The following is a 115,343-nucleotide window of genomic DNA, read 5'->3' on the forward strand; positions in this document are numbered from 1 at the left end:
ATCTTCTATTTCAACATCTTTTATTTCTTCTAATGTTGCCCGGCCTTCTACAATGTCGACCATACCCGGAATGGTCATCACCTCCACAGGCAAGTTTTCCAGTTGCGCCAGGATCTCTTTGCGCCGTGAACGAGATTCGCTAGGCATAGCCAGTAAGATTTTTTTGACCCTGTTACGTTCGATTAAACTGAAAATCCCCTCAAAAGCAATCACCGGGATCCCTTGTAAGATAGCACCATGTTTAGACGGGTCATCATCTATAAATGCACTGACATAATACTCTTCACCCGCCGCAATTGCTGGAGCTAACTGCCGCCCTGCCGAGCCTGCGCCATAAACCACAACCGGTGTTTTATTGACGGTCGCCAAACGGCTCACCATCGCACGCACCGCAATGCGTGAACCGCCCACAGACAGAATTAATAACCAGGCATAGATCAATGGCATGGTGCGGGGAATGGTCACATGGGTGAAGAATGATGCCATCACCAGCGCCACGGTACTTATCACAGTCCCAACTATCACCGCGCCGACAGCATGTGCGCCGACATAACGAAGCACAGCACGATACAAGCCAACATTAATAAACGCGAACAAACTTACGGGCAGTAACAAACTCAGCAACAACCAGTTTTCCATTGCAAAAAAAGGCGAAAAACTATCAAGCCTGACGACAAGAGCCAGCCAAAATGCACTGAAAATAAAAACGGAGTCTAATAGAAGTGTGAGCGCACGCTTTTTTGAGCGAGATGCATTAAGAAGAGAACGGAACCAACTATCCACTGTAAATCCTTGAGCTAACGAAGTTCAATCACAACAGTGATTGAGATACAAACAACAGGTATACACAATTATCTAACATCTGTCATTTTAGATTTGTTCATAATGGTCGTGCAAATACTTTAACAAAATTGCTTTCACAACCCCATATAACCGTTGTACTACATCTTTTGCCGGCTTTGCTATGGAAAGTATCTTCGAATTGCTACACACTTTCCTGCCAGCTATTATAGTCAACATTATCATAAATAAGCCAAAAACCACTCTGGCTAAGTACCTTCTGGCACTACCTATCTAGTTACGCAAACTGACAATTTTACGTTGACCTTATAGTCGCACCCAGCAGGTCAAAAATTTGGTTTATCAAAAGCGCCGAATTATTGCGATTTTCTGTTCAAAAACCATCCCATCACGAAAAACTACTTACCTATAAGTACACCAATTTGGTTGATGTACAAGTTGCCCCAAATACCTAAATCAAGTACTTGGTTTTAAGTCTGTAATGTTTCCAGGAATCGTGTTCGCCATTAGCAATACAGCACATTGGAACCAACAACAATTCTGAAGCAGTTTTTTGACAGATTTAAGACAGGTTATCAGCTTATGATCATTTAGCATGGCACTTGCTCCCTGTTCGCCACAATTTATTTCGACATCCCAGTCTGTTTGGACGCAATCATCTACAGATGATAACGCTTACGAGTTAAGCTACATAGCAAGATTATGCCAATAGCCCTCTACCTAAGTGGTAATAAATGCTATGCTACGAACGCCTTCATCATTATGTATGATACCACATTCCCGCCTTCGCATTCACCCTTTTAAAATCCCATTATTTCATGGTGTTATCTATCATAGATACAACACAGCAATTGCATGTAACAACCGAAGCATCCGGTTATTACATGCTGAGCGCGGAACCCGCTCTAGCACTAGTGCAAAGCTATTTGACAGCTCAGCACTAGTCTAGGACTCATAAGCTAGCCAACTACACTCAATTGCTTAACAGTGAGTGGCAAATACGCTTAATATTATCCGTCGCTTTTCCTTCATAAATATCGAGCGAAGAAACTTGTTCTGCAGATTTTAATACCTCATCAAGTGCCGCAGGCAATTCATCCGCTGTTTGCACCCCAACTGACATTGCGAGCTTCTCGTAAGATGCAACGACGCGATAAACGGTGTTCTCTAGGGTAATCAATTGAGCACCCAGTAGAACCCCCTCCAGACCAACTGTACTCACTGCTGTGATGACAATATCAGTATGCATAAGCAATTCATGCAAATCTTCACTCGGCGGTGACACTTTAACATTTGAACATTCTGAATAATCAATATTAAAGTTAGGATGGCCTCTGAAGGTCATAGAGATTGACTCTTTGCCAGCCAATTGATTGAGCACTTTCCTGACATCATGTTCAAGCTCAGGATCAGCTGTAACCTCTGGAAACTTTGGATGTGAAGCCGGAAGCGGCACATCAGCATACAATATGTTGACTGTACTTCTATTGCGTTTGTTGTTCTGCCACTCCGCCTTTCTGAGCTTCAGTGAGTCAAAAACTGGAGAGCCAGTGACGACCACGTCTTGCTCCGAAAATGCACTGGCATCGACAAGCTCTTTTTTCATCGCTTCATTAATTACGCAGATCTTAGATGCAACTTGTTGTTTGGCAACATCTAAGACACCGCCACCAATCCACAAGTTGTCAGCGACACAGACCGAAGGAATACCGCGTTGTTTTGCAACAAAAAGTGCGGCTCTTTCCGACCGTGGAGAGTTTGTTGCAACAACCAAGTCCGGCTTGATCACATCGAACACCCCTCCCATGAATCTTGTCGGAAAAAAACACCCTCTACCTTCTTGTTGGTATTTCTCTCTGCCTTTAGCGTCGCCATGCTCCATGAGCAACTCTTGAAAATTCACGCCCATATAGGCAATCGTTTCATCTAGATCTAAAGCATTCATGTTTGCAGACAGTTCCTTCCCCAATCTAGCGGCTTCAGAACCGATAAGCTCAGGAAAGTCAGAATATGAGAGGAAAGGAATCCCTTCCTCCTTGAGATATTCTCGTGCGCTGGTGAAGGCTAAAATCGCAACATCAAAATCATTTGTTAATGTAGGGTACAAATGCTTTATAATCTTGACGTGGCCTCCGCCATAACACACCAATAATATCTTTTTTTTCATTAGTCTAAGAACCTTCTACACCACAGTTCAAACGCCATCAACGCCCTTATTTCTCGTGTGTTGTTTTCCCGGTCATTCACATGGTCTTCAAACAAACGCGCGACAAAGTCATAGTTAAAGAAACCACGAGCTTGCGTTCTTGGACTAATTAACAAATCTACACACAAGTCTTTCAATGTCGTTTTAAACCAATCACCGATAGGCACCGTAAACATTTGTTTCTTCCTGTACGCCAGGTCCGTTCCTATCAGGTCTTCGACCGCTTTCTTGTAGATGTACTTTGTTTCGGAGTTTCTGAGCTTGAGCTCACCAGGCATGCTAAAAGCAAGCTCAATCAATCTATAGTCCAAAAACGGGGCGCGATTTTCAATTGAAACAGCCATACCCGTTCTGTCTGGTTTCACCAGGTTATTACCAGAAAGAAGTAGCTGAGTATCAATATAAAGTGCCTTATTAATATCATCCATATGCTGTACGTCAGAAAGCAGCGGCTCAAGCCTCTCTTTTACAACTTCTGAACGCAAATTAGATCTATACTCGTCAGTCAGTAACTGATCTAGTTTGTCTTTCGGAAATAACGTCAGCTGTTTGTGATAATCAGCATCGAAATTATGTGCTCTATTGTCTTTAAAGAAGTGCAGGTATTTATCATAGCCAGCAAACAGTTCATCGGCACCATCACCCGTCAGCACCATTTTCACATCAGCGGCAGCCATTTCTGCCACCTTATATGTAGGCATAAATGATACGTCACCATGAGGTTGGTCACAGTGATAAAGTACCTTTTCCCACAGATCCAACATATTAGGATCTACTTTCTTCAAATGATGCTCTGTAGAGAAACGAACTGCCGCCTCCTCTGCATACGGAGACTCATCGTACTTTTTATCATCAAAACCAATACTATAGGTTTTTACAGGCTCACTAAGGTGCTTTGCCATCAGGCCAACAACACTACTTGAGTCAACCCCGCCGGACAAAAACGCACCGAAAGGTACGTCTGCACGTAATCTGATCCGAACAGCATCATCAAGAATGGTGTTAAACTCAGAGATCCACTCTTGCTCTGTTTTGTTTTGAGTTTCTACTTTACTCAAATCCCACCACTTCTTCGAAGAAATGCCTTGCTCGTTTATTTCTAGGTAAGAACCGGTTTCAACATGGAATATGTTTTCGAAGATAGTTCTGGGCTGCGGAATATAGTTAAACGAGAAGAATTCCTCAATTGCTTGTGAGCAAACAGGCGGTTTATCAATAACCTTCAGTATCGATTTAATTTCAGACGAGAATACTAAACTGTTGCCATCATAGAAATAGTGCAACGGCTTTTCACCCACCCTATCTCTAATTAAATACATTGTATTTTTATTTTTATCAAAAATAGAAATGGCGAACATACCATTGAGCTTGGAAATGCCGTCTATCCCATCACGCTCATAAAGTCGTAAAATAACTTCAGTATCGCAGTGAGTTTTACACTCAAAGCCCTGCTCGCTTAATTCATCGGCCAACTCTACGTGGTTAAAGATTTCACCATTTTGAACAACAACGATATTGCCACAGTCAGAAACAAAAGGCTGCTGACCATGCTCAATATCTAGGATCGCAAGCCTTTGGTTACCCAATGATAATTTAGGGGTAAAGTAGATTCCCTGGCCATCTGGACCTCGATGTGAGATGGCTTGCCCCATAGACTCAATTTGGTGCTCTGAATATTCTACATTTGAGAAGCTGTAGTGCCCAAAGATACCGCACATACTCAATATCCGCCTTTTACAATAACTTGTTTAACTGTTAACAGAACCAATTTGATATCCAAAATCAAATTAGAACGCTTTGCGTAATCTAGATCTAGCTCTAGCCTTTGTTGCATCGTTGCGCTTGATCTGTACATGACCTGTGCCAACCCGGTTATACCAGGTTTTACTGAATTTCTTAGCTGCCAGTCCTCGGCTGTATACTCCTTGACCTGTTGTGGGACATTTGGTCTCGGCCCAACAACACTCATATCTCCTTTAAGCACATTTAGTAACTGAGGCAGTTCATCAATACTGGTTCGTCTAATAAACTTGCCAATTTTAGTAATGCGGGGATCCCCTACTTGGGTTGAGTAACCACCTATCTTATCTGCGTTCGCAACCATAGAACGAAATTTGTACAACTTAAACGTCTTACCATTTAATCCGACCCTGTCCTGTAAATAGAACGCAGAACCACCGTCTTTTTTGATGAGAACCGCCGTAATAATGAATACAGGGAATAAAAGTACAAGGCCAATTAAGGAAGAAACTAAATCGAATAATCTTTTCACTTTTCCACCTAGCCCACAATTGCTCGAACGTTACGACAAAAAGTGTCGTGGAGCTGATTCAAACTTGTCTTATCACTGGACAACAGCTTGTCTCTGGCTGCATTCAGTGCCTTAAACTCTTCACTAAATTTATCAAGGCATAGTTCCCCATCAGTTCCCAGTGAAATCTGCTGATGAAATGCTCTGGAAAGAATTACGCCGCGAGACCCCAGTCTAACATGCTCAGCCATAACCAGTTCTCCGTCAACTTCCCCGGATCCTACCCTTGCAATTCCACCGATACCAAATGGCTTCTTAAACCCGGCAAGCCGTTGCTCCAGATATCCACTTTCAAGCAACTGAAACATGAACTTTAAGCCCATCTCTAAATGCAGGTCATTCAATCCAATATGGACCTCATCTACATATTCACAGTCATCAAGTTCTTGCAAAATATTCGAGGCATCAATGGTCTCAACCAATGGGATAAACTTCGCTCGCCCAGCAATCAACTTACCAACACTTTCAATTTCCGACATTGACTTAAACATTGGCAGCATGATGATATCAGCGCCACGGTTAATCACTTCCTCGATTTCTTCAGCAGAACCACTGAAGTAAGGATTTATTCTCACCAAAAGTTCAGAGTTCTTCAATGCTGCCTTGACCGCAGAAACATCTGCAAGAGAATGATGACTGATAACCGTATCAAGATGGCCTTGCCTGGCATTTTTGCCGTTGATCTCAAGATCGACAAAAATCCGATCAACACCACAAGTATCTAACCCAGCTGCGATAACAGGATTGTTTGTTATCATCAAATATTTAAAACTATTATCCATCTTCCCTATAAGCCTTTTCTATTCTGTCACACACTTTTTCTGAGGTAAGTTGCTCTAACACGAAGTTATACGCGTTACTTTCTCTTTCTCTCATCATAGAGGGGTTATTTGACAAATATTCGATTTCTGACACCAGTGAATCTATATCATTAGGCTCGAACACTTTCCCCGCTTTTCCGTCGTTGGTCAGCTCTTTCAGGCCACTGATATCACTACCAATCCAGGTTTTTCCTAAGGCCATTGCTTCAACAATTGCATTTGGGAAAAGCTCGCCTTTAACTGAAGGTTGTGTGTAAAGATCGAAAGCCATATGATATGTTTCCGACTTCATTACTCGTCCTACAAAAACCACATGTTCCGCAACATTTAACTCATCTGCAAGTGCTTGCACACGCTCAAAATCTGCTCCATGCCCAACTAACATCAACTTATATTTACTGTCTTTTTCAAGCAGCTTAGCTAGTACTCTGACTAGCACGTCTTGTCCCTTCCAACCGGAAAACGCACCAACATGGCCTATTAAAAAGTCAGAAGGTTTAATGTTGTATTCGGCTCTGACCTTTTCTTTTGACAGTGAATTCTTATCAAAAATATTTAGATCGGCACCATTGAAAGTAACACTGATTTTCTTAGGATCTGCACCGACTCTAATCAGTTCTTTTCTCGCAAATTCGCAAACTGCGAGAAGCTTAGCTGGGTAGATCTTATATATCCAGTTTCTATATTGATGCGAAGGTCTTAGCTCAATTCCTCTCACACTTCTCACAATAGTGACTTTTCGACCAGCTAATAATGAAGCAAAGTATGCAATAAAACTACATGCTCCATTGTGTGTATGAACAACATTTATATTATTATCCTTAATAATATTCTTTATGTGGCTAACAGACTTAAAAAAGGATCCAATACCGCGTTCTAATCTAGCTAAACTAGGCACCTCAATAAATTCAAATCCATTTTCCTTTATTATATCATCCATATACCCCTTAGCGCCGGCAAAATAAGACTCATAACCTCTTTCTCGGAATTGGAGTGCGATTTTTAGAGGTTGAGTACCTGGACCATTATCTAAGTACTCGGATCTCATATGCAATACGTTCATACATCCTCATTATTTGATTATATTATTCATAAATACCGAGTAAGAATACAAGGTAAATATTCTCACTGAATGCGACTCATTGCCACTATCAAACTCTTTAAAAAGATTCGATAAGCTTTCTTTACTAATAAACTTGCTGATAAACTGACAAGAGAGTAAGTGCTTTCTTACCTTAGAGCCAAAATCACTAGAACACCAACTAGACAATGGTACTCTAAAGCCCTGCTTTTTATTTTTATACACTTCATTAGATATGTAATCAGAAAGCAACTCCCTTAGAGGGGTTTTGCCCGCACCTTTTTCGATGCAGTTTTCGGGATTATAAAACATTCTAGAAAAGTTGTACAATTCTAAGTCTAATAGTGGCACACGCCCTTCCATACTTGCAGCCATCGTAATCCGATCGCTTTTCTGTAATAACTTTCTGGAAAGGAAATTTCTTAATTCAAAACCATGAAGCTGCGATACACTCGACAGGCTTTGTTGAGTATATAAGTTATCTTTTAGATAATTATCATAGTGCGTAAATGGACCATAACTAATCCCATCCGGATAAGCCAGTTTAAGAAAAGTTGCTACTTTCTTAGAAAAATTACTTTTACTGCTTTCAAAAAACCTAACCAAATTACTGTATAAACCTGACTTAAACACTAACTTTGGTAGGAGTTTTTCCGACAGCAACTTATGGTTCCAATACTTATGATGTGTGTAACCATAAAAAAGTTCATCGCCTCCGTCACCTAACAAGCATACTTTATAAGAATCACTTGCCTTCCTACTCAGTGCTAATAAAGGAATGGTCGCGAAATCACTGATTGGCTCATCCAACGACAGTAAAGCTTCTTCAAATAAGCTCTCCAAGTTCTCAGGATCAATCTTCACGATTTCAAGATCAATACCTAAATCCTCAGCAACGAGTTTAGCTTGAGAGCTTTCGTCGATATCGCCTTCATCAAACGCCAGGCAAAATGCTTTAATTTTCTTCGTTTTGCTGACTATACTGGCAACCAAGGATGAGTCTATCCCTCCACTTAAGAATAAACACACATCAACATCTGCATGTAACTGCCTTTCGACTGAAGACTCAACAACATCTTTAAGGCTATCTTTTTCAGAGAAAGTGGAGTTATAGACAATGCTACCCTGAGATTTCTCACTTGATAACCTTATCCAGGAGCCGTCCTTAAGCTTCCTAATATTCTTAAAAGGTGTCGTTTGCTCTAAAAACATACCTTGTTGTAGGAAGCCATATGTTGCACTATCGTCAACCTCCAACAGCTCGGGATCCATAGCGTGAATGTACTGCGCTAACGCTGTTAACTCAGAGCTGAAAATAATCAATTCATCATCTTCATAAAGATACAATGACTTGATACCCAATGGGTCAACCGCTAAAGTCAAAGAATTATCACGCTCAGAATGTATAGCAAACGCATACATTCCATTTAAGTCATTAAAGGACTTTTCACCACTAACTTTATATCCTGATAAAATCACTTCGGTATCGCTGTGATTAGAAAAGTTGTAGTCATGACTTGCTCTTAGTTCATTGTGGTTATAGATCTCTCCATTAAAAACGATTGTGTCACTAATATCACTTTTCATTGGTTGGATGCCCGACTCGACATCCACAATACTTAGTCTCAAGTGCCCCAGTAGTGACTTTCGGTCAGAAGAAATAAATAAGCCGTTAGAGTCTGGACCGCGATGGTGTAAAGCCTGGAAAAAGTGTTCAGATACTTTTTCTTCCGTGGCCTGGCTGATAGAACTACTTTTACTGTATAAACCAAATATCCCGCACATAACTACCTACAAGTATTAATTCTTTTCATATTTCAGAGAAACAAATGCACACAAGACAAGTAAGCACACTATCCCTCTAAAAAACGAATAAAATATCGAATCGAACAATGAAAAATAAAATATCGACGAAGAGAAGAACAGCAATAGAGTGCCAATGCATTTATCTATAGCCAATATATTAAAAGAGATCTTTAACAAATAAATTAAAAAGAAACTATAAGCTGCGACACCGAGCAAACCAAGTTCAAGTGTAAACCTTAGAAAGCTTGAGTGAGGATGTGGATAAACATCCAATATATACTTATTTACATACATGGATTCCATTGCCAGATCTAGGTTACCAATCCCAAGACCCAAATAATTCCCTGAAAAAATAAAATCATATGTAAATATATACATACCCAACCTTTCCAAGTTTGAATAGTTGTTTGTTTGGTCAAGGCCAAATGCAGATATAACATAATCTATACTAAAAAAACTAATAACAAAGAAAATCAAGAAAAAAGAAATTAAGTAAATCTTATTCAAAATGCGTTCTTTATCCTTAAACACCGACCCAAATATAACAATAAAAGGCGTTATAATTATAAAGAAGAGTGCACTCCTCGACTCATACAAACTAATCGCATACATGTAAATTATAAAATCAAAAATAATACTATAAGACTTATTTCTCAGATAGAAATAGAGTGAACTGCCCAGACCAGCGAGCACAATAAGCATAGCATCTTCATTTTTACCAAACATGTAAAAGTCGTCGACACCTAAAAATATACTTACGACCTTGAGCAGACACAAAATTATACACGAATAACGTAGGTTATTTAAAAGTAGTGAAGGGTTTCTTATTATTGGCTTACCAGACATAATAAAAACAATAAAGATAAACGACAATATTAAAAACTGAACCAGCTGAGTCATCGCCCTAGCATTAAACACTGAAAAGAAATAGGGTATAAAAAGCAAAGACATAATCAGCAGGAAAAATATTATGTTTTTCCTACTAAAACTAACCTTGTTAAAATTAAAATAATTGAAAAATATTTTAGAGAAGCAAAGTAAAGCCGCAACATATGGATTCAGCAGCATTACAATCGAAAAGATAAAATTTATACCTGTCGTAAAGTAGACTAAGAAACTTGCAATTAAAACAAGAGCAGAAAGAAGCTGTATATTTTCCAATAAGAACATAACTATTTCAACTCAATTAAACTTAAGTAAAAGCGTCTATTCGTTGCAAAAGACAACAAGTAATAAACAATAAAAAACACAATGCAAGAAACAATGAAGTTAATTTCAATGAGGCTAATCAACCACAGAGAACATAACGAAATCACGATATGGAGTGACATTACTTTAGCATCTCCGATACTCACTAACTTAAATCCTTGCCTACTGAGAACGATAACTAATAGTATGCATTGCATAAATGAAATCACAGTCGAGGAGAGTGCAACTCCTTGAAGCCCAAAAAACTCAATAAAAACTGAATTCAATGCATAATTGAGCACCAAGAAGCATACCCCAAAGCTAGTGATAATGTTGGATTTTCCTAAAGAGAACATCACCTTTAACAGCAGTAGATAGATTGATGAAAAGACCACCATAAAAGCATAACCGCTTAAGATCCCACCAACATCTTGTGCTAGATCAGAGCCGTAAATAATAGCCGCAACACCATTCCCTTCAAAATAAAACAAAACCGAGATAGGTAGGCTAAACATCACAATCAGCAACATTAGCTTGTTTGTAATAAAGTTCGCTTTAGTCAGATCATTATCAGACACTAGCCTAGACACTCTGGGGTAGAAAACCGTCAAGATTGCAGCTACAAAGATTGCTCCAAATATTTTCACCAGCCTGTTAGCGTACATAAGGTTAGAAACACCACCTTCAGCAAAGCCACTAGCAAAATACTGGTCAACTAATATATTAATCTCTTCGATGCTTAAGAACGCAATTAGCGGAAGCAACGCAAGCAGCACACTAATATTGCGTTTCCAGTGCCACTTTCTAAGCAAACTATAACGATTGTTGAAATAATATCTTTGACAGCCGTAACACAGCAGCATAGTTAACAGATAAATCGTTGCAAATAGATAAACAGCAAGCTCGTCAGAGATCGCCAGTTCAACGAGGAAATAGATAGCAACTAGTTGAAACGAATTCAGTATTATTGGGTTCAATGTTGATACACTAAACCTTTCGTTAATCTGATTACCCTGGGTAGGCAGTTGGAACAATATTGATAAAACAGGAAGTAGGCAAAATAATTCAAGTAGAACCTGAGTATTTCTCACCAAGACAGGATTGTCACCACTAACCAGTAAGGATGATATATGGCCTGAAAATAAATAGATTCCAAGAGAAATAATTGAAAAAACAAAGATCAAGAACAAGTATATCTCTTTAAAGAAATCGGTTTGCCTTAGCTCTGTTTTTCTCGCAATATATTTTGGTATGAAAACTGTGGATACAGCACCTGAAATTACTACAGTTTCAAAAAACGTGGTAAAAGAAAATGAAAGAAAAAATGCGTCTAGCCAATAACTATTTGGATATGCATTAGCCATCTGTTGAATTCTCAGAAAAGCTACAATTTTACCCAAAAATGTGAATATAAAGGCAATACCAATTGAACGAATCACAAGAGCTACTTAATTTCAAAAAGTTTTTGTCGGAGTTGCCTTAGCCAGAAGGCACCCTCATTATTTTCAGAGATGACATCAAATAAGTCAGTTTCCAGCCCTACTTTTCCAAGTAGGCATGGGGTGAATAGGTTGCTCATTGCTCTTCCTTCACGATTCTTAAATTCGGCAGAAATCATGCATACTTACAGTATCTATAGGCCAGGCTTAACCGATAGTGGGTGTATAGCTGGGTTAATCGGTAGCCACTTTATTTCTTAATAGATACGTTGATTTCATGTATAGCTCTTTGCGCAGTTATGCACAGACAGCTGTTTGCTCCGTATATAATAAGCAATCTATCTTATTAAAGCTCTCTCAGTATTTCGCCAGACTATTTACTACTAAGCACCGAGAAAGCACAACACTCATCACTTTCATACAGCCCATACTAAGGTATGTATCACCATGATTAGCTTTACCTAGTAATAATGTTGGAAGCAGCACCTTTTTATCAGTGCTGCCATTTTACTTAGTCCGGTGTTTTAGGATAGCCACTATCAGTTTAGTACCGTTTCTGAGTCAATACTCATCATAGACCCTTACTGACATCAATACGGCTTTATATGTTACTTATCCGATTTATATTCGTAGTTATAGTAACCATAATAGCCGTAAGCATTGCTGGCTTTTTTGACTACACCATTAAATACAACACCCTTTACGTCAATGCCATTTTGTTCAAAGCGATTGCGCGTTAGCTCAAGCTCTTTGACATGGTTTTGACCAAATCGAGTTACAAGCAATGTTGAGCCTGCATGTGCACTTACGATAGCAGGGTCGGTAACAGCCAAAATAGGTGGTGTATCGATAATAACCAAATCATATTTTTCACTGACCAGTTCAACCAACTTCGAGAAGTTAGCATGCATTAACAGCTCAGATGGATTAGGTGGTATTTGGCCACGTGTGATTACATCCAATCCAGGTACCTGGCTCTGCTTCGTTGCTTGCTCCAGGGTTACTCGACCAGCAAGAAAGTCACTGAGTCCATTATCCCACTGCATACCAAACTGCGTTTGCAGGTAACCTTTACGCATGTCAGCGTCAATGATTAACACTTTCTTGTTACTTTGCGCCAATACAGTCGCCAGGTTTACGGAAATAAACGATTTACCAACGCCAGGGCTTGGACCTGAAATTGCGATAACGTTGTTCTTTGCCTCCATCATGGCAAAATGCAAGCTTGTACGAAGGCTACGAAGCGCCTCAATTGATAAGTCTGCTGGATTATCAACAGCGAGTATTGATTTAGCTTTAGCGACTTTACCCTTACGCGCTTTTGCAAAACCAGTCAGTTTAACCTGATACTCAGAATAAGGAACGCTGGCATATACCGGCAGACCCAAGGCTTCTATTTCATTGGGGTCTTCAATCCCTTTATGCATCGCTTTTTGGATAAGTACTATCGCAACAGCCAGCATTCCGCCAACTAAAGTAGCTAAAATCACAATCAACGCTTTCTTTGGCTTTACAGGCTTAGAAGTATTGACTTCAGCGCTATCAATAATCCTAACATTACCAACTGTCCCGGCGCGCACGATGTCAAGTTCCTGCGTTTTTGCAAGTAATAACGTGTATATCTCGTTATTCACTTCAACGTCACGCGTCAATCTTAGCAGTTCTTGTTGAGTTTCAGGCAATACCTGGACCTGATCGGACAAACGTCGTTTTTGATTTTCAACGGCTTCAATCTGCTGAATAGCTGCTTGATAACTCGGGTGACTTTGCTTGAACTTACGTCCTAGTTCTAACTTTTTGAGTTCCAGCTCTTGCAGCTGAGTTTCTAGTTTAACTAACTGTTTCAGGACACCTTCTGTTTCCAAAGAGATATCAACTGACTGCTGCTTAACTTGGTAATCGTTGAAGCGTTGCTCAGCGGCTTCAAGTTGCTTCTTCACCTGAGGTAATTGATATTCTAAAAACTCAAGTGACTTCTGCGCCTCGGCACTACTACGTTCAACATTGCGACGAACATATATGGATGCAACCTTGTTCAATACCGACTCGGCATATTCGGCATCTTCATTCTGTAAGTTCAGATTGATTATTCCCGAATCTTTGCCTTTTTCACCTGCACCAATTTCAGCTTGAAGATCAAGAATGGTATTCAAACGATCTCTCTTAACCAGCAGAAACTCGGTATTTGGTCTGGCATTCAGTGTTTTGATTGTTAATGCAAACTGGCCACTTTCAACCTCTTCACCCACTTTACCTCGAAGAACGCTGGTGCCGTCCTCACTGAGCAGTTCAAAAGTATCTGTATCAACAACACGCAGCGTAAACTCTGTATCAATCGCAGCTCTGGGCACTTTGAACTTAAAGATATCTATTTGTTCACCACCCCAAGCGTAGCTTTCGGCACCAAAACTTGGTTCAGCTAGTTCATTCGAACTCGTCGGTGTAAACTTTCTAAACGAACGTCCACCTATCACAGGGAAGAGTTTTGGTTCAACGACGACATCTAACTTGAGGCTATCAACAGCTTCACCAATAATACTCCGCGACTTCAACAGCTCTATCTCTGTCACCGCTGCTGATGTTGTTTCAAACATCCCACCTAACTCATCGAACCCAGGAACGGCTCCGCCTTTTTCCTCGACCTGGATCATCGCTGTGGCCTGATAAACAGGAGTGCTAAAAACAGCAACAGCGATACCAATGAGCATACAAATTGTGGTAATCACAACTATGAAGAACTTGCGATCCAGCAAGGCACCAAAAATCGATATTAAGTCAATATCTTGTGTCTGTTGCCCAGCTTGGTTTTGCTGCGCACCACTTAATAGGTTGGATTGAGCATTCATCGACTCTTTCATCCTTATAAATACTTATGCCAAGCACTGCACGCGCTATTGATTAACTCGTATACATGTTCAAATGCTTCTTGGCTTTGTCGGTAAGGATCCGGAATTTCTTTATCACCTAACCACTTCCCTAAAAGAAAAGTCTTACCACGAGCTTGTGGATACCTTGAACACAAATCTTCCAAGTGACGCTGCTCCATCACTAATATAACGCTATTTTGAGACACCAATGAGGTGCTGATTTGACGTCCTCTATGCTCTGACATATCAATGCCATGCTGTGATGCTAGCTGTTGAGCAAGTTGATCCGCTGGCTTATCAACTAATGCTGTCAAGCCCGCAGAAGACACCTCTATCGCTCGTTCAGAGAGTTTGCTTTTTAATACATATTCAGCGGTGGGGCTACGACAAATATTGCCCGCACACACGATCAAAACACTATCAAACATGAAATTTCACACTATTGATTGTCGATGTCTTGAAGCGCATCCACTGTGGCAAGTGAAGGCAACAAGAGACTGATAACTTTGTTCCAGCGTGCAAGAGGTGCGCTAGTCACATAAACGATGTCTTGAGGCTCGAGCTCAAACTGCTCGGCAAGCACCAAAGACGCTATATTTCTCGCATGCAGTTGGTATACATCAGCAATCACTCCATCTTTTTCGAAGTCTCGCTTACGCAGGACAAATACTCCATTTGCATCTGCTGTCCGTTCATTAACGCCACCGACTTCACTTAAGGCCTCAGCCAAGCTCAAACCATAGCGGTTAATACCAATTTTACCGGCTTTTGTTACATCCCCCAATACGTAAACATTTTGCTTGTCATTACGACTGACATGTATCACGTCACCATGCTTTAATAGGCGGTTTTGAGAGATGTCGCCCTCTGAATAAAATCGTTCAAGACTGATTCGTTCAGATTTCTCACCTCGAGTAAATGTGACATGATCCCAATTGGCAGAGTCTGTAAGCCCTCCGGCCTGATTGACAGCATCCAGCAAAGTTAGTGGAGTTTCGGTAATTGGAAATACGTTAGGTTTATTAACTTCACCGGTGACATAAACTCTTTGACTCTTAAAACCAACGACTTTTACATCAATTTGTGGATCTTCAATAACGCGACTTAATCTTTGTACTAAATCAGCACGTAACTCAGTCACGGTTCGACCTGCTGCAGGTATTTCCGGCGCATAAGCAAAGGTTACCGTACCATCCGCTTGGACACGGAAACCATCAAACTCGGCGGTACGCTGAACCGCAGCTGGGATAGTTAATTCAGGGTGGTCCCAAACGCCAATTGTGAGTACATCACCTACACCTAATCGATATTCAAAATCAGAAACGTCGATGCCGCCAATACTCGGGATGGCAGCTTCTTTCTGTTGAGTCTGATAGCGTTTTGAATCCTGGATGAGTTGAGCATCAATTAAGTGAATGTTGATGTTTTCAAGGTCGCTTTGCAGACTGGCAGTCTGCTCACTTGAGTCTATTCCTTCAAAATGGCCGCCGGGAACAATCGAGCAGCCAGTCATTGCAAGAAATACAGTAGAAGCAATGATAGTTTTACAGCTTAGCGCCATTATTTTTTCCCAAAATATAGTTTTTTCTTTCAGTTTTTAATGGTGTAATATTTCGCATCACCAATTAAAGCATGCGCGATTGTTAATCGCAAGTGACAAATCAGCCAGAGCCTAGGTGTTACTTCTTATAAAGCCTGACTGGTTCCTGCTATTTTTATGTCTTAATACATATAAACTTCCGACACATCAAGCAAGGTCAATGCAAAACATTTCTTAGTATCCAAAATCAGCCCAAAATCTGGATTATCATAGACCTGAAATATTACCATATCGAGACTTATTTGCACGCATCAGTCTGTTACTCCCTTTAAAAGTAATGCCGAGGCTATCGGATGAATCAGTCAATACCCACTTTGAGCAAAAGAGACTAAAACCCTGTGACAAAACACCGCTATGGCAAAATTTCCCGAAGCCTACACTTTTTTAAGCAAAAATAAATATGCATAAAGAACTAATCCTCCTAAAAAAGCGCCGAGACTAGTTCAGAAAACACAATAATAAAGCGCATTCTCATTTCAGATGCTTTGGCTCACCCACTCAACAAAGAAACAGAACTTACGCACCGGCCTCATAAAGCTTCCTCCTAACAAAACCAATGTCTAACTTTGCAAGGTGGTTAGTGTGTCTACTTGTCGTTAAAACTATGCAATACCATGGACTTTTTAGTTCTACGGTTGTGTGAAAAATGGTTGAGCAGATAGGACTGAAAGATAACGTACTCTGATTTCCAAGATCCTTTTTTCTCTATATCTTTGATTAAAAAATAAATAGAGAGAATTGCTGCCTTCCATGCACAACTCCCTGAACAAGGGAGCCAAAGTAACGAGGTGGTATTATACTTTTTTTATCACGTGAGTCTAGCTCTCCCAGTGCAGAGAAGACATCGTCTACATCCCATACCAGAACCAGCCTAGACCAATTAAAGTGTGGTATTCTCCTTTCACTCATAGCTGAGTTAAAAGCACAAGATTTAGAGCGAGGTGTCGAAATAGTAAATGCCACAGACAGCCACTGACTGCAAACAGGTTAAGCACCTGAGAATACAAGGTGTAACCCGGAGAAAGCCAGTGAAGTAGCAAATTGAGGGCCTAAACACTTGCCGCCTTCCCAGCTACTTTTGGTCCGCCCATAATACAGTTCAGCGGACACAGGTGCTCACAGCTCAGTTCAAACAGGTTTACCAATGACAAGTATCCACATATAAGTGTAAATACTGTGAGAAAGTAAAGGGTAGAAGTTAATTAAGTTGGCAACGCGTTTTCTAATCAGGTATTTCTGGCGGGAACTCTTTAGACAAGCGCCATCGGGCTATATACACCTCGTTCACCTTAAGTACGCCTCACTGACCGATATATGATGGGACATCGACGCCGGTCAGTGAGGCGAGTATTCAGCAGGCTTTATCCGCTCGATGCTTCAGTACCGTAGCTGCGATCAAAAAATCGATTTCTGTATCAATGTCAATAGAACTTTCATTAGACATTATATAGGGGTAGTAATCTTGCTCTAGGAAGAGTTTACCTGATCTTTCGAATTCAATCTTATCAACTAAATAAATAGCTCCGTTTAGCTGATAATAAGGATCCAAATCCTGAGCCCTGGTGTTAGTCAATCCAGATATAAACTGCTTAAAGTCATGTTCTTCTGTTAAGCGCGTGCTCCACAAAGGAGAGTGTGCACACTCAGTCATAGAAACAACGCCTTTGGCATTTTTCTCAATATATAGCTCTATCGCTGAGTCAATGTCCTCTGCCGCTCTCAGTGGAGTAGTTGGCTGTAACAGGCAAATTACATCAAATTCAATCTCACACTCTTTGGCAAACTCGACAGCATGCTTTATTACATCCAATGAGGAAGCTGTATCGCTTGCCAACTCCGCAGGCCTGGCTAAGGGTGTAACTTGCTCATAAGATGAAGCAATCTCTAGAACCTTTGGACAGTCTGACGTCGCCAAAGTATGTGAAATATATTTGGCTTCCTTAATCGCTTCAAACGTATGGGCAACTAAAGGGAGCCCACCTAATTCCTTGATATTCTTTTGCGGAAGCCTTTTGCTACCAGCCCTTGCAGGTACAATCGCCAATACTTTTAGCATGTTCAGAACAACCCTAAATCGTGAATGTCAATTTGCGCTCGTTTAAAGTCATCATGCCTGCCAATATCTAACCAATATTCATGGATCGGAAACTTAAGTACTCTACAGTCTTCGTCTTTCTTTCTCTGAAACAAAGATGGCATATCCAGATACTCACTTTTACCGAGAGAGCGAATAATCTCAGGTGAGATCACATAGATACCTGCATTAACAAAATACCTATACGTTGGCTTTTCGACGATATCAGAGATGACATGCCCTTCCCCTTCAATCACACCAAAAGGCACCTTGATCTCATAATCTCTAACACACATAGTTGCATCAGAATCCTGAGACTCATGAAACTCCAGGACTTTTGTAAAGTTCACGTTTGTCAGAATATCGCCATTTATCATTATCAGGGGTTTATTTGGCAAACTGTCTGGTAATAGAGAAAGCGCGCCCGCAGTGCCAAGAGGCTCTTCTTCATGAACATAAGTGATGTTAACCCCAAACGCTTCGCCATTTCCGAAGTATTCAGTAATTACTTCAGGCAAATAATGGGTTGAAATATAAAAATTATTAAAGCCAAAAGATTTAAAATGTCGGATCAAGGTTTCCAGCATTGGCTTGTCACCGACTTTCAACATGGGTTTTGGACAATTATCAGTTAAAGGTCGTAATCTCGTTCCAAAACCACCGGCCATAATAAAGATCGGATTATCTTTTTTCTCGACCTCTAATGCCTCATGCAGAGTTTTCAATCCAACCAGACTGCCGCTGCCATCGACGATAGGAATAGATAGGCTGCTATGAGCACGCATTATCTCTTTCAGCTCAGCCGAAGTTTTGCGTTCAGACGCTACGATCGGTGATGAATTCATCACTTTCTCGACTTTATCTGACAAATCAACCCCTGACAGTATCCCTCGACGAATATCGCCATCCGTTACTATTCCTGCCAGCTTATCACCATCAGTGACAACCAACGCGACCCGAAGCGCTTCCCGGTCAATAACTTCCATGGCATCTCTGATGCTAGTCTCTGGCGAGATTAATAATTTTTTCCATTTGCTTGTCATTTGGCACCCTGTTCTTTAACTGTTGTCTTTGTTCCATAAGCAATACAATTTTTCGCTAAACTTTTTGTCAAAGATGCTCCAACACCAACAATAGCGCGCTCACCAATTGTAATGTTATTAATTATACTGGCTCCAGTAGCCACATGCACACCCTGCTCAATTCGAACCTGCCCACTCATTGTAACGCCCGGCGCGATATGGCAATGCATCCCAATAGAGCAGTCGTGATCGATTGTAGTGGACGTATTTATAATTGAGTTTTCACCAATAGCAACACCGATACAGACCACAGCGTTTTGCATAATCTGCACCCCCTCTGCTAATTGAGCATTAGCAGAGACATTGGCACTGTTAGCGATCACTTGTGCAAATTGATAACCATCATCTTTGAAGCGCTGATATATTTTCTGCCTCAATGATTTATAGGGCATCGCTCCAATGGCATTGACGAGCTCCACTTCATGCTTATCATATTTCAGAACATCGTCGTCGCCGGTATGATGCGTAAACTCGGCTAATCGCTTCAAACTTGGTGAAAGCTCTGGTGCAACTACAGCCAAAATCTGTCGGTTTTGCTGGAGCAAGATTTCCGCTAAGCCAGCAGCATGACCTCCCCCACCGATCAAGACTACTGGTGATTTATTCATCTAGTAATTGACCGACTTGATAATCTTGGGAAGCCTCAGTATTGAGCACTTTCCAATATAGTGAAGGTGGCATGCCATCACCCGGGCGCTTAACCACAACATGTGACTTAGTAATCACTTCGCCGGCTTTTAATGCTTGTGCCACGATCAAGCTCTTTCTGGCTACTTCTTTATTTTTAACTTCGAGCGGACGAGGCCCTTTGATACCATCACCTAATACTCTCTCAGCGATGCGAATACCCTCAACCATCGCTTTAAGCTCAACAGGATCCAAAGACGCTTTATGATCTGGACCTGGCAGAGACTTGTCTGTCGTGAAGTGCTTTTCAATCAATACCGCGCCTTTTGCTACAGCAGAGATAGGCACAACAATACCCTCACTATGATCTGAGTAGCCAACTGAGAGCTTAAACGCGTCTTTCATTGTATCCATGGCATTTAGATTGATATCGTCATAAGGTGCCGGATATTCTGTTGTGCAATGCAACAAGGTCACTTTTTCTTTAAGCAGTGCTTTACCTTCCTCAGAGTAATAAGCTTCTAGCAACAGCTCATCAGTTGGATCCCCTTCAGGGTGTAAATAACCGAATGCAATAACAGATAATACGTAATCAATATCACTCAGAGTGGCCATACCTGTAGAAACAATTAAATCACACCCGGTTCTGGCATGCTCTAACACCAGTGGTGCGTTAGTTATCTCTCCGGAAGGTAACTTCAGTCTCGTGATCCCCAAATCATTAACTAAGAAATCAAGGCTCTCGGAATCGAACGCGGTTGATAAAAACTCAATCCCTAACTCCTGGCAATATTTAACCAACTTGTGATGCGTTTCGTAACTCAGCTCTAATCGCTTAAGCATACTAAATTGAGACTCTTGCTGCCCCGTATTCGCAACTTGATAATCAGCTTGCTTCGCTGATTCCGTTACCAAGTTTTTAGCTTTGAAGGTTTGGAATTTAACAATATCTGCACCCGCTTCGTGTGCAGCATCGACCAATTTAAAAGCCAGCTCATCACTACCGTTGTGATTAACGCCAGCTTCGGCAATTATTAATGTCATAGTACTCTCATTTTAGATCGTAGAACGGCTTACTCGGTTGAAAATCAAGCTCTTTAAGCATTTGAATGGCTTGTTTACTTGCATTGCCAGCACCGTATGGATTTGCAACTGCCTCGCCTTCAGCTTGATATTCACGAGATAGCGCTGCGCGTATCGCGCTCTCAATACTGTGCGTCTGTGCATCACAATGCAGTACACTTTTTGCAGCCAACCGGCCTTTTTGGCGCACACCAATGTTGATTGTGGGTACATCGAAAGACGGCACTTCAATAATGCCACTTGAAGAATTACCAATCACCACAGATGCGTGCTTAACAGTACTCAAGTAACGCTGTTGTCCAAGAGATGGAATCGCCAAAACCCTTTTTGGATTTGCCTGTGCATACTGTTCAAGGATAGGGATAATTTTTCTTCCACCATCATCGGCATTGGGGTAAGTTAGAATAACCTGGTGATCTGCGAAGGCATCTAAAGCTGTAAGGATCGCGTTGAAGCTCTCTTCAGGAGGCTCTTCACCCAGAGTTACAGGGTGATAAGTCACCAAAAAGTAGGGAGCCTTCAGGTCAAATTGCAATGACTCAGCAATCTCATCCACTGTCATAAACTCACTTCTTTTTAAGTGATCTAAGCCAATTGCACCGATGTTTTTAACCCTCGTTGGCGATTCTCCTAGTTGAATAACACGCTGCCTGTACTCGTCTGTCGATGTACCATGAAGGTAGCTAAGTTTACTGATAGCATGCCTGATAGCATCATCATAAGCGCCTTCCGTGATTTCTCCACCATGCAAATGCAAGATTGGAATCCTCAGAATCATAGCTGTTTGAGCTGCCGCTAATGCTTCAAACCGGTCGCCTAAAATCACCAGTGCATCTGGTTCTAATCGGCTTAAAGCATCTGTAAACCCTAAAACACCCAGCCCCATACTCTTAGCTGTGCCCGTTGCAGTGTCAGAAGATAATAAAATTTCGATCCTTTCGTCTATTTTAAAACCATCATCTTCTATCTGCTTATACGTATTTCCAAACTCAGGAGATAAATGCATGCCAGAAACGAGTAACTGCAATGTCAAATCAGGATCATCGTGTATGTCTTTAATCAACCAGTACAACAAACCATATTCGGCACGTGTTCCCGTAAAAACAGCTATTTTTTTACTCATAATCAGACACCTAGTTTAGCAATTGGTGTACTTGGTAAGTTCACAAGACGTGCTTCAACATACTCAGAGTAAGTCAAATCGCCTCTTAAAGCGTTACTAAACATTGGCAAGCGGTGCATCAACTGCCAAATTGGTCGAGTCATAACCCCTTGGCTATTCGTTTCCTGCAATAACAACTCTCGCGCGGCTTTGTCTTCACAAATTACCGCATTGAGCCAGTAATTTGATTGTGCGTAAGCAGGCTCGACCACAAACTTGAACTCACTGCCATCAAAAAAGTCGCGATATTGCTGTGCAAGCGCTCTTTTTTGTTCAATAAAAGTGGTTAACATCTCGAGCTGCGCACACCCTAGTGCCGCATTTAGATTTGGCATGCGATAGTTAAACCCGGCCTCATCGTGAAAAAACTCGTATGGATGAGGGACTTTAGCAGTCGTCGTGACGTGCTTAGTGCGGGCTCCGGCGTCAGCCGTTTGACATAAAACAACGCCGCCCCCACCTGTTGTCATGATTTTATTACCGTTAAAGCTTACCGCACCATATTCGCCAAATACCCCGGTATGCTTACCCTTGTAATATGAACCAAGACTTTCTGCTGCATCTTCCACCAATGCAATCTGCCACTTTTTACACACTGCAACGAGCTCATCCAATTCGACGGGGTGTCCAAATGTATGCATTGGCACTACAGCCTGAATACGCTGCTTCGTACTACGATGAATAGTACCTTGCTCAGTCAGTATTGCGTGGTCCTCTAAATAGGTTTCCAGCGCTTTTGGACACAGGCCAAGGCTCACTGGCGAGACATCAACAAATACAGGCTCAGCCCCCATGTGATGAAGCGCGTTACAAGTCGCAACGAAGGTAAGTGCCTGAGTGATAACCAGATCACCAGCTCTCACTCCCGCCATATAAAGAGCGGCATGCAAGGCAGCTGTGCCATTTACTGTTGCAACAGCTTTAGCCGTGCCAGTTAAACTCTCAATTTTTTGCTCAAACTCGTCAACAAACTTACCTACGCTAGATACAAAAGTACTATCGATGGTTTGTAAAACGTATTCTTTTTCATTACCACTAAACGTCGGTGCATGAAGTGGTATAAATTCATCAGTCTGATACAGAGCTCTGACAAACTCGTTAATATTATGTGGTGTCATTGCAGCCCCAAATCACATCTTGCTGTCTAAGTATTTACCGGTTTCTTTATGACCAAAATCAGGGATCATGGTGAAAAACAGCTCAACGATCTCCTCTTTTGTCCAGGACTTTTGATCTTTCAGCTGGCTGATTGTACTTTCAAACAACGCAATTTTGTCTGCGTCATATTCCAGCTCATTCTTAATGATCCCCAGGTTATTGAATCTTTCCATATCGAGCGTTTCATTTTCAGTGAAGAACTCTTCAAAATCTTTTTCACCTGTTGTGTCACTCTTTGTAAACAGGCACGGCCACTTACCTTCAGCTGGTAGCGTCTTGACCAGCTCACGCGCCTCTTCTTCAGAGTCGCACAGATAAGGCTCATAACCTTTATCAGCAAGATATTTTACTGCAATATCAGCAAAGGTAATTAAATGTAACGACTCGCTTAACTTCGGGAAGAAAATATCTCGGTTCTCACCGAAGATACAAGACATTAGGCAAAGCTCGCCCGATTCCTGCGGGATAACAAAGTAGCGTTTGATATCACTTGGAGCAACTATCGGTTGCTGCTTTTCGATACGTTGGTTAAACCCATGAAGCAAAGAGCCATCTGAAAATGCAACGTTCGCGAATCGAGCTGTTGATATTGCGATCTCTTTGCTGCGACGCATCAGGAACATTTCCATGATACGCTTAGAGGCCCCCATCATATTAACGGGGTTTGCAGCTTTATCCGTTGACACACAGAAATACTTTTTGACACCTGAATCTATAGACTGCTGAATTGTCTTATCCGTGTTAAATACATTCACGTCAATCATGCGCATCAGAGTGTAGGGATCTTTCTCACTGCGGACATGCTTCAGCGCAGATAGATTCAGTACATAATCGTACTGGCCGTCTGCTTTAATGAAGGCATCGTATTCGATTGAACCTATATCCAGAGCAAAAGTTTGGAAATCCCCATCGATGTAACCATATGAGCTGCGAATATCTCTTACAAGCTCTACCATGTTGTTTTCACTAATATCCACAACGTGTAGTTTTTTGGGGTTACGCTTGAAAACTTCCTTAGTCACAGCTTGACCAATCGAACCAGCGCCGCCCAATATCAGAAATCGAGAGTTAGATACTTCCTTTTGTAGTGCTTGCTCAGCAGACTCAATATCTTGCAAAAAAAGTTGCTTTTGTCTACCTATTAAATTTAATATTTTGCTCATTTATAATCTCGAATTATTAATAAAAACAGTAATTATCTGATTTATATCACACTGTGATATTGCTCATAACATCGACATGCATTACAACGGTTTTTAACGGAAAAAATTAGACACCAAAAATATAGAGTATGACTGTCCTTTTTATACCGAGTAGTCCAATAAAAACTACTTTTCTCAATCCACTTTCTAAAAAGTAGAAATCCATGTACCCATTCAATTATACGAGTTTTTTGACAAAGACTTTATAATGTAACTATACGTACTACGTGTATTTAGCATTACCCTAAATCGAATATAACAAGAGTTCGTGCATTAAGCGCCATGAAGAAGTTTGTAGTCAGAGTCCCGAGTCTTCACCTATCGGCCAACCGAATGACACTCGTCTTTTGCCTCATCAAGGTTACTCTACCCGCCGGATAATCGCTCAGCCGTTATCCATCGCATGTTATTTGTATTTGCAGGCTTGCTGACGTCCATTATACAATTTTCGATATGTGAGTCTAGCTCTCTCATCTACAGGTCATGGGCATGTCACATAACACAAAAGTACGACACCGTGCATTCTGAGTAATGGTATGCTTTATGCCAGCTTAGCTAAAATCTGTTCAAAAACTGCATAGTCATATGCTGCTCTGCTAGCTGATTGTTTCAACTACCTTTATTGAAATGTTTTTATAGTGCGCTTAAAGGACAAGCCTGACTTTTTACGTAACTCCCTGCCATCACAGCGCTGACTATATCGTTTTTCGAAAATTTGCTTTATAAAATTTGATATTAGAGAGGCTTAAGTAACTTCAGCTAACCTAGTCTAGGTGCATTGGGTTTAACCCACAAACCAAATCAGCAGCTATGTATTCTGCAGAACGACAGGTTTTGTGATGAGTTAACCAGGCTGAAGTGCTAGAACGCTGTCACGGCAGAGTCTGTATCGCAGTCGCCACCCTTTTTAGATACAGGAGGTGAGATAGATAGCTTAATCGTGACCGAATAGATCGCTCGTATATACTTTAATCTGCCACGTCACGAATTTCATCTACCATACGGCTGGACACAATAACGTCTGAAATCCGTTTAAATTCTTCCAGCTCAGTGATAACACGAGAGTGGAAAAACTCACTCTCATTCAGAACAGGCTCATAAATGACCAACTTAATACCCTCAGCTTTGATGCGTTTCATAACTCCCTGAATTGATGAAGCTCAGAAATTGTCGGAGTCACTTTTCATTATCAGACGACAAATGCCAACCACCTCAGGCTTGCACTTCAAAATAGAATCCACGACATAATCCTTACGCGGGTCGTTTGCGTCCACAATGGCACGGATGAGGTTATTCGCTACATCCTGATTGTTGGCTAAAAGCTACTTGGTGTCTTTTGGTAAACAGTCCCCCCATAGTCAAACGATGGATTGTTATAATGCTCACCAATTCGAGGGTCTAAACCTATCCCTTCAATAATCTGCTTTGAGTCAAGTCCATGCGTTTCAGCATAAGTATCGAGCTCATTGAAGTAGGCCACACGCATAGCCAGATACGTATTGGAAAAGAGCTTGATGGCTTCAGCCCCTGCAGTAACAGCTTTGCAAACACTTCAGCACGCTCAGAATGCTCCCCCACGATAATACGAGATGAATAATGGTTGTCATAAAACGCTCTACCTTCACGCAAAAATTCGGGTGAGAATATAATGTTATCAATACCCAATGCTTTTTTTACACACTCTGTATAATCAACAGGAACGGTGGATTTAATCTCCATTACCGCATCGGGTTTGAACTCAACTAGATCTTTGATAACCGATTCGACTGAACTGGTATTGAAATAGTTAGTTTCAGGGTCATAGTCTGTGGGTGTTGCAATAACAATAAAGTCTGCATGTTCACAAGCGCTAGCTTTATCCGTCGTAGCGACAAACGGCTGTGTTTTTGACTGCAGAAACTCAGTGATTTCTGCATCGGCGATGGGAGAAAACTTCGAGTTGAGCATTAGAGACACGTTCTTCAACAATATCCAAAGCGACAACATCGCAATGTTGTGCCAATAACATTGCATTCGACAGGCCGACATAACCTGTACCTACTACCACTATATTCATTTTGCTAGTTTCCGACTCTAAAAATACTCAAAGAACAAAGAAGTAACCACTATCTTTAAAAGTATGACCACTGAAGCCTAGCTCGGCTCAGTCAATACACTGTGCAATGAGCTTCTTCGTTTTCCCTTGTACATGACTAAAGCTAATTTCCTTTTCGATAATCTCCCTATTTTTAAGCTTTGACTTTTCATCTAAGTCAACTGAAAGGAGCTCCGGAGAGTTCTGTAGTTCAGCCATGGTATGTATGACACATCCCAAATCCCTAAAGTGACTGTAGGCATCATTCTTCTCATTGACAAAAACTCTGCTTCCTAAATACAAAGCAACAACAATATTACCAACACCTTGCTGCCTACAATGATTCATAACGACATGTGAACACTCAGAAATAAGCTTAAAATACTCAGTCTGCTCCATAAATTCAGTCAATGGTTCAATATCGAGATCTAAGTTTCTAGCGTAGTGAATAATTTTATCTCTCACTTTAGATGAGGCACCATATGAAAGTGGGAGATAAACTGTTCTTTTATTGCCCATAAGGGAGTGAAGTACGTCCAGCGCTTCAATGTGATTATTAGGAGGGGCTGCACTGTTACCGAGTAGCACACTATTTCCAGATACCTTAACGTCTTTTAGGCTATTTAACACATTACACGTACTACCATAATTCCAATCTATGAACTTACAATTCATTAAGGGATATAAAGACTGTAATTTAGTATACTCTCCGTAGAGCACAGGTGAAAAGTAGTCAATCCTCTCTAACAAATAGCTCCAACTTACTTCAATTTTCAATACTTTCTTTAGCTTTGACTTCAAAGCCAGGAAAGTATTGTTACCTTGAAAACTTCCTTTATTCAATATCGAGTGGGTTTTAGGTAGAACCAATTCATCATTGATCAAGCTATAGTAATCATAACCCATTCCTACCCATAAAATTCTTATGTTTTTATCAAGGTTGTATACCAACCTTTTATTGAACATCGTGAGTGAATGTAAAACTATCAAATCATAGCCTGCTAGCTTTTTCAGAAAAGCGGCATCCGAAAAAGACTTTGCAGGTATGAATTTAGGTTCAATTTTTTTTACGTATTTTAGCTCTCGTTTCTCGCCCACAATAAAGTAGTCTGAGCAACCTGGAGCTGCCGCTTCAAACTGTATGTAAGCGAAATCAGGGAATTTTTCATCATGAATAAAGTGAGCAATTTTCATCTATCACATACTTAAGTTATTAAATGTTTATTTGCTGATTATAACCGGAACGAGCTCTTTCCCAGCACGAACATTTGGTATGACCGTGATATTCGTGCTTGAAGTGCCCTTGCCCATAGCCCACTCAATTATTTGCTTAGGAATATTGGCACCCGCTAAATGTGAGAAAGGATACTGACCACCGAACCGAGCATTTAACTCGAGCACATAAAAATGCCCATCCTGCTCGAGAAAATCGATGTCAAGGACTGCAATATGAGCTAGTTTTTCAGCGATACGTTGGCCAATTTCAGCGAGGTGCGGGTTGTCAAGCGTGACGGCTTGATCCGTTTCTCCAGCTCTCATTGCTATTTTGTGTTTAACGAAACTAGTGACAAAATTAGCAGATAGGTCGTTAATCGCCTCAACCCCATATTCATCTCCCAAAATAGCTTGCTGGATTAAAACTGACTCTTCCAAAGCAGCCTGAGATTCAAATTTCAAGTAAGAATTTTTAATATCATTCAATACTTTTTTATAAAAAACAGCTAACTCTTCACGGTTTTCTGCCTTATATATTCCTATTGACCCCATCCCCCAACGAGGCTTAACGATAAGGGGGAAATTCAAGCTTTTCTCATCTAGCGCGGATAATGCAGTTTCAAGATTAAGAAAGGTTTTCGGTGTAATAATATCATTCTGTGTCAAAAACTCATATGTTTTCCACTTATCATTACAGGTATCAATCACATGCTGATCTGACACAACAACCTGAATACCATTATTAGCAAACTTCGACTTATTCTTTGCTAAAACAGGAAGATCTATATCAAAAAGGGATATAAGCATATCGATTTCATTTTCTTTACAGTAATCAATCAAATAGTCGATATAGTCTTCACTGTATATATTAGGCGTAATCGTAAATCTATCAGCTTGCCGAATTGCATATGTATCAATGCTATTTGAGGCATGTACAACTCCCCCTAATGAAGAGAGAACCTCCTTAAAGTATTCAACAAGGTATGTTCTGCGCCCAACCGAAGTCAATAATATATTCATTTAACAAGCCATCAAGTTTAATAGTCCACCTGTATGCCAAAATAAAACATTACTTTGGCTCGTATAGTTTCCTGATTTAATCATATCTTCCATACCAAACCAGGCTTTCCCGGTATAGGTTGGATCGAGAACAATGCCTGTGCTTCTAGCAACCTCTATAACTTTAGACGTTAATAATTCAGAACTTTTTTCATAACCACCGAAGTGATATCGATCTGTAAAGAAAATATCATTTGAGTAGGCTTTATCTAAACCATACTTTTCTATGAATTCCTCAACAGATTGCCGCACAGCCTCTGTGCCTCGCGCTTGTTCTCTGGCAACGCTAATGCCATATACTTTGGTTTTAGGGAAAAAGGATTTAAACCCACAATGCAAACCGGCTTGGGTAGCACCAGTTCCACTTGCAACAAAAACAGAGTCGAAGTCTACATCGGATTGACATTCAACTTCTTTGACAGCATCAAAGAAGGCTAAGGTACCTTCGTATGAATGCCCTCCTCCCCAAATATAGAATGGAGTTAACCCGTTTGATTTAAAGCGATCCATTTCTCTATCCATGACATCGGATACATCAGACATTTCACAATATACGACGTTTACGCCTAATAACTCCAACAACTTGAGGTTACCTGTCGATCGAGAAACTGGGGAGCTGTGAATGACTATTGTGCACTCAATACCCAATTCTCGGCACTTTATAGCTGTTGCTCTCACATGGTTTGATTGCAGCCCTCCACAAGTGACTACAGCGTTGCAACCATCGCTTAGACACTTGGAGAGGATATACTCTGCCTTTCGACCTTTGTTACCACCACCCGAGATAGGGTATAAATCGTCGCGTTTCAGGTAAACATTAACACCCAGTTTACGGGAAGCCATTGGGCTATAGACTAACGGGGTCATCGGTTTTCTCATATGATAACTTTATTTTACTATTTCCAATTTTAGTATAGGCAGAGGGATAATCCTTAAAAGTGAACGCTTTGATAATTCTCAAGGAGGCATCAGAGTCTATCTTTTCCAGGTTGATATATCTCAACCCATTAAGGCTATCTTTATTGTAGTACCTAGACACATACCCTTTCTCTGTAAGTTCGCTAAGTGGCGTCTCTATTGCAGTACCATTCAAAATACTTTCAAATATTTCTATAAAACCTTCGAGTAGGGCAACTTGCGTTTTAACAAAGAGATCGTAACCTGTATCACTGTTTTGTACCTTAAACTCGCATCTCTTTAGAATATTACCAGTGTCTATCCCTTCATCTATCCAGTGCAGCGTACCACCACCAATATTGCTACCAGATATAATTGTATGCACAGTACTGTAAAGCCCACCAAACTCAGGTAAGAGCCCACCATGAAAGTTAACAATGCCTACGCCGAATCTATCGATAATTTCTTTTTTAATTATTTTAGAAAACCGACAACTGATTCCCAGGTCAAAACTTTGTTCTGTTTTCTTCAGTTCATCGAGAGATAGAATAGGTATGGATTTAGCTCTTGCGTATTCAAGCAGAAGCTCATCATCCCACGGGTCGTTGTTTGTCGGATTCTCATTACCAATAACGACTGCTGAAATTTCGCAACCATCGTGTTGTGAAATAAACTTCGCAACCTTAGTCGCGATTGGCAAATCCCCAAATATCACAACCTTCTTCATAGAATTAACCCCACAATGAGTTCCATATCTTCGGTGGATAAATCAGCATGGATTGGTAAACAAAGTACTTGCTCGGATACTTTTTTTGCACAAGGAAACTCTTGTTCTGATGAATGATATAATTCAAAATCAGTTACCAGTGGATAAAAGTACTTTCTAGCTAGAATGTTATTTTCCTTGAGCAAAGAAAACAGCTCATCTCTACTTTTTCCAAACGCTGTTTCGTCAATGAATATAGGAAAATACGAATAATTCCATGAGATATTGTCTTCAGGCGTCAATAACTTAATGCCCTCAACGGAGCCTAGTTTTTCATAGTAGAAAGACGCAACCCCCTTTCGTCTCTCTATTGCGTCATCAATATGCTTCAGCGTTACAAGGCCAAATGCCGCCTGCACTTCATTTAACTTTGCATTGATACCGCATTGACTAATTACACTTTCCGATTCAAACCCAAAGTTCTTGAGTTTATCCAGCTGCTCTTTTTGCTCCAGAGTCTTGCATACCACAGCACCACCCTCAATTGTGGAATATGCCTTCGTTGCATGGAAACTTAATATAGATAAATCACCGTAGTTTAATACCGACTGCCCATTCTCAGTTACACCAAATGCATGCGCTGAGTCGTAAATCACCTTAAGATTATGCTTTTGAGCAAGGGCTTCGATGGCTTCATTGTTACATGGCATACCGTAGACATGAACAGGCACAATTGCACATGTGCGCTCTGTGATAGCAGCTTCGATATGACCTGCGTCCAAATTATATGTATCGGGATCTATATCAACAAAAACTGGTGTGAGTCCATTCCAATTAATGGCGTGTGCCGTTGCCACAAAAGTGTATGGGGTAGTAATTACTTCACCTTTCAACCCTAAAGATTGTAACGCTGTGATAAGTGCCAGAGTCCCATTTGAAAACAGGCTAACATAAGGCACATTCAGGTACTCACATAATGCAGCTTCCAACTCCTGATGATAATGACCACTGTTTGTCAGCCATTTACGCTGCCAAATATCTTCTAAGTAAGGTGTCAGTTCCTCCAGAGGAGGCAGAAGCGGTGAAGTTACGGTAATTTTATCCATGATCAATTTTCTTTCTTTGCGAAAAAGCTTTTAACAATATAGCTATATAATCGAGGTTGAAGGTAGCGAACACTTACTATGTATATGAAAGTAGCTAAGAGCATTGTAAATACTACTCTTACCCAATCAAGTTCTGAAATCAAGGTAGACACATACCAAGCGACACCGCAGGCAAAACTACTCATTAAAAAGATTAAGAGTAGTGTTCTGAGTTGGTCCATAACGGATAAGCCGTTTAGCTTACCATTGTAGTAAGAATTGATAAAAAATGCGATACAAGACTGAACAACCATACCTATGCATATCGCCTTCAAGCCCAGCGGCACTGTACAAATCAATATAACGGTTGTGATGCCTTTTTTAACAACCTCGAGCTTCAAAAACAGGTCAGCTCGCCCTTTAACCTGTAACATGTTGAGATTAATTGCATGGATCGGGTATAAGGTAAGCGCCAAGCAGATAAACGGAACCAGTTCAGCTGCCGGTCGCCAGACTTCTCCCAGCATTAAAGGTATTAGAGGATCGGCAACAACAGCTAACCCTATCAACAATGGGAATACAACTAACGCAGCAAGTTGAAGTGTTATTAAATAAGCGGCCTTCAAGCGCTCTATATCGTCCTGAATCCGACTTAGCATAGGATAAGTTACCCGCTGAATTACCGTCGTCATAGTCATAGCTGGTGTTTTTACTAATTGATTAGCTTGTGTAAAATATCCCACTTGCACCGCACTATAGTACTTACCTATAATGATTTGGTATATATTTTGGTAAATACCATTTAGTAGCCCCGCCAACATCAATTTAGATCCAAAGCCAAACAAATAATTGAATGAATCTTTGGAGCACCTTCTTTTCGGCGTCCAGGGTCTGACAATGTTGAGAATCACGATATGGCTAAACGCATAGCTGAGAGATTGAGCGACAAGCGACCACACTCCGACCCCCTGATATGCACACACCAACGCAACGCCACTACTTATCGTAACAGCACCAAAAGAAGCAACCGCCAACTTTTTGAAATCCATATCAATGGTGAGCATCGTTTTTGGCACCAATGAAAAGGCATGAATAATAACAACAAGTGCGAGCCAGCGAAGCAGGTTGGTGAGTTGGGGCTGCTGATAAAAGTCAGCAATAAAAGGCGCACAAATGTATAGTAAAAGATAACACAACACACCAACGGCGATGTTGAAATAAAAAGCGGTCGTAAAGTCTTGTTCAGTACGATCTAATTTTCGAATAAGAGCGGCACCCATGCCGCTCTCAACAAATACCTGGCTAATTGCCAGAAACACAGCCAGCATGCCTACCAAACCAAACGCTTGGGGACCCAACTGGCGCGCCAGGACAAGCATAATAAGCAGTTGTACAAGCTGAGTAATAAGTCGCTCTATTGCGCTCCACTTAATACCTGAAGCCGCCTGAGATTGTAACTCCGACATAAATCAGGCTTTAAGCAAATCAGACAAGTATTGGCCATAGCCATTCTTTGACAGCAACTTAGCTTTTGCGGCGATTTCTTCTCTACTTAACCACTGCTTGTTAAAGGCGATCTCTTCCAAGCATGCAATTTTATATCCTTGCCGTTTCTCGATCGTCTCCACAAAGTGCGCCGCTTCAAGGAGACTTTCATGCGTACCAGTATCTAACCAGGCGTAGCCACGGCCAAGTAACTGAACATTCAGTTTATTGCGCTTCAAATATAGCTCGTTCAAGCAGGTAATTTCTAACTCCCCACGATGTGACGGTTTAACCTGCTTCGCGAGTTCTACAACCTGATTATCATAAAAGTACAGCCCTGTTACGGCAAAGTTGCTTTTAGGCTTTTCGGGCTTTTCTTCTATTGAGATCGCTTTTTTATTTTCATCGAACTCAACCACCCCAAAACGCTCAGGATCGTGGACCTGGTAGCCAAATACAGTTGCCCCCTCACCATTCCTGGCTTTCGCTACAGCGTTTTTTAACTTGGGTGTAAAATCCTGACCATAGAAAATATTATCCCCAAGGACCAGACAAACATCGTCCTCACCAATGAAAGATTCACCTATAATAAACGCTTGGGCAAGACCATCTGGTGAAGGCTGAACAGCATACTCCAGGTTGATACCAAACTGTGTGCCATCACCAAGCAGGCGCTGGAAACTACTCTGGTCTTCAAGTGTCGTGATCAACAGAATATCTTTGATACCAGCCAGCATCAAAACTGACAACGGATAATAAATCATAGGCTTGTCATAGACAGGCAGGAGCTGTTTAGAAACACCCATGGTAATAGGATAAAGACGGGTACCGGAACCACCGGCTAGTATAATACCTTTCATAACTTACTCTAATTATACTCCCAAGCGCTCTCGTGAATAAGAGCCATCGAGGACACGGGTCCACCACGCTTGGTTGTTCAAATACCACATAACCGTTTTTCGAATACCCGATTCAAAAGTTTCCTGAGGTACCCAACCAAGCTCATCTGCAATTTTGCTCGCATCAATAGCATAGCGTACATCATGGCCTGGGCGATCTTTAACATAGGTAATCAAATCTGAATAATGTGCAACACCATCAGGCTTAGTGGGCACCAACTCTTCAAGTAACGCACAGATAGTTCTCACAACATCGATATTGGCTTTCTCATTGTGACCGCCAATGTTGTACGTCTCACCTACGTGCCCTTCTGTAACCACTTTATATAATGCTCGGGCATGGTCCTCAACATATAACCAATCACGTACCTGCAACCCATTGCCATACACAGGTAAAGACTTGCCTTCTAGCGCATTCAGTATCATTAACGGAATTAACTTTTCAGGAAAGTGATAAGGCCCATAGTTGTTCGAGCAATTAGTTACAATTGTGGGTAAAGCAAAAGTACGATGCCAGGCACGCACTAAATGATCGCTGGATGCTTTTGATGCGGAATAAGGCGAGCTTGGCGCATAAGGTGTTTCTTCTGTAAATAGGTCTTCTGGGCCTTCCAGGTCGCCATACACTTCGTCAGTTGAAATATGATGGAAGCGAAATTCTGACTTTTTGTCATCACTCAATGCTTGATAATAGAGTCTGGCAGCTTCAAGCAATTGATACGTGCCAATGATATTTGTCTCGATAAACTCTTTGGGACCATCTATCGAGCGATCGACATGGCTTTCTGCAGCGAGGTGCATTATTGCGTCAGGTTGATGTTGAGCAAACACACGGTCAAGCTCATTTTTATCACAAATATCAACCAGTTCAAAGCTATAACGTTCACTTGAAGAGACATCAGCGAGTGACTCAAGGTTTCCTGCATATGTCAGCTTATCTAGTACCACTACTGAATCTGTTGTCTCATTGATTATGTGCCTAACGACCGCTGAACCAATGAACCCAGCTCCCCCCGTGACAAGTAGCTTCATGCTTTTACCTCGTGCCAAAAAAACTAAAAGGGAATTATACCTTTTTCAATGTCACCCTCGCAATGAAAAATGCTTGAAATAATAGCCAAAATACCGCTAACAGTTTGTTTAATATCGTAAAATCAAAGTGATTTTTACCATACTACGGAAACGACATAAAAAACTGCTGGTAATAAAAAATAGCAGTACATGCTACCCGTTAAGCTTTTCGAGCCAATCTAAAGCTGCATATTCAACTAATAAATCGCAGAATTCGTAAGGCGTTTCCATAAAAAGGGAATTGATACACCAATTCTTATTTAGGCAAACCAAAACACAGGTTGAAGTGAAAAACTGGTCCGCCAAGGCTAGCTCAAAGTAATCGTAAGTACAATTACAACAAGCTTTTTTAGGTTAGAAAAACCTATAACAACACGGAATCCAAGTCAATAAAGCATCCTATTGATTATCTCAGATAATCCTAGCTTAAAAAGTGACAATTCCGCTTTTCATAAAGACTAAAATATTATGTAGAGCTACTTTTTATAGCCGTAATAGGCTTAGCAGGAACTCCACCATAGATATAATTATCTTCTGTCATCTCTTTAGTCAGAGCAGAATTAGCTGCAAGTAAAGATGATTGTGGTAATACGGACCCCGCGGTTAGTGTGCAGTTTGCTCCGACCCAAGCTCCCTCAAGCACAGAAATTGGCTTGGTATCCGATTTACCATATCTAAATGAGCCATGTTGCAGTGTATGATTCCCGGAAACTAATACACTACTAAAGCCTATCATAACACCATTATTTAAGGTTACTCTATCTATGGCGTTTACAACGACGAAGGGCGCCAAATAAACATTATCACCAAAATAGCAGTTTTCAAGATTTCTAATTATCGCATTGGAAGAAACCTGAAAATTTTTGCCACACGCCGGCATCCCTAAACTATATAATGCTCCCCGAAATCTCATGATGAAAGGAATATCTGGTAACCACCCTAAAAACAAACGAATGAACCAAGTATATAACAGCAACCCCTTGTGCTTCATACTACCTCACCTCTAAAATACTATTCAATTGCTGTAACCAGTAATTCTGGAGGGATATTTCAGACATACTTTTTGCACCACTTGTTAGCTTATTCAATAGTGCATCATCAGATAATAAGTTTTCGAGCTTGCTATAAAGTTCATCTCTGGAACCTGGTGTAAAAATCAATCCATTTTCACCATCTTTTACAAACGCCTTAACACCACCAACGTTGGATACAATGACCGGTTTGTGATGAGACCACCCTTCCATTATAACTCTCGGAAAACCCTCGTAATGATTATTTGAAGGCACAACCACGACATCCGAAGCATCGTATAGTTTCGAAAGCTCCGAGTGTTTAAGCTGACCCATGAACCTTACTTGATTTTCCAGACCCAGCTTACTAGACATCCGTTGCGCTGACTCAAGCTCCGGCCCACCACCAACTATCGTTGCCGCTACTTTACCTTTTAGGCGGTAAACAACCTCCAGTAAATCAAAAACCCCTTTATCTTCGACAATACGTCCAACAAAAAGTAAATTAAGCCTTTCCTGATTAGACGGCGATGGTGCATTTATCAATTCTGGCTGTTTCACCATAACATCCACAAATTGGTGAGTATTACTAGGGGAGTACGTACGGCTAAAGTCCTCAAGCACGTCACCTGTGCACAAATTAATGGTGTTTTCGTGTTTACAAATCTTTCTTAGCTGCCAACGAATGAGCCTTGATAATAGAAAGCCGAGCAGCTTCTCTATTCCTTTATACTTTTTACCACGCCATGTATTAGAAGCATCGGCGCACATATGATGGATAACTTTTTCACCGGCTTTAAGCGCTTGCAGACCAAAGACAATACTCCCCATCGAAGGAGTTCGGATCCAAAAATACGCACCAGGGTGCTCCGCAATCACTTTATCTGCACTTTGCTGGAACGCTTTTAAGTACCCAGCTTTAGTAATTGATTTCAGTGTGAAGTCTTTTGTGGATTTATATGCTGGCGAAGGGTAGAAGTGAGAATGCGCCACCTTGGTACTAAATGTAGTCGGTTGCTCAGTAACTTCCTTCATAGGTGAACAGACATAAACATTGTCTTTACCAACAAGATCTTGCAAAAATGCCGCCGATGTTGGCTTTGTATAACAATAGCCATCATAATACTCGAAAGTTTCACCTACAAAAGCTACAATTTTCATAAAAAACCCACTTACTCAATATGGAAATAAAGGTGTATAACCCTTAGCACGGCTAGAAATTTAGACTAAAGGTTAAGTTTAATGTACTTAACTTAGAGAGAGACAATACTAAGAAAAGTAGCCAAAATGGCACACCTTTATAATAACGCCCTACTTGTTTGTAAAACGCATACAACAAGAAAGGCTCTAACAACAAATAAAGTTTATAGTATCGTCCAGATATCACAGTGAAATCGCTAATCACAATACTAAAAATCACAACAAAAAAGGAAAGGAAGACAAGTTCTGGATATACTATCTTTACCTTACTTACTAGTAAAAGAACAATAAAAAAAAGTGCGATTATCAAGTACAGAGTACCCGCCAGAGAGCGTCCGACATTGTACTTTGTACCCACATAATAAGAATAGCCAAAGCTCACTAAAAGATACTCTATAACCAACTTTAGCAATATTAAACCTAGTACAAAAGCCAAACTAAAAAACACATTCTTTTTAGACTTCAATCCATTCGAGACGCCAAAAAAAAGTTTTTGATAGATTGCAAAAATAGCACCAAGTATCACTCCAAAATGAAAAACGCTAGTGATAGGTGCTAAAATATATATGAGCCTACTATTGTGAAATTTCCTAAAAACAATCACAAAGATAATACAAGCTAATGAGTATCGAAGCTGCGTACCAATAAAACCCTGAGAAGATAATATCAAATTAGGCAATGCAAAGAGCATAATCGCGGGTTTTCTATAAAGAAAAAACAGCAATATTGCTATTAAAAAAAGGACTGACATAAAGAAGGTTTCAAAGCTCAAAGAAAAGAACTGAAAGAAGTCAGCCAAAAACTCAAAACCTAGCTCAAATTGATGCCAATCATTATTATAATTACTTTCGTAATTTTTGTAGTCTACATTTAGTGCTCTATCATAGTTCATCAAGGCAAATACACATGAAACACCAATCAACCCGACGAAAAGGCTGATTATACTTTCCACTTTGACAAATCTACTGACGCGCATTTTTAAAGCTTTTCCAAAATAACACTAGGTAACGCACCTTTAACCACTTTCTTTAAAAAAATGGAAAAAAAGCTTGTAGTTATATTGTTTTTCACAGAATAGAGCAATGCTTCAACATACTTTTTGTGCGCTATTATTGTTCGTAATATAACTATTTTCTTAAAACCTTTGGTTGCTTCATCTGACAAGTATGATGAGTAATTATCTAACCACATAGCAGAGAACAAATAGTCGTTTAGCTTGGGGATCTGAACAAAATCATATACAACTTCATCAAGTAATGTAAAAGTTGCTCCAACCTGTTCCAAAGCCAAACAGTATTGATAATCCTGATGACGCTTTAGATCATCAAACTGAACACGCTGAGCTAAACTAGCAGATAACATTATGCCACTCGTTTGAATTATCTCACATGCAACAAATAGATAATCACCAACCCTTTCATGTTGGGAGATGGCACGTCGTGGTCTAGTGAATGTTCTGCCCGATGGCTCAATAATTTTACACCGGCTATAGATAACGTGGTTTAAGCCTTTCTCGTTTAGCAAGCTCAACTGCTTATTTAATTTTTCAGGATACCACTCGTCATCGTAGTCTAGAAATGCAATGACACTTCCAGACGCTGCTTCCACGCCGGTATTTCTCGCGGTGGCGCCATTAGAGTTCGTTGCATGTCGGATTACCCTAAGCCTTGGATCATGCAATGAGGAAAGCTCATCTTCCGCTTTACATGGTGAGCAATCATCAACAACAATGACTTCAAGATGTGTGTAAGATTGATTCAGCGCACTTCTAACGGATTTGATTAGTAGCCCGCTATTCTTTGAATAAAATGGAATAATGACAGAGATTAGCTGCATTGTAGAAGACAACCTATTTGCGACTTTTTGCAAAGCCTTTGATGGCATAATGGAGGAAATAGTAGCAGGATTTTAATAAGCCCAAGTTAACCTCGTTGCGATACAAACGCCATTGCCATTTCAATATTTCCACCTTATTCTGACTCATGCCAACATCGGTACGATAAAATGCCAGTACTTGAGTTATACAATGCGCTTTAGGCGTTTTTTCTAATATCTTCAACCACAATGCCATGTCCTGGCGTTTGCGTATCTTAGGCATATAGAACTTGCCTAAACGTTTTGCATTGTACACCGCCGTTAAGCAACCAATTACATTACTTTTTAACAGCTCAGAGCGTGTTACAGATTCAACAGGCACAACCGTGCCAGCCAGTTTGCCATGCGTTACCTTTTGATAGGCCGTATAAGTAAAATCAACCTTATGCTCAAGCATATAGTTCAGCTGAATTTTTAACTTATCGGGGTGCCACATATCATCCGAATCTAGAAACGCAATAAAATCACCTTTAGCTCGAGAGATGGCATTATTTCTCGCGACTCCCGCGCCCTGATTCTCTGTTTGGATTTGCACTTTGATACGCGGATCTTGAGAAGCATAATTTTCAAGAATACTCTGCGTACCGTCTTGTGAGTTATCATCGGTAATCAATAATTCCCAATACTCATAAGACTGATTTAAAACTGAATTTATCGCCTCATCTATGAATTTTTCAGCATTATAGCTCGGCATTATAATAGATACTAAAGGAGTCATTACTGGCCCATACCAAAAATGACAACTTTCACCGTTTTTAATAAAATTTTCAGATCGGTCAGAGTTCGATGATGTTTGATATAATGGATATCATATTTATGCTTCCACACAGCGTCTTCCACCGACTCACCATAACGATAAGACGTCTGCGCTAACCCAGTTACACCTGGCTTTACCGCATGGCGAAAACGGTAGTAGGGGATCCTCTTTTCCAATTCTTTAATGAATACTTCTCGTTCTGGACGAGGGCCGACCAAAGACATCTCTCCTTTCAACACGTTTATAAGCTGAGGAAGCTCGTCAATTCTGGTCCTACGAATGAATTTACCCACGCGAGTAACTCTCGAGTCATACTTTGATGCCCATTGTGCGCCATTACTTTCAGCATCCTGACGCATAGACCTGAACTTTATTACGTGAAACTCTTGGTTATACTGTCCAGTCCTTTGTTGTTTATAAAGTACCGGACCACGGCTCTCCAACTTAATCAATATTGCCGTAATCATCGCAATAGGGATAGTCAAGACAAGCAAGAAAAACGAAAACAGTATGTCTAAAGTGCGCTTTACAACTTGCGTCCGTTTAGACGACAGAATAGTGAATGATTTTTGGTGCAAAAAATAGCTGCTATGCAATAAATCTACTTCAGTATAACCATTTCTTTCATCTAAATAGCTCACCAAAGGTTCTACCCAAGCACCATACTCAGTCGCTTCTACAAGAAACAGGTTTTGCTTAGCTTCCAAGCGGCTAGACTCATAATGACATAGCACCTTATTCTCGAATGAGGTAACGGTATAATCATTAAATACCACTTTAAATCCGCAGCCTTCTAATAGTTTGCTGAGTACCTCAATCCGATCTTCCGGGCTATATAGGTAGACAGTGCCTTGGTTACGAGCTTTAAATGCCGTAGATCTGAACGGTAATTTCTTCAAGATATATAACTCCTACCTACACTAAACTATTTCTGACAGCTACGCTGGTTAGACAAAGTTATAAGTATATATCTAAGCATTAGTACTAAAGATGTTAGAAAGAGCGCAGCCACAGCAGCCAGCACTGAAAAAAGGCCTTTTCTGGGAAAAAATGGATACTCAGCAATAAAAGGCGGATCAACTACTTCAAACATCGCCTCTTCTCTTGTTGTAGCCATCATTTTCTTCTTCTCTTCTTCTTCGATTAACTTATAAAGCACTTGATTCAACGACTCGAGAGCTTGGGTTTCGATTCGATTTTGATAATAGCTTATGCTCTTTTCCGCATCGTTTATTTCTTTGTATTTGAAATATTGATTTACATAGTCAACCAGCTTATCCAATGTTTCTTTAGCGAAAAGCGGAGAATAATGCGTCAAGGTAATTGTCACAAAGCTCGAATCTTTATCTTGAGTTATAGTGAAAAAATCCTTTAAAAAGACTGCATAGACTTGTAAATCACTTGGCTCGAAGCTTAGCCCATCTTCACTTTCTTTCCAGCTTTTGCTGTCATTATCATAGAGTTCATCATCATAAGTCAGTTCATTATTGCTTTGATCCCAACCTGTTGCAGCCCAAAATGCCGGCTTTAAATTATGCTCGTTAATAAAGTCAACAATGAACTTCCTACTTTCTAACGTAGCAAGAGCCAACTGTGTCTTATCATCTCCCCCACCCAAGTTAATCCCTGACAAAGCAGCTAAACCGCCAATTGCACTGTTACTCGGAGAAGACTTAGCAGATGATACAGGTGACACCAGAACTTCACTTTTGTATTCGTTTGGTAACTGAGAGACCCCCAAATAGGTTGCAACAAACGCAACCACAGATACACATAGAATGATTTGCCACTTAGACAGTATGAAATATATCAAGTCTATAAAATCGACCTCTTCATCGAGGTAACTTTTCGCGGTGATATTATTGTCCTGCATATTGAAATACCTTTGCATCAAAGACTAGTAATAGCGGCAAGTGCGATACCTAACTGGTAGGCGATTTGGGTTGCCGTGCTCCAGAGAGTAAAGTTGTCCATATGTGAGGAGTCCATAGGCACTACAATGGTGTCTCCGGCTTCTAGCCCACCCTGATGATCTTCAACTGCGAACCAGCTCGACTTCCTTGGCAATACAACTGAACCATTCGCTTTGATGATATAAATTTGATCTTCTTCAGCCCTATCCTTCATACCACCGCTGAGATCGATATATTCATCCAAACTGATCCCTTTTCTGAATAAGTGCGCTGACGGGTAATTCACCTCTCCGATAATCGAGATAGAATCCTGCAATACAGGTACATACAATGTATCCCCATCTTGCAAAACAACATCTTCCATCTTTGATAGGATTCTAGGCAAATCAATTACTAATCGCCCAACTGCTTCAACTTTTGAGAGATCGGCCATTATCTTGTTCATGTCTGAATAACTCAATGAAGCACTAGAAACTGATTTTTGCATGCTTCTGGCGGCTAGATCTTTGCGCAAGTTTTCAGACAGCGTTTCTATTTGTTTCTCTTCTTGTTCTTTAAGCGATTCGCGAGTCAAGATCGCGGCTTTGGGCTCTGCAAAGCCTGTAAGGCCGCCCGCTCTTTGGATCAAACTATGTAACGTATCACCTCGTTTAACACTGTACGTACCAGGAAAATTAACTTCTCCTTGCAAACTAACGCGATAACTTTCTTGCCAATTTGGCTTTGTCAGAATATTTACCGTGTCTCGGCTTTGTAAGCGTTCTTCAGCCGTTTCTGCGTTCCAATCCAGACGGAGGTTCGATATTTCTCCTGTCTCAGCGTAACGAGTAAGCTCAAAGTACTCAGCATAAGCTGACTCAAGCAAGCCGCCTGCAGCATCAATTGCATCTTCAATTGTGGCATTTTCAGCCAGAGGGTAGATACCTGGGAATTTAACTTTACCGAGTACCTCAAAGGTTGCAACCTGACTGCCAACACTCGCCTGTTGTTGTAGTTTTAAGTTTATGGGGGCTAATAATTGCTCTCGGCTAAAAGGCGCCAGGCCTGCTGCTTTTTTCTCTAAGTAGCGCTCTTTAATTCCAACTGACTTCTCGTCAAGGCTAAGACCAAATAATACTTTTTGCTCGAATTGACTGTGTTCGTACAAATGCCAAAGCTTCACCTTCTCTTGTAAGCTCTTTTGCTCTGCTGTAAGTGCTAAGTTTACAAGCACCTCTTCTTCTTCAAGCGCAGAAGAGAAGCGACTGAAGATAAACAGCTTATCATTCTTTTGAAGCATCACTTTTTTGCCAGTGAGCACATCGTTTATTGAAAACTGCAGTACTTCAATATTACTGAGTTGATCTCGCTCCCGAACAATAATGGCGTATTCTAAGTCCGCTTGCGGTAGCAAATCCGTTTTTAAATTAGTCAGGATCTGATCTACCGAAATGCCGTCTTTCCACTGATAGTGACCTGGTCGAGTTACGGCACCTATCAGTGTAATAGAATCGACAATCGTTTCTCCGACAGGCATCACTTTAATATGATCGCCTCCTTGAGGCACATAGGTTGTTTCAGATGCATTTCGATAATCAACAGATAACGCACTGCTGACAGCATTGTCAACAACACGATTAACCTGAACTTTCTTTAGGTAAGCCTCAGCTTTAAACCCCCCAAACATCTGCTTAAGTTCTTGTGCAGACTCACCATTTTTTAATTCAAAAATAGCAGCTCTTCTAACCATTCCTTCGACTTTAACCTGAGGGCCAACAGATGGTACAAAAACAACATCTCCATCGCGCAGTGTGATGTCGCCTGCACTATCACCTCTTAAAAGCAAATCATATAAATCAAGCTCAGCTGCAACATTACCGTCACGTTTAACCTGTACTCTACGTAACGATGCGATATCACTCAAACCACCGCTCGCAAACAGCGCGTGAGTAACCGTAGACAGTGGGGAAAGCACGTAGCTACCAGGTTTATAGGCTTCGCCTACAACCATGACTCGAATAGAGCGAAGTTCTGCAAGCGACACATAAGCATTTAAACCAATTGCCTCACGTTTTATTTTCTCTTGAAGCAATTTTTTTAATTCACTGTAGGTCAGGCCAGCAACACTCACGGGTGAATAGTCAGGAATACTTAGCATGCCCTCACCATCCACAATAACACGATGAGAATGGCTTTCTTTACCGTAGAGGTTGACCGAAATAACATCACCAACACCAATGATATAACCTTGAGGAGCCGAAACTGCCTCTGTTGGAGCAAAAGTAGTTGGCTCACCAGAGAATAAGTCATAACCAAACGGCTCTAGTTCCTCCACCTTAGGTTTCAAGGGGTCTTCAACCACCTCTTCCTCTTCTCGCTCGATGTCTCTCGGTAGTATGCTATTTATGTTTTCTTTTTTAGTTTGCGGGTTTACTGCCCCCGAAGTAGTGGCAGAACCAAGTGTGGAAATATCTACACCATATTGCTTAGCTAGCGCCTGTTGCTGTTCTTCTGGCAGTTTCTTAAATTGTGCTATTTGTTCTGGTGTTGGGTTAAATGCCAAAATAATGGAACTAAAAACGAGTGTCATTAGTGCAAAAAAGCGCTTTAAGAACATTCCAAACCTGCTACTAGTTGTACAAAGATAAAAAAGATTCGATATTTTACACGAATAGTCGCCAATAGAAAAAGGGACTTTCGCCCCTTTTAGTATTTTCTTTGTGAATTTAAGTACAAGCTTTGTTAAAAGCTGTAAACCAAGGTCAAAGATGTTTCCGTATCGGTATTTTCTTTGCCTTCGTCGACTGTTGAGTTATGAGTAATATTGTACGCCACCTTCATCTGCAAAGATCCGTTAATTTTAGTCATCAATGCTGATTCAGACGTTGTTTTAGTGTTGGTATCACCGTACTCCACCCCAACCACTTGCGTGAAACGGGCGTTATCGGATACCTGCCACTCAAAGTCTACCTTGGCAACACCAATCACTTCATTATCTGTGGTGCCAGCAAGCGGGTTACCATTCTCATCCACCTCGGTACTATCGTCCTGATACTCAAAACGTTTCATACCTGGACCAATTTCAGCATCCAGGTACATAGTGTCCAGGCTCAATAGGCGTAAACCGTAACCCACCGATACAACGGTTTCACTGCGATAAGCACCAAAGTAATCAGAATCGTACGAGCCATAGATAAACAAGTGGCTATGGTCTTCGGTCAGCTTATAGTTACCTTGCATAGACACAGAGTACTTCTCATTGGTGCGTTCGCTGATGCGTTCACCATCATCATTTTCGATTTCATCTTCCTTATAGATACCGTCCAGTTTGTATTCATTACGCCAGTTTTCAAGGTTATGCTTGGCTTTAAGCGCACCTTTGAGTGTTGTGGTCTCGGTGTTACCACTGGTAATAATGGCCCCCACTTCACTGGTGATATCCCAGGCTTTTTCCTGTTTTGGCTTCGTTGCAGGGGCTTCTTCTGCAGCAACATTCGTGCTAATCGCTGCCAATACGCACAGAGATAATAATTTTAATTTCATTGCCTATAAACCTGTCATTAATTAGTCTTTGTGAAGGTGAATATCCATTTGTGGGAATGGAATTTCGATATTAGCATCATCCAATGCTAATTTTATATTCTCTACAAGGTCAAAGTAAGTGGGCCAATAATCAGAAGTCGCCACCCAAGGGCGCACAACAAAATTGACACTTGAATCCGCCATTTCTAGTACAGCGACCGTATAAGCGGGCTCTTTCAGGATCCGCTGATCTTTGTCCAGCACGGATTTTAACACATTTTTTGCCTCTCTGAGATCAGCCTCATAGCTTACCCCGATAACCAAGTCTATTCGTCGTGTTTTCTCTCGAGAGTAGTTGACGATTGCACCCGACATAATCGCTGAGTTTGGCATGATGATAACCTTGTTATCCGGTGTTCTCAGTTCAGTAGAGAAGATCTCAATACGCTGTACACTGCCCCCTTTACCACCCGCTTCGATATAATCTCCAGACTTAAATGGCCTGAGAATAATAATCAAAACACCAGAAGCGAAATTCGACAACGAGCCTTGCAATGCTAAGCCGATTGCCAAACCAGCAGCACCGAGAATGGCCACAAAAGAGGTTGTCTCTATGCCAACCTGTGAAAGCGCCATAAGTAAGGTTGCTGCAAACACAATGCTGTATGCGATATTGCCGACAAACGCGCCAACGGCTTTGTCTACCTTACGCTTGTTAAACGCCTTTTCTGTGAGGTTTGCAGCAAGCTTTGCCAGTTTCATACCTACAAGGAAGATAACAAGCGCTAATAGCCCCTGTAAAAGATAGTGAATGATAAGAGAAGAGTTATCATCGACCCAATGAACGATTGATTCCATAGTGACTCCTGTGTGCACTTGAGTGAGATAGCGGGGTGAGTGTACTCCGCCAGTATGAATATTCGCTTTACAGATTAGGATACTCAACAAACTTCTTTGAGATTTTTTTCAATTTAACCCTTTGCAAAGCCCGTGTTTTTATGTATTATGCGCGCCACACCAGCAAAGGTGTTATCTATTTGTGGCGGCTGTAGCTCAGTTGGTAGAGCCCCGGATTGTGATTCCGGTTGTCGCGAGTTCAAGCCTCGTCAGTCGCCCCACTTCCCCCTTGTTACCATCCCCTTTTTTATTTATCAAAAACGTTCTCTTCGCATTAATTTTGCTTACACAAGATCCAATTGTCCATTTGTATCAGGTTTACATAACTATATCCTTCATGCTAGATATAGACACATTTTCGTTACATATCAATGATTATGTCAATTTTTAGGCATAAAAAATGCCACCTTACGGTGGCATTACACACGGGATTATTTCTACTTTACAGATAGAAATTCTTTTCGCTATTTCCAGCTTCTCATTTTATGACCTTTTAGGGCATAGAATAGAATAAACAGATAGCTGGGTAGCATTAAACTATACGCACCTTGAGCGCCAAGGCCTGCAACATTACCGACTCCGATTAACAGCGGTCCTAACGCGCCCCCAGCAATACCCATGATCAACAGGCCTGATGCTGTACCTGTCAAACGCCCTAAGCCATCAAGCGCCAAAGGCCAAATTGCAGGCCACACCATCGCATTTGCAAAGCCTAACAGAGCAATACATAGAAGCGGATCCGGCAGCTGAGGGCCACCAAATGGAACAAGCAGTAAATTTGCCAGAGCAGTCGATTCATTGTCCCCTAAAACTACAGCAAAAACGGTAACAATACCAGCGATTGCAGACATGACGAGTGCATTTTGTTGTGACATAAAGCGTGGGATCAGCGCGATACCAATCGCGTAACCGATCAGCATACAACCCATAGTATAGGAAGTCATGACAGAGTAATCAGCAATCCCTAACTGCAAAGCGTACGAACCAATGGTGTCTGCAGCGATCACTTCAACCGCAACATACAGTGCAATACCGATCACACCCAAAGCGAGATGGGGGTGGCTCAGGGCTTCTTTCACTTCCCCTTTACTGGTTTGACCTTCTTCTTCAAACACTAAGTCAGGTAATGGAGAAAACTTAGCAAATGCAGCAAATAAGAAAATCAGCCCTGCGATACCTAGGTAAGGTGCTATCAGGCTATTCGCCATCATATCTTTCTGAGCCTGACTCAGTGATTCACCCTCATTCACAACACCGCTTACAACCACGGCAGCGAATACGATCGGAACAATTACACCGGCCGACTTATTCAGCAATCCCATAATACACACACGCACTGCAGCAGAGCGTTCTGAGCCCATTTTTACTACATAAGGGTTTACCGCGGTTTGAAGCACCGTCTGACCAACCCCGATCATTAGTTGCGCGAACAAGAAGATCTCAATCATTTGCATCTTCGCTGCCGGAATATACATCAGCGCAGACAACGCCATGACTGCACAACCAATCGCCATGCCATTTTTATACCCAACTCGCTTTATCAGCATCGCTGAGGGGATCCCCGCAACGGTTACGGCGATATAAAATGAGGAAATAATGAAAGAGGCCTGTAGCGGACTCAGTTCCAGCATTTGCTGAAGGAATGGTGTGATAGCACCATTTAACCAGGTGATACAGCCCAATATAAAAAACATTGAGCCAGCAAGTGTCATAGGTAACCAGACACTCTGCTTTTCGAGGTCATCTTTTTCCACTGTCGCTTCCATAAAACTCTTCTTGTTGCTAATTAAGATTAATACAGGTCGGATTAAAACGAATTAAAAATAATCCGGATTATTATTTTCTGTGCTATCGGCCCAGACAGTCGCATCATGATGACGGCTTTTAACAACTCAGGATCAAAATGACAGCGCTGACATTTAACTTTACGTTAAAATTTAGCCTTTTTCTAGTTAGTTTTGTAATCAAGTGTCCTCAGTTTGGGGAAGTAATAACACCTTCCCCATAACAGAGTAACCAGACAATTAGTCTAACTGGGTGGTACGACTGAACTTTTTATCGCCTAAACGGGTACGTAACAGTACGCCGTCAACGTTACTTACACTCATCGGAGCTGTGTAAGTTTGCCAACTAACACCACTATCAAGGCTGACCTCAATCGTTAGGTACTCAAATGCACTGTTGGCATGTAACTGACCGTCAATCACTTTTGCCCCGGGTACAGGTAAGTTCACGTTAACGCCGGCTTTGTCTAGCTTAGACAGTTCTTTTAACGCCAGTGCAGCTGAAAATCCGCGCCAGTCCTGAGCAAAGCGTTTCTTATCGATACGCTTTCCTTCCCAACCTGCTTTATGCCAGGCTCGTTCTGCCATCGCCAGTAATCGCGGGAACACCATTGCCTGTACCTGTGCTTCAGTACGGATAGTTTCACTCCAGACCTGACCCTGAATACCGAGGATGTTTTCTGGCTTTTCTAGCGCAGGCATCGCGCGACCAACCAGCGCCTCTAAATTTTCAATCGGTGCACCACTGCGCGTAAAGTCAGCATTGGCATAAACATCATCCGGCATGTAGCTAAACGTTTTCTTGCTATCAGTATAGCGCGCGGCCCAATAATATCCGCGTTCAGCAGGGTGCGGCTCATAAGGGTGATCAAAGTACAGGTGCGTGCCATGTGATAACACAACCTGGTAGCCATCATTTGCCAGACGATGTGCCCTGTCAGCAACCCCCCATTCCCAGATATTATCCCAAACATTTGCTGTAAAGACTTCATTTGGAAATGCATCACGGTTAAATGGGTTGACCCGGTCATACATCAGACCGTCTTCCCATGCCCCCGGGGCAATTCCGCGTTTTGCAAACAGCGTTGCAACACGTTGAGTAAAGTAAGGTTTCAAATCAGCTGGGCCTGCAACCCCATTATTGGGATCGGCAAACATAGCCTGACAGACAGGAGAGTCTACCCAGGAACCAGCCCCGACTTCATCTCCGCCGAAGTGCAGATTCGTCAGACGCGTACCAGCTTCTCGATACATGCCTTGCAATTCATAAGTAACTTTTTCAATGAATGCGTAAGTCGAGTCCTGACACACATTCATAGAGTTATCAGTATAATTCTGCACTGTGATGTACTTTGAGGTGTCCTGAGGATCGCTCAGTAAATAAGCACGTGCCTGCTCAGGTTTGCCTGCTTCCATGAGTGTATGATAACGCGCTTCCATTGCCTTGATTGATGCTCTTGCATGGCCTGGACCTTCAATCTCAGGGATGATTTGGACGTGACGTGCTTTGGCAAATTTCAGTAGTTCCACAAATTCATCTCGGGTCAGATACCCGTTACCCGAACCTGATTTGTGCGGGCCTGTACCAAGCTGTGTAAGTAAACACTCACGCTCCTCTAAGTCGAAGCAGCGATATGCTCCAATATCGGTCAGCTCTGGTAAACCCGGGATCTCCAGCCGCCACCCTTCATCTTCAGAAAAGTGCCAGTGGAACTTGTTCAGTTTGTAGCGCCCCATTTGCTCAACCAGCTTGAACAGAGCCTCCTTACCATGATAATTGCGACCGTTATCATAGTGCATACCACGCCAGCCAAAACGCGGCGCATCCTTGATGTCAACGTTAGGCACGCTGACCTGGCCTTGTTGCTCAGCCGGGAATAAAGCAAGCAAACTCTGAATACCATAAAACACACCAGCATTGTCATGGCCTGTGATCACGATTTTGTCGTCGTCTACTTCCAGCTGATAACCTTCACTGCCCAGCTCGTCTAACTCTGCCACACGCAAATAAATGGTCTTGGTTTTACCGGCACTGATGTGGTCTGGCTGGGCGTCCAGCTGGAGCCCATAGTCGGCCAAATCTTCCTGAAATACCGAAACTTCGCTCTTTAGCCTGCCCGCATAACGGATCTGCCATTGGTTGCTGAGCTCAGCATAACCCCGGTTAAAATCGACATCCATTGGTTTGGGAATAATGCGTTTCAAGGCATCTTCGCGTGAAAGCTTACCAGTCTGCTGATTTTGTTCATAACGCCATGATGCTGTAGCGCGCGGAGATAAATCCTCTGGCTCGGCATGACGATCCAACTGGTTATCACGCACAATTGGGGCAACAAAATCCAGCATATTCTCACTGTCTGTGTTGGCGAATACAGCCGGCTTTGCGTTACCACTAACCATAAAAGCCCGGGGCATAAAGTCGGTATATGCAGCTATCCAGGCAGCAGCTTCATAGGGGATTTCCAAGGTTTCACCCGGCTTTAACCCGGCGAATGCTTTGGTCGGTACTAAACAATGCAAATCACCATTCACATGTTCAAACTTTAGGCCAGCGGCCTGTTGCGTGGCAACTTTTCTGATTGAGTGGAAATAGATCTGCCAGTCACTTTCACCGGCCGGTAAGGCAATTTTGGAGTTATTTTGTAAGGTAATAGAAGCCAGAAAACTACTGCTGCCATTATGGTGATTATTTTCTACCGCAAACATAAAGGTGGTGTTATCAGTAAAGGCTTGCAGTTGCGAGCTATCCCAGGCGGCTTTAGCCATCATCGGGACTAAAAGCGTGGCCGCGATGGCCCGGGTGAGCAGTTTTTTCTGTATTTTCATTCCGGCTCCTTAACCTGCGCTGAGCGCAAACTTCAAATTGTTGTAAATACCATCATATAGAAGAAAAAATGACAGCGCTATCAATTTTTCCTTGCAAGATCTCTATATTCAATTTTATCAATCGGTTAATACAAAAAAGCCGCCATATTCTGGCGGCTAAAATAGCAGTAAACACTTACCAGATTTTGACCCGCTCTTGCGGTTTGAGATACATTTTGTCGCCTTCTTTAACATCAAACGCATCATAAAATGCAGGCATATTAGGCAACACCCCAATGACACGATAGTGGCTGGGTGAATGCGAATCGGTCATCAAACGGTTACGCAATTCTTCATCACGATATTGTCGACGCCAGATCTGTGCCCATCCCATAAAAAAGCGCTGCTCTCCGGTGTAACCATCAATCACAGGGGCGGGCTTGCCTTCAAGGGATAATTGGTAAGCTTTTAACGCCACACTCAGGCCGCCTAAATCCCCAATGTTTTCACCCAGCGTCAGTTCGCCGTTCACATTTGCGTCTTCAAAAGGCCGATACTGATTATATTGCTCAACCAGCTTCTGACTGCGCGCCTGGAATTGCGCCAGATCTTGTTCACTCCACCAATTGCGTAAGTTGCCATCACCGTCATATTTGGCCCCCTGATCGTCAAACCCATGACCGAGCTCATGGCCAATGACGGCACCAATCGCGCCATAGTTAACAGCATCGTCCGCGTCCAGGTTAAAAAATGGGGGTTGCAAAATGGCCGCAGGGAACACAATTTCATTATTCACAGGATTATAGTAGGCATTCACCGTTTGCGGTGTCATGAACCACTCACTGCGATCAACCGGTTTGTCGACCTTGCCCACCATGTCCTGATAGGCCCACTCATTATAACGGACATAGTTGCCCACCAGATCGTCGGCGTTGATCTCCAGGCCAGAGTAGTCACGCCATTTGTCCGGATAGCCAATTTTAGGCGTAAACTTGCTTAACTTGACCTTCGCGGCCTGCTTTGTTTCAGCACTCATCCACTCCAGCTCATCAATTGACTGGTCAAATCCTTTGATCAAATTATCGACCAGCTCTCCCATACGGGCTTTGGCTTCTGGCGGAAAGTACTCTTTGACATAAATTTTACCCAGCAGCTCGCCCAATACGTCATTGCTGGCATTCACCGCTTTCTTCCACACAGGTGCCTGCTCTTCCAGCCCGCGCAGCGTTTTACCATAGAAGTTAAACTTCAGGTCAACTGCCGTTTTATGTAGCAGCTGTGCATAGTCGCTGGCAAAGTGGAAAGTCAGATAATCACGCCAGGCGGTTATTTCAGTGGTGCCAATCAAATCAGATAAGCCTTGCAGATAACTTGGCTGAGTCACGACCAGCTCTTTGGTCTCTAAACCAAACCCTTTCAAGTAGACTGAGAGGTCAAAATTTGGCAGTTGTGCATTCAACGTATCAACCTGAAACTTATTATAGGTTTTATCCGCATCCCGGCTTTCAACCCGTGACCACTGAATTTCAGCTAAAGCGGTTTCAAGTGCCATGATGTGCTTAGCCGCTTGCTGCGCACGGGGCTGATCATAACCCATAACCTGCAACAAGCGTTCGATATACTGGCTATATTCGGCGCGAATGCGTGTGAATTTTTCCGTATCCTGAAGATAAAAATCACGATCAGGTAAACCCAGGCCTGATTGCCACAGGTATAGTGTATTCACGGTCGAGTTTTTAGCATCGTTGTTTGCATACCAGCTAAGTGGTGTGGTACCACCCTGAGATAAAGCCCGGGCAAATAATGCTGGCAACTCAGATTTATTTTGTAATGCCTGAAACGGTGCCAGGTAAGACTCCAACGGTGTTGTCCCCAACTCTTCCCGAGCCAATTCATCCGTATAACTTCGATAGAAATCACCCAGTTTAGCTTCATCCGAACCGGGCTTGGCCTGATCGTTACTCGCAGCCTGCTCCAGTGTTTTTCGCAGTGCTTTTTGTGATGCATCATACAGTTCCGTGAATGAACCATAATTCGATTTGTCTGCCGGTATCTCTGTGCGCGCTAACCACTTGCCATTTACGTGATAATAAAAATCATCCTGTGCTCGAACGGCACTGTCAATATTATTCAACGCGATCCCTGAGTTTAGCTTACTCTCAGCTTGAGTAACTTCTGATTGCGATTCGGTTTTCACAGGCTCGCTACAAGCTGTCAGACCTAGTGCAAGTGCAACCGCGGCAGCAGTGACTGTTATATTCTTCATCTTTATACCCTTAACATCAAATTTGCTCAACGGCCGTTGTTACTGATCCATGCCATACTGTTGTGCCAGCGCTTCAAGGATCGCCACATTGGCTGCTGGAAAAGCCAATTGATTGAGCTCATTCCAGTTTACCCACTGACTGGGTTGCCCTTCCAGACCCACTGCGTGTCCCGAAAAATCTTCGACCTTATGCACTTCCAGTTTAACCTGTTTATCGCCATAGTCATGCTCAATCACGAGTAAATGTTCAGAACTATGCACATCAATACCAATTTCTTCTTTTAACTCTCTGGCTAAAGCTTGAGTCACCGTCTCCTGCGCTTCAATCTTTCCACCCGGGAACTCCCATAGCCCACCCTGGTGTTGTTCTTTCGCGCGTTTACATACAAAAAACTGTGCATCCCGAATGATGACACCGACCGCTACATTCACAATTTTCTTTGTCATATCTAACTCAAATATTCTGTTTTTCTGAGATAAAAAAAGCGACTCTAGGTCGCTTTTTCATAGGGTTTCTGCAAGCTTATTTCAGCTTACCGCAACACTGTTTGTACTTTTTACCCGATTTACATGGGCACGGTTCGTTACGTCCAACTTTAGGCTCAGTGCGTGCAGCGACCGCAGCACCTTGTGGTGCTTCACCGCCCACAGGCTCAGACTCTTCATGCTGATACTGACGTGGAGCCTGCTCGCTACGACGATGCTGCTCTTCAACTTTCTCAACATCCTCTTCAGCACGCACCTGCACTTTGCTTAATACTCCGACCACGTCAACCTTAAGGTTTTCGAGCATTTCAGAGAACAATTCAAACGACTCGCGCTTGTATTCCTGTTTCGGGTTTTTCTGTGCATAACCACGTAAGTGGATGCCCTGACGTAAGTGGTCCATTGCCGCAAGATGGTCTTTCCAGTGCTGATCCAGGCTTTGTAGCATCACAGCCTTTTCAAACTGACGCAGTACCTGTGCACCAACCATCTCTTCTTTTTGCTTATATGAGGCATCAATTTCTTCGCCGATACGCTCGCGTAAACGCTCTTCGTACAGCTTGTTGTCTTCCTCAAGCCATTGCGCAATCGGTAGCTCAACCATAAAGTCATTCTTCAGGCGTTCTTCAAGGCCCGGAATATCCCACATTTCAGCCAGGCTCTGCGGCGGAATGTACTGATCAATCGCGCTATTGATGACATCACCCCGGATAGCTGAAATCGTTTCAGAAATATCACCTTCTTCCAGCAGCTCATTGCGTTGCTCATACACCACTCGACGCTGGTCATTGGCAACATCATCGTACTCAAGCAGCTGTTTACGAATATCAAAGTTACGTGCTTCGACTTTGCGCTGCGCATTTTCAATCGCACGGTTAACCCATGGATGCTCAATCGCTTCACCACGTTGCATGCCCAGTTTGCGCATCATGTTGGTCATACGCTCACCGGCAAAAATACGCATCAATGCATCGTCCATTGACAGGTAGAAACGGCTTGAGCCCGCATCACCCTGACGACCAGAACGACCACGTAGCTGATTATCGATACGGCGAGATTCATGACGCTCAGTACCGATAATGTGCAGACCCCCCGCTTCCAGAACAGCGTCATGTCGCTTCTGCCACTGTGCCTTTATGTCGTCAATCTGCGCATCGCTTGGGTTTTCCAGCTTGGACACGTCATTCTGCCAGTTACCACCCAGCATGATGTCCGTACCCCGGCCAGCCATGTTGGTTGCAATCGTCACGGTACCCGGTAAACCCGCATCTGCAATAATATCAGCTTCCTGTGCGTGGAATTTCGCATTCAGGACATTGTGCTCAATTTTTTCCTTACGCAGGAAGTGCGACAGGTATTCAGAGCTTTCGATGGAAATGGTACCAACCAGGACAGGTTGACCACGCTTCTGACAATCGCGAATATCGGTCAGAATTGCTTCGAACTTTTCATCCTGAGTTAGATAAACCAGATCAGCACGATCATCACGGATCATTGGCTTGTTGGTTGGGATAACAACCGTATCCAAGCCATAGATGGACTGGAATTCAAACGCTTCTGTATCTGCGGTACCCGTCATCCCCGCCAGTTTGTCATATAAACGGAAATAGTTCTGGAAGGTAATGGAAGCCAACGTTTGGTTTTCATTCTGGATACGCACATTCTCTTTTGCTTCCACCGCCTGGTGCAAGCCTTCAGACCAGCGACGTCCTTCCATCGTACGACCTGTGTGTTCATCAACAATGATGACTTCATTATCTTTTACAACATAGTCGACATCTTTTTGGTACAGTTTGTGCGCACGCAACGCCGCATAGACATGGCTAAGCAACGTAATGTTACCTGCTGAATACAGCGAGTCGCCTTCTTCAATCAGGCCATTTTTAACCAATAACTCTTCAACTTTAACCTGACCACGCTCGGTTAAATGTACCTGCTTGCTCTTTTCGTCTAATGTGAAATCACCATCACCTTCGACACCTTCTTCATCTTCCTTTTCCTGTAAGGTCAGTTCAGGCACGATTGTATTGATCTTAGTGTATAGCTCAGAGCTGTCTTCTGCCGGACCAGAAATGATCAAGGGTGTACGCGCTTCATCGATCAGGATGGAGTCAACTTCATCCACAACGGCGTAGTGCAATGGGCGCTGAACGCGCTCTTCAATGCTAAACGCCATATTGTCGCGCAGATAATCAAAACCGAATTCATTGTTGGTACCGTAGGTAATATCCGCCGCGTATGCTTCTTTTTTCTGAGCAGGCATCATACCCGGCACATTACAGCCAACTGTCAGGCCCAGAAACTCAAATAATGGACGGTTATTCTCAGCATCACGTTTGGCCAGATAGTCGTTCACAGTAATGACATGTACGCCTTTGCCCGTCAAACCATTTAAATAGGCAGGCAGTGTCGCGGTGAGTGTTTTACCTTCACCTGTACGCATTTCAGAAATTCGACCCTGGTGCAGCACGATACCACCGATCATTTGCACGTCAAAGTGACGCATGCCAAATACCCGTTTAGAGGCTTCTCGCACCGTCGCAAAGGCTTCAGGAAGCATGTCGTCCAGGTTAGCACCTTGCTCAAATCTTTGTCTGAATTCCGCGGTTTTAGCTTGCAGTTGTTCGTCTGACAGCGCCTTGTATTGTTCTTCTAGGGCGTTTATCAGGGCGACCGTTTTTCTCAGATTTTTAATCATTCGGTCGTTGCGGCTACCAAAAATCTTGGTAAAAATTTTCGTTATCATGTTTAAACCATTTCACTCATCTATTTGCGAGCACCTACTTGGGTAACGCGGTTATCACGCTCGCTCGTCCTGTTGGCGACAAAGTCGGACCTTGCTGTGTGCCGAGTTAAATTTGTGCCCTATCATACCAGACTATGCGCGTCTGCAAACCATCAAAAAGTAATCTGTTCCTATTTAACCATACAAGTCAGGCGAAACACACCCAAACCATCTCATGACACACCGGCAATGCCGCATTATCGGCTTCCAGAAAAAGAAAAGAGACACAGTTTTCGAGGTACTAACCCTATCTATGTGGGCTATGCCTGCGTATTTCAACCGTCACCACAAACGCATTGTGCTATCTGTAATGACGCGCACGCGTTATACTTAAAGGGAAGTGGCCGATTGCCTGTAAGGTACACGCTAGTGAGTTATTACTATGAGTAAAAACCGATTTGATCCGAAACCCCTGGACGAGTTAGCCGGCAGCTGGTCGGATAAGCTGCATGGTTATGTGCAAAAAGCACAAGGCATCGCTGAATTACAACAGCCCCTGCACAATGCGCTGGGCCCCGTGCTAAGTAAAAAATGCCGTGTTGCCAACTATCAAGATGGGACCCTATACGTTGAAGCCGCATCAGCGACCTTAGCAACCCGATTAAATTACCTGAAAATGGAGATCCTGAGCAGTTTTCGAGCAGCAGGTTTGCATGATTGTTGCCAAGTGAAAATAGGCACAAATCCCGAAGCACAACAGCGCCTGACTCAGCCTGTGAACCAGGTAAAAGCACCACAGGAAACGTATACTGGCCGGCACATGAGTGCACAAACAGCAGACGATTTAATGGCGCTTGCCGAGCTTGCTCCAGCCGGATTAAAGGAAAAATTACTGCGCCTTGCTAAACATGGCGGACAAAAAAAATGACGCTACAGAGCGTCATTTTCTTAACTTAATTTGCGATTCAAGCAGTGGCTAGAGTCGAATCCACTTCCATGCCTGGTGCCGGCATAGTCACTGGCTCGTCGAATGTTGCCCATTCCCAGGCAGATTCTGTCGCCATAACCTGACGCAATAACTTGTTGTTCAGACCGTGTCCTGATTTAAAACACGTAATCTTACCTAAGATGTTGTGCCCTGCCATAAACATATCGCCAACACAGTCCAGGATTTTATGCTTAACAAACTCATCTTTATAGCGTAACCCGTTCGGATTCAGCACTTTGAATTCATCCAAAACTACCGCATTATCCATGCTGCCGCCTAACGCAAGGTTGTTGGCATGCATGTACTCGATGTCTTTCATAAAACCAAAAGTACGCGCTCGACTGATCTCTTCAGTAAAGCTTTGCGCTGTGATGTCCAGGCCAATACGTTGGCGGCTGGCATTAATAGCCGGGTGATTAAACGCAATTTCAAAATCAATATGGAAGCCATCGTAAGGTTCAATTTCTGCCCACTTATCGCCGTCTTCCACGCGCACTTTTTCTTTGATACGAATAAAGCGCTTCGCCTGATTCTGCTCTGCAATCCCACCTTTTTGCAGTAAGTAAATGAAAGGTAATGCACTACCGTCCATAATTGGTACTTCTGCACTATCCAGCTCAACGATCAGGTTATCAATTCCCAATGCAGCAACAGCAGCAATAAGATGCTCCGTTGTTGACAAACGAACACCATCTTTGTTGGTTAAACAAGTACACAATTGCGTGTCGCCCACAGCTTCAGGGGTTGTTTCAAAATCGACAACCGGGTCGAGATCTACGCGACGAAATACGATCCCCGTATTTACGCTCGCAGGTCGGAGAGTGATCGTGACCTTTTCACCTTTGTGTAATCCTACACCTGTGGCTTTAACGACTTCAGCAATCGTTCGTTGTTTTATCATAGGTTCGTCCGCTTCTGACTGGTTAATGAATAAATAGACCGCAAATTCTATCACAGATAGAACCAGCTGCCAATCGTTTGTTTTTTAACCTGACCTTAGTCAGATTGTTTGCGTAAAAACGCAGGGATATCAAAGTAATCCCCTTTTTCCTTGCCACCAGCGTTATTCGAAGATGCTGGTGTGCTTGGCGATTTAGGCTCAGATGGCGCGGCGCTACCTTGCTCAGGTTCATTACCTTCACTCGCTGTTTGTGTAAAGCTTGGCACAAACATATTCTGCCCTTTACCACCTTCGCTGTCAGAGCCAACCGCCTTTTTCAGGCCATTATCAACAATGCCAAATTGCGGCTTGCGCTCACCACCGAGCCCAGTAGCAACCACAGTCACACGCAGCTCTTCGCTCATTTCAGGGTCGATAACCGCACCCACAACTACTGTTGCATTTTCAGACGCCAATGCTTTCACATGGTTCCCCACAATCTCAAATTCTTCGATTGTGATGTCCATACCTGCGGTGATGTTAACCAAGATGCCTTTCGCGCCTGTTAAATCAACATCCTCAAGCAGTGGGCTGGAAATCGCAGCTTCAGCCGCTTCCTGTGCCCGATCTGGACCACTGGCCGCAGCGGTGCCCATCATTGCAGTACCCATCGCAGACATAACCGTACGTACGTCCGCGAAGTCCACATTGATCAAACCTGAACGTGTAATTAGCTCAGCAATGCCCTGCACCGCGCCGTACAATACGTCATTCGCTTTAGCGAAGGCATCTAATAATGTAGTGCCTTTACCCAAAACTTTAAGTAACTTGTTGTTAGGAATTGTGATGAGTGAATCTACAATTTCTGACAACTCACCTATGCCTTGATCGGCAGCAGCCATACGCTTCTTGCCTTCCAGGTCGAAAGGACGCGTTACAACAGCGACAGTCAGGATACCGAGCTCTTTGGCAACACGTGCCACAACGGGTGCTGCGCCTGTGCCTGTTCCGCCACCCATACCGGCAGCGATAAACACCATATCGGCTCCTTCCAGGCTGGCTTTGATAGCCTCAACATCTTCTTCTGCTGCGCTGCGACCTACTTCAGGATTCGCACCGGCACCCAGACCTTGTGTGATCTGAGTCCCCAGCTGCACAGTCACATCGGCTGACGACTTACGCAGTGCCTGCGCATCCGTGTTCGCCACAATGAAGCGAACGCCTTCAATTTCCTGCTTTACCATGTGTTCTACGGCATTACCACCGCCGCCACCAACGCCGATGACTTTAATAACGGCTTCTTCGCCGTGTTGTTCCATAATATCAAACATCTTCACTCTCCGACTTGAGCTTAAAACTCGCCTTGGAACCACTTAGTGATCCGGTTCCACCAACCATCTTCGGCATCCGCTTTTGTCCTGTGTGCATTCTTGACTTGCAGCGTACGGCCGTATTGTAACAAACCTACCGCTGTTGCGTATGCCGGATCATCAACATAATCGGTTAACCCTGTTATCCCTACAGGCTTACCAACACGAACGGGCATCTGGAAGATATCTTCTGCCACTTCCAATGCACCTTTCATTTTTGCACTGCCGCCGGTCAGTACGATCCCTGCGGCAATCTGATCTTCAAATCCAGAACGTCGGATCTCTTCAAGCACCAGCTCAAACAGCTCTCGAAATCTGGGCTCGACGACCTCAGATAAGGTATGCCGAGACATAATTCGCGCAGGTCGCCCCCCTACGCTGGGTACTTCAATCGTTTCTTCGTTGCTGGCCATCTGGCTACTGGCATAGGCATATTGTACCTTCAGCGATTCCGCGTGAGAAATAGGGGTGCGGAAAATTTTTGCAATGTCTCCAGTCACCTGGTTACCAGCGACCGGGATCACGGCAGTATGACGCAGTGCGCCATTGACATAGATAGCAATGTCCATGGTACCACCACCAATATCCACCACTGCCACGCCCAATTCTTTCTCATCTTCAGTGAGCACAGAGTAGCAGGATGCCAGTGCCGTAAAGGTCAGCTGGTCGACTTGTAAACCACAACGCTCGACGCATTTCTCGATGTTTTTTGCCATGTCATTTGAGCAGGTAATGATGTGCGCCTTAGCTTCCATTCTCACTCCACTCATACCCAGTGGGTTTTTAATGCCTTCTTGCATGTCCACACTGTATTCCTGAGGCAGTGAGTGCAACATCTTACGTTCAGCTGACATAGGCACTGAACGTGCAATGTGGATCACATTGGCAATATCGTCATCGGTAATTTCCGCGTTATTGTTAATCGCAACCACACCACTTTCGTTCTGGCACTGAATGTGTTTACCCGAAATCCCCAAGTATACTGAACTAATTCGACAATCAGCCATCAACTCGGCTTCATCAACGGCCCGCTTGATGGAGTCAGACACCAGGTTCAAGTCATTCACGCCACCCTTATCCATGCCATGGGCAACCTGATTCCCGACACCCACAATACTCAACTGGTTGTCTGCGGTGATCTCCCCAACCGTTGCGACCACCTTGGAGGTGCCCACATCCAGTCCAATCACTAAGTTTCTCTCTGCCGACTTGGTCATGCTTTACTCTTATCTTTATTGTCTTCGTTCTGGCTGAACTTCCAGCTAACCGCCAGTCCCGTATCATACCTCAGGTCAATCACATCGACCTGAGCTCCCTCAGGCTTTTCCAGCCTCGGATAAACATCTATAAATCGTTGCACACGCTGTGCTTTGTCTTCCCGACCGAGGTTAAGCCGTATGCCATTATCCAACCATAGCTGCCAGGCAAAACGCTCAGAGAGTGCCAGGCTGACCAAATTAAACTGATTGACAGCCAGCATTTCTTTTAATTGTAAAAACGTCTGCCAGGCTTCCACTTCACTGCCTTCCGGACCATACAGCTCGGGCAAAGTCTCTGGCAGTCGTGTGCTGTTAGCCTGAAATACGCCACCAGCATGATTTAATAACAGGTCACTGTTCCAATACGCTACTGGTTGATGCTCCACTACATATACCTGCAAAGCATCTGGCCACTGCTTCCTGACTGAGACAGTGGCTACCCAAGGTAACGCTTGCACTGCATCGTGTACCGCCTTGACATCCAGTTCAAAAAAACTCGACAGATCCGTTTTGCGGATCGCCAGGACGATGTCATTTTCGGCTGTGTAATAGGGCTGACCAAGCACCGTCAGCGTCTTAATTTGAGTATCTCTGTGCTGAGTCAACCAGTCTCGGATCCACAACCCACTTTGCATCAGACCAATAAGCACTATCAGGAAAAAGCCGACACCAAACAGCAAAGACCAGTTGATGCTTTGCCTTAACGCGACGATTTTTCCCAAAAGAGCACGCATATTAAAGGGTTTGCTCCAAAATGCGAATAACTAATTGCTTAAATGACAACCCATTTTGCTTCGCGGCCATCGGCACCAGTGATTTCTCTGTCATACCAGGGACCGTATTCACTTCAAGAAGATAAAACTGGCCATTACCATCTTGCATCGCATCCACTCGGCCCCAACCAGTTGCGCCCACCAACTCGAAAGCATGTTTAGCCATCACCTGTAACTGCTCAGTGTAAGCGGTATTGATGTCTGCCGGACAATAGTACTCCGTACTGTTGACCTGATACTTAGCCTGATAATCATAGAACCCACGAGGCGTGCGCATTTCTATCACTGGTAACGCATCTTCCCCAAGCATGGCGACGGTAAACTCGCGGCCCTCAATCCATTGTTCAATCAAAATTTCATCATCGTATTTAAATGCTTCATTGAGCGCGGCTTGCAGCTCCTGCGCCGACGTCGCCTGAGTCATGCCGATGCTGGAGCCTTCATGACTGGGTTTAACCATGACTTTGCCGAATTTGGCCATCAGTGCCGTGGTATCAATTTCCTGAGCCGCTGTGACCACACAATAACGAGCCGTACTCAGCTTGGCAGACTCAAACAATTGTTTGCAGCGGACCTTATCCATCGCTAATGCACTGCCCAACACACCGCTACCGGTATAAGGCAAGCCCATAAACTCAAGCGCCCCCTGCACAGTACCATCTTCACCACCACGACCATGCAAGGCAATAAATACCCGATCAACTTGCAGGCTTTTTAGTTCCCACAAATTACGCTCAGCCGGATCAAATGGCACCACATCAATGCCCGCTTCTTCCAGAGCGTTGATAATTGCCTGACCCGACTTTAGTGACACTTCTCGCTCAGCAGACAAGCCACCCAGCAACACCGCGACTTTGCCAAACTTACTCATAATACACCTTGCTTCAGCTTTTCGACCGACAACTCTGTTGCTGCCAGTTGTTTTACGATTTGCCCAATATTCCCAGCCCCCTGAGTGATCACCAGATCGTTATCGCGTAATACATCTGCCAGAACCGCTTTTAAGTCCTGGCCATCCACAACATGGATTGGCTCCACACCGCGCTGTCTCAAGCTACGACATAAACTCTTACTGTCAGCCCCGACAATGGGGCTTTCCCCCGCACTATACACATCTAACAACAACAACTGATCGACTTCGCTGAGCACTTTCACAAAGTCTTCATAAAGGTCACGGGTACGGGTATAACGGTGCGGTTGATACAACATAACCAGACGTTTGTCGGGCCAGCCTGCACGAGCTGCACGGATCGTCACAGCCACTTCCGACGGGTGATGACCATAGTCATCTACCAACATCACTTCACCACGTTCATTTTGGAACGAGCCATAGTGCTGGAAGCGGCGTCCAATCCCTGCAAATTTATCCAGAGCAGCAAGAATCGCTTCATTGCCAATCTCATGATCTTTTGCCACCGCAATGGCCGCAGTGGCATTCAGTGCATTGTGCTTACCGGGCATGCTCAACGTTACCTCGATCTGCTCACCAGATTTATGTACCACTTTAAAGCAGCTGCGACTCTGCGTTTGTTCAAAGTCCACCATACGGTAATCCGCCTCGGGATTTTCCCCATAGGTAATTGCAGGTCTGGCGAACCGCGGCAATAGCTCTTTGGCTACCTCCGAGTCAGTACACACCACCGCCAGGCCATAGAACGGCAAGTTATGTATAAATTCGACATAGGTGTCTTTCATCTTTTCGAAATCACCATCATACGTATCCATATGATCCGCTTCGATGTTCGTGATCACCGAGACCATGGGCTGCAAATGCAGGAATGATGCATCACTTTCGTCCGCCTCTGCGATTAGGTAATCGCTACTCCCAACCTTCGCATTACTCCCAGCACTGTTAAGCAAGCCGCCAATAATAAAGGTTGGATCTAACCTGGCTTCAGCAAAAATACTGGCAATTAAACTGGTCGTTGTGGTTTTACCATGTGTGCCCGCCACCGCAATACCATGACGAAAACGCATCAATTCAGCCAACATCTCCGCACGGCGAACAACTGGCACCCGGGCACGCTTGGCTGCCTGGATCTCAGGGTTGCTGGTATCGATAGCACTGGAGACCACCACGACATCAGCATCCTTAATATTATTCTCATCATGGCCAATAAAGACTTCAGCCCCAGCACGAATAAGACGCTCCGTCATCGCATTCTGAGCAATGTCAGAACCCGTAATTCGGTACCCTTCAAAGGCCAATACCTCCGCAATACCGCCCATACCAGCGCCACCAATTCCGATGAAGTGGATGGTATTAATGCGCCTCATGGCTCTGCGTCTGTTAATTTCTTTCACTGTTATCTCTTTTAATTCGTTACTTCTTCGCAAATCGCTGCGACTGACTGAGTTGCAGACAGCTGAGCGCAGGCTTTTGCTTTATTCGCTTTTTCCCAGATCAGGGCATGGTCACGACAATAAGGTACCAAAGTGTCACATAAATGCTGTGCAGATAAGTCAGACTGCGGGATCAACAAGGCCGCCGACTCATCCACTAAGAAACGCGCATTAGCAGTCTGATGGTCATCAACGGCATGAGGCAAAGGCACAAACACCGCCATTTTGCCCGCGGCCGCGATCTCACTGACAGTCAAAGCACCTGCGCGACACACAACCACATCGGCCCAATCATAGGCCTGGTCCATGTCATCAATAAACTCAGCTACTTTGGCCTGCAGGCCATAGCGCTGATAGTCAACCTCAAGGCCGGTATCATTCCCCCTGCCACTTTGATGCCAGACTTGTAAATCACACGATGTCGCCTCAATAAGCAGCGCCATAGCCTCAGGCACTGTATCATTCAACACCTTAGCCCCCAAAGAGCCGCCCACCACTAACACGTTGACAGCCTGACCTGGCCGCTTTGGACTTATCTGAGCCACGCCTGAGCGTACAGGATTACCGACAACCTCATGGCTGCGCTCGGCAAAAGCGTGGGGAAATGCAGCCAATACTCTGCTTGCAATACGCGCCAGCAATTTATTGCTCAGTCCGGCCACTGCATTTTGCTCATGGATCACCAAAGGGACCCCAGCCAACTTGGCAGCAAGGCCAACAGGTCCGGTCACATAGCCTCCCATTGCAAGAATCACATCCGGGCGGCGGTTGCGAATAATCGCCTTAGCTGCAAACACAGCTTTAAGCACCATTAACGGGGCAGTGAGCAAACGTTTAATGCCATTACCACGCACGCCTTTGACATTAACAAAATCGATGTCAATCTCATGCGCAGGTACCACTTGCGCCTCCATCCGATCTGCGGTGCCGATCCAGGATACTTGCCAGCCCTGTGCCTCAAGTGCTTTGGCCACCGCAATTCCCGGGAAAATATGTCCGCCAGTTCCACCAGCGACTACCAGTAATCGTTTGGTCATTTTTTACCTCCGCGCGAGGTTGCCTGACGCGTCGACAGCTTAGTCTCAAAGTCAATGCGCTGTAACAAACCAGCTGCAATGGTCATGATCAATAAGCTCGAGCCTCCATAGGAGATGAAGGGCAAAGTCAGCCCTTTGGTTGGTAGCATACCCGCACTGGCACCGACATTAACCACGGTCTGGAACGCAAACCAGATCCCAATACCAAGCGCTAAATAGCCTTCGTATTCTTTACCTGCTTTGAGTGCTTTTTGCCCGATGAGCAGAGCTCTGAAGACCAGTGTGGCCAGCGTCATCAAAACACAAAATACGCCGATAAACCCGAGTTCTTCAGCGACCACGGCAAAGATAAAGTCATTATGTGCTTCCGGTAAATACTGTAACTTCTGAACACTGTTACCCAACCCCTGACCAAACCAGCCCCCCTGGCCATAGGCCATCAGAGATTGCACTAACTGATAGCCTTTACCAAAGGGGTCTTCCCAGGGTTCAAGGAAACCAACCACACGCGCCATACGATAGGGTTCAAAAATGATCAACATCACCACTAGTAACACACCGGTCAGCATCAGAGCAAAAAACTGCCAAAGTTTTGCACCGGCCAAAAACAACAGCCCGACAGTGGTGACAAACATCACCACGACAGTCCCCAGGTCGGGCTGCATCAGGATCAAAAAAGCATACACAGCAAACACAATAATGGGTTTTGCAAACCCTTTGAGGTTTTCCTGTACTTCATCCCGTTTACGGACCAAATAGCCGGCAATATAACTAAAGAAAAACAGTTTCGCGGCTTCAGCAACCTGAAAACCGATTGGGCCAACGGGCAACCAGCGCTTTGATCCATTCACTTCGCGTCCCACAACCAGCACAACGGCTAACAGTACCAAACCCAGTAAGAGTAAATATGGATTAAATCGCTTCCACCAGGTCATGGGCACTGTGGTGCTCAGCCAGAACAACACCATTGCCATTACCAGGAACATACTGTGGCGCGTAACAATGTGGTACGGATTATCATACAAGCGCTCAGCCACCGGCATAGATGCACTGGTCACCATTACAAACCCAATCCCAACCAGGCACAACATGGCGTACAGCAACGGGACATCGAACAACGAATCCGAAGAGGTTGGGGTGAAGTTGTGTCGCAGTGCGGTCATACTCAGCATGTCTGCCCCTCAACTAATCGACAGAACTCCTCACCACGGGCCATATAGTTGGCATACATGTCAATGCTGGCACAAGCTGGTGCCAGTAGTACCAGATCTCCGGCCGATGCCTGCTGAGCAGCCAGCACCACCGCTTCACTCAGATTGCTGACCATTTGGCTGCGAGGGTGCAATGGCATAAAGTCAGCGCCATCCTTACCAAAACAAAGAATCGTTTTACAGTATTGCTGTAGGGGGGTTTTGAGTGGCGACAGATCAGCCCCTTTAGCATCCCCCCCCACAATCAACAGTATCTGGCCTTGTTCACCAGCCAAACTTTCCAGGGCCGCGACAGTCGCACCCACATTGGTTGCTTTGGAATCATTAAAATAACGTACACCCTGTACATCAGCAACCAGCTGGCAGCGATGTGGCAGCCCTTTAAAAGTACCAAAGGCTGCAGTGAACGCGCTATCAGGTAGCCCCAGAGGAGATAATAGTGCGATCACAGCCAAGGCATTAAACTGGTTGTGTCTACCTGGCATTGCCAGCACCTCTGTCGGACAAAGCTTTTTGCCATGTAATGCAAAGTAAGTCTGCCCATCTTCTTGTAGTAAACAACAGTCAGCCTGCTCAAGCGCGACACTCAACGCGTTGTCATGGGGCACAAACGTCCGCGAATCTTCAGCGTTATAGATCAGACAATCGACCTGCTGATAGATACGCAACTTTGCTTTGCAATACGCGGCAAAGTCCGGATATCTGTCCATGTGATCTTCGGTAATATTAAGGATCATCGCACTCAGACAGTGCAAACTGTGCGTCGTTTCTAGCTGAAAGCTCGACAGCTCCAATACAAATACATCAAAGTCCTGCTCCAGCAGGTCAAGCACAGATGTACCAATATTGCCACCTAACCCGACCTTCAGACCAGCTTGCTGACACACTTCAGCAGCCAGACTCACAACGGTAGATTTACCATTTGAGCCAGTCACAGCAATCACTGGCTTTTCATTCAGGCGTGCAAATAACTCCACGTCGCCGATCACTTCGACGCCAGCGGCGATAGCCTGAGCAACGCAGGTCTCGTATAACGGCACACCAGGACTGATCACAACCAGATCGGTGGCACTCAGTGCAGCCTCAGCAAGCGGGCCAAATACCGCTTCACATTCTGGCAGATTATGGTTCATCCAGTCTGCCCCTGGCGGCACAGGTCGAGAGTCAACAACTTTAGGCGTAATACCGTGGCGCACCAAAAAGCGCACAATGCCCAGACCGGTTACACCCAGTCCGAGCACAGTAATGTGTTTATTTTTTAAGGTTTCTAAATAACCCATATCAACACCTTAGTGTACTGCTTTAGCGGATCTTTAAGGTTGCCAGCCCCGCCAGCACTAATATGATTGAGATAATCCAAAATCGCACAATCACCCTGGGCTCCGGCCAGCCTTTTAGTTCATAATGATGGTGGATCGGGGCCATTCGGAAAATCCGCTGTCCACGCAGCTTGTAGGAGCCCACTTGTAAAATCACCGACAAGGCTTCCATCACAAATACACCACCCATAATGACCAGCACCAACTCCTGACGCACCAAAATGGCGATGATACCTAGTGCGCCACCTAACGCCAGCGAGCCGACATCACCCATAAAGACTTGTGCCGGGTAGGTGTTGAACCACAAAAACCCTAGCCCAGCGCCAACAATCGCCGTACAGACCACCACCAGTTCACTGGCAGAGGCTATATGAGGAATGTGGAGATAATTTGCAAACACGGCATTACCGGTGACATAAGCGATAATGGCAAGGGCGGATGCCACTAAAATGGTCGGCACAATGGCCAGACCATCGAGCCCATCGGTCAAGTTCACCGCATTGGACGTTCCCACCAGCACGAAATAGCTCATCACCAGATAAAACAGCCCAAGCTGAGGGAGTACATCTTTGAAAAAGGGCACCACCAGCACCGTTTCAGACGGGTCCGTAGAAGTGAAATAAATGAATGCAGCTACGGAAATCGCAATCACGGACTGCCAGAAATACTTCCATCTGGCTATCAGGCCCTTGCTGTCTTTACGGATCACTTTACGATAATCGTCAACAAACCCAACGACACCCAATGAACCAATCACAAATAAGGTGACCCAGACGTATTTGTTGCCTAAGTCGCCCCACAGGAGCGTACTGGCAAAAATAGCACCTAAAATCAATAACCCCCCCATGGTGGGAGTACCTGACTTAGATAAATGTGATTCCGGACCGTCGTCTCTAACAGTCTGGCCAATTTGCATTCTCTGTAAGCTTCGGATCAATTTAGGTCCGAAATACAAAGAGATCATTAACGCAGTCAGGATCCCCAGGATCGCGCGTAATGTCAGATAAGAGAAAACGTTAAAGCCGCTATAGTACTGCGTCAGATATTCTGCTAACCAGGCTAACATGGTTTTTCCTCTTCACTATCAGCATCGTTGTTTTTCACTTTTGAAGCCTCAACCAGATCAGCGACCAGTAGCTCCATACGTGCACTGCGCGACCCCTTCACCACCACAGTGCAGATGTCATCGCGCTGCGCCAGTAATTGCTGAATTGCCAGTAGCATATGCTCTCGCTGAGAAAAGTGACGATTTGCAGTTTCAAACACATCGCTGGCATAGCGGCTCAACACCCCTAAAGAAAACAGCGCTTCAATGCCTTTTTCTTTAGCATATTCGCCCACTTCTTCATGATATTGCCGCGCCTCTTCGCCCAGCTCGCTCATATCACCCAGCGCAAACACCCGATAGCCTGGCATACTTGCTAGCAAGTCTATGGCAGCCTTTACCGATCGAACATTAGCGTTGTAGCTATCATCTATTACCCGCAGCGTATCCGACACTTCGATCAGGTTAACCCGACCTTTGACCTCTGCCATATTTTCCAATGCCACTTTGACATCTTCCAGCGTCGCACCCAACTGTAGGGTACAAGATGCCGCAATCAAAGCATTCATCACATTGTGTTCACCAGGTAATGGGAGTGTGATAGTAACGTGTTGCGCCCCCTGACACAGTGAAAAGGTAGCGCGGCCCAATGTATCCAGATTGATATCCTCTACCCACAGATCAAGCTGTTGTTCCATTGAGAAACGACTGATACGCTGAGTGGTCAGAGTTTGTTCCCACATTGGCGCAAAGCGACAGTCGCAGTTCAACACAGCGACGCCGTTGTCTTTGAGCCCGGAGAAAATTTCCCCTTTCGCCTGACCAACCCCTTCTATTGAGCCGAAACCTTCGATATGTGCTGGTGCAACATTACACACCACAGCCACATCAGGATTGACTAGATCGCTGGTATAAGCTATCTCACCTATATGGTTTGCACCCAATTCAATGACCGCAAACTCATCGTCTTCACTGAGTCGTAATAAGGTCAATGGTACGCCAATGTCATTGTTGAAATTTCCGGCTGTGGCCAGCACTTTGCCCAGACGGGAAAGAATAGCCGCCGACATTTCTTTAACCGTGGTCTTGCCCACACTGCCAGTAATCGCCAGAGTTTTTGGCGACACTTGACGTATGACAGCCTGGCCAAGTTGTCCCAGCGCAAGCCTGGTATCTTTTACAACCAGTTGAGGAATATCAACGTCGACTGGATGGTCCACAATGGCGGCAATCGCGCCTTTTTGTTGCGCTTGAGCAACAAACTTATGGCCATCAAAATTTGGCCCTTTGAGTGCCAGAAACACTTCGTTTTCGCTAATTGTACGTGTATCTGTATTTACATTTGAAACACTGCGGTTTTGCCCGTCAAAAGGGGCGTTCAGTACATCCGCAAGCCAAGAGAGATCCATCTTGATCATGCACTTTCCCCTGATAATATTGTCTGAGCCCAGCTAATATCACTAAAAGCCAGGCGTTGGTTACCTATGATCTGATAGTCCTCATGCCCTTTGCCGGCAATCAGGATCACGCTGTGTTGATCAGCCCCCTGAATTGCCTCGCGTATGGCAGTCGCCCTATCAGGCTGACAAAGAGCATACTCAGGCTTACTGAGCCCAGCCTTAATGTCGTTAATAATGGTGAGAGGATCTTCCCCCCGTGGGTTATCACTGGTGATCACCACGGTATCCGCATACCGTTCAGCCGCCTGCGCCATCAGCGCGCGCTTACCTTTATCACGCTCACCACCACAGCCAAACACACAGGTCACTTTGCCTGGAACATGCTGTTGCAGTGCCTGCAGCGCCAGTGCTAGTGCATCTGGTGTATGGGCATAATCCACCACACACGTTGGCTTTCCAGCCACTTCAATAGCTTGCATGCGGCCAGTCACGGGCTGCAATTTCGCCGCCCCCTCAATCAACTGCGTTAAAGGGATCCCCTGAGTCAGTAAAACTGCAAATGCTGCGCTCAGGTTATACAGGTTAAATTCACCAAACAGGGGAGTTCTGATCTCAGCGTCACCCCAGCTGGTATGAAATCGGCAGTGGATCCCCTGACTGTTAAATTGCGCCTCACTAAAATATACAAAGTGGTGTAACGTTTCATGTAATTGATCATCAGCCGGCTTGCGACCAAAACCCACCGGATTGGCGATTTTACTCGCTTGTAGCCAGCGTTGTGCCCAGGGATCATCAATATTAACCACCCCAAAATTCGGCTCACAGTGACTAAATAGTTGTAGTTTCGCCTCGGCATAATTTTCCATTGTGCCGTGGTAATCAAGATGGTCGCGACTGAGATTGGTAAACACTGCCACATCAAACTGGCACTGGGCCACCCGTCCCTGCACGAGTCCATGGGACGATACCTCCATAGCAGCCAGCTGATAACTGTGACGCAACTCATTTAAAATACGTTGCAAATCCACATGAGACGGAGTGGTATTATTCAGTGGCGTGAGCAAATCAGGTGCACCATAACCCAGGGTGCCAATCACGGCACCTGGCAAACCACATGCACTGGCCAGGTGCGCTATCATCGCCGTTGTGGTGGACTTACCATTTGTCCCCGTCACACCCACCAAAGTCATGGCATGACTGGGTTCACCATAAAATAGCGCAGCCAGCTTAGCCACTTTGGCTGCCAGCCCGGAGATCTGCAATACACGCGTATCTTCTACATCAACAACACAGTTTGCATCCGCCAACACCAATGCAGCACCACGACTCAGCGCCGCTGCAACAAAGTGGCCGCCATCTTGCTGATGACCGCGAAGTGCAATAAAGCAATCGCCCGGACCCACTTCACGGCTGTCCAGGCGCAATTCATTAATCACTGTCGCTGGGTATGAAACCCCGATGTAAGCCAGTGCCTGGCTCAGGTCACGTGTCATTGTCAGGCCTCGATAAATAAGCAACGCGGTCTTTGTCCGGCGCCACATTTAAAATTCTCAGTGCATTAGAGACTATCTCAGCAAACACAGGTCCTGCCGTATGACCTCCGTAATAAACATCGCCACCTGGTTCATTGATCATAACCACCACCGCAAGACGAGGGTCACTGACCGGTGCAACACCGGCAAAATAACCCACGTACTCGTCACCATACCCGCCGGCAATCGCCTTTTCCGACGTACCAGTTTTAGCAGCAGCCCGATAACCATCAACAATCACATTGGATGCAGTGCCCCCTTTTTCAAAGACCGACTCCATCATCTCAACAACTGCCAGTGCGTCTTCTTCACGGAACAGCCGCTCGCCAGGCACCGGTCCGTCCTGCTTCATAATGGTCAGCGGCCGGGAGATCCCCCCCGCGCCAAATGTCGCATAGAGCCTGGCCACTTGTGCGGTACTGACAGAAACAGCGTAGCCATAAGACAGGGTCGCAATCTCAAAGTCTGACCACCGGCGATTAGGATAGAACAAGCCTGAACTCTCGCCAATCATCATAGTACCGGTGTCTTCACCAAAGCCAACCTGTTGATATAGGCCAACAAAATACTCTTTTGGGAGCATCTGGCTGATTTTAGCTACTCCCATGTTACTGGAAATCTTAAGAATTTCGCGCAGTGTCATTTCACCGTGATTGCGCTCGTCCTTAACCAGGCCTCCGTTGAGGCGCATCCAGCCTGGATAGGTATCTATGGTGTCGTCTGCCTGGATAACACCATGGTCCAGGCCCGCTAATACAGCCAGAGGCTTAAGTGTCGACCCCGGTTCAAACAGGTCGGTAATGGCCCGGTTGCGACGTTTATAGGGCGCTGCATCGCTCATATCATTGGGATTAAAGCTCGGACTGTTGACCATCGCCAGGATCTCACCGCTATGCACATCGACCACCATGGCCGATCCCGATGTTGCCTGATAGGTCAATACCGCCGATTTCAATGCCTGATATGCGATAGCCTGGATCCGCAGATCGATACTCAGGTGCACATCTTCCGGCTCTACCCGTTCTTCTTCTGCCAGTACCTGGACCTCACGCCCCTGCGCATCCTTACGAATGGTGCGGCGCCCTTCGGTGCCCGTCATCGCTTTATCATAGAGCTTTTCAATACCTTCGATGCCGATACCATCAATGTTGGTTACACCCAGCACATGCGCTGTCACTTCACCATTGGGGTAATAACGCTTAGATTCATCAAGCAAATGAATCCCAGGCAGGCGCATCTGACGAATATAATTGGCAACCGCGGGCGTCACCTGGCGCTTTAAATAAACAAAACGACGCTTGGGATTATCGCGCAGGCGTTTGTCTATCTTTTCTTGTTTAATTTGCAGTACATCTGCCAGCTCACGCCAGCGTACTTCGTCCTGATAAAATGCCTGTTTACGGGCACTCAGTTCGGCCGTGTTATCAACCAAAGCCTGAGTATCTTCACCATTGCGCCGGGCTTTTCTCAGCACTTTTTTTGATAATGCTTTGTCCAGCGCTTTGGGATCGGCATAGACGCTGACCACAGGCACACTGACTGCCAGCTCTTTCCCGTTACGGTCGAAGATCATACCGCGCTGCACCCGCACGGTTTCAACCCGGACCGTCCGTTTAGCATTCTCCGAGCGGGCTTTATCGGGCTCAATCACCTGTAAATAGGCAGCCCGGGCGATCAGCGCGGCAAACACCAGCACCAGCATCACGCTGACCAGCGCAAAGCGCCAGCTGATTAAATTGACTGAGGTCTTTTTCGCCGGGCTCATGGTAATACGATCACCTGCTCTTCTTTACTGGTTGGCCGCTTCATTTGTAACTGAGTTCTGGCCACTTCTTCAATGCGCGCATGCTGTGAGTAAAACTCTTCCTCAACCAGCAAATAGCGCCACTCCAGATCCAGCTCGTCGCGTTTTTGTAATAACCTGTCCTGCTCTATCAGCTGTTGGCGAGTCAGGTGAGTTACCTGCACCACCGCAAGCGCCGACCCTAAGGTCACAGCCAGCAGAACAAACGTCAGCTTGTTGGCCAGTAACAACTGGCACATCTCTAAGAACAACTTCGGCTGACGCTGATGCTTTTTCATTACAGTTTCTCGGCAATTCTCAGTACCGAGCTACGTGCTCGCGGATTGGCATCAATTTCAGCCTGACTGGGTTTAATGGCTTTACCTACGGACTTTAACGTCAGGTTTTGTTTTAACTGCGCGTCTGTCAGTGGCAAACCGCGCGGCACAGCCTCCCCTTTGCTTTGTTTCTTGATAAACTGCTTAACAATGCGATCTTCCAGAGAATGGAACGAGATCACAACCAAGCGACCCCCAGGTTTCAGTACCGCCAGTGCGGCTTGCAATGCCGTCTGGATTTCTTCCAGCTCACTGTTGATGTAAATACGGATGGCCTGAAAGGTACGTGTTGCCGGATGCTTATGCTTGTCTTTTACCGGCACCGCTTCATCGATTAACTCTGCCAGCTGTTTGGTGGAAGTGATCTCAGTATGCTCACGGGTTTCAATGATCTTGGTCGCAATCCGGCGGGCAAATTTTTCTTCGCCATATTTTTTGATCACAAACACCATATCTTCCAGCTCAGCTTCCGCCAGCCACTGCGCAGCACTGCGGCCAGCCATCGGGTTCATCCGCATGTCCAGCGGACCATCTTTCATAAAGCTAAAGCCACGTTCAGCGTCATCCAGCTGAGGGGACGACACACCAATATCCAGCAAAATACCATCGACCTGACCCAACAGGCCGGCCTCACGGGCAACGCTCTCAATGTGCGAGAACCGATTATGGGCAATACTAAAACGCGGATCGTCGGCAAATTTCTGAGCGGCCGCAATCGCTTGCGGATCCTGATCGATGGCCTGTAACTTACCCTGCTCGTTCAGCCGCTTCAGTATTTCACCCGAGTGACCCCCGCGGCCAAATGTGCCGTCAATATAGGTACCATCGGGTTGGATATTCAATGCATCCAGCGTTTCAGCCATCAGCACTGATATATGTTGCCATTCTGTCGCCATAAAATTTGGTTTTCACCCCAGTTATAAAGAAAAGTCGTCCAGCTCAGGGCACGCTTCCACGTCACCACTGCGCTCTATCTCGGTATCGGCCTGCATTTGCTCATACCAGCGAGCTTCGTCCCAAATCTCAAATTTGTTAAGCAATCCCACCAGCATTAGCTTTTTGCCAAGACCAGCATGAGCACGCAACGTGGGCGCCAGCAGAATACGGCCATTTTTGTCCAGCTGATATTCTTCCGCATGTCCTAATAACATGCGCTGCCAGCGTCTGACTCTGGGGTTAGTATTGGATAGTCGTTGTAATCGGGATTCAATTTCGCGCCACTCAGACAACGGATAAAGCCACAGGCATGGTTCATTGATCGCAATAGTACAGATCACGGCTCCCTGTTCTTCAGACAACAGCGGTTGGCGATACCGGGTAGGTATCGAGAAGCGCCCTTTGTCATCGAGACTCAGAGAGTTTGCGCCGCGGAACATAATTACCCGCTTGGCCTGTTACGATAAGCTAATCTTTGATCCAATTTGATCCACTCTAACCCACATTTTCCCACAGGATGACAGTCTAGGGCTTGACAAGCCTTTTTGTCAAGTTGGATCACACGGCTTAACTCGTCTACAGGCCAGAAAAATCGCGGGTTTTGCGGAACTCCATGAAATCGGTGGGAAAATGTGGGCAGACAAATAATCTGGGATCTTTGCACACAAAAACGTCCCTTTTTTGATTACTAGAGAATATTTCATTCATGAAATTTTTAGCCACTGTGGTGTTACCAAAAGGCCGAAAAATTAATAACTCTCGACTAGTATTTAGCTTAAACGGGTTGGTTAAAGCGCCCTGCGCTTGTATCATGCCGCCACCTCAAACCCAGGCGAGCGTTTATTATTAAAGAAATATCAATAAAACAGCGATTTTACCGATTGATGCTAGTACTCAGTCTGCCTGGTCTTTTGCTGATCCTGGCGTTACTGTTCGCACAACGCAGCAATATGCTGCAGCTACAAGAGCAGCAAGCCCTGATGTATGCCAATCAGGTTGCCACCCTGCAACACGCCGAAATCGCCGCTACACGCCGGCTGCTGCAACAATTGGCCTACCAGCCCAAAAATCTGCAACATCAAAGCGGTCAATGCCCTCAGTTGTTGTCAAGTGCACAGCATCTGTCTCCCAGCTTCGCCAATTTTGGCCTGGCAACACCCGATGGCACGGTAACCTGCTCTTTGTCTAAGATATCTGGTCCCATCTCCATCGCAGATCGACCCTATTTTCAACAAGCGATAGATGAAGGCACCTTTAGTATCGGTGAATATCAACATGACAGGAGCATTAACACCGCCACACTGAACTTTGCCCACCCGGTTTATCAGGATGGCCAGCTCGCGATGGTGATCATTGCGGTAAAACGTCTATCGCACTGGAGCCGTTCCCTGTCCAGGCTGACGCTGCCACAGGGCACGCGCGTGATGGTTGCTGATCACACTCGCGCCATTGTCGCCGAATACCCATACAGCAATGAGCCGCTAGGCAGAGCCGCTGCCGAAGATTGGCCTGATGGTCTGAATGAACAGGCGGTATTGCTGAGTGATGCCAATGGTCATCACTATGTTTATATTCGCCTGCCGTTACTTGCCGCACGCGGCGAACTGACCATCTACTTTGCTTTCCCGTTCGAAGCCGCATGGCAACAAACACAGCGTCACTTTGCGCTGGTCCTGAGCAGCTTTTTTGTTTTGTTATGCCTGCTTATTTGGCTGGCACGTCATCGCCTGCACAAAACCCTGTTACACCCATTGACCCAGTTCAAACAGGCCATCGCAGCACTGGCACAGGGACGCTCAGTCGACCTCACCAGTCACACTATGCCGCAGGAACTGGCAAAGCTGGGTGAACATTTTGAAAGCATGGCCAATGTGCGCCTGCAAACCGAGCAACAGTTAAGCCATAAACACACCGAACTACAAACGCTACTCTCGGCATTACCCGACAGTTATTTGCGCGTTAGTGCACAGGGCCAAGTACTTGCTAAACACGGTTCCTTGGTACAACAGGGCAATACTCTGAGCGAGTTGTTTCCAAACCACATCCATAAACGGATCCGGGTTGCGCTGACACTCCTTAAAGATCAACCACACCTGTTGCTGGAATACACCCAGGGTGACACCCAGCAAGGGTATGAAGTGCGCGTTCAGGGTATGAACCATGGTGAAGAGGCCGTTATCGTGATCCGAGATATCAGCCACCGTAAACGTCAGGAAGAGGCGCTCAACCTGGCAGCACTGGTGTATAACAACTCCAGTGAAGGCATGGTCATCACCGATGCTCATGGCTACATCCTGGATGTGAATCTGGCATTTGAGACCGTGACCGGATTCTCCGCACAGGAAGCAATTGGAAAAACCACTGCGATCCTTAACTCAGGTAAACATGATCGCGCTTTTTATCGCCAGATGTGGCATGCCCTCAACGAGACCGGTCGTTGGCAAGGTGAGATAGTCAACCAACGCAAAAATGGCGAACTGTATACTGAGTGGCTCACCATAGATACGGTCTATGATGAACAAGGTTCGTCTTATCGCAGAGTGGCCATTTTTACGGATATTACCGACAACAAACTGAAAGATGAGCAACTTTGGCGACAAAGTCACTATGATTCACTGACCGATCTACCCAATCGAAATAGCCTGAAAAAGCACCTTAATACTTTGCTTGCAACACCTGATACCTCGCTGGCCATCCTGCTGCTCGACCTCGATCACTTTAAGGATATAAACGACACTTTAGGGCACTATTATGGCGATCAGTTACTGGCCCAGGTTGCCAAAGTATTGCAGTCACTGGAGCAACCTGGCTTGACCTTGTCGCGGATCGGTGGCGATGAATTTGTCATTATCTGTGAACACTGCCGCACTGAAAGCGATGCCATCGCGCTGGCAGAGCGCGTGCTCAGCTTGTTTAAGCAAGACTTTATCCTCGAGGGTGAGCACTGCCACATAGGTGCCAGTATAGGCATTGCACTCAGCCCCAGAGACGGTGATAGCAGTGAACTGCTGCTCAAAGCCGCTGATCAGGCCATGTATCGGGCGAAAGCTCTGGGCCGTAATGGTTATGCCTGTTTCGACACCGCCTTACGCCAGCAAAGCGAACAACGCTTGCTCATGCTCAGAGATATGCGTCAGGCCTTATCCGACGAGCAGTTTGTGATGTACTATCAGCCAATTGTAACGATGCATAATCAGCAAATTCATAAGGCCGAAGCACTGATCCGCTGGCAACACCCCGACAAGGGCATGATCAGCCCCGGACATTTTATTCCGCTGGCAGAAGAGACCCAGCTGATCCACCAATTGGGTGAATTTGCCTTCCAACAAACCCTGCAAACACTCAGCCACCTGCAGCAGCAACATGGTGCCTTTCAGATCAGCCTGAACGTATCGCCGGTTCAATTCAACGCCAAACATACCGGCTTGCTGAAGTGGCAAGATCAGCTTAACAACGCTGATTTGAAGCCTGAAGATGTTGTCATTGAGATCACAGAGGGCCTGATGATGCAGAGGGAAGGCCGCAGTCAGGCTCGGCTTGGCCAGCTCATCCAGCAGGGCTTTTCAATTGCGCTGGACGACTTTGGTACCGGGTATTCCTCCCTTGCTTATCTCAAGCAAATGGACACCGACTTTATCAAGATAGACAAACGCTTTGTTGATGGCATAGAGCACAACGAAGATGACCTGGTGCTGTGTGAAACCATGATCATGATGGCACACCAGTTGGGGCTCAAAGTGATTGCTGAGGGAATAGAAACCGCTACGCAACATGAGCTACTCAAACAGGCTGGCTGTGACTTTGGCCAGGGGTACTTTTACGCCAAACCTATGAGTCAGGCAGATTTAGAGGCTTTGCTGTCAGAAAAGTTACGATAGCGGCAATTAAGAGACACCACTGTGACCCTCTTTAAAGCATGTCCGTGGGAACTAATGGTGAAAGAACATGGGTGGTGTCAGGTGGCGCAACACAGCCAAAGCATGGGGTTTAATTGACAGAAGGCCCAGCAAAGTCCAACCACTGCGCAGGATCTTACCGACAAAATATTGTGGACTGCTCACCGTCATGAAGCACTGTCCACAATCTGACGACAGGGCAAGACATCGCACACCCACTCTGTGAAAACAGCCAGTGACTGACTTATCTTTTAGCCATCTTGTCCGTTTCTAATTCCCTTAAGAAGGGGCCCATATACATCACTCAATAGCGCATTATCAATAAAGTGGTTATAACCAATATTTCCACTCAGTTTATCCCCCTCTTTCTTCCAGTATGCACTCGACAGTTTTTCACTCTTTTTATAAATCCCTTTTTCAATGAAGTAGGCAATTAAATAGGTGGCCTGAGCAGAACCCGCTTTCCAGGCATCCACCAGATTTTTAAGCGCTAGTTTTCTGTTTTTCTTTTCAAATTTTCCCTGTAATAATGCCAGCGCACGAAGAACATGGTATCGAATCATCACCTGATCACTACGCTCAGCTGTTTGGCGCAACAAGGCTACACCTGCATGCATCTGAAGCGCATTTTCCGCACGTACAATTAAAAATACGCCACCAAGCTCTCCGCCCGAAATCGAGCCATAAGAAGACGCCAGCAGCCAAAACTCTATCGCAAGTTTAGAACGACCCCTTTTATACAAACAGCGTGCAACAGTATCTAGCTGGCTTACAAAAAGCGAGTCTGCATAAGGCCTGGATAAGTCGGGCTCTCTTTGCTTAACTCCCTCTTCAATAAACTTATCACACACCTCTTTTGTGGGTGTCAAAATATCCCCCTCGAAACTGGTCGCATTAACTACTTTCGATGCAAGGACAACGAATAAAAGCAAAACAGCATAAATAAGCTTCATATCTCAATTCCTAATAACTTCTTCAGTAAGCTTCTTCGGGGTCTCAAAACATATCAGTTCTTCAGGCACAGTTGTAATATATCTAACACAAACTTCGATAAGGACATAAACGTGCTCCATTCAGAAACTGACTTTTAGCTGATCTGTTTGAACGTTTTAAATTTTGATTGCAAATAGATGAAAAAAGGTAAGATAAGTATCAACTTAACAAACTGACCTGAGAAAAAGTATATCCCGGAAAAACTCACCGAAATCAATATACCGGCAATTTGGATGCCTTCAAAGCTGCGCTGAATTAAGTGAAAGCGTGTGACATCCACAAACCAGAGTGTTGTACAAATGAGTAAGTACAAAAAGATAAAAACATCTAACATCATTTCACCGCTTTTAGCTACTCGGCTCCCGATTTCACCTTACAGAGCTTTACACAAAATAATAAAGTAAACATCAGCGCCATAAGCACGCTTGCTTGTTTGGTTCGTCCAACTTCCTTTTCTCCCTGTGTTTGAGATATCACACTCTCAAAGAAAACAATGTTCGATGCTCCCTGTAACCTCTCAAAGTAATAAAAGCGATATTGATTTCCAACTATCGGTCTAGAAAAGTTTTCACAAGCTGCTTTGGAAGTAAAGCTATATTCATCCCCTTCTATTAGAAACTCATGTATAAACTTTTTACCCTTTCCCCCAAAATATCTGCATTCATATTGCTGCAGCGTACCAATGGAAGAAACAGGTTCTCTACTTTCAATAAAGCCCCAATATACAACCATAGCAATTGCCCCGACTGCCAGGCCTATCAACGTTAATTTATCCTTTAAATACATTACAAACGGCCTTTGCCCTATTTCTCTATTAGCTGCCTTAGTGACGCCCCATACAAATCACTCAATATCGCCTCATGGGTAAACACTTTATATGCAGACTCCCCAAGTAGCTTGTCTCCGATCGCTATCCAATATTCTTCTGCGTATTGCTTGTTTTTATTTGGAAAAATCCCTGTCTCTTTAAAGTATGCAATAAGATAGGCGGCTTCAGCAGAGCCATTTTTCATCGCAGTGTAAAGGTTGTACAGTGCCAGTTTATTGCTTTTATTAAAATACTCACCTTTTAGTATCGCCAGCGCTGATTGAATATGAAACCGATTGAGCGCTCTTGTATTTGACCGGCCCATCCCTCTCAAAATTGACATCGCCGACAATAGCTCTGTAGCGCTGCTGGCATGATTAAACAGGTAACTGCCGGCAAGTTCAGCACCATGTTCAGAGCCATAAGACGACGCAAGTAGCCAAAACTCAATCGCCTCCTTTTCTTTTCCTTTTTTATACCGGCATCGACCAAAGGTATTCAATTGACTTATAAAAAGATCATTCATGTGTAGTCGGTTTAAATCAGGCGCCTTCTGAGCCAGAGCCCCACCTTCTTCCAATTTCTGACAAAGCGTTTTTGAAGGAATCGAAACATTCAAATCAAACGCATGTACATGAAGCACGAATAAAGAACATACAGTATAAAAAACAGCAGGGGTAAAAAAGCCCCGATAACTCATTCCTGTTCTAATCCAGTCACCACCCAAAGTACGCATTAAAAACCCAAACTGCACAGCTTATTCCTTTTTGTCTCAATAAAAAGAGCATATCACTTTCAGCAATGGCTCGCCCTTCCATGTACCCTAAAAATGTCACACTTACTATCTGAAATCAGGCAACTGAGCACAATGCGAACCTTGTTGTAAATAAAAGCTACGCTCCAAGATTAAGCTCCATACGAAAGCCCAATGGTTGCAACATAATCACAGTGGTACGGTTACAATACTTTTAGTTTTAAATCTTAAAAGCGCCCACAGATAAAGGGAAATCTCACACTTGCAATGAAGGTAAAACCACTCAACTACCAACCACCAGCCTCTGCGAGCATTACGAAAAGTGTGCAAGAAAATATAACAACCATGGAAAGCCTCGTGTTTTTTATACAAGAGCGATATAAAGCCAGTTTTTTGCTACTATCAAGCTTGAGGAATGATTGCTTGGAGTTACCCAATGCTTCTGAGTTAATCAAATAATAAAGCTCCATTGTGCCCTTTTCTATATCCAGCTCATCCCTCAGGCTACTAGCCAGAAAATAGCCTCTTATCGATATACCCATTACAAAAAAGAAACTTATAAAAAATACTAAATCTGTCAAACCTTAACTCCTGCACCACCTTTAACAAGCCCCAGGGACTCTTAGTACAATTTAGATATAGTTATCCTCCAAGGACGCAAAACATAGCGTACAATCCGCACGTCAATTTTAGGTGACTGTCCATATAACTCTTATCTTCACGCGACACAGTCTAGTTTCGCCTCTTAAAGAACATTAAATACAAATTGAGAATAGTAAGTAGGAACCCTATACATCCCAGGATAAAGTGTTCATCATTTTCACTCAAGAAACGTTCAGCAACAGAAAAACTTGTAAAAAACGCGCCAAGCTGAATCATGCAGATATAACGATAACTTTGAACCCAATCGTAAAACTTAACAGCACTGTGGCAGACTGTTAAAATTACAGAAACCATAAAAAGAGCACCCACATCAGTCACCTTTACTTGAATTCACTATGTGCTCGAGATTTTACTGATTTGAGTACAAATCAGCTCAGGTCGCGTCAGTTCAGATTGCCCACTCCATCAAACTTGCAATGTTGAATAGGTGTCTGCAATTTTTTCAGACAAACAAAAATGAAGCGGATATACGCGGAAGTGCTCCATTTACTGCAAGCAGGGCCAATTTAAGAAGTAGATATTGAGCTCAACTTGGCCCGCATTTCATAAGCGCAAAGCACTGCTTCTAGGGGATTACACTTACTGCAACGGCTTATCTGAGCCAGATGTTGAAAGCGAGCTGGTTTGAGAACCAAAAATTAACGGGCACTTTTCGGTCATCATAGTATGAAACATCGACAGGAAGACCCGCTACCTTGGCAGTTAGCAAAGTGGAATACTTTTCTTTTCCGCCTGGTTGCTCTAAATCAAAGCAAAGAGAGGGGGCGCTTGCCTCTATGGTGAAGCAAGCGTACTGGGAAAACCCTCCACCATAGGTTCTTAGCGCTTTGACTTTGGTATTCCAGCGCCATACTTCACCAGCACTAACACTGAAAGTGGACAATGCTGTTAGCAGTAACAATATTTTTTTCATATTTTTTGATCCTATCTTTAGAAGTTACGAAATAATTTCAATAAATATTGTACCTAATATCAATAAAATAGAGTACCGCTGTAAAAATTGAAACTTCATTTTTGCCTGAAAGTAATACCAATTTGCTTAATTAAGTGATCTATTTTGAGGCGAGAAAATAGGGTCGATAACAAGGCAAAAATTTTGCTATTTAGTTGTTTTAAATAAGAAATTTTTAACGCCGTTAGCGTCCTATTTGCTCCTTCAAATAGACCAGGTATTAAGTGAAATTGGTATAACTCATGACATCCACAAGCCAGACAAACAAAAAAGGCCACAGCAATGCTGTGGCCCAATAAGATCTGACGATCTTTTATGTTTGTTATTATGGATTATCCTTAAAAACCGGTGCTTACTCAGCGTCAGCCAAGCCCAGTGCTTTAATCATCTTAGTGCCGATGTCAACATGGTGCTGTAATGTTGAGAACTGCTCAGTAACACCTTGCGGACCAAAGGCATAGACAGGTACTGGTGCAGCTGTGTGAGTACCAGTGCCCCACACTACGTTTTGCTGCTTCGCCACAACACGACCAATTTTTGCTGTAAAGTCTTCAGTGTCATAGACATAGAAGTCAGAGAAGTCTTCAAATTTAGGCAATGGGTAGTTGCTGCTATTCAGAGTGTCAGACGCATTCACTTTTGCCGCTTCTTCTAATGTCACTGTGTATGGCGTGTACTTCTCAATGGCTGTTTTCCATTGCTGATCTGTCGCATCACTATAGTTATAGTCACCATTCACTTCACCCAGTACATCGTAGAAAGTACCCGCTTGCGCATACAAAGTATCCAGGATGCCTAATCCACCAAAGTTAAACTTCGGCTTATATTCAGCGCCTTGCATGCCATCACCTGGCAACATAACGCCCTCTGGCTTGTTATGGCTTGAGTAACTAAAACCAAAGCTACCAGTTTCATGGTCAGCGGTGACCAATACCAGCGTATCAGTGCGCTCTTTCGCCCACTCATGAACAGCTTCAACCGCTTCATCGAACTTCAGTAGTTCATTCAGCATCCAGCCGGCATCATTTGCATGGCCTGCCCAGTCAATCTGGCCGCCTTCAATCATCAGGAAGAAGCCGTCTTCATCTTTGGACAGAATATCCAGCGCTTTAACCGTCATCTCTTTTAGAGACGGCTGTGTACAGCTGTCATCTGCTTTACAGTCTCTGTAAGCAATACCATCCGCCATACCTGAGTTGGCAAACAAACCAAGCAGTTTATTGGTATCCGTTTTCGCTAATTGCGCCTTATCAAATGCCAGCGCATAGCCATGCTTGTCTTTCGCTTCAACAACAACATTACGGTCATCACTGCGCTTAGATTTTTTATAGACACTGGCAGGCATGCCCAGATCCGCCAGTATTTGCTGATCAGCAGCATCTTCTTTGATATCAGAAGGGATAAAGACACGTGCACCACCAGACAACATAACATCAACCATGCCACTTTCTACCATTTCAACAGCAATTTCAGGTTCTAATGAACGGTGTGGCTGGTGCGCGGCAAACGCCGCTGGCGTTGCGTGTGTTAAGCGGGTATCAGATACCAAGCCTGTCGCTTTGCCAGCTTTTTTCGCTTTTTCAAGGATTGTTTCAATAACGTAACCCTGGTCATCCAGGCCAATCATCTCTGAGCCCGATGCTTTGCCAGTTGCCAGCTGAGTTGCAGAACACGCCGAGTCTACAACCAGGCTGCCATTTTCACCATGAGGTGCGTTAAGAGATAAGCCCAGATGGCCACCGGTAGCAAGTTTGGACAGTGCAGTTTGGTTGTTTTTGTTATTATATGTTGAGTTAGGTGCACGACGAGCATACTCTTCAAGTAAACCCACCTGCTGAGCACCCATACCATCGCCAATCATCAAGATAACATTCTTAACCTGAGTGACAGGCGTCGGAGGCACTTCTACCTCTTTCTCCACTTCTTTAACTACTTCAACTTCTTTAACTACTTCAACTTCCTGAACGACTTCGACTTCTTTAACCACTTCTTTTGCAACTTCGACTTCCTTTACGACTTCGACCGTTCTGGTATCGTCATCGTTACATGCGGTCAATAAGACGGCAGATACCGCCACTGCTAATAGCTTTTTATTCATTGTAGTGTTCCTAAAACGTAATCATCTGAGCCGCGGCACAGTCTAGGGACACTTGATGACTTTTTTATTTCACCTGAGTGACATTTTTTGTTCCGGCACTATTGTTTTTTAATCAAAAAAGCACCAGCAAGATGACCGCTCACACCGAAAATAAAGATACTCAGCAACACAGTGGCAATCGTAATTTTAGTGATGAAAAGGCTGTGAGGGAGGTCTGAGCCTAGCAGCATCAGGCTTAATACAACAGAAGCCAGCCCTTTCGGCCCGAACCAGGCAAGCACCACGCGCTCACGCCAGCCCAGCCTGGAAGCCAATAATAACAAAATTACGGGAAAGAAACGAAATACGGCCACAGCCAGCGTAGCATATGCCCATATCCGCCAGTCAAACGTCGTAAACAGCAAAATACTGGCACTGATCCCAAAGATAACCCACAAAATATAAGCGGCCAGCTCAGCTATCTGTTCGCTTTCTTCTATCAGCTTGTCTTTAAGATCATCGCGAAAGCCATAATCAAACAACAAACCACTGAGAAACACTGCGATAAACCCGCTGCCACCGAGTAATTGCGTGACAGAAAACACAGCTATAGCAATGCCAACAAATAAAAACGGACTGCTTTTAGCAGCAAAGAAATGATGACGATAGGTCAATTTTATCAGGTACACAGCCACAACCGTTAACAATAACGCAACAACAAAAGCAAGACCCACCTCGTGCAAAAATAACGCTGCCAGTGAGCGCTCGGCGGGTTGCTGGGTATACAGGCTGCTACCCAGTAAAAACAGAAAAACCGGTACACAAAGGCCATCATTCAGGCCGCTTTCAACATTAATGGCCTCACGAAGTTGAGCCGGCACTCGCTTTTCCTGAATAAAACTCTGGCACAAGGCCGCATCAGTGGGAGTCAGCATAATCGCCAGAATAAAACAGCTCAACCAGGGCAAAGACAACAACGCATAAGCGCCGAGCGCCGCAACCCCCATAGTCAACGGCAGCGCAAGCAGCAGTAACAAGGGCAGTTGATAGGAATGTAATAAGACCCTGAGCCGAGTTTTTGCCGCATCAGAAAACAAAAAAATAGCCAGGATCAATTCAACCAGAGGCAAAAACTCGCGCAACGTGCCCATCTTCAGAGCCAGCGAGTCCTGAAAATACCAACCCAGGGCACAACCAAACAGCACGAACCACATTGGTCCGGTAAATTCAGCCCGTTGCAACTGACGAATGATAATGGAGTAGAGAAAAATGGCCAGCCCCAGCCAGGCCAGCACCAGATAGGTTGTTTCCACTCAACGCCTCCTTGGCAATGTTATAATCACGAGTAGATAATAGGTTTACTTATCACCTATTACACAGGCTGACTCGCAACTTAGCCTCATTTTGGCTCAAACTTGCGATACCACAAATCAACGGGTTGGCCATCTTGCTCACGAAAATGCAACACCGGTAAACCGAACTCATCAAACATAAAGAGTTCTTTATCTCCTCGCTCATCAATCCGGGTCCAAATCCCATCATCATAACTAATATGATACGGTCCGCCAGCAGGCGCGTGTTGCTGAAGCTTGACCAGTTCAATCTGTTCATTCAGGTACAATTTCCCCTGAGGGTTTTCAGGTGACAACTGAAGTAAGCTGTTTGTCAGTGCATCTGCCGTCACTAAAGGGGTTATCTCCTGTTCACACTTTCCTAATTTATAGAGACACTTGCTGGGCGTATACTGATAACTAAAGGCGGCACTTAATTTCATCTCTGAGTCACTCAATACCTTACCGTCACGAGAGCGTTTCTCAAAAAGCGCTCCCCTCAAGTTATTTGAGTGCAATGCAAAAGTAGCGATGTCATTCTCCATACTGCGTAGCTCATACATCACGCTCCGGTCAGCCAAAGAAGTATCAATCCATCTAAAATGGAAACCTATGGGGAGTTTACTCAAGTCTATATCATTCACATTATCCGGGGTCAGATAGCGATGATTCAGGGCCAATTTCAGATCTCGAATACGCGCAGGCAGCTCTGTTTCATTCTTCGCCAAAGACTTATTCTGTATCTCAAGAAGCCGCTTGAGCAAGATTTGTTGTTGTTGGGGCTCCTGCACTGACATAGACTCGTCCCAGTCTCCGCACTCTGTAATCTTTCCTTCGTAGTAACAATGCGCCTTATCCTTGCCCATCACCCCCAAATAATACACTCTGAACGTGTCAGGATCGGCCCCCGGCAAAATATTCCCCTGGTAAAAGACGTGTTGATCATTTTTCGCATAACCACCATCCACCACCCTGAACCCTTCAGGTGAAATGGTCGTCACTTGATCTTGAAAATAAATGTGCTTTTTATCTTTCGCATACTCAGCGCTTAATTTACGAAAGTCTTTTACATTAAGCCCTTTAACTCTTTTAGTTTGGTAATATACGTGCTGGTGATCGGCCCCATAGTCAATGTACAACCCTCGAAATGATTTTGCTGACGCGCCTGTCACGCGCTCCCCTTCGAAAAAGACGCATTCTCGATCTTTAGCAAACCCACCTACGTCGAAGACCTTAAACGTATCTATATCACAAGGGGTAAATACTTTGTCTGTTCCCAGATAAACCTTATTATCACTGAGCAAATAGCCCCGATAGTTCCACTTGTCGTCAATTACCCGCACATTATCGGGATTCGCACCACGGACAATTTCCCCCTTGAAATACACATACCGTTTATCTGCCGCATAATACTGTGAGAGTTTACGAAAAGTAGCGGGATCTGCGAACGGGATAGAACCCCCGGATTTAAACACCAGATGCTTGTCTTTGGCATAGCCAAAACGATCGATCACCTCAAAAGTGGCCGGATCAACATTGTTGAGCGACCGAGTAACCGAGGTTTGCCCACCCAGTCCTATCCTGTCTCCATATAGAACCTGATTGGTCTTGGTATTGACAATATAGCCCCGTTCAGGTGCCGTGGTGTTACAACCCACAAGCATAAGGGCTGTCAGCAAGAGTAGTAGTCGATTAGTCATGTCAGGTACCCTGAGCGTCATGAGATAATGTCAGTTTACTCATGGTTTCTCCCAAACGAAACAACATTCCCTTTTAAGGTCCACTGTATAAAGGCCTCTCTATTCACAGTCGACTATCACACCCAGGTTTGACTTGAAAAAGCTGCGATTAGCCCAGCTTATACTGTTATCTTGTGGTTAATTTTTGCTAGAATGGCGACAAATTTTTTTGGAGAACCGTCAATGGCAATGTTTGTAGTGGGACACAAGATCCCAGACTCAGATTCAATTTGTGGTGCAATTGCACTGGCTTACCTGAAGAATCAAATCGGTGAAGAAGCGATCCCAACACGTTTGGGCGATGTCTCTCCTGAGACGCAATTTATCCTTGACCGATTTGGCTTTGAAGCCCCTGAATTAAAGCTTAGCTACGCTGGCGAAGAAGTGTATATCGTTGACCATACAGAGAAAACACAAGCGCCAGACGACATCGATGAAGCCACAGTAGTGGGTGTGGTTGATCACCACAAACTGGGTGATCTGACTACCTCAACCCCGCTTGAGTGCTGGATCCGTCCGGTCGGTTGTAGTAATACCATCATAAAAATGATGTACGACTTCTATGGCGTTGAAATCCCACAGGGGATCGCTGGCCTGATGATGTGTGCGATCCTGAGCGATACCGTGATCTTCAAATCACCAACGTGCACCACCGCAGACATTAAATGTGTGGAAGCACTCGCGGAAATCGCGGGCATCGAAGATTTTAAAGCTCTGGGCATGGAAATGTTCAAAGTAAAATCAGCAGTAGAAGGCACACCGGCGCGCGATTTGGTCATGCGTGACTTTAAAGACTTCAACATGAATGGCAACCTGGTTGGTATTGGTCAGCTGGAGGTCATTGACCTGTCAGTATTCGATGACATCAAAGCCGATCTGGAAGCTGATATTGCCAAGCTAAAAGAAGAAGGTGGCCGTCACTCAGTATTACTGCTATTAACCGACATTATGAAAGAAGGCTCACAAATGCTGATCGCCTCTGACGACGAAAGCATTGTGGCAACTGCCTACCAGGTCACACCTGAAAATAGCCGAGTATGGCTGGATGGCGTGCTGAGCCGTAAAAAGCAGGTCGTTCCACCACTGCAAGATGCATTCGCATAAACCTTGCTAAACAAATCCCAAAAAAGCCCTGATCCAGTCAGGGCTTTTTTTGCCTGGTTGCTGTGCGCAGCAGGCGATGTATGCCCTTCCGTATTGCTAATACCAATTTCACTTAATACCTGGTCTATTTGAAGGAGCAAATAGGACGCTAACAGCGTTAAAAATTTCTCATTTAGAACAACTAAATAGCAAAATAAAAAATTGCACACATGGTGTTGGCCAGGCTTCTCAGGGTCCACGAGTCAAATTTCTGAGCGCTGATCAGATAAGACACTGCACCCCACCAGTTGGCAAAAGAGAATTGCGGAGCAAAGCTAGCAACCACATAACGGACCACAACCACAGACTGCAAATGTGTGAGTTTGCTAACCAGTATTAAACTCAGTGCAAAGCTCAAAGCTCAAAGCAGCGACAAAAATTGCGACTGAGCTAGAACCACCAGCAGGATATATTGGCAGGCATAAAAGACAGGCAATAAAAAACCCAGCCTGAGCTGGGTTTTTCAAATCTGAAAGCGAATTACTTGATTTTCGCTTCTTTGAAGATCACGTGCTTACGTACTTTAGGATCGTACTTTTTGATCTCCATTTTTTCAGGCATGTTACGCTTGTTCTTGTCGGTAGTGTAGAAATAACCAGTACCAGCAGTAGAAACTAGACGGATCTTATCACGCATGATTTAAGCTCCTTATACTTTTTCGCCGCGAGCACGGATATCAGTCAATACCGCGTCGATGCCTTTTTTATCGATGATACGCATACCTTTAGTAGTAGTGCGTAGAGTAACAAAGCGCTTTTCGCTTTCAACCCAGAAACGGTGTGTTTGCAGGTTAGGTAGGAAACGACGCTTAGTTGCGTTGCGCGCGTGTGAACGGTTGTTACCAACAACCGGGCGCTTACCTGTAACTTGACAGACTTTAGACATGTCTATATATCTCCAATAACTTCGCTCGAGCTTAATTTCCCCTTAGGCCTTCAAACTGTGTGCCCTGGGTAAAATCAAAGGGCGCTCTTTATACAGTATTTACAGGCAGAGTTCAAGGATCTGATGATATCCTAATCAGCTCATTGGTAAATTTGATAGCGGCCAATTATAATGATCCATGGCCGCTTAGGAAAGTAAAAACTGCATTTAAATTAAACTATTTTTAATTTATGCTGGGAAAGCGCGCTGAAACACGCCAAATACGGCTCCTCCCCTGCTACAACAGCCCTCTTTGCGCAAATGAAAGACAACAGCTACCAGCCACAATTAAGTGATCATGTACCTGAATATCCACCAGCGCCAACGCTCGCCGCAATTTATTGGTGATCAACCTGTCAGCTTCACTGGGTTCGGCGACCCCGGAGGGATGGTTGTGGGCAAAAATCAAAGCAGCAGCATTGTACTTCAGCGCCGCCTTCACGACTTCTCTCGGATAGACACTGGCAGCATTAATGGTGCCGGAAAACAACACTTCATCACGGATCAGACGATTCTGGTTATCTAAAAACAGTGCCATGAAAACCTCATGATGCAGCCCTTTAAGCTGTATTTTAAGATAATCGCTGACTGCCTGAGGTGAACCAAACTGCGTATCACGTACCACGTCTTCCAATAAATAACGCCGGCTAAGCTCCAGTACCGCCTGCAACTGCACATATTTGGCTTCGCCAACACCTTTGTATTGGCAAAACTCACTGCACGTTACGTTCATTAACTCCTGCAAAGAGCCGCTTTGATCAATCAGCGACTGAGCCAGCTCAATTGCATTCATCCCCGCAACCCCGGTGCGTAAGAAAATAGCCAGTAGTTCAGCATCACTGAGTGCACTGGCACCACTGCTTAGCAGGCGCTCTCTGGGCCGCTGCATTTTAGGCATTGCCATCAACTGCATGTTTCCTCCTTGTTGGTATCCGTCACGTCACTGTGACTTTCTGAGTGTAGACAGCTGGCAGAATAATTCAAAACCCGGGGTAGGCTATGTTATCTTAGCGCTAGTTTTCATTTGCAGGGGCCGAGCATGAGCCAAACACACAAGCGTATTCTTCTGGGGATCAGCGGTGGGATCGCCGCCTATAAATGTGCCGAACTGGTACGACGATTAAAAGACCATCACTGTGACGTCAAAGTCGTCATGACTGAATCTGCAAAACAGTTCATTACTCCCCTGACCATGCAAGCGGTATCGGGCGAACCCGTCGCAGATTCTCTGCTTGATCCGGCAGCCGAAGCCGCCATGGGCCATATCGAGCTGGCCAAGTGGGCCGATCTGGTTTTAGTCGCACCAGCCAGCAGCAATATCATCGCCAAAATGGCCGCAGGCATTGCCGATGATCTGCTCACAACCTTGTTGCTGGCAACCCCTGCCCCAGTTGCCATTGCGCCCGCTATGAATCAGCAAATGTATGCACACCAGGCAACACAGGCAAACCTCTTCACACTCGCAGGTAGAGGCGTTACTGTCTGGGGTCCCGGTCAGGGCGAGCAAGCCTGTGGGGATGTCGGCAAAGGCCGGATGCTGGAGCCCCATGAACTGGTGTCACTGGCGTTAGATGCACTCACCCCTGAAGCCCCTATACTGGCCGGTAAAACGGTGACCATCACAGCAGGCCCAACCCGTGAAGCGCTCGACCCGGTGCGTTATATCAGTAACCACAGCTCTGGCAAAATGGGCTATGCACTGGCTGAAGCCGCACTGGCGCTGGGCGCTGACGTACATCTTATCTCAGGCCCGGTCACACTCACACCGCCACATGGCTGTACAGTGCACGCTGTAAGCAGTGCACAGGATATGCATCAGGCCGCGATGTCACTGGCGCCCGGTTCAGATGTCTTCATTGGCTGTGCAGCCGTTGCGGATTATCGTGCCGCAGATATCGCCGAGCAAAAAATTAAAAAACAGGGCGATGAAATGACTCTGACACTGGTGAAAAATCCGGACATCATTGCTGACGTTGCTGCACTAAAAGCACATCGGCCCTATACCGTCGGCTTTGCCGCAGAAACGCAAGATGTGGCCCAATACGCACAAGGCAAACTGAAAAACAAAGGGTTAGATATGATCTGCGCCAATGATGTCAGCCAGGAAGGGATTGGCTTTAATGCTAATAACAATGCGCTGACCCTGTTTTGGGATAATGCGCAACAATCTTTACCACTGGCAAGTAAGTCAGAGTTAGCACTTACTGTCGTCAAAGCAATTGCCGGTAAACTTAATTAAGTTCATGTTAAAAGACTGGAAAGAAGCTGAATAAAGCATTAACATGGCCAGATAATTGAGTTTAGGGCTCTGTAAGTAGTCGCTCAGGCGAGCACAGCGACAGGCCACTATTGAGCCCGCTCCTACTAAAATAACGATAATCATAAAGGAAACCTCATGCCAGCGACTAAACGCAGTAATCGCAAAGAGCAAATACTTCAATCCCTTGCGCAAATGCTTGAAACCAGTCCAGGGCAGCGTATTACCACCGCCAAACTGGCGACAGAAGTCGGCGTATCTGAAGCCGCACTGTATCGTCACTTTCCAAGTAAAGCCCGCATGTTCGAGGGGCTGATCGAGTTTATTGAAGACACTTTGCTGTCACGGATCAATTTAATCCTGGAAAACGAAAAAGAAACCCAAAGTCGTATCTACAATATCCTGATGCTGTTACTCACTTTCTCAGAAAAGAACCCTGGGATCACCCGTATTCTGACCGGAGATGCGCTTCAGGGTGAGCAGGAAAGGTTGCGCGAACGTGTTCAGGGATTGTTCGAAAAACTCGAAACTCAATTCAAACAAGTGCTCCGTGAACGTAAGTTGCGCGAAGGCAAAACCTTTGCCAGTGATGAAGCGGCTTTGGCGAACTTTTTCTTAGCTTATGTTGAAGGTAAAATGAACCAGTTTGTGCGCAGTGACTTTAAAGCCAAGCCAGCGGCCAACTTTGCCAGCCACTGGCAAGAGTTACAGCGTATCTGGCTGGCGTAACCCGCTTGCTGCAGATTATTGCAAACCTTGTCAGGTGGGCACAGCCCGCCTGGCTTTATCCAGTTTTTTCTCACACCCAACGCAGCACAGTTTAGTCTCTCAGATAAAAGTGTTACAAAGTTACAATTCCTATCGAACAAGAATCATATTATGACGTTTGCCAAATCTTTACTCACGGCCGCCCTGTTTTCAGCAACCAGCCTCGCAGCCAAACCCAGCCTGGAATTCAATGATGTATTTGACTTTAAATACGCCCAGGGCCGGGTCTTGTCAGAAGACGGGCGATTTGTCGCACTAAGCGCGCAACCCTATCGGGGAGACAGCACAGGACAGGTGTATGACCTCAGTAGCAAGAAATTAATTGCCAGTGTCGAACGCGGCACCAAAGCCCGCCTCAATCGTGCGGGCAACTGGGCTGCTTTCACTCAAGTTCCAAGCCTGCTGACGTCAGAAACCACAGACAAAAAAGCGCGTAAAAAGCTTAAGCGCGCGCTGGTGCTGGTCAATACGCACAGTGGTGAACAACGCACTTTTGACGCTGTTAAAGACTATCAACTGAGCGACGATGGCCGCTGGCTGGCCTATCGACAGGATGTGGAAGCCGATAAATCAGATAAAGCAGAGAAAAACACCGACAGTGCGATCCCGGCAGACAAGAAAGACAAAACCTATCCTCTGGTGATTGTGGATTTAACCTCACAGCAGCAGTATCAGTTTGAGCAGGTTGGCCGCTATGCCTTGAGCCCCGCGGAATATGGCGTACTCATGAGCCAGCATAGCGAAGACGGTGCTGATAACCAAATTCAGTATTTTGATTTGAGTCGGGCACAGGCCAGCGTATTAATAGAAGAGCCAGGCATCACTTTGTCCGCGATCGCCTGGCACCCCTACTCATCACTGGTGGCCTTTACCGAAGGCAATTATGTCAATGACGATACACGCCGCCGTGCTTATCAAGTGCGGCTATGGGATGCCAAAGTAGATCGCTTCACACAAGTGCCTCAGCCGCAGGGCTGGTATAGTGCAAAATCTGCCGCATTAAGCTGGTCAGAGCAAGGAGAGCGGCTCTATTTTGAGAACCGCCCGTTACTTTCCACAAAACCTGACGAGAAAAAATATCAGGATCAGGCATCACTGACCGACCTTGATACTATTATGGCTCAATCAGGCCTGAAGGTCTGGCATAATGAGGATGCCCAGATTAAACCCCGGGAGATTAATACCTGGGAGGAAACTAACCGGGAACGCAACTATCAGGCAGTTTATCACCTGGGAAGCCAGCGTGTTGCCCAGCTAAGTGATGAAACAGCCCGTGATATTACCTTAAATCCTGAAGCCGACTTCCTGCTGGCCAGCAATGATCAGCCATACCTGAAACAGATCATGTATAAAGGCTTCTATGCGGATTATTATGCCGTACAGGTTGCCACTGGTGCACGCAGCTTTATCGTCAAAGAGACCTCGAATCGTCCGACGCTATCGCCAACCGGTCAGCACGCAGCCTATTTCCTGAATGATCAGCTTTGGCTTAAAGATCTGCATGCACAAAAAGAAACCGCCATTAGCAAGGCCGTTCGCGACGCACTGTTTGCAGATGACCGTCACGACTATCCAGAACCCAATCCAGGATACGGATTTGCAGGCTGGCAACGAGATGGCAGTACACTGTATGCCTACAGTAAATTCGATATCTGGGCCTTTGATAGCAAAACGGCTCAGGCAAAACGTCTGACACGAGGCAAGGAAACCCAGACACAATACCGGGTGATCAAACTGGATAAAGACTTTGTCGGCTTCGCTGCTGATGAACAGGTCTACCTGTCGGCACATAGCCTTGCCAACAAACAAACACACATTGCCAGGCTCAACTTGGCCACAGGCAAACTAACCACCCTGACTTCAGGTGAAGCAAAATACAGCTTACTAGAAAAAGCCAAACAAACGGATACGCTGCTGTTTACCAGACAGAGTTACCATGAATTTCCGGATCTGTGGCAAACCAACAGTACCTTTAGTCAGCGTCATCAAATCACCAACCTGAATCCTCAGCTCAGCACCTTCGCGTGGGGGCAAAAGCCGGAACTGGTACAGTATCAGGGTTATAATGGCGAGCCCTTGCAAGGGGTGCTGATCAAGCCTGCGGACTATCAGCCAGGTAAAAAAGTACCGGTAGTCTTCTACTTCTACCGTTATATGAGTCAGCGTATGTACGACTTCCCACATATGGTACTAAATCACAGGCCTAACTTGCCGATGTTTACCTCTAACGGCTATGCCATCTTCCTGCCTGACATTCGCTTCGAAATTGGTTATCCGGGCCGCTCATCCACCCAAACCTTAGTGAACGCGGCGCAAAAGCTCATTGATTTAGGGATTGCCGATCCAGATAAAATTGGCCTTCAGGGACACTCCTGGGCAGGCTACCAAAGCGCCTTTGCCGTCACTCAAACGGATATGTTTAAAGCCGTGGTGTCCGGTGCGCCGGTGTCGAATATGACCTCAGCCTACAGTGGCATTCGTCTGAAATCAGGTCTGGCACGTCAGTTCCAGTATGAAACCGGGCAAAGCCGCATCGGCAAGACACTGACCGAAGCACCTGAGCTGTATATTGAAAACTCGCCGGTGTTCTATGCTGACAGGGTTAACACACCCATTCTGTTGATGTTTGGTGACAAAGATGGCGCAGTACCATGGCAGGAGGGGATCCAATACTATCTTGCACTGCGCCGTCACAACAAAGATGCTATCTTCTTACAGTACGAAGGCGAGCCGCACCACCTGAAACAATTCCCGAATCAGGTGGACTACTCTGTTCGCATGAAAGACTACTTTGATCACTACCTGATGGGTAAACCTGCTGCCAACTGGATCAAGTCAGGGATCCCTTATCGCAAAGAGAGCAGTGATTAAATTAAAAAAGCCGCTACATAGCGGCTTTTTCTTTACTTTAGGCGCTAGCGTTTTGCTGCGCGGCCTGAGGGCTTGTTCTTGCCCACTCTGGGCTTGGTATTGGCCTGATTAAACTGACCAAAGCCGCTGTGGCGCGTCAGCGCTTTCGTGCCCGGTTTGCGTCGGGTACTCCCTTTGCCTTCGCTGCGACCGGCCTCAGGTACCAAGCACTGTGGCCCGCGACCAATGAGATTCGCCTTGCCCATTTTCTTCAGGGCCTCGCGGATCATCGGCCAGCCAGCCGGATCGTGGTAACGCAGAATGGCTTTATGCAGACGGCGTTGCTTCGCCCCTTTAGGCACAGCCACCACTTCTTTGTTGTTTTTGATGTTACGCAACGAGTTCATCTCGGTATGATAGATGGTGGTTGCATTTGCCATCGGTGACGGATAGAAGTTTTGCACCTGATCCAATTTAAAGTCATGGGCTTTTAGCCATAGCGCCATGTTGACCATGTCTTCATCTTTGGTGCCCGGGTGTGCTGAGATAAAATAAGGGATCAGATACTGCTTTTTACCCGCTTCTTTAGAGTATTTATCAAATAACTCTTTGAACTTGTCATAGGTGCCCATGCCAGGCTTCATCATTTTAGACAAAGGTCCCTGCTCAGTGTGCTCAGGCGCAATTTTTAAATAACCGCCAACATGGTGGGTTACCAGCTCTTTGACATAACGCGGATCTTCAATGGCCAGGTCGTAACGCACACCCGAGGCGATGAGGATCTTTTTCACCCCTTCAACGTCACGTGCCTTGCGATATAGTTCTATGGTCGGAGTATGATCTGTGTCCATGTGCTTACAGATATCCGGATACACACACGACAGCCGACGGCAGGTGCTTTCCGCCTTTTTACTCTTACAGCGCAACTTATACATGTTGGCCGTCGGGCCACCCAAATCTGAAATCACGCCGGTAAATCCAGGCACTTTATCGCGGATCTGCTCAATTTCATCAATGATTGACTGCTCAGATCGGCTCTGAATAATACGCCCTTCATGCTCAGTAATAGAGCAGAAACTACACCCACCAAAACACCCGCGCATGATGTTCACCGATGTTTTGATCATGTCGTAGGCCGGGATCTTTTCTTCCCCGTAGCTTGGGTGAGGAATGCGCTGATATGGCAAACCAAAGACCTCATCCATTTCGTCCGTTTCAAGCGGATAAGCAGGAGGGTTGACCCATACACTGCGATCGCCATGACGCTGGAACAAGGCCCGGGCACAACCCGGATTGGTTTCCTGGTGCAAAATCCTGGATGCATGTGCATATAGCGGTTTATTGACACTCACCTGCTCATAAGCAGGCAACTTAACGTAGACTTTTTCCCAGGGTTTCAGGCGGGGAGGTTGCACCATAATAGGTTGAGCCTGAGCTGCATCCTGCGCTTTTTCAGCCTGTACAAATTCTGACTTACTACAACCAACATCATCAGCGCCGTAAGGGTTTGGGATAGGATCAATTTTGCCTATTTTATCGATTGCCGTTGAGTCGCTACCACGCCACTCAGGCAACGGCTCCTTACGGATCACCGCGGTGCCGCGCACATCCTGTATGGTGTCAATCGATTCTCCATTCGCGATACGATGCGCCACCTCAACCAACGGGCGCTCGGCATTGCCGTAGATCAGTAAGTCTGCTTTGGCATCAAAGATGATACTGCGGCGCACTTTTTCCTGCCAATAATCATAGTGTGCAATCCGACGCAAACTGGCTTCAATCCCCCCAATCACCAAAGGTACGTCTTTGTAGGCCTCGCGACAGCGTTGACTGTATACCACAACAGCACGATCCGGACGTTTACCACCGACATTGCCCGGCGTGTAAGCATCATCGTGACGAATGCGCTTTTCCGCTGTATAGCGGTTTATCATCGAGTCCATGTTGCCCGCGGTCACACCAAAGAACAGGTTCGGTTTGCCCAGACTCATAAAGGCGTCTTTGCTGGACCAGTCTGGCTGCGCGATGATCCCGACACGAAAGCCCTGTGCTTCTAACACCCGGCCTATCACTGCCATACCAAAACTAGGGTGATCCACATAGGCATCACCGGTCACTATGATGATATCGCAGCTATCCCAGCCCAGCGCATCCATCTCGGCGCGGCTGGTAGGAAGAAACGGGGCTGGACCATAACATTCGGCCCAGTACTTGGGGTAAGAAAAAAGCGGGCGCTCGGCCTGTAACGCATTCATGATGACGGCTCAATGCTGAAAAAAGAAGCGGATTATACTAAAAAGCACCATGGCTTCCCAGTACTAGCTTTTCAAATACGCCAGTAAATCGGCTTCAGCCATAGGTCTGGCAAAGAAAAACCCTTGTACTTCATTACATCCCAATGCACGCAAAATATCGGCTTGTTCTTGCGTTTCCACACCCTCAGCAATGGTTTTAAGGCCCAAATGGCGGCCTAAGGAGATCACCAGCTCGGCAATTGCGCCTGAGTCTTCGTGCGGGATCCCTTTCACAAATGCCCGATCAATTTTAAGTCTGGCAAGTGGCAGCTTTTGTAAATAACTCAACGAAGAGAAGCCAGTGCCAAAATCATCAATAGCGACTTCCACCCCAAAGGACTTCAGCTCACTCAAAGTATGTACCACAGTATTAATTTCATCCATCACCACGCTTTCCGTGACTTCAAGCTCAATTTTTTGTGGCTCAACATCATGATCCAGAATGGTTTGTTTAACCTGCTGTGCATAATTGGAGACCTTAAACTGCGGCACAGAGACATTGACGGCCACACTGATATCATGCCCCAGTGAACTCAGCTGCTTCTGCATCATACATGCCTGCTCCAGCACCCACTGGCCAATTTCGACAATCAGCCCGGCATCTTCTGCCAAGGGCACAAATACCGCAGGCGAAATGTAATCCCCCTTGCCGGTGGGCCACCTCAATAAGGCCTCACACCCAATTACCGTCATGGTTTGTAAACACAACTGAGGTTGATACCAGACCTCTAGTTTTCTTTGTTCAAAATCTTGTCGAAGCTGGCGGATCAAACCTAATCGCCAGGCCATTTTTTCTTCCAGATCAGAGCTATACCAGTTGAGCGTTTGGCGCCCTTGCTTTGCCTGGTTCAGAGCAATATAGGCCAGTTTCAAGGTTTCCAGGCCTTGTGGTGAAAAGTCAATTTGACAACATACGCCAATATGAAAATGCATTGTCAGTACATGCTCACCAACCTGGTAGGGCACAGTGAGCGCGTCTAAAAACAGGGTTTCGTCGAAACTTTGCTTGGGTAACAGTACCCCAAATACATCAGCACCAATACGCGACAATAATTCTCCCTGTGGGCATTCCTGCTGCAAGCGCTCTTTAACAGCCAATAGCAGCAAATTGCCCACTTCCTGGCCTAAGCCATTGTTGATATCCGAAAACTGCGCAATATCAATCAACACGAATACCAGCTGATCTTGCTCTGGTTTATAATACTGGGCTATCTGATCGACAAAGTTTGCCCGGTTCGGCAGACGGGTCAGCGCATCTTTATAGGCAACATCGCGCAGTTCATTGATCAGCTTAATATTATCGAGGCCCACACTGACATTGGTTAAAAAGATTTCTGCAAACTGCATCTGCGCCGCATTGGGTGGCTCTGCCAGTTCAAGATAAATAGCGGCACGGCGATTTTTACCTTGCAGTAAAAAGGTCACATCGTGATCGGTTTGCTGATGTGCATCCATATCAAAGCAGTTTTGTACTTGCATGATCACTCTGCCGTTATCTATCTGCTCCAGCCCCTGGCCAATGTGTGCTAAATAAGGTTGTGTACCGCCGAAGACCAGCACCTTTGCGTCTTTCTCTATCGCACCAGCCACCAGACCATGTGGCTCTGAGCCCAGGATCTTAGCCAACTGGTTGACCACAGACAGACCAAAAGAGGGCATATCCGTGTGGCCCAGGATCGCATGAGATGCCTCCAGAATATTGGTCAATGCCACACTTTGTTGTTCGAGCTCGCAGATTTGTTGATAGGACCGAATGGCCGTCAATAAAGAGGTAACCAGCTTCCCACGGGTCAGCTCGGTTTTCATTTTGTAGTCATTGATGTCGTATTCACGAATGACTTTTTCTTCGGGGGCATAGCCCGGTTGCCCTGTACGCAAAATAATTCGCACGGCGTAGTTACCGAACTCATCACGCACTTTCTTTACCACCGACAGACCCGCATCATCACTTTCCATCACGACATCGAGTAACAAGATGCAAATTTCGGGATGCTGTGACAAAACCTCAAGTGCTTCTTTGCCCGAATAAGCATGATGAAATTTGAGCGCGCGCCCCCAGAACTCTACGCCGGATAAAGCCAGTTTTGTGACCGAATGGATCTCCGGATCGTCGTCCACAACCAGTACATCCCAATACGCGCTGACCGTTTCTTGTGAGTCATGCGTTGAGTCTTGATCCGCAAACAAAAACTCTTCTTGTTCTGACGCCATCATCAACCTTATGTTCAACTACTTAGTTTCTGCGCACATGGCATATTTGCCTATGTGTTATCTTTTAAATTATGATAGGTTTTTACTATCAAGATCCATACCCGTTAACACTCAAGTAATATTATAGTCGATGTTCAACAACTTGTGCTCGTTAACTAAATAATATAGCGGCTCTATGCAGGTTATGACAGCAACAATTTTTCGGACATTCACGTTCAGCATTGTTTTGATATTCGGCCTGGTTGTGGTCACCGCTTTACTTCCCTCTGACTACCGGGCGCAGACAACACAACGGATCACCATCAATGACCTGCAAACGGTAAAAACCTATTTAGATGCCAACCACTGGCAAGGATTATTGACGCCGCAAGCCGATTTACAGCTGCTCTTTCTGACTAACGCCAGCCAGGTCGGAGGGTATGGTGAATTGCAACACCCCTGGGGGCTGGCAGAAGTCACAGTGCTGAGCCTGAGCCAACAGCACGTAACGGTACAACTCAGATTCAATGCTGAGCATGTCGCACATATCGAGCTATTACTCAAGCCACAAGCCGATATATTGGAGCTGCAGCTCAGCGCCCAAGGTGAGAACCACACTCCGTTAATCGGAGGACTCTATGCGCGTTTTGCGGCCTATTATACAGAACAACAACTCAAATTAATGATGAACCAGCTGATCAGCCAGTTAAAACTGCGCGCACAAGGAGCGGTATGACAATAAAAAATGCCCAGGCCCGTTCCAGTTTAGCCCTTCTTATCGAAGAGAAACTGGGATATGCCATGATCAAACAGCCCAAAGCTGCGATTCAATCCGAAGACCGACGCTTTGCGCAAACGCCTAACCCCAATCAAAATCAATTTATTGTCCGCAGTGAACATGGGGTGCTCAAACGCGCACTGAAACGCAATCAATTGCAGCGTATTGCACAACAACGCAATATCGAGTCCATTATGGGGATGTCACTAACCTTGTGCCCGGATGTTACCAGCCGGGGGCGTCCGGACCCCGATTGGCTGGAGCATTTTATTGCCCTGGCAGAAGATATTGCCAATAGTGCCATGCAGAAACTCTGGGCGAAAATCCTGGTTGGCGAGTCAATCGCACCGGGCACCTTTTCAATCAAAAGCTTGCAAACATTGAAACAGATGACACAGAAGGAAGCGGATGCCCTGCAGCGGTGCGCCTCCTTATGTGGCTACCTTGAGAAAGAAGACAGTTATTTAATTTTACTGGGCTTTTATAAAAAGCCTTCGCTGTTTGATTTACTTCGAAAAGGCACAAAAGAATCACTGAATCTGGCTCAGGCAGGGTTGAGCTTTCCTCATATTCTGACGCTAATGGACATTAACCTCATTTATCGACAAGAGATTGAATCTGCCAACCTGCAAAAGGGCCAGTCGCTGACGCTCGCCTATCAGGGTAAACACCTTGCCATCGAAGCCAACAGCAACGATCTGGTGCTGAGTTATTACAAACTGACGCAAACTGGCGATGAGCTGAAAAAGCTGATCAATACACCTGTCAATAAGACCTACAGGCAATTACTTTCAAAAGCTCTGGAAGAGGAGTTTACCCTGACCTGGGGTACCTGAAGAATGGGGAATGTATCAAAGCAACAAACAGCCCCTTGATACATTCCTGTTTAACGGTCTAGTTAGAAGTGCACCTGCAAGCCGGCAAATGGACCTGATGCATCGATATCTGTAGTGATGTCATCAACGTCATCCAATTCGACGACCATAGAGCGATAACCCGCACGAACTGCTACATCGACAGCCATATTATCGATGAACTCCCAGGCGACCCCAATCTGGAAGTCCTGGATCTTACTGTCATCAATTGCCAGCAAGCTGCCTTCAGCAAACACACTCAACCCGGTCAGTGGCAAACCCACTTCCCCTCTCAGATAACCCAGTGGGATAAAACCTGAAAAGTCGACAGTCTCTGTAGTGGTTTCACCATTGGCAAAACCCGTTACGCTGATCTCGCCATCAAAATGCTTAGCATTTAAACCAAAGTCGAACGAAATCAAATCGTTATCAAACAGCTCGTAATACAAGATGTAATCCATGTGGTCTAAATCACCCACGGTATTTACCGTACCGCCCACGGTGAAGCTTTTATCACCGAAGTCGAAGGTTTCATTTAGTACCGCAGAACCATCTAGTTGTAACTCGGTATATTTGAGCTTAACGTTCGGGACGAGTGGTACCGGGTGCTCAAGCGCGGCGTAGAAGCTTGAGAAGTTTTTATCAGAAAAGTCAAAGTCTTGCTGATTACCCTTGTTCGCAAAGCTACCTTCAGGCTCTGCGCCCCACGCTTCACCACCTAGGTACAGACCTAACAGAGTGTCTGCTTGTGCTGCAGGTGCGAGGCAGGCCAGAGATAAGGCTGCCGCTAAACAGTACTTTTTCATTTATTTATCCTTGCGCTAAAAGTTCACTGAGTTCAATAAGAGCCGCATTGGCTCGGGAAATATAGTTCGCCATCACCAGTGAGTGATTGGCTACCAATCCAAAACCACTACCATTTAAAATCATCGGGCTCCACACGGTCTCCTGTGTGGCTTCAAGTTCCCGAATAATCTGTTGCAGGCTCACTTTTGCATTTTTCTTCTCGAGCACATCCGCAAAGTCGTATTCTACCGCTCTTAAAAAGTGTAACAGGGCCCAGGTGGCACCGCGAGATTCATAAAATACATCATCAATCTTCCACCATGATGTTTTCACTTCATGGTGATTCGCCGCATAGGTTGCCTGATTAGCAGCACTGTCACCTGCCAGATCGGTGTTCAGCCTATCCTGACCGACACTGGCACTCAATCGTTGGCTTAAACTCCCCATCCGTTTTTCCGCTTCTTTTAGCCAGCCTCTGAGATTATCCGCACGGGCATAAAACTGACTAGTTTGATCGGCCGGGTTGGAAATTTGTAGCAGGTAATCATTAAGGTGAGCAATACCAGTACGATACTCCCCTTCTGCACTGGGCCATAACCACGCCGTGGAACTAATGTTAAATTGTGGCTGGGCTTTTTTCAGGCTGGGATGTTCAGTCGATTGCGACTGAGAGCGACTAAAATCTTTGCGCATAGACAAGGCCATATCGCGCACCATCTCAAGCGCACCATATTCCCATGCCGGCATGTTATCCATCATCACACTGGGTGGTAGTACGTCATTAGACAAATAACCACCGGGTTTATCGAGTAAAGTTTGCGATACTGTGATTAAAGTATGGGTCGTCACATAGCCCGTCACGAGCTGGGTATTTGATTGCTCAGCATGACGTTTAGCACTGCCGACCACATCGAACTGGTCGGGCTCAACACTCCAGTAAATTGCGAGGCCATACCCCAGCAGCAATACTGCGACCAGGCCAGCCCAAATCTTACCCATGTGATTGTGTGTGTTGTGATCCATCAATACTCCTAGTGATGCTGATGTCCATTTTTCGCGTTATGCATCTGCGCTTTAAGCGACACCACTTCAATCAAGCCATAGACGCGATTGCCATCAGCAAAATATAGTGTAAGTTTACGATTTTCGCCTACTTTTAATGGTTTGGTCGGCTCAAATGCCATCAGGTGATAGCCACCGGGCTTAAACTCAACTTGACTGTTAGGCGCAATCTCCAGTTTTTCTATCTTTTGCATGCGCATCATGCCATTAACATGTGCGTGTTCGTGGACCTCCACTCGCCCAAGCCCTTCAATTTCAGCTTTGACTAGTGTCACCGCTTGTTGGCTGTTATTGGCAAGTGTGAAGTAACCGGCAGTAGAGCTGGCCGCGGGCAAAAAGTCACGCAGTGTTGCGTGCGTCAGTTGCACTACGCCCTGTTCGGCGTGCGCATGGTGATGAGATTCGCCATGCGTGTGGTCCGGATGTGCCTGTGACATCCAAGGCAATGAACACAGCATAAAAAAGGCTAAATTTTTGATCATAAGCGCTTTCCTTGTTGAGTATAGTCCGTTTACTATACCACATTGCCCCTAGTTTAACGCGCTTTCATCACCATTTCTTTACAGCCGCACGCACTCGCAAAGGTGCTACACCTTAATACAGCACCTCTGGCCAGACGCCTTAACATAGCGCCTGCTTATCGCTCACCAACCAGCCTATTGCAACCAGAAACAATAGCGGAATGGCAATCAGCACCGAGTTAAATAGTAATGCTAACACTAGCCCAATGAGCACAACTAATATCACGCCAAACAATCCTATGCTCAGCAATGCCAGTAAGGCAAAAACGGCGATCATCGCGACAAACAGGCTAAGCATTTCAATCCCGACCCAACTCACATCCAAAATGACCTCTGGCACACTAAACCAGGCCAAGGGAGAGGACACCCAGGAAAACGCCGATAACACAACCAAGCCAATCAATAAGATCAATGCCGCTTTCATAATGCCCCCTAAGTACGCTCCGACAGCATTATCCAGGCGATAAAGTACGCCATCGCAACTAACACAGGTGCTTTTAATGCCAACAACACTGTGATTAGGCGAACCAACCAGGTTGGCATATCCAGTCTGTTTGCCAGCTTGCTACATACCCCACCCAGTTTTTTACGAGGTGGTTGCGAGCGTGTTGTATTGTAATAAGTATCATGTTCTGTCATCAGAGTTCTCCTCATTGCTGCTACACCGGGTACGCTTCAGTTACCTGTGTTGCAAATGCCTAAGCCGGTTGATTTCTTTGTTTCAATTCAGCCAATGCCTTGTCCACCTGCTCTTCTCGAGCGAGGGTTTCCAGTGCCTGCCACTGTGCTTGCTCGTTACTGACCAGTTCATAACTGTCTACCTCAGCTTCTACCCGTTCAACCTTACGCTCCAAATGCTCAAAGCGGGTGAGGGCTGCCGCTATCGACTGTTGACCAGCCACACTGCGCGCTTTCAGCTGAGTGGTGGCAGTGTGCTCCCGGCGAGCCAGCTGCGCCTCTTTTTGTCGCAATTGGGCTAGTTTATTACTCAGCGATTGTGCATCTTGCTCTAATTTGTCGTAGACCTGTTGCAGCTGTGCTGCCTCCTCTTCAATTTGTTGCAGCGCCTGCTGACATGCTTGTTTTTCCATCAGTGCAGCCCGGGCCAAATCTTCGCGGTCTTTTTGCAAGGCATACTCAGCCTGCTGCTGCCACTGTTCAGCTTTTTTATTCACCGCTTGCTCTCGGCGCACCAACGCTTTTTGTTCACAGATCACCTGTACCACAGTACTGCGACACTCTGTCAGTGCCTCTTCCAGCTCAGTCAGTATCTGACGCTGATTTTTCTTGGGATCATCTGCTTTGTCGAGCAACGCATTGAACTCGGCTTTGATTAAATCTTCAATTCGATCGATTAAGGCCATGACAGGCTCCTTGAATAAGCTAATGTTGATTAACTTAGTCCAAGGTTTATGCCAAAATTCTCAATGACAAACAAATCAAAAGCTTAGCTAAAAAATTGAAAAGGTGGGAAGAGAAGTAAGAAAGAGAGGTTGGTCAAAAAAGCGCATAATTAGCTTTTTTGACCAAAACAAGAACTATAGTTCCGGAACAAAGGTCAGCGCTTTTTCCATGACACTGATATCGGCGCTTTTACCATGGCCATTTTCCGACAAGTGACGGCGGAAGCCGCGTGCCCCAGGTTGGTTCTGGAAAATCCCCAGCATATGGCGGGCAATATGCCAAAAGTTAGCCCCCTTCGACATCTCTGCTTCAATATAGTCATACATACTGCGGACCACCTGATGACGGGTCTGGGTAAACGCTGCAGCGCCATACAGAGCACAGTCAACTTCAGCGAGCATAAACGGGTTGCTGTAGGCTTCACGGCCTATCATCACGCCATCCAGATGTGCCAGATGGTGCTGACATTCTTCAATGGTTTTAACGCCGCCATTGATACTGATGTGCAGATCCGAATAATCCTGCTTAAGTTTGTACACGCGCGGATAATCGAGGGGCGGAATCTCACGATTTTCCTTAGGACTTAAACCCTGTAGCCAGGCTTTACGAGCATGAATAATAAAGTCATCACAGCCCGCTGCTTTTGAGGCGTCGATCAGGCGAGTCAAAAACTCATACGAATCCTGCTCATCAATACCAATCCGGGTTTTCACCGTAACCGGTATGGAGACTTCACTCTTCATTGCAGCAACACACTCAGCCACCAGCTCAGGCTCTGCCATCAAACAGGCGCCAAAGCGACCATTTTGTACTCTGTCTGATGGACAACCCACATTGAGGTTCACTTCATTATAGCCGTATTGCTCAGCACGCTTAGCACATTCAGCTAAGGCTTTGGGATCAGATCCACCCAGTTGCAGTGCCACTGGCATTTCGTGCTCACCAAAGTGCAAATAATCGCCTTTACCAAAGATGATGGCACCAGTGGTGATCATTTCGGTATACAGTACCGCATGCTTAGTTAGCTTACGATGAAAGGTCCGGCAATGGCGATCCGTCCAATCCAACATGGGTGCAACGGAAAAGCGACGAAATGCTGAATCGCCTGTATTTACTGCGCTTGTGCCTGAATTATCTGTATTTGTCATACTACCTCTGAAACGCCCGATTGAGCGGTTCCAAACCGCTACCAGCGTCAATAACCGAACCACATCCCAGCCCATGTTCTGCAAGTAAGGCGCAGCTTGTGGTCATCAAAATAGATAAGCCGAGAATTATACACGCTGTTGCGGGGAGTTTCATCCAGCGATGATGCCTTGAAGGGAGAAGCGGCCAAAACAGGCCGCTTTTTGAGGGTTACCCTTTATATCCGTGCGGGTTTTGGCTTTGCCAGCGCCAGGTGTCCTGCATCATTTCATCAATGCCGCGCTCAGCTCGCCAACCCAGCTCGTTAAACGCTTTTTCAGGTGCCGCATAACAGGCCGCGATGTCGCCATCACGACGCGGTTTAATTTCATAATTCACGGGTTTACCTGCCGCTTTTTCAAACGCTTTAACCATGTCGAGCACCGAATAACCATTACCTGTACCCAGATTAAAAATATGCGTCCCTACCTGAGCAGCAATCTTGTCCAACGCTTTGAGATGACCAATGGCAAGGTCTACAACATGAATGTAATCACGGATCCCCGTACCATCGTGTGTGTCATAGTCATTCCCAAAAACACCCAGCGTGTCTAACTTACCCACCGCAACCTGTGCAATATAAGGCAACAGGTTGTTCGGAATACCATTGGGATCTTCCCCTATCTGACCAGATATATGCGCTCCTACTGGGTTGAAATAACGCAAAATCGCAAATGCCCAGCGAGTATCTGACTTAGCTAAATCTTGTAGGATCATCTCCACCATCAGCTTAGAGGTACCATACGGGTTAGTCGTCCCTCCCACCGGGAAATCTTCACGAATAGGTAAGCTGGCCGGATCGCCATACACTGTCGCAGAAGAACTAAATACCAACTGAAATACGCCAGCATCGCGCATCGCATCCAGCAAGGTTAACGTTCCCTGGACATTATTTTGGTAATATTCAACCGGCTTCTGCACCGACTCACCTACCGCCTTTAATCCCGCAAAGTGGATCACCTGCTTTATCTGGTGCTGTGCAAAAACTCGGTCGAGAAATGCTTTGTCACAAATATCGCCCTGGTAAAACGTCGCGGTACGCCCAGTTAATGCCTCTACACGCTGCAAAGACTGCTGGGAGGAATTACATAAGTTATCGACAACAATCACTTCCTTGCCTTCACTAAGCAACTCCAGCACGGTATGCGAACCAATATACCCGGCACCACCGGTAACTAAGACGGTCATAGTAATTTTCCTAAAAATATATCTGTGTCCATTGTAATTGATCCCAACCAGTGTGTCAGTGTTTTGCACTCGATGGCGACCCTAGCTATGCCTGGTCACACACAAATACCAATCGCGCTCCTTGCTTGCTCAAGCGTGAAATCGTTCCAGGGCAATAGGCTGACAAATTTCGCCAAAGCAAGACCTTATCAGGGTTATCCAGATGTCGGGTATATATACGACCGGCAATGGCATAGGCAATCGTATTGTCATCAAACCAAGTGTAATAATGTACGCTACTTGGTAATGCAAAATGCGGTGTCACCGCCTGAGTTTGTGCATCGAAGCTGGCAAACCATTGCTGACCTTGTGAAGTATAAGTAAAACTATATAGATTCCGCGTAGCATTATAGGCCAGTGTGCGACCGATATCGCTGGCGACCAATTTGGGTAAATGCCCTTTTAAATCGGTGAATTGTAAAGTGTGCGGCTCACCAAGAATAAACATGACCAGTTGCTCATCCCTACCCCAAGCGTGATAACCGACCGGAGCAATGTGCTCAAACACACGCCGTGGTGATTGTGTCTCCGAAAATGGATAAAACCATAGCTTTTGCGAACCATCGGCTTCGACGACCACAGCAGAGAGGCCATCGTCAAAGGGATATATCGTGGGCGAGTATTCCGACACCGGCGTATTGGTCAGGTTTCGAGCCTCATGCGTGGCAAAATCGTAAAAAAACAGGTCGGTCTGGCCCCCGTTCGGGCTCTTTACCTGTTGGGTAAAATACACTCCATTGTCGACAACCAAAGGCTGGTTGTGATAACCATCAGCCGCGCTGATTGGCTTCACCGACAATGAGCCGGATTGCTCTTCAGCCAACCACAACTGCGAGGCCGGCATCGCCTTGAGTGTCCCCATAATGCCCCATAGTAACCCAGTGGCGATGATCTTTTGCAACAGTGTCATTGTGTTATATTCCTTGTTTTTTCAGCTATCATACCGAGCGACAGCAGGAACTCAATCATCACAATGCAACTCACCGCGAAATGCCTTGCGAATTTTCCCTTATCGAGTAACATCGAAAGGTGTTAATCGGAAGTTACGCTCAGTCCGTCTGAGCCAGGTAAGGGGACAAAATGTCTGCAAAGCATCCAATCATCGCGATCACGGGAAGTTCCGGTGCCGGCACCACAACCACCACGGCCGCGATAAAGCACATTTTTCGCAGCCTGGACGCCAAAGCTGAGATCGTCGAAGGTGATAGCTTTCATCGTTATACCCGCCCTGAAATGGACAAGCTCAAACGCGAAGCCCTGCAAGAAGGTAAACACCTGAGCTACTTTGGCCAGGAGGCCAATGACTTTGCCGCGCTAGAAGCGTTATTTGCGACTTATGGTCAGACCGGAACCGGCCAGGTCCGGCGCTATTTGCATACCTTTGATGATGCCGTACCGTATAACCAGCTACCCGGCACCTTTACGCCTTACCAGGAACTCGATAGCAATAGTGATATGCTGTTTTATGAAGGCCTGCATGGCGGCATAGTGACCGAAGAACATGATGTCGCCCATCATGTCGACCTGCTGATTGGCATGGTGCCGATTATTAACCTGGAGTGGATCCAAAAACTGATCCGCGATACGCACGAAAGAGGTCATTCTCGTGAGGCCGTTATGACCTCAATCGTGCGCAGTATGGATGATTACATTAACCATATTACGCCCCAGTTTTCACGTACCCATATTAATTTTCAACGCGTCCCTACCGTTGATACTTCTAACCCCTTTAGTGCCAAAGACATCCCCTCGCTGGATGAGAGCTTCGTAGTGATCCGTTTCAGGGATATCAAAGATGTCGACTTCCCCTATTACCTGCAGATGATCCAGGGCAGCTTTATGTCTCGCGTTAACACCCTGGTCGTGCCTGGCGGTAAAATGGGCCTGGCCATGGAGCTGGTATTAACTCCACTGATCAAAGACTTACTTACAAAAAAACGAGCTCTGGAGCAGATTGTCCCGCTGGACTTACCCGTTTAACGACGGCTTACACTTCACCGCTTGCGGGCTTTTCATGGGGTCGTTACACTAGCGATTTTTCAGGGCATCGCAAATGGCAGTTATTAAGATACTTGTCGGGTCTAAGAACCCAGTTAAAATCAATGCCGCAAGGCAGATATTCACGCAGTATTTTCCACAACACGATATTCAGTGTGAAGGCTTATCCGCGCCAAGCGGGGTTGCCGATCAGCCACTGGGGGAAGCCGATACGCTGCTGGGTGCCCAAAATCGTGTGCAATACCTGATTGACCAGCACGCCGCCGATTACTATTGTGCAATGGAAGGCGGTGCCCATCAGTTTTCCTATGGTCCTGCCACGTTTGCCTTTGTCGTCATATCCAATGGCCAGACTGAGAGCATTGGCCGCAGTGCTAACCTACCACTACCACAACGTATTTATGATGCGCTGCTGGTAGGAGAAGAATTAGGTCATGTCATGGACCGCATGTTCGATACCAACAACATTAAACAAAAAGGGGGCGCAATTGGGTTGCTGACCAATCATCTGGCAACCCGGGAAAGTGCCTACACCCAGGCTCTGTTGCTGGCGATGGCCCCCTTTAACCACGTAGAGCTATATTCATGAAATACTCCCATATTCTATTTGATGCCGATGAAACCCTGTTCAGTTTCAACGCCTTTCTGGGCCTTAAGGCCCTCTTCGCACGTTATGATGTCACGTTTAGCGAAGCCGATAACGCCGAATACCAGCGCGTCAACAAGCCTTTGTGGGTGCAGTATCAGAACGGCGAAATAGATGCCAAAACCCTGCAAGTAACACGCTTTCAGTTCTGGGCTGAACGTTTGAATGTATCCGCTGAAACCCTCAATTTGGGCTTTCTTGATGCCATGGCAGAATTGTGTAATCCGCTGCCTGGTGCCGCTGATCTGCTGCATGCCCTGCAAGGCAAAGCAACGCTGGCTATCATCACCAACGGGTTTACTGCCTTACAAGAGAAACGTCTGGCCCATACCGGGTTTAAAGACTACTTTCACAGCATCGTAATTTCTGAACAGGTGGGGGTGGCCAAACCCGATCCGAGCGTATTCGAGCATGCTTTATCACTGCTGGGAACGCCTGATAAGTCTCGGGTGCTAATGGTCGGGGATACCCCTGCCAGTGATGTACTGGGAGCCAATCGCTTTGGCATCGACAGTTGCTGGTTACGCCACCCAGGCGCTAAGTGCCCGCCGGAGATCACACCCACTTACGTCGTTGATAGCCTGGCGCAGCTACAGGCGCTATTGCTGGACCCGGAAACAAAAAAGGCAAGCTAAGCTTGCCTTTTTCACTCAATGCATAGCCAGAAGGTTATTGCGCATTGCGCTGACGCAACACCTCAAACAAACAGATCCCGGTGGCCACAGACACGTTGAGACTGGATACAGTACCAACCATCGGAATTTTTACCAGCACATCACAGTGCTCGCGGGTCAGACGGCGCATGCCATCGCCTTCAGCACCCATTACCACAGCAATAGGACCGGTAAGACTGGCATCAAACAATTCAGTGTCTGTCTCACCTGCGGTTCCAACTACCCAGACACCCACTTCTTTGATATCCCTGAGCGTGCGGGCCAGATTCGTCACCTGGATCAACGGTACGGTTTCCGCTGCGCCACACGCCACTTTGCGGGCCGTGCCATTTAGCTTGGCAGACTTATCTTTGGGTACAATCAGTGCGTGCGCACCAGCGGCATCGGCACTGCGCAAACAGGCACCGAGATTATGTGGATCTGTCACACCATCAAGGACTAAAAAGAACGGCGTCGATTCTCTGGCTAAGATCTCATCCAGGTCGCGCTCATTGAGTACACGGGCAGCTTTTACATTGGCAATGATCCCCTGATGCTGCTCACCATTGGCTTTATTATCCAACGCTTTCCGCTGCATAAATTGCACAGAAATACCAAACTTGCGTGCTTCATTGACGACCGCATTAAGACGTTTGTCGTCTCGTCCCTTAAGAGCATAGATCTCTAAAAAGCGCTCAGGGGTGGTGGATAGAATGGCTTCAATAGAATGGAAACCAAAAATTAATTCATTACTCAAAGTTATGCTCCCGCACTCGATTTGTTTCTTTTACGCGCGTTTTTACCAGGACGCTTTGCCTTAGTTTTGCTGGCACTTTTCTTGGTTTTCTTCTTACCGGTCAAAGTATCAGCTTGTTTGGCTTTTTTAGCCTTTCCTTTAGGTGTGGTCTTCTTAGCCTTTTTCGGTTTTTTGCCGTCGCTTTTAGCGGGTCTTGCGTCTTTGTCTGCTTTGCTGTCTTTTTTATCTTTGCTCGGGATCTTGCCGTCTTTCAACTGCGCACGCACACTTTTTCCGGCATTCTCTGTCGCCGCTTTACGACGCCGTCTGGCATACCGGTCTGGCACCGCCTCTTCGGCCAGCGCCAGATTAATACGTCGTTCATCCAGACTCACGGAGTTGACGACCACACTCAGCTTATCACCGAGTCTAAAGACACTCCGGCTGTGCTCCCCAATCAGGCAGTGTTTCGCGCCATCAAAATGGAAATATTCGTGACCCAGGTTACTGACATGGATCATGCCATCGATTTGTAACTCATCGAGCCTAACAAACAAACCAAAATTGGTGACCGATGAAATCACGCCAGTGAACTCATCACCCACGTGATCTTGCATAAACTCACACTTGAGCCAGTCCGCTACCTCACGAGTCGCATCATCGGCGCGACGTTCTGTCATTGAACATTGCTCACCGAGCTGATCCGCTTCATCACTTTCATACACATAAGCACCGGACACTTGTTGTCCCTGCTCCGCCAGGATCCCTTTAATCGCGCGATGCACCACCAGATCCGGATAACGTCGAATGGGCGAGGTGAAGTGTGCATACGCCTTCAGCGCAAGACCATAGTGACCAATGTTATCCGGTTGATATACAGCCTGTTTCATCGAGCGTAATAGCATGGTCTGGATCAGCTCCAGTTCCGGGCGCTCGCCCAGGCCAGCCAGGGCTTCAGTGATCTCCAAAGGCGTTGGCTCATGGCCCAGGGTGCTTTCGATCCCTAAGTCTTGCAAGAATAACCTGAACTGGCTGAGCTTTTCCGGATCAGGCTGATCATGGACCCGGAACAGCGCACTGGCTTCGTGTTTTTCCAGCAACCGTGCCGCCGACACATTGGCTAGGATCATACACTCTTCGATCAGTTTATGGGCATCATTACGCACCACAGGTACGATGGACTCAATTTTACGATGTGCGTTGAAGACAAAACGCGTCTCCAGGGTTTCGAACTCGATGGCACCACGCGCCTGACGCTCAGACTTCAGGGCCATATACATCTGGTGTAACTCGCTAATGTGTGGGTACAGCGCGCTATATTGCTCGCGCAAGACTTCATCGCCCTGCAACATCGCATGAACCTTAGTGTACGTCAGACGTGCGTGAGAATTCATTACTGCTTCGTAAAAACGGTAACCTGACAAACGGCCGGCTTCGGACACCGTCATTTCGGCCACCATACAGAGACGGTCCACTTGCGGGTTCAAAGAACATAAGCCATTCGACAGGACTTTGGGCAGCATAGGCACCACTTGCTCAGGGAAGTACACTGAATTCCCCCGAGAGATGGCTTCTTTATCCAGTGCACTGCCTTTAGACACATAGTGCGATACATCGGCAATAGCGACCCATAAACGCCAGCCACCTGACTTTTTGCGTTCACAGTAAACCGCATCATCGAAATCTCGGGCGTCTTCCCCGTCGATGGTGAGCAGTGGCAGATCGCGTAAATCAACCCGGCCAAGTTTATCCGGCTCGGCGACAAATTCCCCGTGCTCTGCGACCTGATCAAGCACCGCCTGCGGCCACTCATAAGGGATTTCGTGGTTTCGTAACGCGACCTCAATCTCCATACCCGGCGCCATATGGTCACCCAGTACTTCGGTCACCTTACCCACCGCATTCATTTGCTTGCTGGGGCTTTGGGTGATCTGAACCTGAACCATCTGGTTATGACGGGCACCATTTTCGCTGCCCGGCAGCACAATAATGTCCTGCGTCAGGCGTGGATCTTCAGGTACGACTACCGCCATGCCATGTTCGACAAAGAAGCGCCCGACTATCGGTGCACGTTCTTTTTCGAGCACCCGCACAATGCGTGCATCCACTTTACCACCTGAGCCTCGGGAACCTGCTTTCGCCAGCACCCAATCACCGTGCAATACTCTGTCCATCTGATACTTAGTGATAAACCAGTCTTTAGCTTCGCCTTCCACCTCCAAAAAGCCAAAGCCATCACGATGTCCAATTACCCGACCTTTGACCAGGCCATCATCCGTTGGGATCACGTAACATTTGAACTTGTTGAAAAACAGCTGACCATCACGCTCCATGGCTCTGAGGCGCCGTTTAAAGGCAATTTGTCGTTCATCTTCGAAGACTTTAAGGTCCTGACAAAGCTGATTGAAATTGGTTTTGTTATTGCTTTTTTGAATATGGTCAAGAATGAACTCACGGCTGGGCACCGGGTTATCGTATTTTTCTTGTTCTCGGCTGAGATAAGGATCCTGTTTAGACATTCACTGAGTATGTAGAGAAGTTATACCTGTATTCTAACGCAAATCCAGCCAATGGCCCACCTAACCTTACGCTTTTTCAAGCACTCTGGCATTCATACGTTGATGACAAGATTGCAGTGCCGAGGCACTTTGCTTGGCAAATTGATGCAATGCAGACCAGTCAATATCCCGCTCCTGTGCGGCACGACGGCGAGTCTGATGCAATGCCTGGCGCAATGCATATAACCCCAACTGCTCTACTTCGTGCTCCAGTTGTAAAAGCTTTTCTCGCAATGAATCATCGGACTGAATATCAGCCAGTCCACGAAGCTGAGCAAACTCATAATCCAGACGATCGCTCAAATATACGAGCCGTGAGGCAAACTCAGCGCGCACAGAAGATTCACTCAACTGACGCTCGACAAAGGTCAAATCTACGTAAGCAGCCTCCGTTGCTTCCAGACCGCTGCTATTCTGTTTTACAATACGCTCCAGCGCCTGTCTTAATGCAGTGACACGCAACGGCTTTTCCAGGCAGTCGAAAATTCCGGCTTGCTGATAAGCCTGCCGCGCTTGCTGATCTACATCGCCAGTCAGCGCCATCACAACAGGCGAGTGCGTCAGAGCAAGATCCGTAAAGCGTGTTTGATACCATTCTAAGCCATGGCCATCCGATAAATGCATGTCTAACAGCACCACATCAAACTGAGCTTGCAATAGTAGCTGCTCCGCATCCGCCAGGGTTTCCGCCAGTTGATAATCCAGCCCTAAATTGTCGAGATAACCACGCACTACTTCCCGGTTCAGGAGATTGTCCTCAATGACGAGTACAGACATATCTCCGAGTGTCGTTGGCTTACTATCGAAAGTGTCTGGTTGCTCCCCGAGTTGCGAGTTAACCTGCATTTCAAAGAAAAATTCACT

93 protein-coding genes, 1 tRNA gene and 2 pseudogenes (1 of these 96 running past the window's edge) are annotated in these 115,343 nt (G+C 45.3%); 12 read left to right on the plus strand and 84 right to left on the minus strand.

Annotation, left to right across the window (positions count from 1 at the left end; genetic code table 11):
* The 37 genes and pseudogenes from MHN31_RS12820 to MHN31_RS13000 all read right to left on the minus strand — a co-directional run.
* Positions 1-783 (minus strand): annotated as a pseudogene (locus MHN31_RS12820) (polysaccharide biosynthesis protein); the annotation flags it as partial.
* Positions 784-1,774: 991 nt separating this feature from the next.
* Complete coding sequence (locus MHN31_RS12825) at positions 1,775-2,968, minus strand: UDP-N-acetylglucosamine 2-epimerase (RefSeq protein ID WP_138536062.1); 1,194 nt, start codon at positions 2,966-2,968, stop codon at positions 1,775-1,777.
* A complete protein-coding gene (asnB, locus tag MHN31_RS12830; RefSeq protein WP_125559003.1) occupies positions 2,968-4,725 on the minus strand; it encodes an asparagine synthase (glutamine-hydrolyzing) in 1,758 nt (585 codons plus the stop codon). The genes MHN31_RS12825 and asnB (MHN31_RS12830) overlap by 1 nt, the downstream gene beginning before the upstream one ends.
* A gap of 2 nt (positions 4,726-4,727) precedes the next feature.
* Entirely contained in the window at positions 4,728-5,279 is a 552-nt protein-coding gene (locus MHN31_RS12835) for a sugar transferase (protein WP_125559001.1), read from the minus strand.
* 8 nt (positions 5,280-5,287) lie between these two features.
* Positions 5,288-6,100, minus strand: coding sequence for an aldolase/citrate lyase family protein (locus MHN31_RS12840; RefSeq protein ID WP_125558999.1), 813 nt, complete (start codon positions 6,098-6,100; stop codon positions 5,288-5,290).
* The gene (locus MHN31_RS12845) at positions 6,093-7,202 is read right to left on the minus strand and encodes a glycosyltransferase family 4 protein (protein WP_125558997.1); all 1,110 of its coding nucleotides are present in this window, start codon (positions 7,200-7,202) and stop codon (positions 6,093-6,095) included. The genes MHN31_RS12840 and MHN31_RS12845 overlap by 8 nt, the downstream gene beginning before the upstream one ends.
* A gap of 9 nt (positions 7,203-7,211) precedes the next feature.
* Positions 7,212-9,005 carry an asparagine synthase (glutamine-hydrolyzing) gene (gene asnB, locus MHN31_RS12850; RefSeq protein ID WP_125558995.1) on the minus strand — a complete coding sequence of 598 codons (1,794 nt, stop codon included), beginning with the start codon at positions 9,003-9,005 and terminating at the stop codon, positions 7,212-7,214.
* Between the two features lie 1,193 nt (positions 9,006-10,198).
* Positions 10,199-11,653, minus strand: a complete 1,455-nt coding sequence (locus MHN31_RS12855; RefSeq protein ID WP_125558993.1) for a lipid II flippase MurJ — start codon at positions 11,651-11,653, stop codon at positions 10,199-10,201.
* A 608-nt stretch (positions 11,654-12,261) separates the two neighbouring features.
* Complete coding sequence (locus MHN31_RS12860) at positions 12,262-14,499, minus strand: polysaccharide biosynthesis tyrosine autokinase (RefSeq protein WP_125558991.1); 2,238 nt, start codon at positions 14,497-14,499, stop codon at positions 12,262-12,264.
* A 14-nt stretch (positions 14,500-14,513) separates the two neighbouring features.
* A complete protein-coding gene (locus tag MHN31_RS12865; RefSeq protein ID WP_125558989.1) occupies positions 14,514-14,948 on the minus strand; it encodes a low molecular weight protein-tyrosine-phosphatase in 435 nt (144 codons plus the stop codon).
* A gap of 11 nt (positions 14,949-14,959) precedes the next feature.
* A complete protein-coding gene (locus tag MHN31_RS12870) occupies positions 14,960-16,081 on the minus strand; it encodes a polysaccharide export protein (RefSeq protein ID WP_125558987.1) in 1,122 nt (373 codons plus the stop codon).
* Between the two features lie 1,390 nt (positions 16,082-17,471).
* A complete protein-coding gene (locus MHN31_RS12875) occupies positions 17,472-18,176 on the minus strand; it encodes an acylneuraminate cytidylyltransferase family protein (RefSeq protein WP_194868378.1) in 705 nt (234 codons plus the stop codon).
* Positions 18,177-18,178: 2 nt separating this feature from the next.
* Positions 18,179-19,237, minus strand: coding sequence for a nucleotidyltransferase family protein (locus tag MHN31_RS12880; RefSeq protein WP_125558983.1), 1,059 nt, complete (start codon positions 19,235-19,237; stop codon positions 18,179-18,181).
* Positions 19,234-19,884, minus strand: a complete 651-nt coding sequence (locus MHN31_RS12885; RefSeq protein WP_125558981.1) for a NeuD/PglB/VioB family sugar acetyltransferase — start codon at positions 19,882-19,884, stop codon at positions 19,234-19,236. Before MHN31_RS12885 ends, MHN31_RS12880 begins: the two co-directional genes overlap by 4 nt.
* A complete protein-coding gene (gene neuB / locus MHN31_RS12890) occupies positions 19,877-20,947 on the minus strand; it encodes an N-acetylneuraminate synthase (protein ID WP_125558979.1) in 1,071 nt (356 codons plus the stop codon). The genes MHN31_RS12885 and neuB overlap by 8 nt, the downstream gene beginning before the upstream one ends.
* Positions 20,948-20,954: 7 nt before the next feature.
* The gene (neuC, locus tag MHN31_RS12895; protein WP_194868379.1) at positions 20,955-22,109 is read right to left on the minus strand and encodes a UDP-N-acetylglucosamine 2-epimerase; all 1,155 of its coding nucleotides are present in this window, start codon (positions 22,107-22,109) and stop codon (positions 20,955-20,957) included.
* Between the two features lie 2 nt (positions 22,110-22,111).
* The gene (locus MHN31_RS12900) at positions 22,112-23,266 is read right to left on the minus strand and encodes a LegC family aminotransferase (protein ID WP_125558975.1); all 1,155 of its coding nucleotides are present in this window, start codon (positions 23,264-23,266) and stop codon (positions 22,112-22,114) included.
* 12 nt (positions 23,267-23,278) lie between these two features.
* Positions 23,279-24,469 (minus strand): UDP-N-acetylglucosamine 4,6-dehydratase, encoded by a 1,191-nt coding sequence (locus MHN31_RS12905; protein WP_125558973.1) that lies wholly within the window; start codon positions 24,467-24,469, stop codon positions 23,279-23,281.
* Positions 24,470-25,442: 973 nt separating this feature from the next.
* Positions 25,443-26,564: pseudogene (locus tag MHN31_RS12910) on the minus strand (nucleotide sugar dehydrogenase).
* A gap of 87 nt (positions 26,565-26,651) precedes the next feature.
* Positions 26,652-27,776 carry a TDP-N-acetylfucosamine:lipid II N-acetylfucosaminyltransferase gene (locus MHN31_RS12915; protein WP_239444442.1) on the minus strand — a complete coding sequence of 375 codons (1,125 nt, stop codon included), beginning with the start codon at positions 27,774-27,776 and terminating at the stop codon, positions 26,652-26,654.
* A gap of 27 nt (positions 27,777-27,803) precedes the next feature.
* Positions 27,804-28,817, minus strand: a complete 1,014-nt coding sequence (locus MHN31_RS12920) for an ATP-grasp domain-containing protein (protein WP_125558969.1) — start codon at positions 28,815-28,817, stop codon at positions 27,804-27,806.
* On the minus strand, positions 28,818-29,735 hold the full coding sequence (locus tag MHN31_RS12925; protein ID WP_343224695.1) for a pyridoxal-phosphate dependent enzyme: 918 nt from the start codon (positions 29,733-29,735) through the stop codon (positions 28,818-28,820). It abuts the gene before it with no gap.
* Positions 29,704-30,480, minus strand: a complete 777-nt coding sequence (locus MHN31_RS12930; protein ID WP_194867526.1) for a formyltransferase family protein — start codon at positions 30,478-30,480, stop codon at positions 29,704-29,706. Before MHN31_RS12930 ends, MHN31_RS12925 begins: the two co-directional genes overlap by 32 nt.
* Positions 30,477-31,565: a DegT/DnrJ/EryC1/StrS family aminotransferase gene (locus tag MHN31_RS12935; RefSeq protein ID WP_275446802.1), complete on the minus strand. Its 1,089-nt coding sequence runs from the start codon at positions 31,563-31,565 to the stop codon at positions 30,477-30,479. Before MHN31_RS12935 ends, MHN31_RS12930 begins: the two co-directional genes overlap by 4 nt.
* Before the next feature lie 2 nt (positions 31,566-31,567).
* Positions 31,568-33,010, minus strand: coding sequence for a lipopolysaccharide biosynthesis protein (locus tag MHN31_RS12940; RefSeq protein WP_239444443.1), 1,443 nt, complete (start codon positions 33,008-33,010; stop codon positions 31,568-31,570).
* 3 nt (positions 33,011-33,013) lie between these two features.
* Entirely contained in the window at positions 33,014-33,889 is an 876-nt protein-coding gene (rfbA, locus tag MHN31_RS12945) for a glucose-1-phosphate thymidylyltransferase RfbA (protein ID WP_125558959.1), read from the minus strand.
* A 12-nt stretch (positions 33,890-33,901) separates the two neighbouring features.
* On the minus strand, positions 33,902-34,960 hold the full coding sequence (gene rfbB, locus MHN31_RS12950; protein WP_125558957.1) for a dTDP-glucose 4,6-dehydratase: 1,059 nt from the start codon (positions 34,958-34,960) through the stop codon (positions 33,902-33,904).
* A 505-nt stretch (positions 34,961-35,465) separates the two neighbouring features.
* Positions 35,466-35,990 carry a hypothetical protein gene (locus MHN31_RS12955; RefSeq protein WP_239444444.1) on the minus strand — a complete coding sequence of 175 codons (525 nt, stop codon included), beginning with the start codon at positions 35,988-35,990 and terminating at the stop codon, positions 35,466-35,468.
* Position 35,991: 1 nt separating this feature from the next.
* The gene (locus MHN31_RS12960) at positions 35,992-37,170 is read right to left on the minus strand and encodes a glycosyltransferase family 4 protein (protein ID WP_239444445.1); all 1,179 of its coding nucleotides are present in this window, start codon (positions 37,168-37,170) and stop codon (positions 35,992-35,994) included.
* Between the two features lie 52 nt (positions 37,171-37,222).
* A complete protein-coding gene (locus MHN31_RS12965) occupies positions 37,223-38,185 on the minus strand; it encodes an EpsG family protein (RefSeq protein WP_239444446.1) in 963 nt (320 codons plus the stop codon).
* Positions 38,186-38,187: 2 nt separating this feature from the next.
* On the minus strand, positions 38,188-39,045 hold the full coding sequence (locus tag MHN31_RS12970; RefSeq protein ID WP_239444447.1) for a glycosyltransferase family 2 protein: 858 nt from the start codon (positions 39,043-39,045) through the stop codon (positions 38,188-38,190).
* A 13-nt stretch (positions 39,046-39,058) separates the two neighbouring features.
* On the minus strand, positions 39,059-39,802 hold the full coding sequence (locus tag MHN31_RS12975) for a glycosyltransferase family 2 protein (RefSeq protein WP_125558947.1): 744 nt from the start codon (positions 39,800-39,802) through the stop codon (positions 39,059-39,061).
* Positions 39,802-40,740, minus strand: a complete 939-nt coding sequence (locus tag MHN31_RS12980; RefSeq protein ID WP_228553267.1) for an exopolysaccharide biosynthesis polyprenyl glycosylphosphotransferase — start codon at positions 40,738-40,740, stop codon at positions 39,802-39,804. The genes MHN31_RS12975 and MHN31_RS12980 overlap by 1 nt, the downstream gene beginning before the upstream one ends.
* Before the next feature lie 26 nt (positions 40,741-40,766).
* Positions 40,767-41,714: a hypothetical protein gene (locus MHN31_RS12985; protein WP_194867520.1), complete on the minus strand. Its 948-nt coding sequence runs from the start codon at positions 41,712-41,714 to the stop codon at positions 40,767-40,769.
* Between the two features lie 17 nt (positions 41,715-41,731).
* The gene (locus MHN31_RS12990) at positions 41,732-44,350 is read right to left on the minus strand and encodes an SLBB domain-containing protein (protein ID WP_125558941.1); all 2,619 of its coding nucleotides are present in this window, start codon (positions 44,348-44,350) and stop codon (positions 41,732-41,734) included.
* 125 nt (positions 44,351-44,475) lie between these two features.
* Positions 44,476-45,276, minus strand: a complete 801-nt coding sequence (locus tag MHN31_RS12995) for a DUF481 domain-containing protein (protein ID WP_125558939.1) — start codon at positions 45,274-45,276, stop codon at positions 44,476-44,478.
* Between the two features lie 21 nt (positions 45,277-45,297).
* Positions 45,298-46,113, minus strand: coding sequence for a mechanosensitive ion channel domain-containing protein (locus tag MHN31_RS13000; RefSeq protein ID WP_239444448.1), 816 nt, complete (start codon positions 46,111-46,113; stop codon positions 45,298-45,300).
* 184 nt (positions 46,114-46,297) lie between these two features.
* Between MHN31_RS13000 and MHN31_RS13005 the strand changes: the two genes are divergently transcribed.
* Positions 46,298-46,373, plus strand: a tRNA-His gene (locus MHN31_RS13005).
* A gap of 243 nt (positions 46,374-46,616) precedes the next feature.
* On the opposite strand, the gene MHN31_RS13010 is transcribed toward MHN31_RS13005, so the two are convergent.
* The 5 genes from MHN31_RS13010 to secA form a co-directional block, all read right to left on the minus strand.
* A complete protein-coding gene (locus MHN31_RS13010) occupies positions 46,617-47,918 on the minus strand; it encodes a sugar MFS transporter (protein WP_125558936.1) in 1,302 nt (433 codons plus the stop codon).
* Positions 47,919-48,176: 258 nt separating this feature from the next.
* On the minus strand, positions 48,177-50,762 hold the full coding sequence (locus tag MHN31_RS13015; protein WP_239444449.1) for a family 20 glycosylhydrolase: 2,586 nt from the start codon (positions 50,760-50,762) through the stop codon (positions 48,177-48,179).
* Positions 50,763-50,937: 175 nt separating this feature from the next.
* Positions 50,938-53,007, minus strand: a complete 2,070-nt coding sequence (locus tag MHN31_RS13020) for a M13 family metallopeptidase (protein WP_239444450.1) — start codon at positions 53,005-53,007, stop codon at positions 50,938-50,940.
* A 39-nt stretch (positions 53,008-53,046) separates the two neighbouring features.
* Positions 53,047-53,454 (minus strand): 8-oxo-dGTP diphosphatase MutT, encoded by a 408-nt coding sequence (gene mutT / locus MHN31_RS13025; protein WP_239444451.1) that lies wholly within the window; start codon positions 53,452-53,454, stop codon positions 53,047-53,049.
* A 76-nt stretch (positions 53,455-53,530) separates the two neighbouring features.
* Positions 53,531-56,239, minus strand: coding sequence for a preprotein translocase subunit SecA (gene secA, locus MHN31_RS13030; protein ID WP_125558930.1), 2,709 nt, complete (start codon positions 56,237-56,239; stop codon positions 53,531-53,533).
* A gap of 421 nt (positions 56,240-56,660) precedes the next feature.
* Here secA and MHN31_RS13035 point away from each other — a divergent pair, with 421 nt between their 5' ends.
* A complete protein-coding gene (locus MHN31_RS13035) occupies positions 56,661-57,146 on the plus strand; it encodes a DUF721 domain-containing protein (RefSeq protein ID WP_125558928.1) in 486 nt (161 codons plus the stop codon).
* 37 nt (positions 57,147-57,183) lie between these two features.
* Here MHN31_RS13035 and lpxC read toward each other — a convergent pair whose 3' ends face one another.
* From lpxC to mraZ, 16 genes are all read right to left on the minus strand, one after another.
* The gene (lpxC, locus tag MHN31_RS13040) at positions 57,184-58,107 is read right to left on the minus strand and encodes a UDP-3-O-acyl-N-acetylglucosamine deacetylase (protein WP_010383639.1); all 924 of its coding nucleotides are present in this window, start codon (positions 58,105-58,107) and stop codon (positions 57,184-57,186) included.
* Between the two features lie 95 nt (positions 58,108-58,202).
* The gene (ftsZ, locus tag MHN31_RS13045; RefSeq protein WP_125558924.1) at positions 58,203-59,417 is read right to left on the minus strand and encodes a cell division protein FtsZ; all 1,215 of its coding nucleotides are present in this window, start codon (positions 59,415-59,417) and stop codon (positions 58,203-58,205) included.
* 20 nt (positions 59,418-59,437) lie between these two features.
* A complete protein-coding gene (gene ftsA / locus MHN31_RS13050; protein ID WP_049863436.1) occupies positions 59,438-60,673 on the minus strand; it encodes a cell division protein FtsA in 1,236 nt (411 codons plus the stop codon).
* Complete coding sequence (locus MHN31_RS13055; RefSeq protein WP_125558922.1) at positions 60,670-61,449, minus strand: cell division protein FtsQ/DivIB; 780 nt, start codon at positions 61,447-61,449, stop codon at positions 60,670-60,672. The genes ftsA and MHN31_RS13055 overlap by 4 nt, the downstream gene beginning before the upstream one ends.
* Before the next feature lies 1 nt (position 61,450).
* On the minus strand, positions 61,451-62,359 hold the full coding sequence (locus MHN31_RS13060) for a D-alanine--D-alanine ligase (RefSeq protein WP_239444452.1): 909 nt from the start codon (positions 62,357-62,359) through the stop codon (positions 61,451-61,453).
* Complete coding sequence (murC, locus tag MHN31_RS13065) at positions 62,356-63,765, minus strand: UDP-N-acetylmuramate--L-alanine ligase (RefSeq protein WP_125559181.1); 1,410 nt, start codon at positions 63,763-63,765, stop codon at positions 62,356-62,358. The genes MHN31_RS13060 and murC overlap by 4 nt, the downstream gene beginning before the upstream one ends.
* A gap of 38 nt (positions 63,766-63,803) precedes the next feature.
* On the minus strand, positions 63,804-64,868 hold the full coding sequence (gene murG, locus MHN31_RS13070; RefSeq protein WP_239444453.1) for an undecaprenyldiphospho-muramoylpentapeptide beta-N-acetylglucosaminyltransferase: 1,065 nt from the start codon (positions 64,866-64,868) through the stop codon (positions 63,804-63,806).
* The gene (ftsW, locus tag MHN31_RS13075; RefSeq protein WP_010383646.1) at positions 64,865-66,040 is read right to left on the minus strand and encodes a cell division protein FtsW; all 1,176 of its coding nucleotides are present in this window, start codon (positions 66,038-66,040) and stop codon (positions 64,865-64,867) included. The genes murG and ftsW overlap by 4 nt, the downstream gene beginning before the upstream one ends.
* Positions 66,034-67,359, minus strand: coding sequence for a UDP-N-acetylmuramoyl-L-alanine--D-glutamate ligase (murD, locus tag MHN31_RS13080; RefSeq protein WP_239444454.1), 1,326 nt, complete (start codon positions 67,357-67,359; stop codon positions 66,034-66,036). Before murD ends, ftsW begins: the two co-directional genes overlap by 7 nt.
* 22 nt (positions 67,360-67,381) lie before the next feature.
* On the minus strand, positions 67,382-68,464 hold the full coding sequence (gene mraY, locus MHN31_RS13085; RefSeq protein WP_058796498.1) for a phospho-N-acetylmuramoyl-pentapeptide-transferase: 1,083 nt from the start codon (positions 68,462-68,464) through the stop codon (positions 67,382-67,384).
* Positions 68,458-69,861, minus strand: a complete 1,404-nt coding sequence (gene murF, locus MHN31_RS13090) for a UDP-N-acetylmuramoyl-tripeptide--D-alanyl-D-alanine ligase (protein ID WP_239444455.1) — start codon at positions 69,859-69,861, stop codon at positions 68,458-68,460. The genes mraY and murF overlap by 7 nt, the downstream gene beginning before the upstream one ends.
* Positions 69,858-71,336, minus strand: coding sequence for a UDP-N-acetylmuramoyl-L-alanyl-D-glutamate--2,6-diaminopimelate ligase (locus MHN31_RS13095; RefSeq protein ID WP_239444456.1), 1,479 nt, complete (start codon positions 71,334-71,336; stop codon positions 69,858-69,860). The genes murF and MHN31_RS13095 overlap by 4 nt, the downstream gene beginning before the upstream one ends.
* Positions 71,326-73,140 (minus strand): penicillin-binding transpeptidase domain-containing protein, encoded by a 1,815-nt coding sequence (locus tag MHN31_RS13100; protein ID WP_125558911.1) that lies wholly within the window; start codon positions 73,138-73,140, stop codon positions 71,326-71,328. Before MHN31_RS13100 ends, MHN31_RS13095 begins: the two co-directional genes overlap by 11 nt.
* Entirely contained in the window at positions 73,137-73,457 is a 321-nt protein-coding gene (ftsL, locus tag MHN31_RS13105; RefSeq protein ID WP_125558909.1) for a cell division protein FtsL, read from the minus strand. Before ftsL ends, MHN31_RS13100 begins: the two co-directional genes overlap by 4 nt.
* Entirely contained in the window at positions 73,457-74,392 is a 936-nt protein-coding gene (rsmH, locus tag MHN31_RS13110; RefSeq protein WP_125558907.1) for a 16S rRNA (cytosine(1402)-N(4))-methyltransferase RsmH, read from the minus strand. The genes ftsL and rsmH overlap by 1 nt, the downstream gene beginning before the upstream one ends.
* A 21-nt stretch (positions 74,393-74,413) precedes the next feature.
* Positions 74,414-74,872, minus strand: coding sequence for a division/cell wall cluster transcriptional repressor MraZ (gene mraZ, locus MHN31_RS13115; protein ID WP_040644569.1), 459 nt, complete (start codon positions 74,870-74,872; stop codon positions 74,414-74,416).
* Between the two features lie 444 nt (positions 74,873-75,316).
* Here mraZ and MHN31_RS13120 point away from each other — a divergent pair, with 444 nt between their 5' ends.
* The gene (locus MHN31_RS13120) at positions 75,317-78,310 is read left to right on the plus strand and encodes an EAL domain-containing protein (RefSeq protein WP_239444457.1); all 2,994 of its coding nucleotides are present in this window, start codon (positions 75,317-75,319) and stop codon (positions 78,308-78,310) included.
* A 51-nt stretch (positions 78,311-78,361) separates the two neighbouring features.
* On the opposite strand, the gene MHN31_RS13125 is transcribed toward MHN31_RS13120, so the two are convergent.
* The 9 genes from MHN31_RS13125 to MHN31_RS13165 all read right to left on the minus strand — a co-directional run bounded on the left by MHN31_RS13125 (position 78,362) and on the right by MHN31_RS13165 (position 87,606).
* Positions 78,362-78,499: a hypothetical protein gene (locus MHN31_RS13125; RefSeq protein WP_239444458.1), complete on the minus strand. Its 138-nt coding sequence runs from the start codon at positions 78,497-78,499 to the stop codon at positions 78,362-78,364.
* Between the two features lie 80 nt (positions 78,500-78,579).
* Complete coding sequence (locus tag MHN31_RS13130; RefSeq protein WP_239444459.1) at positions 78,580-79,281, minus strand: hypothetical protein; 702 nt, start codon at positions 79,279-79,281, stop codon at positions 78,580-78,582.
* 391 nt (positions 79,282-79,672) lie between these two features.
* A complete protein-coding gene (locus MHN31_RS13135; protein WP_239444460.1) occupies positions 79,673-80,107 on the minus strand; it encodes a hypothetical protein in 435 nt (144 codons plus the stop codon).
* Positions 80,108-80,124: 17 nt separating this feature from the next.
* Complete coding sequence (locus MHN31_RS13140; protein ID WP_239444461.1) at positions 80,125-80,883, minus strand: hypothetical protein; 759 nt, start codon at positions 80,881-80,883, stop codon at positions 80,125-80,127.
* A 287-nt stretch (positions 80,884-81,170) separates the two neighbouring features.
* Positions 81,171-81,464, minus strand: coding sequence for a hypothetical protein (locus MHN31_RS13145; RefSeq protein ID WP_239444462.1), 294 nt, complete (start codon positions 81,462-81,464; stop codon positions 81,171-81,173).
* 674 nt (positions 81,465-82,138) lie between these two features.
* The gene (locus MHN31_RS13150; protein WP_194867508.1) at positions 82,139-82,459 is read right to left on the minus strand and encodes a hypothetical protein; all 321 of its coding nucleotides are present in this window, start codon (positions 82,457-82,459) and stop codon (positions 82,139-82,141) included.
* 391 nt (positions 82,460-82,850) lie between these two features.
* Complete coding sequence (locus MHN31_RS13155; RefSeq protein WP_239444463.1) at positions 82,851-84,596, minus strand: alkaline phosphatase; 1,746 nt, start codon at positions 84,594-84,596, stop codon at positions 82,851-82,853.
* A gap of 98 nt (positions 84,597-84,694) precedes the next feature.
* Positions 84,695-85,888 (minus strand): cation:proton antiporter, encoded by a 1,194-nt coding sequence (locus MHN31_RS13160; RefSeq protein ID WP_239444464.1) that lies wholly within the window; start codon positions 85,886-85,888, stop codon positions 84,695-84,697.
* Between the two features lie 86 nt (positions 85,889-85,974).
* Complete coding sequence (locus tag MHN31_RS13165; protein WP_239444465.1) at positions 85,975-87,606, minus strand: DKNYY domain-containing protein; 1,632 nt, start codon at positions 87,604-87,606, stop codon at positions 85,975-85,977.
* A gap of 222 nt (positions 87,607-87,828) precedes the next feature.
* Here MHN31_RS13165 and MHN31_RS13170 point away from each other — a divergent pair, with 222 nt between their 5' ends.
* Positions 87,829-88,749, plus strand: coding sequence for a manganese-dependent inorganic pyrophosphatase (locus MHN31_RS13170; RefSeq protein ID WP_010383675.1), 921 nt, complete (start codon positions 87,829-87,831; stop codon positions 88,747-88,749).
* Between the two features lie 519 nt (positions 88,750-89,268).
* Here the strand turns inward: MHN31_RS13170 and rpmG are convergent.
* From rpmG to radC, 3 genes are all read right to left on the minus strand, one after another.
* Positions 89,269-89,424: a 50S ribosomal protein L33 gene (gene rpmG / locus MHN31_RS13175; protein WP_005493124.1), complete on the minus strand. Its 156-nt coding sequence runs from the start codon at positions 89,422-89,424 to the stop codon at positions 89,269-89,271.
* Positions 89,425-89,436: 12 nt separating this feature from the next.
* Positions 89,437-89,673 (minus strand): 50S ribosomal protein L28, encoded by a 237-nt coding sequence (gene rpmB, locus MHN31_RS13180; RefSeq protein WP_010383680.1) that lies wholly within the window; start codon positions 89,671-89,673, stop codon positions 89,437-89,439.
* 277 nt (positions 89,674-89,950) lie between these two features.
* The gene (gene radC, locus MHN31_RS13185; protein ID WP_239444466.1) at positions 89,951-90,625 is read right to left on the minus strand and encodes a DNA repair protein RadC; all 675 of its coding nucleotides are present in this window, start codon (positions 90,623-90,625) and stop codon (positions 89,951-89,953) included.
* A 126-nt stretch (positions 90,626-90,751) separates the two neighbouring features.
* Here radC and coaBC point away from each other — a divergent pair, with 126 nt between their 5' ends.
* The 3 genes from coaBC (at position 90,752) to MHN31_RS13200 (ending at position 95,608) form a co-directional block, all read left to right on the plus strand.
* Positions 90,752-91,951 carry a bifunctional phosphopantothenoylcysteine decarboxylase/phosphopantothenate--cysteine ligase CoaBC gene (coaBC, locus tag MHN31_RS13190; protein WP_125558889.1) on the plus strand — a complete coding sequence of 400 codons (1,200 nt, stop codon included), beginning with the start codon at positions 90,752-90,754 and terminating at the stop codon, positions 91,949-91,951.
* A 156-nt stretch (positions 91,952-92,107) separates the two neighbouring features.
* The gene (slmA, locus tag MHN31_RS13195) at positions 92,108-92,698 is read left to right on the plus strand and encodes a nucleoid occlusion factor SlmA (protein WP_010383685.1); all 591 of its coding nucleotides are present in this window, start codon (positions 92,108-92,110) and stop codon (positions 92,696-92,698) included.
* A gap of 150 nt (positions 92,699-92,848) precedes the next feature.
* A complete protein-coding gene (locus MHN31_RS13200; protein WP_239444467.1) occupies positions 92,849-95,608 on the plus strand; it encodes a prolyl oligopeptidase family serine peptidase in 2,760 nt (919 codons plus the stop codon).
* Positions 95,609-95,652: 44 nt separating this feature from the next.
* Here MHN31_RS13200 and MHN31_RS13205 read toward each other — a convergent pair whose 3' ends face one another.
* Positions 95,653-97,842 carry a YgiQ family radical SAM protein gene (locus tag MHN31_RS13205; protein ID WP_125558885.1) on the minus strand — a complete coding sequence of 730 codons (2,190 nt, stop codon included), beginning with the start codon at positions 97,840-97,842 and terminating at the stop codon, positions 95,653-95,655.
* Between the two features lie 63 nt (positions 97,843-97,905).
* A complete protein-coding gene (locus tag MHN31_RS13210) occupies positions 97,906-100,092 on the minus strand; it encodes an EAL domain-containing protein (RefSeq protein WP_194867501.1) in 2,187 nt (728 codons plus the stop codon).
* Positions 100,093-100,276: 184 nt separating this feature from the next.
* Between MHN31_RS13210 and MHN31_RS13215 the strand changes: the two genes are divergently transcribed.
* Both MHN31_RS13215 and MHN31_RS13220 read left to right on the plus strand, forming a co-directional pair.
* Positions 100,277-100,807, plus strand: coding sequence for a hypothetical protein (locus MHN31_RS13215; RefSeq protein ID WP_125558881.1), 531 nt, complete (start codon positions 100,277-100,279; stop codon positions 100,805-100,807).
* Positions 100,804-101,685, plus strand: a complete 882-nt coding sequence (locus MHN31_RS13220) for a TIGR03899 family protein (RefSeq protein ID WP_125558879.1) — start codon at positions 100,804-100,806, stop codon at positions 101,683-101,685. Before MHN31_RS13215 ends, MHN31_RS13220 begins: the two co-directional genes overlap by 4 nt.
* A gap of 62 nt (positions 101,686-101,747) precedes the next feature.
* On the opposite strand, the gene MHN31_RS13225 is transcribed toward MHN31_RS13220, so the two are convergent.
* From MHN31_RS13225 to MHN31_RS13265, 9 genes are all read right to left on the minus strand, one after another.
* On the minus strand, positions 101,748-102,509 hold the full coding sequence (locus MHN31_RS13225) for a TIGR04219 family outer membrane beta-barrel protein (protein ID WP_125558877.1): 762 nt from the start codon (positions 102,507-102,509) through the stop codon (positions 101,748-101,750).
* A gap of 4 nt (positions 102,510-102,513) precedes the next feature.
* Entirely contained in the window at positions 102,514-103,512 is a 999-nt protein-coding gene (locus tag MHN31_RS13230; RefSeq protein WP_125558875.1) for a DUF2333 family protein, read from the minus strand.
* A gap of 8 nt (positions 103,513-103,520) precedes the next feature.
* Positions 103,521-104,033, minus strand: coding sequence for a copper chaperone PCu(A)C (locus MHN31_RS13235; protein WP_125558873.1), 513 nt, complete (start codon positions 104,031-104,033; stop codon positions 103,521-103,523).
* Between the two features lie 139 nt (positions 104,034-104,172).
* Positions 104,173-104,496 carry a hypothetical protein gene (locus tag MHN31_RS13240; RefSeq protein WP_125558871.1) on the minus strand — a complete coding sequence of 108 codons (324 nt, stop codon included), beginning with the start codon at positions 104,494-104,496 and terminating at the stop codon, positions 104,173-104,175.
* Between the two features lie 8 nt (positions 104,497-104,504).
* On the minus strand, positions 104,505-104,711 hold the full coding sequence (locus MHN31_RS13245; RefSeq protein ID WP_125558869.1) for a PspC domain-containing protein: 207 nt from the start codon (positions 104,709-104,711) through the stop codon (positions 104,505-104,507).
* Between the two features lie 59 nt (positions 104,712-104,770).
* Entirely contained in the window at positions 104,771-105,436 is a 666-nt protein-coding gene (locus MHN31_RS13250; RefSeq protein ID WP_125558867.1) for a PspA/IM30 family protein, read from the minus strand.
* 174 nt (positions 105,437-105,610) lie between these two features.
* A complete protein-coding gene (gene dusA / locus MHN31_RS13255) occupies positions 105,611-106,624 on the minus strand; it encodes a tRNA dihydrouridine(20/20a) synthase DusA (RefSeq protein WP_125558865.1) in 1,014 nt (337 codons plus the stop codon).
* Positions 106,625-106,832: 208 nt separating this feature from the next.
* Positions 106,833-107,849, minus strand: coding sequence for a UDP-glucose 4-epimerase GalE (galE, locus tag MHN31_RS13260; RefSeq protein ID WP_194867500.1), 1,017 nt, complete (start codon positions 107,847-107,849; stop codon positions 106,833-106,835).
* An 85-nt stretch (positions 107,850-107,934) separates the two neighbouring features.
* The gene (locus tag MHN31_RS13265) at positions 107,935-108,798 is read right to left on the minus strand and encodes a hypothetical protein (protein ID WP_194867499.1); all 864 of its coding nucleotides are present in this window, start codon (positions 108,796-108,798) and stop codon (positions 107,935-107,937) included.
* A gap of 170 nt (positions 108,799-108,968) precedes the next feature.
* On the opposite strand from MHN31_RS13265, the gene MHN31_RS13270 reads away from it, so the two are divergent.
* From MHN31_RS13270 to yjjG, 3 genes are all read left to right on the plus strand, one after another.
* The gene (locus MHN31_RS13270; RefSeq protein WP_010383702.1) at positions 108,969-109,868 is read left to right on the plus strand and encodes a phosphoribulokinase; all 900 of its coding nucleotides are present in this window, start codon (positions 108,969-108,971) and stop codon (positions 109,866-109,868) included.
* 73 nt (positions 109,869-109,941) lie between these two features.
* Entirely contained in the window at positions 109,942-110,475 is a 534-nt protein-coding gene (gene yjjX / locus MHN31_RS13275) for an inosine/xanthosine triphosphatase (protein ID WP_239444468.1), read from the plus strand.
* Positions 110,472-111,167 carry a pyrimidine 5'-nucleotidase gene (gene yjjG, locus MHN31_RS13280; protein ID WP_239444469.1) on the plus strand — a complete coding sequence of 232 codons (696 nt, stop codon included), beginning with the start codon at positions 110,472-110,474 and terminating at the stop codon, positions 111,165-111,167. Before yjjX ends, yjjG begins: the two co-directional genes overlap by 4 nt.
* A gap of 34 nt (positions 111,168-111,201) precedes the next feature.
* Here the strand turns inward: yjjG and rlmB are convergent, their stop codons facing one another.
* From rlmB to MHN31_RS13295, 3 genes are all read right to left on the minus strand, one after another.
* Positions 111,202-111,942 (minus strand): 23S rRNA (guanosine(2251)-2'-O)-methyltransferase RlmB, encoded by a 741-nt coding sequence (gene rlmB / locus MHN31_RS13285; protein WP_239444470.1) that lies wholly within the window; start codon positions 111,940-111,942, stop codon positions 111,202-111,204.
* Between the two features lie 2 nt (positions 111,943-111,944).
* Complete coding sequence (gene rnr / locus MHN31_RS13290; protein ID WP_239444471.1) at positions 111,945-114,440, minus strand: ribonuclease R; 2,496 nt, start codon at positions 114,438-114,440, stop codon at positions 111,945-111,947.
* A gap of 66 nt (positions 114,441-114,506) precedes the next feature.
* On the minus strand, positions 114,507-115,343 hold the 3' portion of the coding sequence (locus MHN31_RS13295) for an ATP-binding protein (protein ID WP_239444472.1). It continues 1,344 nt past the right edge of the window; the window shows 837 of its 2,181 coding nt (coding positions 1,345-2,181); the start codon falls outside the window, past its right edge — the gene reads right to left on this strand; it ends in the stop codon at positions 114,507-114,509.

The sequence above is a fragment of the Pseudoalteromonas sp. McH1-42 genome, assembly GCF_022347845.1.
Lineage (GTDB): Bacteria > Pseudomonadota > Gammaproteobacteria > Enterobacterales > Alteromonadaceae > Pseudoalteromonas > Pseudoalteromonas rubra_D.

What these genes read in the sequence shown, in the direction of transcription:
- neuC (WP_194868379.1), bottom strand. Translation starts at nt 22,109, where the DNA reads ATGAGTAAAAAAATAGCTGTTTTTACGGGAACACGTGCCGAATATGGT.
- yjjG (WP_239444469.1), top strand. Translation starts at nt 110,472, where the DNA reads ATGAAATACTCCCATATTCTATTTGATGCCGATGAAACCCTGTTCAGT.
- MHN31_RS12985 (WP_194867520.1), bottom strand. Translation starts at nt 41,714, where the DNA reads ATGCAGGACAATAATATCACCGCGAAAAGTTACCTCGATGAAGAGGTC.
- MHN31_RS13165 (WP_239444465.1), bottom strand. Translation starts at nt 87,606, where the DNA reads ATGACTAATCGACTACTACTCTTGCTGACAGCCCTTATGCTTGTGGGT.
- rsmH (WP_125558907.1), bottom strand. Translation starts at nt 74,392, where the DNA reads ATGGCGACAGAATGGCAACATATATCAGTGCTGATGGCTGAAACGCTG.
- yjjX (WP_239444468.1), top strand. Translation starts at nt 109,942, where the DNA reads ATGGCAGTTATTAAGATACTTGTCGGGTCTAAGAACCCAGTTAAAATC.
- MHN31_RS13240 (WP_125558871.1), bottom strand. Translation starts at nt 104,496, where the DNA reads ATGAAAGCGGCATTGATCTTATTGATTGGCTTGGTTGTGTTATCGGCG.
- MHN31_RS12845 (WP_125558997.1), bottom strand. Translation starts at nt 7,202, where the DNA reads ATGAACGTATTGCATATGAGATCCGAGTACTTAGATAATGGTCCAGGT.
- MHN31_RS13215 (WP_125558881.1), top strand. Translation starts at nt 100,277, where the DNA reads ATGACAGCAACAATTTTTCGGACATTCACGTTCAGCATTGTTTTGATA.
- MHN31_RS13010 (WP_125558936.1), bottom strand. Translation starts at nt 47,918, where the DNA reads ATGGAAGCGACAGTGGAAAAAGATGACCTCGAAAAGCAGAGTGTCTGG.
- lpxC (WP_010383639.1), bottom strand. Translation starts at nt 58,107, where the DNA reads ATGATAAAACAACGAACGATTGCTGAAGTCGTTAAAGCCACAGGTGTA.
- MHN31_RS13210 (WP_194867501.1), bottom strand. Translation starts at nt 100,092, where the DNA reads ATGGCGTCAGAACAAGAAGAGTTTTTGTTTGCGGATCAAGACTCAACG.
- dusA (WP_125558865.1), bottom strand. Translation starts at nt 106,624, where the DNA reads ATGACAAATACAGATAATTCAGGCACAAGCGCAGTAAATACAGGCGAT.
- mraY (WP_058796498.1), bottom strand. Translation starts at nt 68,464, where the DNA reads ATGTTAGCCTGGTTAGCAGAATATCTGACGCAGTACTATAGCGGCTTT.
- MHN31_RS13150 (WP_194867508.1), bottom strand. Translation starts at nt 82,459, where the DNA reads ATGAAAAAAATATTGTTACTGCTAACAGCATTGTCCACTTTCAGTGTT.
- MHN31_RS13020 (WP_239444450.1), bottom strand. Translation starts at nt 53,007, where the DNA reads ATGAAGAATATAACAGTCACTGCTGCCGCGGTTGCACTTGCACTAGGT.
- MHN31_RS13120 (WP_239444457.1), top strand. Translation starts at nt 75,317, where the DNA reads ATGCTAGTACTCAGTCTGCCTGGTCTTTTGCTGATCCTGGCGTTACTG.
- MHN31_RS13060 (WP_239444452.1), bottom strand. Translation starts at nt 62,359, where the DNA reads ATGAGTAAGTTTGGCAAAGTCGCGGTGTTGCTGGGTGGCTTGTCTGCT.
- MHN31_RS13100 (WP_125558911.1), bottom strand. Translation starts at nt 73,140, where the DNA reads ATGAGCCCGGCGAAAAAGACCTCAGTCAATTTAATCAGCTGGCGCTTT.
- rfbB (WP_125558957.1), bottom strand. Translation starts at nt 34,960, where the DNA reads ATGAAGCTACTTGTCACGGGGGGAGCTGGGTTCATTGGTTCAGCGGTC.
- MHN31_RS12990 (WP_125558941.1), bottom strand. Translation starts at nt 44,350, where the DNA reads ATGTTCTTAAAGCGCTTTTTTGCACTAATGACACTCGTTTTTAGTTCC.
- murF (WP_239444455.1), bottom strand. Translation starts at nt 69,861, where the DNA reads ATGATCAAGATGGATCTCTCTTGGCTTGCGGATGTACTGAACGCCCCT.
- MHN31_RS13170 (WP_010383675.1), top strand. Translation starts at nt 87,829, where the DNA reads ATGGCAATGTTTGTAGTGGGACACAAGATCCCAGACTCAGATTCAATT.
- MHN31_RS13035 (WP_125558928.1), top strand. Translation starts at nt 56,661, where the DNA reads ATGAGTAAAAACCGATTTGATCCGAAACCCCTGGACGAGTTAGCCGGC.
- MHN31_RS12870 (WP_125558987.1), bottom strand. Translation starts at nt 16,081, where the DNA reads ATGGCGCTAAGCTGTAAAACTATCATTGCTTCTACTGTATTTCTTGCA.
- MHN31_RS13265 (WP_194867499.1), bottom strand. Translation starts at nt 108,798, where the DNA reads ATGACACTGTTGCAAAAGATCATCGCCACTGGGTTACTATGGGGCATT.
- ftsW (WP_010383646.1), bottom strand. Translation starts at nt 66,040, where the DNA reads ATGCTGAGTATGACCGCACTGCGACACAACTTCACCCCAACCTCTTCG.
- MHN31_RS12960 (WP_239444445.1), bottom strand. Translation starts at nt 37,170, where the DNA reads ATGAAAATTGTAGCTTTTGTAGGTGAAACTTTCGAGTATTATGATGGC.
- ftsZ (WP_125558924.1), bottom strand. Translation starts at nt 59,417, where the DNA reads ATGTTTGATATTATGGAACAACACGGCGAAGAAGCCGTTATTAAAGTC.
- MHN31_RS12970 (WP_239444447.1), bottom strand. Translation starts at nt 39,045, where the DNA reads ATGCAGCTAATCTCTGTCATTATTCCATTTTATTCAAAGAATAGCGGG.
- ftsA (WP_049863436.1), bottom strand. Translation starts at nt 60,673, where the DNA reads ATGACCAAGTCGGCAGAGAGAAACTTAGTGATTGGACTGGATGTGGGC.
- MHN31_RS12930 (WP_194867526.1), bottom strand. Translation starts at nt 30,480, where the DNA reads ATGAAGAAGGTTGTGATATTTGGGGATTTGCCAATCGCGACTAAGGTT.
- asnB (WP_125558995.1), bottom strand. Translation starts at nt 9,005, where the DNA reads ATGTGCGGGATATTTGGTTTATACAGTAAAAGTAGTTCTATCAGCCAG.
- MHN31_RS13225 (WP_125558877.1), bottom strand. Translation starts at nt 102,509, where the DNA reads ATGAAAAAGTACTGTTTAGCGGCAGCCTTATCTCTGGCCTGCCTCGCA.
- coaBC (WP_125558889.1), top strand. Translation starts at nt 90,752, where the DNA reads ATGAGCCAAACACACAAGCGTATTCTTCTGGGGATCAGCGGTGGGATC.
- secA (WP_125558930.1), bottom strand. Translation starts at nt 56,239, where the DNA reads ATGATAACGAAAATTTTTACCAAGATTTTTGGTAGCCGCAACGACCGA.
- murG (WP_239444453.1), bottom strand. Translation starts at nt 64,868, where the DNA reads ATGACCAAACGATTACTGGTAGTCGCTGGTGGAACTGGCGGACATATT.
- MHN31_RS13155 (WP_239444463.1), bottom strand. Translation starts at nt 84,596, where the DNA reads ATGAATAAAAAGCTATTAGCAGTGGCGGTATCTGCCGTCTTATTGACC.
- murD (WP_239444454.1), bottom strand. Translation starts at nt 67,359, where the DNA reads ATGGGTTATTTAGAAACCTTAAAAAATAAACACATTACTGTGCTCGGA.
- MHN31_RS12975 (WP_125558947.1), bottom strand. Translation starts at nt 39,802, where the DNA reads ATGACTCCTTTAGTATCTATTATAATGCCGAGCTATAATGCTGAAAAA.
- MHN31_RS12965 (WP_239444446.1), bottom strand. Translation starts at nt 38,185, where the DNA reads ATGCGCGTCAGTAGATTTGTCAAAGTGGAAAGTATAATCAGCCTTTTC.
- MHN31_RS12840 (WP_125558999.1), bottom strand. Translation starts at nt 6,100, where the DNA reads ATGGATAATAGTTTTAAATATTTGATGATAACAAACAATCCTGTTATC.
- MHN31_RS12920 (WP_125558969.1), bottom strand. Translation starts at nt 28,817, where the DNA reads ATGAATATATTATTGACTTCGGTTGGGCGCAGAACATACCTTGTTGAA.
- ftsL (WP_125558909.1), bottom strand. Translation starts at nt 73,457, where the DNA reads ATGAAAAAGCATCAGCGTCAGCCGAAGTTGTTCTTAGAGATGTGCCAG.
- neuB (WP_125558979.1), bottom strand. Translation starts at nt 20,947, where the DNA reads ATGACATTAATAATTGCCGAAGCTGGCGTTAATCACAACGGTAGTGAT.
- MHN31_RS12900 (WP_125558975.1), bottom strand. Translation starts at nt 23,266, where the DNA reads ATGACACCACATAATATTAACGAGTTTGTCAGAGCTCTGTATCAGACT.
- MHN31_RS13095 (WP_239444456.1), bottom strand. Translation starts at nt 71,336, where the DNA reads ATGACACGTGACCTGAGCCAGGCACTGGCTTACATCGGGGTTTCATAC.
- MHN31_RS12885 (WP_125558981.1), bottom strand. Translation starts at nt 19,884, where the DNA reads ATGAATAAATCACCAGTAGTCTTGATCGGTGGGGGAGGTCATGCTGCT.
- MHN31_RS12915 (WP_239444442.1), bottom strand. Translation starts at nt 27,776, where the DNA reads ATGAAAATTGCTCACTTTATTCATGATGAAAAATTCCCTGATTTCGCT.
- MHN31_RS13130 (WP_239444459.1), bottom strand. Translation starts at nt 79,281, where the DNA reads ATGAAGCTTATTTATGCTGTTTTGCTTTTATTCGTTGTCCTTGCATCG.
- MHN31_RS12925 (WP_343224695.1), bottom strand. Translation starts at nt 29,735, where the DNA reads ATGAGAAAACCGATGACCCCGTTAGTCTATAGCCCAATGGCTTCCCGT.
- MHN31_RS13200 (WP_239444467.1), top strand. Translation starts at nt 92,849, where the DNA reads ATGACGTTTGCCAAATCTTTACTCACGGCCGCCCTGTTTTCAGCAACC.
- murC (WP_125559181.1), bottom strand. Translation starts at nt 63,765, where the DNA reads ATGAGGCGCATTAATACCATCCACTTCATCGGAATTGGTGGCGCTGGT.
- MHN31_RS12905 (WP_125558973.1), bottom strand. Translation starts at nt 24,469, where the DNA reads ATGAGCAAAATATTAAATTTAATAGGTAGACAAAAGCAACTTTTTTTG.
- asnB (WP_125559003.1), bottom strand. Translation starts at nt 4,725, where the DNA reads ATGTGCGGTATCTTTGGGCACTACAGCTTCTCAAATGTAGAATATTCA.
- MHN31_RS12875 (WP_194868378.1), bottom strand. Translation starts at nt 18,176, where the DNA reads ATGCTAAAAGTATTGGCGATTGTACCTGCAAGGGCTGGTAGCAAAAGG.
- MHN31_RS13245 (WP_125558869.1), bottom strand. Translation starts at nt 104,711, where the DNA reads ATGACAGAACATGATACTTATTACAATACAACACGCTCGCAACCACCT.
- MHN31_RS13220 (WP_125558879.1), top strand. Translation starts at nt 100,804, where the DNA reads ATGACAATAAAAAATGCCCAGGCCCGTTCCAGTTTAGCCCTTCTTATC.
- MHN31_RS13015 (WP_239444449.1), bottom strand. Translation starts at nt 50,762, where the DNA reads ATGAAAATACAGAAAAAACTGCTCACCCGGGCCATCGCGGCCACGCTT.
- mraZ (WP_040644569.1), bottom strand. Translation starts at nt 74,872, where the DNA reads ATGTTCCGCGGCGCAAACTCTCTGAGTCTCGATGACAAAGGGCGCTTC.
- MHN31_RS12865 (WP_125558989.1), bottom strand. Translation starts at nt 14,948, where the DNA reads ATGTTTGATAGTGTTTTGATCGTGTGTGCGGGCAATATTTGTCGTAGC.
- mutT (WP_239444451.1), bottom strand. Translation starts at nt 53,454, where the DNA reads ATGACAAAGAAAATTGTGAATGTAGCGGTCGGTGTCATCATTCGGGAT.
- MHN31_RS12940 (WP_239444443.1), bottom strand. Translation starts at nt 33,010, where the DNA reads ATGTCGGAGTTACAATCTCAGGCGGCTTCAGGTATTAAGTGGAGCGCA.
- slmA (WP_010383685.1), top strand. Translation starts at nt 92,108, where the DNA reads ATGCCAGCGACTAAACGCAGTAATCGCAAAGAGCAAATACTTCAATCC.
- MHN31_RS13250 (WP_125558867.1), bottom strand. Translation starts at nt 105,436, where the DNA reads ATGGCCTTAATCGATCGAATTGAAGATTTAATCAAAGCCGAGTTCAAT.
- MHN31_RS13230 (WP_125558875.1), bottom strand. Translation starts at nt 103,512, where the DNA reads ATGGATCACAACACACACAATCACATGGGTAAGATTTGGGCTGGCCTG.
- MHN31_RS13205 (WP_125558885.1), bottom strand. Translation starts at nt 97,842, where the DNA reads ATGAATGCGTTACAGGCCGAGCGCCCGCTTTTTTCTTACCCCAAGTAC.
- galE (WP_194867500.1), bottom strand. Translation starts at nt 107,849, where the DNA reads ATGACCGTCTTAGTTACCGGTGGTGCCGGGTATATTGGTTCGCATACC.
- radC (WP_239444466.1), bottom strand. Translation starts at nt 90,625, where the DNA reads ATGCAGTTGATGGCAATGCCTAAAATGCAGCGGCCCAGAGAGCGCCTG.
- MHN31_RS13235 (WP_125558873.1), bottom strand. Translation starts at nt 104,033, where the DNA reads ATGATCAAAAATTTAGCCTTTTTTATGCTGTGTTCATTGCCTTGGATG.
- rpmG (WP_005493124.1), bottom strand. Translation starts at nt 89,424, where the DNA reads ATGCGTGATAAGATCCGTCTAGTTTCTACTGCTGGTACTGGTTATTTC.
- MHN31_RS13135 (WP_239444460.1), bottom strand. Translation starts at nt 80,107, where the DNA reads ATGTATTTAAAGGATAAATTAACGTTGATAGGCCTGGCAGTCGGGGCA.
- rpmB (WP_010383680.1), bottom strand. Translation starts at nt 89,673, where the DNA reads ATGTCTAAAGTCTGTCAAGTTACAGGTAAGCGCCCGGTTGTTGGTAAC.
- rfbA (WP_125558959.1), bottom strand. Translation starts at nt 33,889, where the DNA reads ATGAAAGGTATTATACTAGCCGGTGGTTCCGGTACCCGTCTTTATCCT.
- MHN31_RS12935 (WP_275446802.1), bottom strand. Translation starts at nt 31,565, where the DNA reads ATGGATAAAATTACCGTAACTTCACCGCTTCTGCCTCCTCTGGAGGAA.
- MHN31_RS12955 (WP_239444444.1), bottom strand. Translation starts at nt 35,990, where the DNA reads ATGAAGCACAAGGGGTTGCTGTTATATACTTGGTTCATTCGTTTGTTT.
- MHN31_RS13270 (WP_010383702.1), top strand. Translation starts at nt 108,969, where the DNA reads ATGTCTGCAAAGCATCCAATCATCGCGATCACGGGAAGTTCCGGTGCC.
- MHN31_RS12825 (WP_138536062.1), bottom strand. Translation starts at nt 2,968, where the DNA reads ATGAAAAAAAAGATATTATTGGTGTGTTATGGCGGAGGCCACGTCAAG.
- MHN31_RS13125 (WP_239444458.1), bottom strand. Translation starts at nt 78,499, where the DNA reads ATGACGGTGAGCAGTCCACAATATTTTGTCGGTAAGATCCTGCGCAGT.
- MHN31_RS13055 (WP_125558922.1), bottom strand. Translation starts at nt 61,449, where the DNA reads ATGCGTGCTCTTTTGGGAAAAATCGTCGCGTTAAGGCAAAGCATCAAC.
- MHN31_RS12995 (WP_125558939.1), bottom strand. Translation starts at nt 45,276, where the DNA reads ATGAAATTAAAATTATTATCTCTGTGCGTATTGGCAGCGATTAGCACG.
- rnr (WP_239444471.1), bottom strand. Translation starts at nt 114,440, where the DNA reads ATGTCTAAACAGGATCCTTATCTCAGCCGAGAACAAGAAAAATACGAT.
- MHN31_RS12860 (WP_125558991.1), bottom strand. Translation starts at nt 14,499, where the DNA reads ATGAATGCTCAATCCAACCTATTAAGTGGTGCGCAGCAAAACCAAGCT.
- MHN31_RS13000 (WP_239444448.1), bottom strand. Translation starts at nt 46,113, where the DNA reads ATGGAATCAATCGTTCATTGGGTCGATGATAACTCTTCTCTTATCATT.
- MHN31_RS12880 (WP_125558983.1), bottom strand. Translation starts at nt 19,237, where the DNA reads ATGACAAGCAAATGGAAAAAATTATTAATCTCGCCAGAGACTAGCATC.